At 72.3% G+C, this 113,437-nt stretch carries 99 protein-coding genes and 5 pseudogenes (1 of these 104 cut by a window edge); 61 read left to right on the plus strand and 43 right to left on the minus strand.

The genetic code is table 11. The annotated features are described in order from the left end of the window. Positions 1-93: 93 nt before the first annotated feature. On the minus strand, positions 94-894 hold the full coding sequence (locus ABZ919_RS27735) for a glucose 1-dehydrogenase (protein ID WP_361252916.1): 801 nt from the start codon (positions 892-894) through the stop codon (positions 94-96). Between the two features lie 87 nt (positions 895-981). Between ABZ919_RS27735 and ABZ919_RS27740 the strand changes: the two genes are divergently transcribed. From ABZ919_RS27740 to ABZ919_RS27765, 6 genes and pseudogenes are all read left to right on the plus strand, one after another. Beyond that, complete coding sequence (locus ABZ919_RS27740; protein ID WP_361252917.1) at positions 982-1,833, plus strand: helix-turn-helix transcriptional regulator; 852 nt, start codon at positions 982-984, stop codon at positions 1,831-1,833. Positions 1,834-2,061: 228 nt separating this feature from the next. Further along, positions 2,062-2,712 (plus strand): DUF6518 family protein, encoded by a 651-nt coding sequence (locus tag ABZ919_RS27745; RefSeq protein WP_361252919.1) that lies wholly within the window; start codon positions 2,062-2,064, stop codon positions 2,710-2,712. Between the two features lie 164 nt (positions 2,713-2,876). Continuing rightward, positions 2,877-3,242: a 5-carboxymethyl-2-hydroxymuconate delta isomerase gene (locus ABZ919_RS27750; protein ID WP_361252921.1), complete on the plus strand. Its 366-nt coding sequence runs from the start codon at positions 2,877-2,879 to the stop codon at positions 3,240-3,242. Between the two features lie 76 nt (positions 3,243-3,318). Beyond that, positions 3,319-3,970, plus strand: a pseudogene (locus tag ABZ919_RS27755) (maleylpyruvate isomerase N-terminal domain-containing protein). 225 nt (positions 3,971-4,195) lie between these two features. Then, the gene (locus tag ABZ919_RS27760) at positions 4,196-6,382 is read left to right on the plus strand and encodes an MMPL family transporter (RefSeq protein ID WP_361252923.1); all 2,187 of its coding nucleotides are present in this window, start codon (positions 4,196-4,198) and stop codon (positions 6,380-6,382) included. A gap of 286 nt (positions 6,383-6,668) precedes the next feature. Continuing rightward, entirely contained in the window at positions 6,669-6,893 is a 225-nt protein-coding gene (locus ABZ919_RS27765) for a hypothetical protein (RefSeq protein ID WP_361252925.1), read from the plus strand. An 82-nt stretch (positions 6,894-6,975) separates the two neighbouring features. On the opposite strand, the gene ABZ919_RS27770 is transcribed toward ABZ919_RS27765, so the two are convergent. From ABZ919_RS27770 to ABZ919_RS27780, 3 genes are all read right to left on the minus strand, one after another. Next, the gene (locus ABZ919_RS27770) at positions 6,976-8,157 is read right to left on the minus strand and encodes a hypothetical protein (protein WP_361253156.1); all 1,182 of its coding nucleotides are present in this window, start codon (positions 8,155-8,157) and stop codon (positions 6,976-6,978) included. 365 nt (positions 8,158-8,522) lie between these two features. Continuing rightward, positions 8,523-10,241 (minus strand): MFS transporter, encoded by a 1,719-nt coding sequence (locus tag ABZ919_RS27775; protein WP_361252927.1) that lies wholly within the window; start codon positions 10,239-10,241, stop codon positions 8,523-8,525. Positions 10,242-10,294: 53 nt separating this feature from the next. Further along, positions 10,295-10,762, minus strand: coding sequence for a MarR family transcriptional regulator (locus ABZ919_RS27780; protein ID WP_361252929.1), 468 nt, complete (start codon positions 10,760-10,762; stop codon positions 10,295-10,297). Positions 10,763-10,877: 115 nt separating this feature from the next. On the opposite strand from ABZ919_RS27780, the gene ABZ919_RS27785 reads away from it, so the two are divergent. Then, positions 10,878-12,044, plus strand: a complete 1,167-nt coding sequence (locus ABZ919_RS27785; protein WP_361252931.1) for an acyl-CoA dehydrogenase family protein — start codon at positions 10,878-10,880, stop codon at positions 12,042-12,044. A gap of 61 nt (positions 12,045-12,105) precedes the next feature. Here ABZ919_RS27785 and ABZ919_RS27790 read toward each other — a convergent pair whose 3' ends face one another. After that, positions 12,106-12,675, minus strand: coding sequence for a hypothetical protein (locus ABZ919_RS27790; protein ID WP_361252932.1), 570 nt, complete (start codon positions 12,673-12,675; stop codon positions 12,106-12,108). Between the two features lie 164 nt (positions 12,676-12,839). On the opposite strand from ABZ919_RS27790, the gene ABZ919_RS27795 reads away from it, so the two are divergent. Then, the gene (locus tag ABZ919_RS27795) at positions 12,840-13,508 is read left to right on the plus strand and encodes a dienelactone hydrolase family protein (RefSeq protein WP_361252934.1); all 669 of its coding nucleotides are present in this window, start codon (positions 12,840-12,842) and stop codon (positions 13,506-13,508) included. A 63-nt stretch (positions 13,509-13,571) separates the two neighbouring features. Here ABZ919_RS27795 and ABZ919_RS27800 read toward each other — a convergent pair whose 3' ends face one another. Further along, positions 13,572-13,958, minus strand: coding sequence for a DUF2267 domain-containing protein (locus ABZ919_RS27800; protein WP_361252935.1), 387 nt, complete (start codon positions 13,956-13,958; stop codon positions 13,572-13,574). Between the two features lie 335 nt (positions 13,959-14,293). Here ABZ919_RS27800 and ABZ919_RS27805 point away from each other — a divergent pair, with 335 nt between their 5' ends. The 3 genes from ABZ919_RS27805 to ABZ919_RS27815 all read left to right on the plus strand — a co-directional run bounded on the left by ABZ919_RS27805 (position 14,294) and on the right by ABZ919_RS27815 (position 17,594). After that, on the plus strand, positions 14,294-15,484 hold the full coding sequence (locus ABZ919_RS27805; RefSeq protein WP_361252937.1) for an acyl-CoA dehydrogenase family protein: 1,191 nt from the start codon (positions 14,294-14,296) through the stop codon (positions 15,482-15,484). A gap of 137 nt (positions 15,485-15,621) precedes the next feature. Next, a complete protein-coding gene (locus ABZ919_RS27810) occupies positions 15,622-16,509 on the plus strand; it encodes an MBL fold metallo-hydrolase (RefSeq protein ID WP_361252939.1) in 888 nt (295 codons plus the stop codon). Between the two features lie 95 nt (positions 16,510-16,604). Next, entirely contained in the window at positions 16,605-17,594 is a 990-nt protein-coding gene (locus tag ABZ919_RS27815; RefSeq protein WP_361252941.1) for an NADPH:quinone reductase, read from the plus strand. Between the two features lie 33 nt (positions 17,595-17,627). Here the strand turns inward: ABZ919_RS27815 and ABZ919_RS27820 are convergent, their stop codons facing one another. Further along, positions 17,628-18,497, minus strand: a complete 870-nt coding sequence (locus tag ABZ919_RS27820; RefSeq protein ID WP_361252943.1) for a LysR family transcriptional regulator — start codon at positions 18,495-18,497, stop codon at positions 17,628-17,630. A gap of 159 nt (positions 18,498-18,656) precedes the next feature. Beyond that, the gene (locus ABZ919_RS27825) at positions 18,657-19,901 is read right to left on the minus strand and encodes an MFS transporter (protein WP_361252945.1); all 1,245 of its coding nucleotides are present in this window, start codon (positions 19,899-19,901) and stop codon (positions 18,657-18,659) included. A gap of 224 nt (positions 19,902-20,125) precedes the next feature. Here ABZ919_RS27825 and ABZ919_RS27830 point away from each other — a divergent pair, with 224 nt between their 5' ends. Next, a complete protein-coding gene (locus ABZ919_RS27830) occupies positions 20,126-21,118 on the plus strand; it encodes a pirin family protein (RefSeq protein ID WP_361252947.1) in 993 nt (330 codons plus the stop codon). Positions 21,119-21,237: 119 nt separating this feature from the next. After that, complete coding sequence (locus tag ABZ919_RS27835; protein WP_361252949.1) at positions 21,238-21,858, plus strand: HD domain-containing protein; 621 nt, start codon at positions 21,238-21,240, stop codon at positions 21,856-21,858. On the opposite strand, the pseudogene ABZ919_RS27840 reads toward ABZ919_RS27835, so the two are convergent. The 4 genes and pseudogenes from ABZ919_RS27840 to ABZ919_RS27855 all read right to left on the minus strand — a co-directional run. Then, positions 21,852-22,396 (minus strand): annotated as a pseudogene (locus tag ABZ919_RS27840) (DUF2891 family protein); the annotation flags it as partial. The gene ABZ919_RS27835 and the pseudogene ABZ919_RS27840 overlap by 7 nt on opposite strands. A 63-nt stretch (positions 22,397-22,459) precedes the next feature. Further along, a complete protein-coding gene (gene pcp, locus ABZ919_RS27845) occupies positions 22,460-23,110 on the minus strand; it encodes a pyroglutamyl-peptidase I (RefSeq protein ID WP_361252951.1) in 651 nt (216 codons plus the stop codon). A 55-nt stretch (positions 23,111-23,165) separates the two neighbouring features. Then, on the minus strand, positions 23,166-24,140 hold the full coding sequence (locus tag ABZ919_RS27850; protein WP_361252953.1) for a DUF979 domain-containing protein: 975 nt from the start codon (positions 24,138-24,140) through the stop codon (positions 23,166-23,168). Further along, positions 24,137-24,856 carry a DUF969 domain-containing protein gene (locus tag ABZ919_RS27855; RefSeq protein ID WP_361252955.1) on the minus strand — a complete coding sequence of 240 codons (720 nt, stop codon included), beginning with the start codon at positions 24,854-24,856 and terminating at the stop codon, positions 24,137-24,139. The genes ABZ919_RS27850 and ABZ919_RS27855 overlap by 4 nt, the downstream gene beginning before the upstream one ends. 169 nt (positions 24,857-25,025) lie before the next feature. Between ABZ919_RS27855 and ABZ919_RS27860 the strand changes: the two genes are divergently transcribed. The 6 genes from ABZ919_RS27860 (at position 25,026) to ABZ919_RS27885 (ending at position 30,775) form a co-directional block, all read left to right on the plus strand. Further along, positions 25,026-25,778 carry a 5-oxoprolinase subunit PxpA gene (locus tag ABZ919_RS27860; protein WP_361252957.1) on the plus strand — a complete coding sequence of 251 codons (753 nt, stop codon included), beginning with the start codon at positions 25,026-25,028 and terminating at the stop codon, positions 25,776-25,778. Continuing rightward, positions 25,775-26,422: an allophanate hydrolase subunit 1 gene (locus tag ABZ919_RS27865; RefSeq protein WP_361252959.1), complete on the plus strand. Its 648-nt coding sequence runs from the start codon at positions 25,775-25,777 to the stop codon at positions 26,420-26,422. The genes ABZ919_RS27860 and ABZ919_RS27865 overlap by 4 nt, the downstream gene beginning before the upstream one ends. Continuing rightward, positions 26,419-27,276 (plus strand): biotin-dependent carboxyltransferase family protein, encoded by an 858-nt coding sequence (locus tag ABZ919_RS27870; protein ID WP_361252961.1) that lies wholly within the window; start codon positions 26,419-26,421, stop codon positions 27,274-27,276. The genes ABZ919_RS27865 and ABZ919_RS27870 overlap by 4 nt, the downstream gene beginning before the upstream one ends. A gap of 90 nt (positions 27,277-27,366) precedes the next feature. After that, positions 27,367-29,520, plus strand: a complete 2,154-nt coding sequence (locus ABZ919_RS27875) for an FUSC family protein (protein ID WP_361252963.1) — start codon at positions 27,367-27,369, stop codon at positions 29,518-29,520. 106 nt (positions 29,521-29,626) lie between these two features. Continuing rightward, positions 29,627-30,079: a hypothetical protein gene (locus tag ABZ919_RS27880; protein WP_361252965.1), complete on the plus strand. Its 453-nt coding sequence runs from the start codon at positions 29,627-29,629 to the stop codon at positions 30,077-30,079. A 132-nt stretch (positions 30,080-30,211) separates the two neighbouring features. Continuing rightward, complete coding sequence (locus tag ABZ919_RS27885) at positions 30,212-30,775, plus strand: hypothetical protein (protein WP_361252967.1); 564 nt, start codon at positions 30,212-30,214, stop codon at positions 30,773-30,775. Between the two features lie 48 nt (positions 30,776-30,823). Here the strand turns inward: ABZ919_RS27885 and ABZ919_RS27890 are convergent, their stop codons facing one another. From ABZ919_RS27890 to ABZ919_RS27900, 3 genes are all read right to left on the minus strand, one after another. Continuing rightward, positions 30,824-31,732: a hypothetical protein gene (locus ABZ919_RS27890; protein ID WP_361252968.1), complete on the minus strand. Its 909-nt coding sequence runs from the start codon at positions 31,730-31,732 to the stop codon at positions 30,824-30,826. A gap of 458 nt (positions 31,733-32,190) precedes the next feature. After that, positions 32,191-32,493 (minus strand): hypothetical protein, encoded by a 303-nt coding sequence (locus ABZ919_RS27895; protein ID WP_361252970.1) that lies wholly within the window; start codon positions 32,491-32,493, stop codon positions 32,191-32,193. A gap of 273 nt (positions 32,494-32,766) precedes the next feature. Continuing rightward, the gene (locus tag ABZ919_RS27900) at positions 32,767-33,891 is read right to left on the minus strand and encodes a hypothetical protein (protein WP_361252972.1); all 1,125 of its coding nucleotides are present in this window, start codon (positions 33,889-33,891) and stop codon (positions 32,767-32,769) included. A 469-nt stretch (positions 33,892-34,360) separates the two neighbouring features. On the opposite strand from ABZ919_RS27900, the gene ABZ919_RS27905 reads away from it, so the two are divergent. After that, positions 34,361-34,822 carry a pyridoxamine 5'-phosphate oxidase family protein gene (locus ABZ919_RS27905; protein WP_361252974.1) on the plus strand — a complete coding sequence of 154 codons (462 nt, stop codon included), beginning with the start codon at positions 34,361-34,363 and terminating at the stop codon, positions 34,820-34,822. On the opposite strand, the gene ABZ919_RS27910 is transcribed toward ABZ919_RS27905, so the two are convergent. Both ABZ919_RS27910 and ABZ919_RS27915 read right to left on the minus strand, forming a co-directional pair. Then, positions 34,801-35,310 (minus strand): diadenosine tetraphosphate hydrolase, encoded by a 510-nt coding sequence (locus ABZ919_RS27910; protein ID WP_361252976.1) that lies wholly within the window; start codon positions 35,308-35,310, stop codon positions 34,801-34,803. The two genes, ABZ919_RS27905 and ABZ919_RS27910, sit on opposite strands and share 22 nt — an antisense overlap. A gap of 35 nt (positions 35,311-35,345) precedes the next feature. Continuing rightward, entirely contained in the window at positions 35,346-35,615 is a 270-nt protein-coding gene (locus ABZ919_RS27915) for a hypothetical protein (protein WP_361252978.1), read from the minus strand. Between the two features lie 419 nt (positions 35,616-36,034). On the opposite strand from ABZ919_RS27915, the gene ABZ919_RS27920 reads away from it, so the two are divergent. The 7 genes and pseudogenes from ABZ919_RS27920 to ABZ919_RS27950 all read left to right on the plus strand — a co-directional run bounded on the left by ABZ919_RS27920 (position 36,035) and on the right by ABZ919_RS27950 (position 44,735). Further along, positions 36,035-37,012, plus strand: a complete 978-nt coding sequence (locus ABZ919_RS27920; protein ID WP_361252980.1) for an asparaginase — start codon at positions 36,035-36,037, stop codon at positions 37,010-37,012. A gap of 204 nt (positions 37,013-37,216) precedes the next feature. Then, positions 37,217-38,242, plus strand: coding sequence for an ABC transporter ATP-binding protein (locus ABZ919_RS27925; protein WP_361252981.1), 1,026 nt, complete (start codon positions 37,217-37,219; stop codon positions 38,240-38,242). Then, entirely contained in the window at positions 38,239-39,615 is a 1,377-nt protein-coding gene (locus ABZ919_RS27930; protein WP_361252983.1) for an ABC transporter permease, read from the plus strand. The genes ABZ919_RS27925 and ABZ919_RS27930 overlap by 4 nt, the downstream gene beginning before the upstream one ends. A gap of 4 nt (positions 39,616-39,619) precedes the next feature. After that, positions 39,620-42,370, plus strand: coding sequence for a bifunctional YncE family protein/alkaline phosphatase family protein (locus ABZ919_RS27935; protein ID WP_361252985.1), 2,751 nt, complete (start codon positions 39,620-39,622; stop codon positions 42,368-42,370). Between the two features lie 41 nt (positions 42,371-42,411). Then, positions 42,412-42,615: pseudogene (locus ABZ919_RS27940) on the plus strand (hypothetical protein); the annotation flags it as partial. 29 nt (positions 42,616-42,644) lie between these two features. Then, the gene (locus ABZ919_RS27945) at positions 42,645-43,037 is read left to right on the plus strand and encodes a class I SAM-dependent methyltransferase (protein WP_361252986.1); all 393 of its coding nucleotides are present in this window, start codon (positions 42,645-42,647) and stop codon (positions 43,035-43,037) included. A gap of 300 nt (positions 43,038-43,337) precedes the next feature. Next, positions 43,338-44,735, plus strand: a complete 1,398-nt coding sequence (locus ABZ919_RS27950; RefSeq protein WP_361252988.1) for an FAD-binding oxidoreductase — start codon at positions 43,338-43,340, stop codon at positions 44,733-44,735. A 190-nt stretch (positions 44,736-44,925) separates the two neighbouring features. Here the strand turns inward: ABZ919_RS27950 and ABZ919_RS27955 are convergent, their stop codons facing one another. From ABZ919_RS27955 to ABZ919_RS27965, 3 genes are all read right to left on the minus strand, one after another. Next, a complete protein-coding gene (locus ABZ919_RS27955; protein ID WP_361252990.1) occupies positions 44,926-45,846 on the minus strand; it encodes a pyridoxamine 5'-phosphate oxidase family protein in 921 nt (306 codons plus the stop codon). 74 nt (positions 45,847-45,920) lie between these two features. Further along, positions 45,921-46,208, minus strand: a complete 288-nt coding sequence (locus ABZ919_RS27960) for a dsRBD fold-containing protein (RefSeq protein ID WP_361252992.1) — start codon at positions 46,206-46,208, stop codon at positions 45,921-45,923. A gap of 159 nt (positions 46,209-46,367) precedes the next feature. Then, positions 46,368-47,186, minus strand: coding sequence for a universal stress protein (locus tag ABZ919_RS27965; protein WP_361252994.1), 819 nt, complete (start codon positions 47,184-47,186; stop codon positions 46,368-46,370). 512 nt (positions 47,187-47,698) lie between these two features. On the opposite strand from ABZ919_RS27965, the gene ABZ919_RS27970 reads away from it, so the two are divergent. Together ABZ919_RS27970 and ABZ919_RS27975 are read left to right on the plus strand one after the other, a co-directional pair. After that, complete coding sequence (locus ABZ919_RS27970) at positions 47,699-48,193, plus strand: CBS domain-containing protein (RefSeq protein ID WP_361252996.1); 495 nt, start codon at positions 47,699-47,701, stop codon at positions 48,191-48,193. A 49-nt stretch (positions 48,194-48,242) separates the two neighbouring features. Beyond that, the gene (locus ABZ919_RS27975; RefSeq protein ID WP_361253157.1) at positions 48,243-48,539 is read left to right on the plus strand and encodes a hypothetical protein; all 297 of its coding nucleotides are present in this window, start codon (positions 48,243-48,245) and stop codon (positions 48,537-48,539) included. 164 nt (positions 48,540-48,703) lie between these two features. Here the strand turns inward: ABZ919_RS27975 and ABZ919_RS27980 are convergent, their stop codons facing one another. Further along, positions 48,704-49,519, minus strand: a complete 816-nt coding sequence (locus tag ABZ919_RS27980) for an SAM-dependent methyltransferase (RefSeq protein WP_361252998.1) — start codon at positions 49,517-49,519, stop codon at positions 48,704-48,706. A 190-nt stretch (positions 49,520-49,709) separates the two neighbouring features. Continuing rightward, positions 49,710-50,744 (minus strand): sphingomyelin phosphodiesterase, encoded by a 1,035-nt coding sequence (locus tag ABZ919_RS27985; RefSeq protein WP_361253000.1) that lies wholly within the window; start codon positions 50,742-50,744, stop codon positions 49,710-49,712. Positions 50,745-51,043: 299 nt separating this feature from the next. Here ABZ919_RS27985 and ABZ919_RS27990 point away from each other — a divergent pair, with 299 nt between their 5' ends. The 8 genes from ABZ919_RS27990 (at position 51,044) to ABZ919_RS28025 (ending at position 58,344) form a co-directional block, all read left to right on the plus strand. Beyond that, positions 51,044-52,168 (plus strand): CapA family protein, encoded by a 1,125-nt coding sequence (locus ABZ919_RS27990; RefSeq protein WP_361253001.1) that lies wholly within the window; start codon positions 51,044-51,046, stop codon positions 52,166-52,168. 162 nt (positions 52,169-52,330) lie between these two features. Then, a complete protein-coding gene (locus tag ABZ919_RS27995; protein WP_361253003.1) occupies positions 52,331-52,642 on the plus strand; it encodes a hypothetical protein in 312 nt (103 codons plus the stop codon). A gap of 261 nt (positions 52,643-52,903) precedes the next feature. Continuing rightward, positions 52,904-53,326, plus strand: a complete 423-nt coding sequence (locus ABZ919_RS28000) for a CBS domain-containing protein (RefSeq protein ID WP_361253005.1) — start codon at positions 52,904-52,906, stop codon at positions 53,324-53,326. A gap of 215 nt (positions 53,327-53,541) precedes the next feature. Next, complete coding sequence (locus ABZ919_RS28005) at positions 53,542-54,627, plus strand: S-(hydroxymethyl)mycothiol dehydrogenase (RefSeq protein ID WP_361253007.1); 1,086 nt, start codon at positions 53,542-53,544, stop codon at positions 54,625-54,627. After that, positions 54,627-55,271 (plus strand): MBL fold metallo-hydrolase, encoded by a 645-nt coding sequence (locus tag ABZ919_RS28010; protein ID WP_361253009.1) that lies wholly within the window; start codon positions 54,627-54,629, stop codon positions 55,269-55,271. Before ABZ919_RS28005 ends, ABZ919_RS28010 begins: the two co-directional genes overlap by 1 nt. 257 nt (positions 55,272-55,528) lie before the next feature. Further along, the gene (locus ABZ919_RS28015) at positions 55,529-55,891 is read left to right on the plus strand and encodes a bifunctional 3-phenylpropionate/cinnamic acid dioxygenase ferredoxin subunit (RefSeq protein WP_361253011.1); all 363 of its coding nucleotides are present in this window, start codon (positions 55,529-55,531) and stop codon (positions 55,889-55,891) included. Then, complete coding sequence (locus ABZ919_RS28020) at positions 55,888-57,051, plus strand: FAD-dependent oxidoreductase (RefSeq protein ID WP_361253013.1); 1,164 nt, start codon at positions 55,888-55,890, stop codon at positions 57,049-57,051. The genes ABZ919_RS28015 and ABZ919_RS28020 overlap by 4 nt, the downstream gene beginning before the upstream one ends. Before the next feature lie 159 nt (positions 57,052-57,210). Next, positions 57,211-58,344: an aromatic ring-hydroxylating dioxygenase subunit alpha gene (locus tag ABZ919_RS28025; RefSeq protein ID WP_361253015.1), complete on the plus strand. Its 1,134-nt coding sequence runs from the start codon at positions 57,211-57,213 to the stop codon at positions 58,342-58,344. A gap of 63 nt (positions 58,345-58,407) precedes the next feature. Here the strand turns inward: ABZ919_RS28025 and ABZ919_RS28030 are convergent, their stop codons facing one another. Continuing rightward, a complete protein-coding gene (locus ABZ919_RS28030; RefSeq protein ID WP_361253017.1) occupies positions 58,408-59,205 on the minus strand; it encodes an IclR family transcriptional regulator in 798 nt (265 codons plus the stop codon). 151 nt (positions 59,206-59,356) lie between these two features. Between ABZ919_RS28030 and betA the strand changes: the two genes are divergently transcribed. From betA to ABZ919_RS28090, 12 genes are all read left to right on the plus strand, one after another. Further along, complete coding sequence (betA, locus tag ABZ919_RS28035; protein ID WP_361253019.1) at positions 59,357-61,027, plus strand: choline dehydrogenase; 1,671 nt, start codon at positions 59,357-59,359, stop codon at positions 61,025-61,027. A 3-nt stretch (positions 61,028-61,030) separates the two neighbouring features. Continuing rightward, complete coding sequence (locus ABZ919_RS28040) at positions 61,031-61,867, plus strand: 5,10-methylenetetrahydrofolate reductase (protein WP_361253021.1); 837 nt, start codon at positions 61,031-61,033, stop codon at positions 61,865-61,867. Between the two features lie 138 nt (positions 61,868-62,005). Then, entirely contained in the window at positions 62,006-63,475 is a 1,470-nt protein-coding gene (locus ABZ919_RS28045; RefSeq protein WP_361253022.1) for an aldehyde dehydrogenase family protein, read from the plus strand. A 20-nt stretch (positions 63,476-63,495) separates the two neighbouring features. After that, complete coding sequence (locus ABZ919_RS28050; RefSeq protein WP_361253024.1) at positions 63,496-64,587, plus strand: glycine betaine/L-proline ABC transporter ATP-binding protein; 1,092 nt, start codon at positions 63,496-63,498, stop codon at positions 64,585-64,587. Further along, the gene (locus ABZ919_RS28055; RefSeq protein ID WP_361253026.1) at positions 64,587-66,560 is read left to right on the plus strand and encodes an ABC transporter permease subunit; all 1,974 of its coding nucleotides are present in this window, start codon (positions 64,587-64,589) and stop codon (positions 66,558-66,560) included. The genes ABZ919_RS28050 and ABZ919_RS28055 overlap by 1 nt, the downstream gene beginning before the upstream one ends. Positions 66,561-66,573: 13 nt before the next feature. Next, positions 66,574-67,539: an ABC transporter substrate-binding protein gene (locus tag ABZ919_RS28060; RefSeq protein ID WP_361253028.1), complete on the plus strand. Its 966-nt coding sequence runs from the start codon at positions 66,574-66,576 to the stop codon at positions 67,537-67,539. Between the two features lie 208 nt (positions 67,540-67,747). Continuing rightward, on the plus strand, positions 67,748-70,186 hold the full coding sequence (locus ABZ919_RS28065; protein WP_361253030.1) for an FAD-dependent oxidoreductase: 2,439 nt from the start codon (positions 67,748-67,750) through the stop codon (positions 70,184-70,186). Positions 70,187-70,207: 21 nt separating this feature from the next. After that, entirely contained in the window at positions 70,208-71,068 is an 861-nt protein-coding gene (locus ABZ919_RS28070; RefSeq protein ID WP_361253032.1) for a bifunctional methylenetetrahydrofolate dehydrogenase/methenyltetrahydrofolate cyclohydrolase, read from the plus strand. Beyond that, positions 71,065-72,351, plus strand: a complete 1,287-nt coding sequence (gene glyA, locus ABZ919_RS28075) for a serine hydroxymethyltransferase (protein WP_361253034.1) — start codon at positions 71,065-71,067, stop codon at positions 72,349-72,351. The genes ABZ919_RS28070 and glyA overlap by 4 nt, the downstream gene beginning before the upstream one ends. Continuing rightward, positions 72,348-73,580 (plus strand): sarcosine oxidase subunit beta family protein, encoded by a 1,233-nt coding sequence (locus tag ABZ919_RS28080; protein WP_361253036.1) that lies wholly within the window; start codon positions 72,348-72,350, stop codon positions 73,578-73,580. The genes glyA and ABZ919_RS28080 overlap by 4 nt, the downstream gene beginning before the upstream one ends. A gap of 21 nt (positions 73,581-73,601) precedes the next feature. Then, on the plus strand, positions 73,602-76,811 hold the full coding sequence (locus tag ABZ919_RS28085; protein WP_361253037.1) for a sarcosine oxidase subunit delta family protein: 3,210 nt from the start codon (positions 73,602-73,604) through the stop codon (positions 76,809-76,811). Further along, a complete protein-coding gene (locus ABZ919_RS28090) occupies positions 76,804-77,406 on the plus strand; it encodes a sarcosine oxidase subunit gamma family protein (RefSeq protein WP_361253039.1) in 603 nt (200 codons plus the stop codon). Before ABZ919_RS28085 ends, ABZ919_RS28090 begins: the two co-directional genes overlap by 8 nt. A gap of 240 nt (positions 77,407-77,646) precedes the next feature. Here the strand turns inward: ABZ919_RS28090 and ABZ919_RS28095 are convergent. Together ABZ919_RS28095 and purU are read right to left on the minus strand one after the other, a co-directional pair. After that, a pseudogene (locus tag ABZ919_RS28095) lies at positions 77,647-77,856 on the minus strand (IclR family transcriptional regulator C-terminal domain-containing protein); the annotation flags it as partial. 39 nt (positions 77,857-77,895) lie between these two features. Next, a complete protein-coding gene (gene purU / locus ABZ919_RS28100) occupies positions 77,896-78,768 on the minus strand; it encodes a formyltetrahydrofolate deformylase (protein ID WP_361253041.1) in 873 nt (290 codons plus the stop codon). A 328-nt stretch (positions 78,769-79,096) separates the two neighbouring features. Between purU and ABZ919_RS28105 the strand changes: the two genes are divergently transcribed. The 3 genes from ABZ919_RS28105 (at position 79,097) to ABZ919_RS28115 (ending at position 81,819) form a co-directional block, all read left to right on the plus strand. Continuing rightward, positions 79,097-79,702, plus strand: coding sequence for an L-serine ammonia-lyase, iron-sulfur-dependent, subunit alpha (locus tag ABZ919_RS28105; RefSeq protein ID WP_361253043.1), 606 nt, complete (start codon positions 79,097-79,099; stop codon positions 79,700-79,702). A gap of 395 nt (positions 79,703-80,097) precedes the next feature. Next, positions 80,098-80,400, plus strand: a complete 303-nt coding sequence (locus ABZ919_RS28110; RefSeq protein ID WP_361253045.1) for a muconolactone Delta-isomerase family protein — start codon at positions 80,098-80,100, stop codon at positions 80,398-80,400. Between the two features lie 246 nt (positions 80,401-80,646). Continuing rightward, complete coding sequence (locus tag ABZ919_RS28115; RefSeq protein ID WP_361253159.1) at positions 80,647-81,819, plus strand: YbfB/YjiJ family MFS transporter; 1,173 nt, start codon at positions 80,647-80,649, stop codon at positions 81,817-81,819. A gap of 16 nt (positions 81,820-81,835) precedes the next feature. On the opposite strand, the gene ABZ919_RS28120 is transcribed toward ABZ919_RS28115, so the two are convergent. Continuing rightward, entirely contained in the window at positions 81,836-83,020 is a 1,185-nt protein-coding gene (locus ABZ919_RS28120) for a permease (protein ID WP_361253047.1), read from the minus strand. A gap of 480 nt (positions 83,021-83,500) precedes the next feature. On the opposite strand from ABZ919_RS28120, the gene ABZ919_RS28125 reads away from it, so the two are divergent. Next, the gene (locus ABZ919_RS28125) at positions 83,501-85,885 is read left to right on the plus strand and encodes a phosphoketolase family protein (RefSeq protein ID WP_361253049.1); all 2,385 of its coding nucleotides are present in this window, start codon (positions 83,501-83,503) and stop codon (positions 85,883-85,885) included. Between the two features lie 10 nt (positions 85,886-85,895). On the opposite strand, the gene ABZ919_RS28130 is transcribed toward ABZ919_RS28125, so the two are convergent. Further along, positions 85,896-86,852, minus strand: a complete 957-nt coding sequence (locus tag ABZ919_RS28130; protein WP_361253051.1) for a GAF domain-containing protein — start codon at positions 86,850-86,852, stop codon at positions 85,896-85,898. Between the two features lie 256 nt (positions 86,853-87,108). On the opposite strand from ABZ919_RS28130, the gene ABZ919_RS28135 reads away from it, so the two are divergent. After that, complete coding sequence (locus tag ABZ919_RS28135) at positions 87,109-88,395, plus strand: acyltransferase (RefSeq protein ID WP_361253053.1); 1,287 nt, start codon at positions 87,109-87,111, stop codon at positions 88,393-88,395. Between the two features lie 81 nt (positions 88,396-88,476). On the opposite strand, the gene ABZ919_RS28140 is transcribed toward ABZ919_RS28135, so the two are convergent. The 7 genes from ABZ919_RS28140 to ABZ919_RS28170 form a co-directional block, all read right to left on the minus strand. Beyond that, complete coding sequence (locus ABZ919_RS28140; protein ID WP_361253055.1) at positions 88,477-90,963, minus strand: SpoIIE family protein phosphatase; 2,487 nt, start codon at positions 90,961-90,963, stop codon at positions 88,477-88,479. A gap of 334 nt (positions 90,964-91,297) precedes the next feature. After that, a complete protein-coding gene (locus tag ABZ919_RS28145; protein WP_361253057.1) occupies positions 91,298-91,957 on the minus strand; it encodes an alpha/beta hydrolase in 660 nt (219 codons plus the stop codon). Between the two features lie 113 nt (positions 91,958-92,070). Next, positions 92,071-93,600: an aldehyde dehydrogenase family protein gene (locus ABZ919_RS28150; protein ID WP_361253059.1), complete on the minus strand. Its 1,530-nt coding sequence runs from the start codon at positions 93,598-93,600 to the stop codon at positions 92,071-92,073. A gap of 25 nt (positions 93,601-93,625) precedes the next feature. Then, the gene (locus ABZ919_RS28155) at positions 93,626-95,020 is read right to left on the minus strand and encodes a VOC family protein (RefSeq protein ID WP_361253061.1); all 1,395 of its coding nucleotides are present in this window, start codon (positions 95,018-95,020) and stop codon (positions 93,626-93,628) included. 47 nt (positions 95,021-95,067) lie between these two features. Further along, on the minus strand, positions 95,068-96,240 hold the full coding sequence (locus ABZ919_RS28160; protein ID WP_361253063.1) for an FAD-binding oxidoreductase: 1,173 nt from the start codon (positions 96,238-96,240) through the stop codon (positions 95,068-95,070). A 207-nt stretch (positions 96,241-96,447) separates the two neighbouring features. After that, positions 96,448-98,871 carry a SpoIIE family protein phosphatase gene (locus ABZ919_RS28165; RefSeq protein ID WP_361253064.1) on the minus strand — a complete coding sequence of 808 codons (2,424 nt, stop codon included), beginning with the start codon at positions 98,869-98,871 and terminating at the stop codon, positions 96,448-96,450. Between the two features lie 124 nt (positions 98,872-98,995). Further along, the gene (locus ABZ919_RS28170; protein ID WP_361253066.1) at positions 98,996-99,211 is read right to left on the minus strand and encodes a DUF4177 domain-containing protein; all 216 of its coding nucleotides are present in this window, start codon (positions 99,209-99,211) and stop codon (positions 98,996-98,998) included. A gap of 139 nt (positions 99,212-99,350) precedes the next feature. Between ABZ919_RS28170 and ABZ919_RS28175 the strand changes: the two genes are divergently transcribed. Next, a complete protein-coding gene (locus ABZ919_RS28175) occupies positions 99,351-99,986 on the plus strand; it encodes a DUF6629 family protein (protein WP_361253068.1) in 636 nt (211 codons plus the stop codon). Positions 99,987-100,211: 225 nt separating this feature from the next. On the opposite strand, the gene ABZ919_RS28180 is transcribed toward ABZ919_RS28175, so the two are convergent. Genes ABZ919_RS28180 through ABZ919_RS28190 form a run of 3 tightly spaced genes read right to left on the minus strand, consistent with a single transcriptional unit; the run spans position 100,212 to position 103,751 of the window. Next, positions 100,212-101,792, minus strand: a complete 1,581-nt coding sequence (locus tag ABZ919_RS28180) for an FAD-dependent oxidoreductase (protein WP_361253070.1) — start codon at positions 101,790-101,792, stop codon at positions 100,212-100,214. Next, complete coding sequence (locus tag ABZ919_RS28185; protein ID WP_361253072.1) at positions 101,789-102,523, minus strand: methyltransferase domain-containing protein; 735 nt, start codon at positions 102,521-102,523, stop codon at positions 101,789-101,791. Before ABZ919_RS28185 ends, ABZ919_RS28180 begins: the two co-directional genes overlap by 4 nt. Before the next feature lie 31 nt (positions 102,524-102,554). After that, positions 102,555-103,751, minus strand: a complete 1,197-nt coding sequence (locus tag ABZ919_RS28190) for a lycopene cyclase family protein (protein ID WP_361253074.1) — start codon at positions 103,749-103,751, stop codon at positions 102,555-102,557. A gap of 303 nt (positions 103,752-104,054) precedes the next feature. Here ABZ919_RS28190 and ABZ919_RS28195 point away from each other — a divergent pair, with 303 nt between their 5' ends. From ABZ919_RS28195 to ABZ919_RS28215, 5 genes are all read left to right on the plus strand, one after another. Beyond that, the gene (locus tag ABZ919_RS28195) at positions 104,055-104,456 is read left to right on the plus strand and encodes a hypothetical protein (protein ID WP_361253075.1); all 402 of its coding nucleotides are present in this window, start codon (positions 104,055-104,057) and stop codon (positions 104,454-104,456) included. Further along, positions 104,453-105,994 (plus strand): phytoene desaturase family protein, encoded by a 1,542-nt coding sequence (gene crtI, locus ABZ919_RS28200; RefSeq protein WP_361253077.1) that lies wholly within the window; start codon positions 104,453-104,455, stop codon positions 105,992-105,994. The genes ABZ919_RS28195 and crtI overlap by 4 nt, the downstream gene beginning before the upstream one ends. Continuing rightward, positions 105,991-106,974 (plus strand): phytoene/squalene synthase family protein, encoded by a 984-nt coding sequence (locus tag ABZ919_RS28205; RefSeq protein WP_361253079.1) that lies wholly within the window; start codon positions 105,991-105,993, stop codon positions 106,972-106,974. The genes crtI and ABZ919_RS28205 overlap by 4 nt, the downstream gene beginning before the upstream one ends. Then, positions 106,971-107,981 carry a DUF5914 domain-containing protein gene (locus ABZ919_RS28210; RefSeq protein ID WP_361253080.1) on the plus strand — a complete coding sequence of 337 codons (1,011 nt, stop codon included), beginning with the start codon at positions 106,971-106,973 and terminating at the stop codon, positions 107,979-107,981. Before ABZ919_RS28205 ends, ABZ919_RS28210 begins: the two co-directional genes overlap by 4 nt. Positions 107,982-108,124: 143 nt before the next feature. Beyond that, the gene (locus ABZ919_RS28215) at positions 108,125-108,922 is read left to right on the plus strand and encodes a transglutaminase domain-containing protein (protein ID WP_361253082.1); all 798 of its coding nucleotides are present in this window, start codon (positions 108,125-108,127) and stop codon (positions 108,920-108,922) included. A gap of 193 nt (positions 108,923-109,115) precedes the next feature. Here ABZ919_RS28215 and ABZ919_RS28220 read toward each other — a convergent pair whose 3' ends face one another. The 5 genes and pseudogenes from ABZ919_RS28220 to ABZ919_RS28240 form a co-directional block, all read right to left on the minus strand. Beyond that, a complete protein-coding gene (locus ABZ919_RS28220) occupies positions 109,116-109,271 on the minus strand; it encodes a DUF6131 family protein (protein WP_361253084.1) in 156 nt (51 codons plus the stop codon). A gap of 511 nt (positions 109,272-109,782) precedes the next feature. After that, positions 109,783-110,112, minus strand: a pseudogene (locus tag ABZ919_RS28225) (DUF1330 domain-containing protein); the annotation flags it as partial. A gap of 128 nt (positions 110,113-110,240) precedes the next feature. Continuing rightward, positions 110,241-110,414 (minus strand): hypothetical protein, encoded by a 174-nt coding sequence (locus ABZ919_RS28230; protein WP_361253086.1) that lies wholly within the window; start codon positions 110,412-110,414, stop codon positions 110,241-110,243. Between the two features lie 23 nt (positions 110,415-110,437). Beyond that, positions 110,438-110,794, minus strand: a complete 357-nt coding sequence (locus ABZ919_RS28235) for a PRC-barrel domain-containing protein (RefSeq protein ID WP_361253161.1) — start codon at positions 110,792-110,794, stop codon at positions 110,438-110,440. A 45-nt stretch (positions 110,795-110,839) separates the two neighbouring features. Further along, the gene (locus ABZ919_RS28240) at positions 110,840-111,619 is read right to left on the minus strand and encodes a TetR/AcrR family transcriptional regulator (RefSeq protein WP_361253088.1); all 780 of its coding nucleotides are present in this window, start codon (positions 111,617-111,619) and stop codon (positions 110,840-110,842) included. Between the two features lie 139 nt (positions 111,620-111,758). Between ABZ919_RS28240 and ABZ919_RS28245 the strand changes: the two genes are divergently transcribed. Continuing rightward, a complete protein-coding gene (locus ABZ919_RS28245; protein WP_361253090.1) occupies positions 111,759-112,982 on the plus strand; it encodes a saccharopine dehydrogenase C-terminal domain-containing protein in 1,224 nt (407 codons plus the stop codon). Positions 112,983-113,105: 123 nt separating this feature from the next. Here the strand turns inward: ABZ919_RS28245 and ABZ919_RS28250 are convergent, their stop codons facing one another. Then, positions 113,106-113,437, minus strand: partial view of a TioE family transcriptional regulator gene (locus ABZ919_RS28250; RefSeq protein ID WP_361253092.1) — the 3' end only. It continues 418 nt past the right edge of the window; only the last 332 of its 750 coding nucleotides appear in the window; its start codon lies off the right edge, out of view; its stop codon occupies positions 113,106-113,108.

Consider the following 113,437-nt stretch of genomic DNA (forward strand, 5'->3'; position numbering starts at 1 on the left):
CGCCGGTGAACACCACACGCCCTGGGGTCCCCGGGCACGGGCTCGGCCCCCGGGCGGGTGATGGGTCTCCGGCCTCGGGGCGCCCCGGGCGCTTCAGGCGCGGGCGCCCCCGTCGACCTTCAGCACCGCGCCGGTCACGAAGGAGGAACGGTCGCTCAGCAGCCATGCGGCGGCCTCGGCGATCTCCTCCGGGACGGCCGCGCGGCGCAGCGGGGTGAGCGCCGTGAGCCGGTCCTGGAGCCCGGGTGACTCCGCTTCCCACGCCAGGATCATCTCCGTCAGGGTGTTGCCGGGCGCGATCGCGTTGACCCGGATGCCCTCCGGGCCGTAGGTCACGGCGGCCGACTCGGTCAGGCTGTTCACCGCCCGCTTCATCGCCCCGTACGCCGGGAGCTCGGGGTTGCCCCGCAGGCTGCCGATGGAGGAGTTGTTGACGATGGCGCCGGTGCCCGCGGTGGCCCGGATGGCGGCGACCTCGGCGACCATGGCCAGCCAGACGCTCTTGAGGTTCACCGAGTACAGACGGTCGAACTCGGCCTCCGTCAGCCGGTCCATGGGGCCCGGCGACTGGATGGTCGCACCGTTGTTGAAGGCGATGTCGAGGCGGCCGTAGAGGTCCACGGTGCGGTCCACGGCGGCCCGCACGCTCGCGGTGTCGGCCAGATCGCACACGACGTGCTCCGCGGTGCCGCCCGCCGCCCGCACCTCCTCGGTGACCGCCCTCAGCTGCGCTTCCGTGCGGGCCGCGAGCAGGAGCCGGGCCCCTTCGCGGGCGAAGAGCCGCGCCGCGGCGGCGCCGATCCCGCGCCCGGCGCCGGTGACGAAGGCGACCTTGCCGGCCAGCAGGCCGCCCGTGGCCGGCGCGGTCGTGCCGGTGGTCCTCGTGTTGTCCATGGCACCGAGCCTGCGCCCGCGGGCAGGCCCCATCCAGGCACCGCCAGTACCTGGATCGCCCTCGCGGCACACCCGCACACTGGGCGTGTGGACAGAGCAGAACTGGCGGGCTTCCTGCGCAGCCGGCGCGAGCGGATCGACCCGGCCGAGGTGGGACTGGCCGTCGGCCCGCGCCGCCGCACGCCGGGCCTGCGCCGCGAGGAGGTGGCGCACCTGGCGTTCATCTCGAACGAGTACTACACCCGGCTGGAACAGGCCCGCGCCCCTCGGCCGTCCCGCGAGGTCCTGGCGGGGCTGGCCCGCGCGCTGCGGCTGACGGACGCCGAACGCGAGCATCTGCATCTGCTGGCCGGCGCCCCGCCGGCCCCCGTGCCCGGACCCTCGCGCGAGGTACGGCAGAGCATCCTCGACCTGGTGCACAGGCTGCCCCTGTCCGCCGCGTTCGTGACGTCGGCCACGCTGGAAGTGCTCGCCTGGAACGATCTGGCCGCAGCCCTCATGGAGGACTTCTCGGTCCTGTCCCGCCGCGGTCGCAACCTCGCGCGCCGGGCCTTCCTCGGGCCGCGCCCCGCAGGGCGGCGGCTGTACGGCGTGTCGGACGTCGACGCGTTCGCCCGCCATGCGGCGCGCCGGCTGCGCACGGCCGCCGCCCGCTACCCGGAGGACCCCGAGGTGGCCGGGCTGATCCGCGAACTCCGCTCCGGCAGCGAGGAGTTCGCGAGACTGTGGGACTCCCACGACGTGGACGGGCACCCCACGCTCCGCAAGACGTTCCAGCATCCGGTGGTCGGGCCGGTGACGGTCGACTGCGACGCCCTGGACGTCACCGACCGGGACCAGCAGGTGGTGATCTACACCGCCGTACCGGGCTCGCCGTCCGAGGAGGCCCTGCGCCTGCTGTCGGTCATCGGCACCGAGCGCAGGGACGCGGCCCGCTGAGCGCGGGAGCCCCACGGCGTCGGCCCCGCCGACGGAAGGCCGATGTCCCTCGCGGAGCGGGGCTGTCGGGTGAACCGCTCGGGGCCGGGCCGGAGTCGGCATCGGCCGTGCTGCCTGTGACGAGGCGCCGCACAGGAGGCCGGCGGCCGATCCCCACTCCGTGTATACGCACTGTGTATACGTACTGTGTATAGTGCCCCCGGTGGAACAGCGAATGTGGGGGCGACGATGACGACAGCCATGCCCAGCCGGCCGGTTGGCGTGCGGAGCCGACTGCGCGTGTGGGGTGGCCCGGCGGTGACGGCGCTCGCCACCGGGGTGTTTCTCGGTGTGCTCACGAATCTGGCCCAGGGGTGGCTTCCCGGTGCCTGGCAGCAGATCGCCAACTCGGGAGCCGTCTGGTCCGCCGTCGCGTTCGCCGCGGGAGCGGCGCTCGACCGGCCGGGCCGCGGGCTCCAGGCCGCGGTCGGAGGCCTCGGTGCCGAGGCCGGCCTGGTCGCCGGGTACTACGGCTATGCCCAGTTCGGGCGTGACGGTGTGGGGGACCTGTTCTTCCCGCTGGTCTGGCTCGGTATGGCCTGCGTGGCGGGGCCGGTGTTCGGGGTCGCCGGCCACTGGTGGCGGCGCAGCGCGGACGCGCGCCGCCGTGTCGCCGGCCTGGCCGCGTTCGCCGGACTCTTCGGCATGGAGGGCCTGGCGTACGCCTGGAAGCTCCACTACGCCGCACAGGCCTGGGCGTGCCTCGCGCTCTTCGCCCTCGTCCCGACGCTCATGGCCCGCACGCACAAGGAGCGAGCCTTGACGCTGGGGGCCGCCCTCGTCTGCGCGCCCCTTGCCTACGCCCTGATCGAACTGCCCCTGCAGGCACTCTCCGGCTGAACGGGCCGCACGACGGCGGCCCGTCGCGCAACGCGCCGAGGGCCCACACCGCCGCTGACCCTCGACCTCGGTGCGCGGTCTGAGGGGGCCCGGTCGGGGCCGGCGAGGGCATGGGGGAAAATAGTTGCCTCGAGAAACTACGGGGAACGCGTGAAAGGCCCTCCATGCCCTACCTGACCATCGACTACTCCGCACGCCTGGCCGGGGCCTTCGATGTTCGCGCTCTTGTGAAGGAGTTGCACCCGCTCGTGGTCGAGGAGTCCGGTACGTCCGGTGTGTGCAAGACGCTGCTCCGCCCGGCGGAGACCTATGTGGGCGACGATCCGAGCGGAAAGGGCGTCTTCGTGCACGTGGAGGTGGGTCTCATGCCCGGCCGCCCAGAGGCGCAGAAGGCGCGGCTGTCCGAGAGCGTGCTCGCCCTGCTCACCAGGCATCTGCCGATGGACGACCGCGAGGAGGAGCCGGCGTACTGCTCGGTCGAGGTGCGCGACCTCGCCGGCTCCTACCGGCTGTCGCCGTCGGCGCGGTGAGCCACCCGGCGCAACCGCGTGCGGCGCGCCCGAATTCGGTTGTCCGCCGCAACGGGCCCGCACTACCGTGCCGCCGGTGGATCTCTTCGCACGCTCTTGGACGGCACTGCGCACCGCGGTGGCGGAACTCCCGGACGAGGACTTCGAGCGGCCGTCCGGGTGTGCCGGCCGGCTGGTGCGGGACTTGGTGTGCCACCTGGTCATCGACATCCAGGACGTCCTGATCGCCCTGGTCGCACCCGCCGACACCGAGCCGACCGCGGACGCGTTCACCTACGGGAAGCCGGTCGAGCCCCCGACCGGCGAGGATCCGCTCGACGCGCTGATCCCTCGGCCGGCCGCCGCCTACGGCGAGCCGCGCCTGCTGAAGTTCCATCTGGACGACGTCGGTTCCGCTGCGGCCCGCGCCGCCGCGCTCGCCGATCCGGCCGTCCGCGTCGGCACGCGCGGCGAGGTGCTGACCGTCGGTGACTGCCTGTCCGCGTACGTCGTCGACTGGACCTTGCACCACCTCGATCTGATCCCGTCGGTCGTCGGCCGCCGAGCCGCCCGCGAAGACCCTCGCTGCGGCACGCGCGTCCCTGGAAGAGATCGTCAAGACGCCGTTCCCCGCCTCGTTCTGCGACAAGGACGCGCTGCCGGCCGGCACGGGACGCCGCTCTCCGGCCGGCGCGCACAGGGCCGTGCTCGGCGACCTCGTCGCCGGGCTGCCGTGCGTTCTCCGCTGAACGGCTCATGGCCCGTCCCCGGTCGAGTGCTCCAACGCCCCCTGGGCACCCGGCCGTAGCCCGAACCGGGACCACCTGATGAGATGATCTGTGTACTGGGTCACTATCATGTGGCCCCAAGACAACCATTCGACCGGCCCGTTCCATACGTGCCGTTCGGGGTCGCCGATGCCAGGGACCGCTCCCCGGGCTGCGGTGATCTTCCTGTCCAGGAGGACCTTCCGCATGTTCCGACGTATTGGCAACACCGTCGTCCGACATCCCGTGTGGACGATCGTGGCATGGCTGATCGCCGCGGTGGCGATCGTGGCCACTGCGCCAGGTCTGCCCTCGAACAGTGACGAGAGCAGTTTCCTGCCCAAGAGTTACGAGTCCATCAAAGCGGCGGATCTCCAGCAGAAGGCGTTCCCCAGCGCCTTCACCCCGTCCGCGATCGCGCTCTACCAGCGCACGGACGGCGGCAGGCTGACTGCCGCCGACAAGAAGGACGTCGCCCGGATCACCACCGAACTGGGCAAGAAGCACATCGACCAGGTGCAGAAGGTCGTCCCCGGCCTGCCGTCCGAGGACGGCAGGTACGACCTGACCCTGGTCCAGATGGACAGCAAGAACGCCGGCCAGCCCAAACAGGCGGACGCCGCCAAGGTGTTGCGCGACGACGTCAAGGCCTTGGCCAAGGGCACGCATCTCGACGTCAAACTGGGCGGCTCCGCCGCGCAGGCCCTCGATCAGCAGGACTCGTCCCAACGCGGACAGGCGCTGATCGGTATCGGCACCTTCGCGATCATCCTTGTGACGCTTCTGATCATCTTCCGGGCGCCGATCCTGGCCGTACTGCCCCTGCTGCTGATCGGTCTGGTGTCGGTCGTCGCCAACGGCCTCATCGCGTACGCCACCAAGCTGTTCGACCTGCAGGCCAACAGTTCGATCTCGTCGATCCTGATCGTCGTGCTCTTCGGCGTGGGTACGGACTACTTCCTGTTCCTGATGTTCCGGTACCGCGAACGCCTGCGCGCCGGCGACGAACCCAAGGAGGCGATGGTCAACGCGGTCGGCCGGGTCGGTGAGGCCATCGCCTCGGCGGCCGGCGCCGTCATCATCGCGTTCCTCGCGCTGGTGCTGTCCACGCTGGGCTTCCTCAAGCAGATGGGCCCGGCGCTCGCCATCGCGGTGGCCGCCACCCTCGTCGCGGGGCTGACCCTGATCCCGGCCGTCGTCTCGCTGATCGGACCGAAGGTCTTCTGGCCCTCCAAGTCCTGGCAGAAGGAGCCGGAGAACGCCCGGTTCGCCGCCCTCGGCCGCGGGGTGCAGCGCCGCCCGGCGCTGACCGCCGGGGTGTCGGGACTCGTGCTGATCGCGCTCTCGCTCGGCATCTTCGGCTACAACGCCACGTTCGACCTCGCGTCGGGCGCCATGCCGAAGACCAAGGAGTCGATGGTCGTCCAGGACCAGATGCAGAAGGCGTACTCGGCGGGCGCCGCGGCACCCACCGACGTCTACCTGTCCAGCACCGACGGCACACCGCTGGACAAGGCCGACTTCGGCACGTACGCGCGGCAGCTCGGCGCCGTGGACGGCGTCGCGGGCGCCCGGATGACGCAGCTGAACAAGAACGGCACCACCGCCGACTTCACCGTCACGCTCAAGTACGAGGCGTCGACGGACAAGGCGATCGACACGGTGGGCCGGGTGCGTGACGTCGCCCACGCCGATGCCCCGGACGGCACCCAGGCGGTCGTCGGCGGCATGTCCTCGATCTACAAGGACATCGACACGGCCGTGACCCACGACTACAAGACGGTGTTCCCGGTGGCCGCGGTCCTCATCATGGTCATCCTGGGCCTGCTGCTGCGCAGCGTGGTCGCCCCCTGGTACCTGATGGCATCGGTGGGCCTCGGCTTCGGTGCCACCCTCGGCGCCACGGTGTGGATCTTCCAGAAGGGCGAGGGGCACTCGGGGCTGATGTTCATGCTCCCGGTGATCATGTACCTGTTCGTGGTCGCCATCGGCACCGACTACAACATCCTCATGATCGCCCGGCTCCGCGAGGAGGCCCGCGAGGGCCGCGAGCCGCGCGAGGCGGCCGGCATGGCGTTGCGGCACGCCGGCCCGACGGTCGCCGCGGCCGGCTTCATCCTGGCGGCGACCTTCGCCACGATGATGCTGGCGGGCAACTCGCTCCTCACGGAGATGGGTTTCGCGGTGTCCTTCGGTATCGCCGTCGCCGCGTTCGTCATGGCGATGTTCTTCACCCCGAGCCTCACCGCACTGATCGGCCACGCCGCGTGGTGGCCCGGCCACGGTGACCGGGCCGAGGGGACGACTGCCGGCGCGGGCGCCGCCGGCTCCGTGTCGGTCCCCCGGCCCGGCCGGGAGTCCACCGCCCAGGACACCGCGGGCCGCCGCAACTAGCGCTGACGCGCGAGGTGACGGGGAGTCCCGTCGGGTGCTCATGGCCCGGCGGCACTCCCCGTCGGCGCGTTCGCCACAGGTACCGCCGACCGCCTCGGCCCGGCCAGGCACCGCGGACTCTTCTGCCGGCTGCCGGCTGCCGATAGGTCCTGGACGCCCGCGACGGACGCGAACTGGCCGCGCTGGCGCTGGACAGCGCCGCCGCCGGTTCGCACCATCTCTCCCACCCGGACGGCGTCCACATGGGACTGTGCATCGGCATGGGCCAGGACGGCATCCTGCTTTCGTGGACGGCGACACGGTCATCGCCGCGACGCTCGACTCCGGCGAGGACGGGAGACATCCCGGCCACCGGCTCCTCGACGGCCACACCTTGGAGAGTCGCGGGACGGTGGACCATCCGCGGGGCCGCGCCGTCGACTCCTCGGTGCGCCCGCTCGGCGACGGCACCTGGCTGGCCTACGACGCCGGCAGGGAGACGCTCGACCGCTGGGCCCTGCAGGCCCCTTGAAACGCCGACCCGCTGGACCACGCCGGTGCCGGGGCCGGGCGCGGCCGTGCGCCGGCCGGGGACGCCCCGAGCGGCCCGGGCCTCACAGGGGCTGGTCGGCGAGGGCGGCGAGGTAGGCGCCGTAGAGGAGGGACAGGGTCGTCAGGCCGCCGCACACCAGGCGGGCCCGGGGCGACGGGCCGGCGCGCCACGCACGGGCGAGGGCCTGTGCCGGCGGGATGAGCAGGGGGAACGCCGGGAGGAGAAAGCGGGGTTTGGAGGAGAAGGGCCCGGACACCGCGACCACGAACAGCAGCAGGACACCCGCGAAGACCACCAGCGGCAGCGGGACGCGGTCCAGACACAGCCGGCAGAACGACACGATCCCCGCCACGACGACGACCAGGGCCGCCGGAAAGGTCACCCAACTGCCCGGCATCTGCATCGACGCCACAAATCCCAAAGGCCCCGTCGCCAGATCCAGCCGGGAGTCCCAGCCGCTCTGCACGTGAAAATATCCGTGCAGCAGGTCACCGGTCTGCCGTCCCACCCACAGCACATAACCCGCCCAGCCCAGCGGGCCCAGGACGGCGCCGGCCAGGAGGGCCGGGGAGGCACGCCCACGCTGCCGCACGACCTCATGGGCGGCCGCGGCGGCGACGGCCACGGCGGCCGCGACGCCGTTCGGCCGTGCCAGACCGGCCAGGAGCGCCAGGGTGCCCGCGGCCAGCCAGCGGCGGCGCAGCACGGCGTACAGGCACCAGGCGGCGCACGCGGTGAACAGCGGCTCGGTGTAGGCCATCGTGAGGACGATCGACTGCGGCAGCGCGGCCCACAGGGCGACGAGAGCGGTGGCGACCCGGCGCCCGCAGAGGTGGTGGCCGATCGTGTAGATGCCGTACACGGCGAGCGCCGCGGACATCCACGCGATCAGCAGCCCGGCTCGCCCCGCCGTCACGGGCAGTACGTCGCGCAGGGCCCGGATCAGGGCCGGATACAGCGGAAAGAAGGCCCAGTCGGTCTGGACCGCACCCGAGGCGGTGATGCGCAGCCGGGTGCCGTAGCCGTGCTCGGCGATGTGCAGATACCAGACCGAGTCCCACGCATGGGCGAGGCTCTTGCCGAACGGACGGCCCGCGACTGCGTCGACGACCACCACCAGGACCACCCCGGCGAGACGGACGGCCGCGAAGACGGCGAGGGCCCGGAGAACGCCCGGGGGACCCTCCGCCCGGCCGCGGCCGGTCTCACGAGGGCTGTCGGACCGCCGCAGCGCGGAGGACATGCTCACCCTCAGACCATGAGCGGCCGGGAACAGGTGTGCAATCCGCAACGCGCAAGTGGCCGCTGCGGCTCGCCCCGTTCGGCCGATGGGTCCGGGGCCGTGGAGGAGGTCGGTCGCCGAACACGGTGTGGGTGAGGCGAGATGCCGCGGGGCACCGCTCGCCCCCGCCGGGATCCTGACCGCTGCGAGGTTCGACGCCGTCAGCGTGCCTGCTCTCACGCACGGTTCTCACGGAGTGCGACACGCAGCCGTCCGGACGGCGGAAACGGCCCTGGGGCGGGGCCGTTTCCGTGAAGGTGTCCGGTGCCGGGCCGCCCGGGCCCCGTCGGCAGGGCGTCAGGAGGGGCGGCACGGCCGGGGAGACTTCAGGCAGCCGTGTCGCGCAGTTCCGCGAGCGTGGCCGGTGTCAGGTGCCGTGGCGCGTCCTCGGCATCGACCAGGACGACCGTGCAGGGGGCGCTGTGGGTGAGCGCGGTGGTGAGGCTTCCGTCGGTGAACTGTGCGAGCGGACCGCGCGGCGAGCGGCCGACCGCCACCGCGCGGGCGCCCACGCGTGCCGCATGCTGGGCCAGCACCCGGCCGGCGGCCGCGTGATCGCCGATGCTGGTGAGGATCTGACCGGTGGCGGCGATGCCATGGCCGGCGAGCCGCTCCAGGTGGGCGGTCACGGCGGCCCGGGCCTGTTCGGTCGTCTCGGTCTCGACGGCCTGGTCCTCGACCACCGCCGTCTGCTGGACGTGGACGACCTCCAGCGGACTGCCGGTGTCCCGCGCGAGACGGGCCGCGGCGTCCACGATGGCGGCGGCCCGGTCGTGCGAGCCCACGGCGACGACGACGGGCGGTGCGCCCGTCGGGGCATGGCCGCCGACGGGGGTCAGCGACGGCGCCGTCGGCTCGCTCCCACCGGTGTCCGCCTCGGCCCGGCGCAGCAGGCCGTGACCGGTGGCCAGGACGGGGACGGCCAGAAGGAAGGTGCCGGCGCCGAGGTAGAAGGGCACGCTCAGGTCGGTGGCGTCGGCGAGCTTCCCCGCGACGTAGGGGGCGAGGCCGCCGATGAAGCGCAGGAAACCGTACGCGGAGGAGGCCACCGGGCGTTCGACGGGGGAGACGAGCATGACCGCCTGAGTGGTCAGGGTGTTGTTGATGCCGATGAAGGCACCGCTGACGACGACCGCGACGATGACGACGCCCGGTGTCCGCACGCCGGCGGCGATGACCGCCATCACGATGCCCAGGCCGACGAGGTTGACGTAGAGGACCGGAGCGGTGCCGAATCGGGCCTGCAGGCGCGGGGCGAGGAAGACGCTGAAGGCGGCCACCAGCAGTCCCCAGCCGGTGAAGACGAGACCCAGCTCGTGGGCGTTCAGCTCCATCGGATAGGGGGCGTAGCCGAGCATGGTGAAGAAGCCCCAGTTGTACAGCAGGGCCATGACGCCTATGGTCAGCAGACCGCGGTGGCGCAGCGCCCTGAGCGGGGCGAGGGGGGAGGTGGGCCGGACGGGCCTGGGCAGGGACGGCACGAAGGCGAGGGTCGCGACGAGGGCTGTCGCCATGAGGACGGCGACGCCGAAGAACGGGCCGCGCCAGCTGATGGCCCCCAACTCGCCGCCCAGCAGCGGCCCTACGGCGATGCCGAGGCCGAGCGCGGTCTCGTACAGGATGATCGCGCCGCCGAATCCGCCGCTGGCCGAGGCGACGATGACCGCCAGCGAGGTGGCTATGAAGAGGGCGTTGCCGAGGCCCCAGCCCGCGCGGAAACCGACGATCCCGTCGATGGAGTCCGAGGAGCCGGCCAGTGCGGCGAAGACCACGATGACGGCCAGGCCGATGACCAGGGTGCGCTTGGCGCCGAACCGGCTGGAGAACCAGCCGACGACGAGCATCGCCGCCGCGGTGACGATCAGATAGCTGCTGAAGAGCAGGGAGACCTGGCTGGGGGAGGCGCGCAGGCTCTTGGCGAGAGCGGGCAGGATCGGATCGACGAGACCGATGCCCATGAACGAGATCACGCAGGCGAACGCCACGGCCCAGACGGCCTTGGGCTGCCTGAACGGGCTGGCAGTCCTTCCTCGCGGTGCACTCATGACCGCTTCCTCTCCAGTTCTGTGCGGGGACGGTAGAAGGGCACGGTGCAGGCTCAGGAGCGCGCCTGGCGGTCCCGGATCACCCGGGCCAGCGCGGGGAGCGCGACCGCCACGGCGTGCCGCTCCGGCTCGGTGAGTTCCTCGATGAGCTGCTCCAGGGCGTCGGCGCGCTCTGCCCGCCGTTGCCGGAACACCTCGAGGCCGGCGTCGGTCACCTCGACCAGCACTCCGCGGCCGTCGGTGCGGTCGGCGGTGCGGCGTACCAGCCCTGCCCGCTCCATCCGGGTGACGAGCTGGGTCATGTTCGGCTGTGAGGCGTTCTCGGCGCGGGCCAGTTCGGTCAGTCGCTGGGGCCCTTCGCGCCCCAGCCGGCCGAGCGCGGAGGAAGCCGCGGTGCTCAGGCCGCCGGTCGTGGCGCTGCGGCGCACGTGCCGGACGATCTCCTCCACCGCGAGCATCAGGCGCTCGCCCGAGGCGGCCGACGGATCGCCGTCGGCAGGGTCCATAACCTGCTTATGCATAACGGCATTATGCATATACGTGTACGTCCCATCAACCATCGGTGGTGAGCCCGTTCGCTCGGGCCCGTGCGCACCGGGGTATGGCCGTGTCGGGAGCCGGCACGAGGAGGAGACCGTGAGCACCTTGGACGCCCTGTGCGACGACGAGAAGGCCGTCGTCCGGACCGTGCGCGAGTTCGTCGACAGGGAGGTGAAACCCGTCGTCCGGGAGCTCGAACACAGCGACACCTATCCCGAGGCCCTGATCGAGCAGATGAAGAGGCTCGGTGTCTACGGACTCGCCGTCCCCGAGGAGTACGGCGGCAACGCGGTCTCCATGCCCTGCTACGTCCTCGTCACCGAGGAACTCTCCCGGGGCTGGATGAGCCTCGCGGGCGCCATGGGCGGCCACACCGTGGTCGCCAAGCTGCTGTTGCACTTCGGCACCGAGGAACAGAAGCGCCGGTACCTCCCCAGGATGGCCACCGGCGACATCCGCGCCACCATGGCCCTGACCGAACCCGGCGGCGGCTCGGACCTCCAGGCGATGCGCACCGTCGCCCGCAAGGACGCCGAGGGCTATGTCGTCGACGGATCCAAGACCTGGATCACCAACTCCCGCCGCGCCCGGCTGATCGCGCTGCTGTGCAAGACCGACCCCGGGGCGAGCCCGGCCCACAAGGGGATCTCGGTCCTGCTCGTCGAGCACGGCCCGGGCCTCACGGTCTCCCGCGACCTGCCCAAGCTCGGCTACAAGGGCGTGGAGAGCTGCGAGTTGGCGTTCGACGGCTACCGCGCGCCGGCCGACGCGGTCCTCGGCGGCGTCGAGGGCAAGGGGTTCGCGCAGATGATGAAGGGACTGGAGACCGGCCGTCTCCAGGTCGCGGCCCGCGCGCTGGGCGTCGGCCGGGCCGCCCTGGAGGACTCGCTCGCCTACGCCCAGGAGCGCGAGTCGTTCGGCAAGCCCATCTGGCAGCACCAGGCGATCGGCACCTATCTGGCGGACATGGCGACGTCATTGACCGCCGCCCGCCAGCTCACCCTGTACGCGGCCCGGCAGGCGGACGCGGGCCGGCGTGTGGACATGGAGGCGGGCATGGCCAAGCTCTTCGCGTCCGAGACCGCCCTGCAGATCGCGGTCAACGCCGTGCGCATCCACGGCGGTCACGGCTACTCGACCGAGTTCGACGTCGAACGCTACTTCCGGGACGCACCCTTGATGATCGTCGGAGAAGGCACGAACGAGATCCAGCGCAACGTGATCGTCGCCCAGCTGGTCGAGCGGGGCGGCCTGGAGACGTGAACGTCGCCTCCCGTGCGGCCGGCCGTTCCCGGTGACTTACGCAACGGCGCCGGAGGCCCTGTCACCGGACCCGTCGCCAGCGCGGAGCCCGGTCATCGGGGACGTCCGGGGAAGCGAAGCGGAACGGCACCCCTAGGTGGTCGGCGACGGCCCGTCCGGCCTCGGCGGCGGCAGGGGCCGGCCGGGGTCCGCCGGCGCGGTGGTGGACGGTCGCCAGGTGCCCTTCGCCGTCCGGATCCTCCAGGACCGCGACCAGTACCACGAACCAGTCGTGCACGGTGTCGCGTTCCCAGAGCGCCTCGATCGCAGCGACCCTCCCGGGGTGCGCGGCCGCGCGGGCGGCGAGTGAGGAGACGTCCAGCGGGTCGGGCGGCCTGCGCCGCACGCGGTCGCCGAGGGCCTCGTAACGGGCATGGACGATCTCCTCGGCCGGCCGCGGCTCCGGCCTCAGCGGGCGCAGGGCGTCCCAGGCGGCGTTGAGCGCCGTCATCCGCCGGTCCTGCAGGACGTGGGAGTCGATCTCCCGGCGGGTCTGTTCGTCCAGGTAGGACCACCAGCCGCTCACCGGATCACCCGGACCGAAGCCATCACGTGCCGCATGCGCCGACATCACCTCACCCAGGACGGCCACGTGGGTGGCCGTACGCACCACCAGGGCCTGCGCCCGCCCGTGGGCGCGAGCGGGTGCCGCGCCCGGAAGGAGATCTTGAGGAGGCGGTCGATATGGTGGGTGGACGGGGGACACCTGGATCCTCGTGATCCGCCGAATCGGCAGGCGTGGAAGAAGTGAAGCCGATGATCTCCGACATGGTTCTGGTGCCCACCAGTGAGGCCACGCTCCACGGCGACCTCGTCGTCCCGACGGCGGCGCGGGCCGTGGTGCTCTTCGCGCACGGCAGCGGCAGTTCCCGGCACAGCCCGCGCAACCGGATGGTGGCCGCCGAGCTGCGCACCGCCGGGTTCGGCACGCTGCTGATGGACCTGCTCAGCGAACGGGAGGAACGGCACGACGCACTGACCGGCGAGCACCGCTTCGACATCGCGCTGCTGGGCCGACGGCTCGTGGCCGCGATCGACTGGCTGGACACCCAGCCCGACGCCCGCGGCCTCCCGGTCGTCCTGTTCGGTGCCAGCACGGGCGCCGCGGCAGCGCTGGTGGCCGCGGCCGAGCGCCCGGACCGGGTGCTGACCGTCGTGTCGCGCGGCGGCCGGCCCGATCTGGCGGGCGACGCCCTGGAACGGGTGCGGGCCCCGGTACTGCTCATCGTCGGCGGCCAGGACCCGCAGGTGCAGCAGCTGAACGAGGAGGCGGCCGAGCACTTGCGGTCCCCGCAGGCCCTGTACGTCGTTCCCGGGGCGACGCACTTGTTCGGGGAGCCCGGCGCCCTGGAAGAGGTGGCCGAGGTCGCCAGGCAGTGGTGCGACGACCGGCTGACCGGGCAGACCGCCCGCCAGGACAGCTGACCGGTACCGCCGGCGCCACCGGCCCCCGCACCGGCGCCGGACCACGTTGCCCGGGCGGTCCCGTCAGCTGCGATCCGGTCTGCCGAAGAACTCGGCGTAGCGGGCCGGCAGCTGGGTGAGGAGGTGGTCGAGCTGCCGGTCGGGGACCGCGTCCGCGACCGTGGACAGGACGGCGTCCGCGTCCCACTCGGCCGTACGGGGCCTTGCGCCGGTCTGCACGGACACCCGGCGCAGGAACTCGTCACAGTCGAACGGCTCGGGGCGCCCCCGGTCCAGATGCAGCGCCTCGTCCAGCGGCTCGGGCAGCCGGGCCGCCAGTTCCTCGGCCTCTTCCGCGGCGATCCGGGTGGCGAGCACCCACAGGACCGCCTCGCACACGTGCTCGGCCTCCTCCCGGCTGCGGTACTCCCCGCGGTCGCGGACCTGGGTCAGGAATTCTTCCAGTTGCACGGCGGCCTCCCACGTCGTCGCAGGCCATCACGGTGTACCGCGCCCCTCGCCGCGGGCCGCGTCCAGGGCGGCCGACGGCGACGGGTGATGTCGTCATTGTAGGTGCGCGGCGACGGCGCCGAAGGTTCGCCCGGTGCGCGGAGAAGGCGGCACATGCCTCACGGGCCGGGCCGGGCAGGCCCCGGCCCGGTACGGCGGGGGACGCGGCCCGTGCGGCGTCCTGGTGCGGGAGGCGAAGCCGGTCGGGTGATTGACGGGCCGGTCCCGGCTCGGGTGCGGCCCGTCGCACGCTCGGCCGGAGAGACTGCCGTCATCCCGACGGAGGTGGCGGACATATGCTCAGCGACAGCACAGCGACGATCCTTGCCGAGAGGCCGAGCGAGGCGGCGGTCGTCGCCGGTGCTCCGCGCGTGGCGCAGATCGCGGCGCGGTGCAGCCATGAGACGGAGGCCGCCCGGCGGCTTGCGCCCCAGGTGGTCGAGGCGGTGCGGGAGGCCGGGTTCGCCCGGCACTTCGTCCCGACGGCCTTCGGCGGCACGCAAGGCCGGTTCGTGGACATGACCACTGCGGTGGCCCTGGTCGGCGAGGGCTGCGCCTCGGCCGCCTGGGCCGCCTCCCTGTCCGCGTACGCCGCCCGGTACGGGGCGTACCTGCCCGTGGAGGGGCAGGCGGTGCTCTGGGGCGACGGGCCGGACGCCCTGATGGCGGGCGCGCTGATGCCGGCCGGCACGGCCGAGCCCGCCTCCGGTGGCTGGCGGCTCAGCGGTGAGTGGAAGTACATCAGCGGGGTGCGCTTCGCCGACTGGGTCTTCGCCTGCTCCGCCGTGCCCGGCAAGGTGGGCCCCGACGGGCGGGGCGAGGTGCGGTTCTTCGCGGTGCCGCAGGCGGACATCACCGTGAAGGACACCTGGTTCACGCTGGGCATGCGCGGGACCGGCAGCGACACCATGGTCCTGGACGACGTCTTCGTGCCCGAGTACCTGACGCTGTCGAGGTTCGACATCAACGCGGGGCGGGCGACGGCCTCCGAGGCCCGCTGCCACACGGCCCCCGTCAACGCCGTCAACGCCCTGCCGCTCGCGGTTCCCGTGGTGGGCGCCGCCCGGGGTGCGGTGCGGACGGCGGCCGAGCAGAACGTGAGCCGGGTCGACCGGCGGGGCGCCCCGCTGCGCGAGAAGACGTCGGTGCAGACCGACCTGGCCCGCTCGGCCGCCGAGGTGGACGCCGCGGAACTGCTGGTGCAGCGGGCCGCCCGGGTCGCCGACGGCGTCGAGGAGACCCAGGAGGGCGAGGCGGCGGTCCGTGGGCCGCGGGACCTCGCGCTGGCGGTGGAGCTGTCGGTGTCGGCCGTCGAACGGCTCTTCCGTGGCACCGGCACGACGGGCCATTTCGACGCCGACCCGGTCCAGCGGTTCTGGCGCGACGTCAGCACCGCCGCGTCCCACGTGATCTTCTCCTTCGAGACCGCCGGGGCGGCGTATGGGGCCTGGGCACTTGGCGTGGAGAGCACGGAGCCCAGGCGTTGACCCCGCCAAAACGGTAGGAGAGCGACACCCCGGCGCAAGCACAAGATCCAGACCCTCTTCCCTTCCCCGCCGTGCCCGGATATCCCTGGACCGGGAGAACCGGGCCGACGGACGGACGACGCGGAGGGAACGGGCCGATGGGCGACGAACGGCACTCGGACGGCTGGTACGTGGACGAGCGGTGCACCAACTGCGACGTCGCACGGCAGCTCGCACCCGGCTTGATCGGTGAGGTCGGCGGCCGCTCGGCGGTCCTGCGACAGCCGCACGACCAGGCGGAGGAGCGGCAGCTCCACGCCGCAGCGCATGCCTGCCACACCCGGTCGGTCCGTCCCCCCGGCGGGCGGCTGGACGCGGCACGGGACCCCTTCCCCCTGGCCCTGGACGACACCGTTCACCTGTGCGGACACAACTCCACGCACACCGCGGGGGCCAACTCCTATCTGTTACGCCGCCCCGACGGCACCGTGATGATGGTGGACACTCCGCGCTGGAGCCCCGCCCTGGCCACGCGTCACGAAGCGCTCGGCCCCGTCACCGACGTACTGCTCACCCACCGCGACCACGCCGCGCACGGCCGGCGCTACGCCGACCGCTTCGGCGCCCGGCTGTGGATCCACGAGGGAGACCTCGACGCCGCACCGGACGCGGACCGCGTGCTGCGCGGTACGGATCCGGTGGAGATCGCCCAAGGGGTGATCGCCCACCCCCTGCCCGGGCACACCCAGGGCAGCGTGCTCTTCCTCGCCGACGAGCGGTACTGCTTCAGCGGCGACAGCTTCTACTGGTCGCGCACCACGGCGGACATCGAGGTGGTCGAGAGCGTCACCTGGTACTCCATCAGCGAGCTGGCCGCCTCCTTGGCCCGGACCGCCGACCGGCTGCGCTTCGAATGGCTGCTGCCGGGGCACGGCGACCGCCGGCGCCTGCCCGCCGACGACATGGCCCGGCGGCTGCGGCAACTGACCGAGCGTACCCGCGAACTGCGGCCCAGGCCCGTCGACTTCGGGGCGGTGCGCTGGTGACGGGCCGTGGGCCGCGCCGGAACAGTACCGGGCGACTCGCCAACGGCGGCCCGCGACAGGGCTGTTTCCCCCGCTGAGTGACACCATCTGATGCCATGCGTGCTGCGTACATCGAGGAACTGGGTTCCGCGGACGTCATCCGGTACGGCGAGATCGCCGCGCCCCGGCCCGGTCCCACCGACGTGCTCGTGAACGTGCTGGCCACCACGGTCAACCCGGTGGACACCTTCGTGAGGTCGGGCCTCTTCCCCACCCATGTCAGCTTTCCCTTCGTGGTGGGCCGTGATCTGGTCGGCACGGTCGCCGAGGCGGGCCCCGGTGTGGCCGGCTTCCGCACGGGGGACCGGGTCTGGTGCAACAGCCTCGGGCACGGGGGCAGGCAGGGCGCGGCGGCGGAGCGGGCGGTCGTCGCGGCCGACCGGCTGTACCACCTGCCCGAGGGAGCCGACCCGTACGCCGCGGTGGCGGTGTTCCATCCGGCGGCGACCGCCTATCTGGCCCTGTTCGTCCACGGGCGGCTGAGCGCGGGCGAGACGGTGCTGGTCGCCGGCGCAGCGGGCCATGTCGGCAGTGCCCTGGTGACGATGGCGGCAAGGGCCGGCGCCCGTGTGCTCGCGACGGCGGGCGCCCGCGACGCACCGTACTGCGCGGAACTGGGCGCGTCCGAGGTGTTCGACTACCGGGATCCGGAACTGACCGAGAGGATCCGCGGTGCGGCGCCCGCGGGACTCGACCTGTGTCTGGACACGGCAGGGGTCAACGACCTGGAGACCACCGTCGACCTGCTCGCCCGCAGGGGCCGCGTGGTGCTGCTGGCGGGCGCCCGGACCCGCCCCGTACTGCCCGCCGGGTCGCTGTACATGAACGACCGCTCCGTCGTGGGGTTCGTCATCTCCCACGCGACCTGCGACGAACTCGCCGAAGCCGCCGCGTACATCAACGACCTGGTGGCCCGGGGTGCCCTGTGCCCGCGCGGCGTCGAGTGCCTCCCGCTCGCCGCGGCCGCCGACGCACACGCCCGGATCGAGAGGGGCGAGCTGCGCGGACGGCGCATCGTCCTGCGCACGGACCTCACCGGTCCTTGATGTGCGGGATGTTCATCGCCCGGGGAAACCGCCTCAGGTGATGTGCCGCAGCAAGGCCGCGACCGCCGCGGGCGCCTCGCCGTGCGGACGTACCACCATCACCTTCCAGCTCGGTGCGTGCCGGGCGAAGCGGTATGTCGCCAGGTCGGGGAAGCGGTCGGCGATCGTCGGAGGCATGACGCAGACGCCGAGGTCGTTGCGGACCAGTTCGGACGCGGCCACGATGTCGTTCACCTCGAAGGTCGTGGTGCGGTCGACGCCGGCGGCGCGGAAGGCCCGGTCGACGGCGTGGCGGATCGCCCAGCCCGGGGTGAAGTCCACCAGGGGCAGCTGCGCCACCGTCTCCGGTTCGACGGCGCCTTCGGGAGCGCGCGCGGCGAGGTCCCGGCGCGGGGAGGCGACCAGGACCATCTCCTCCCGGGACAGGAGCCGGGTCACGAGCCCCCGCTGCTGCTGCCGGTCCAGAGCCACCACGGCCAGGTCCACCGTGCCCTCGCGCAACGCCTGGCGGATGTCGGCCACCGCCGCCTGCCGCAGCCGTACCACCACCCCCGGGTGGTCCGACCGCAGCGCGGCCAGAGCGTGGTGCAGCCCCGCCCACACACCCTGCATGATGCCGACGGTCACCCGCCCGCGCTGCTCTCCCCTGGCCGCGTCCACCGCCTCACGCGCCTCCTCGGCGGCGCGCAGGGTGGCTCGTGCGGCCGGTACGAAGGCTTCACCGGCCGGGGTGAGCGCCACCCGGTGGGTGGTCCGGGTGAACAGCGGCGTGCCCAGCTCCCGTTCGAGGGCGCGGACCGTGCCGGAGACGGCGGACTGGACCAGGTGCAGCCGCCTCGCCGCCGCCGTGAATCCACCCGTGTCGGCCACCGCGACGACGACTTCCATCTGCCGCAGGTCCATCATCCGCTCCAGGTGACGCCGAGCCCGCCCGAGGGGCGACGATCTTCGCTGCATCGTATGCGGACGGGCGGAGACGGACGCCGGTTGACGGGCGCCGCTCGAAGGGCGCCGGCCGCCTCCCTGCCGTGGGAGGACCCCCGCCGGGCCCCTGCGGCCCTCTCACCGGGCGCCCCGGCCGGGAGTGCGGCCCTGCGTACGGTGCTCGGTGAGCCAGTAAAGCAGCGCCGGCACCGGCAGGGCCGCGCCGAGGGCGGTCACCGCCGTCCAGCCGCCGGAGTGGTAGGTCAGCGAGCCGAGCTGGGAGCCGAGCGCGCCGCCGAGGAAGAACGTGGCGATGAAGGCGCTGTTGAGGCGGGCCCGGGCGTGCGGATCGAGCTGGTAGATGGTGTGCTGGCCGAGGATGAGGGTGGCCTGGACCGCCATGTCGAGGAGGATGGCGGCGAGGGCGATCAGGACGATGTGGTGGCGCCCGAAACCGGCGACGGCGAAGGCGAGCGCGGCAAGGGCGAACGCGGCGCCCGTCACGGGCCGGGTCAGCCCGCGGTCGGCCCACCGCCCGGCCGGCGGCGCCACGGCCGCTCCGGCCGCGCCGACGAGAGCGAAGACACCGATGCCGACGGGGGAGTAGCGGAATCCGGGACCGGTGAGGACGTAGGAGATGGTGGTCCAGAAGGCGCTGAAGGCACCGAACATCGCCGCCTGGTACAGGCCGCGGCGCAGCAGCGCGGGGTGGGTGCGGATCAGCTGGAGGGTCGAGTGCAGTACGCGGACGTACGGAATCGCCGTGGTGGGCGCCTGCTGCGGCAGCGCCGAGCGCAGGGCGACGGCGAGGACGGCCATCAGCACGGCGGAGCCCAGGTAGACCACGCGCCAGCCCGCGAGGTCGGACACCAGGCTGCTCAGGGTGCGCGAGAGCAGGATCCCGGTGAGCAGCCCGCTCATCACCCGGCCCACGATCCGGCCGCGGGCGTGGTCGGGCGCGAGGCTCGCGGCGAAGGGGACGAGGATCTGGGCGACGACCGAGGTGGCGCCGCCGACCAGGGACGCGATCAGCAGCATGGGGAAGTCCGTGGCCAGCCCGGCCGTCACCAGGGCGACCGCGGTGACCGCCAGCAGAGCGGTGATCAGGCGGCGCTTCTCCAGCCGGTCGCCGAGCGGGACCAGGAAGACCATGCCGGTCACATAGCCGACCTGGGTGAGGGTGATCAGCCCGCCGGTCGCCGCGGTACTGGTGTGGAAGACCTCCCTCAGCGAGGACAGCAGGGGCTGGGCGTAGTAGAGGTTGGCGACCGTCATACCGGAGCCGACGGCCAGCAGGGCGATCAGCCGGCCCGGCACACCGTGCGCGGGTTCGGCGCTCGTCGCACACCGACGCGAGGTCCGGAGGTCGGATGTCTGGGGCACGGGCACCTTCTTCGGAACGGGGAGCCGGCCGGTCCGGCTCCGGCGATGCCTGGGGGCTGCCGAGCGGCTTCCTCGCCGCTCTCACGCCGCATCAGCGCCGGGCCGCTCCTTGGGCTTCCCGTCCCGGCGCGATGGCTGGGGATGTCTGTCATCTCTGCCGGAGATGGCCGGCCGCGTGGCATAATAGTTGAACATGAAACTACTATCCGGGGAGGCGGTCCGCGGTGAGCAACGTAGAGACGACACCCATGGAAGTGCGGTGCGGCGCGACGGTGGAAGGCGAGCGGCCGGCCGGGGCGGCGGCGCGTGTCGACGTGCTGACCCCGCGTGACGTGCCCCTCGGCGGTCCCCGGGCGATGACCGTACGGCGGACACTGCCGCAGCGCGCCCGCACCCTGATCGGCGCCTGGTGCTTCGCCGACCACTACGGTCCCGACGACGTCTCGGTGACGGGCGGCATGCGTGTCGCACCGCATCCGCACACCGGGCTGCAGACGGTGAGCTGGCTGTTCACCGGGGAGATCGAACACCGGGACAGCATGGGCAACCACGCGTATGTACGGCCGGGCGAGCTGAACCTCATGACAGGCGGGTACGGCATCAGCCACTCGGAGGTCTCGACCCCGCGGACCAGCATCCTGCACGGCGTGCAGCTGTGGGTGGCGCTGCCGGAGGAACACCGCGACGCCGAAAGGGACTTCCAGCACTACGCGCCCGAACCCGCGCTGGTCGACGGGGCCGAGATCAGGGTCTTCCTCGGCTCGCTCGCCGGCCGCGTCTCACCCGTGCGGACCTTCACCCCACTGCTCGGCGCCGAGATCGTGCTCCAGCCGCGCGCGACCCTCACGCTGACCGTCGATCCCGGCTTCGAACACGGCCTCCTGGTCGACCAGGGGGAGGTGCGCCTCGCCGGCACCACGGTCGGCGCCGCGGAGCTGGGCCATGTCCCCACCGGCCACCACGCGTTGACCCTGACGAACGAGTCGGACGCTGTCGCGCGGACGGTGCTGCTCGGCGGAACGCCATTCGAGGAGGAGATCGTCATGTGGTGGAACTTCGTCGGGCGCAGCCACGAGGACATCGCCAAGGCCAGGGAGGAGTGGCAGAACTCCTCCGACCGGTTCGGCGTCGTCGAGGGCTATCCGGGAGAGCGTCTTCCCGCCCCGGCCCTGCCGAACGCCGTCATCCTGCCGCGCAGGAACCCGCCGCGCCGCTGACCGGTCCACCGGCACCGCCGCGCGGAGGAATGCCCACGCCCGACGCGGTGCCGTACGCCGCGGAGCTCCGTACAGGCTGTCGTCACCTTCCGTACGCCTCGGTGCGGCAGCGTGGCCTCATGACGTACGACCGCATACCGTCCGTGGACGCGCTCATGGCGCTGCTGGCCGACTGTGAGGACGTCTGGGACACCCCGGACCGGACCGGCGACCCGGTGGACCTGCTCGACCACGGCCTCCAGGTCGCCGCGCTGCTCGCCGCGAGCCACCCGGACGACGAGGAACTGCAGGTGGCCGGGCTCCTTCACGACATCGGCCACTGTCTGGTGCCCGCCGGCGAGGAAGGGCACGGCAGGCACGGCGCGGAAGCGGTCGAGGGCCTGCTCGGGCCACGGGTCGCCCGCCTGGTGGCCGCGCACATTCCGGCCAAGCGCTATCTGGCGGCCGCCGATCCGCGGCTGGTCCTGTCGCCGGAGAGCGCCCGTACGCTCGGCTGCCAGGGAGGGCCCATGACGCCGGCGGAGGCGGCGGCCTTCGAGGCGGACCCAGACTTCCCGGCGGCGATCGCACTGCGCCGCGCCGACGACGCGGGCAAGGTGGTCGGCCTGGCGGTGGCTCCGCTCGGGACGTGGCGACCGGTCGTGGAGCGGGTCGCCACCGGCCGTCGGCGGGACACGCGGGCCGGGGTGCTTCCGGATCCGGTGCCGAGGGCGAGCGCCGCGGAGGCGGCCGCTCAGTGATCGGTCGTGAGGTCCGCGCGCTCCACGGCGGGCAGCCCCGCCGCCAGGTGGGCCTCGGCGGCCGCCGCAAGCTGTACGGGCCGGCCCGCCCGGCGGTGCGGCGGCGATCGAGCCCAGCGCGGCGGCCCGGCTGAGGGTGAGCCCCAGCAGTTGGCCGATCTGCGGGTCGGACCGGTCGGAGCCCACGGGCACCTCCGGCGCGCAGGCGGGGCGCCGGAGCGCACCGCCGGCAGGAAGCGGTCGGACCATCGCGCGACCCGCTCCGCCGGGAGCACCCTGCGCATCGCGTCGGCCTCGTCAGCGCCGGCGAGGGAGTCCCGGCCCGACGGGTCCCAGTGCGCGGGTGCGTCGTGGTCCTCGGTGAACCTGTCCCGCAGGCGTCGCCGTACGGCCTCGGTGGCCGCGGCGGGCGGTGCCCCGTGTCGAGCACGGGGCCCGGGACGAAGGCGCTGTCGGGATGGTTCCCGTGGCGCACGGGGGACGTCGCCTTCGGCGGCCAGTCCGCGAGCGGTGTGCCGACGGCGGCGACAGCCGGTGCCGGACGCTCGGCCCGGCGGTCGCCGGCCGCAGCGTGGAGCCGGCCGCGTGGGGGCGAGCGGCATCAGTGGGTGGTTCCCTCGCTGACCTTCAGATCGTGTTCCGCGGGAGTGCCGGCGGCGGTGAGCAGCAGGGCGCGCAGACCGTGGGCCACGGTGGTGGGCTCCAGGGCCGGCGCGGTCCCGTCCGTGACCTGCTCCGGCGCCCAGGGCACATGCACGAAACCGCCGCGGGCGTGCGGGAACTCGGTGGCGATGAGATGACCGAGGCCGTACGCGACGTGGTTGCACACGAACGTGCCGGCCGTGTTGGAGACCGCGGCCGGCACCCCCGCCGCGCGCAGGGCGGCGACGCAGGCCTTCACGGGCAGGGTCGAGAAGTACGCGGCCGGGCCGCCCGGGACCACGGGCTCGTCGACGGGCTGGTTGCCGGCGTTGTCGGGGATGCGCGCGTCGTCGACGTTGATGCCGACGCGTTCGACGGTGACGCCGGGGCGGCCGCCCGCCTGGCCCAGACACAGGACCAGGTCGGGGCTCGAGGCGTGGATGGCGGCGCCCAGCGCGTCGATGGACCCGCCGAAGACACAGGGGAGTTTGGCGGCGGTGACAGTGAGTCCGGCCGGCGGCTCGGCGGCCACCAGGGAGGCGGCCTGCCAGGACGGGTTGACCCGCCGGCCGTCGAAGGGGGCGAAGCCGGTGATGAGCACGCGGGTCATGGCACTTCCTTCACGACGGGCACGGGCACGGGCAGGGGCATACGATCCGGGCCGCTCAGAAGGCGAACAGCGCCATGAGCGCGGTGGAGCAGACCAGGAGGGGCAGGGCCGTCGGTATCTGGGCCTTGATGGGGCCGTACTGGTCCTTCAGCTCGAGCAGGGTGGCCGGGACGATGTTGAAGTTGGCGGCCATCGGCGTGCACAGCGTTCCGGAGAAGCCGGCCAGCATGCCGATCGCCAGGACCGCCGGCGCATCGCCGTGCATCTGCTGGATGAGGACGGGCCAGCCGATCGCCGCCGTCATCACGGGGAACGCGGCGAAGGCATTGCCCATGATCACGGTGAACAGGAACATGCCGAGGCAGTACGCGAGGACGGCGAGATACTTCGACTGGTCCGGCAGCACGTCGTGCACGATCCTGCCGACCTGGGTACCGACCCCCGCGAGCGCGAAGATCGAGCCCAGTACGGCGAGGAGCTGGGGCAGCAGCAGGGCGGAGCCCATCGCCTCCAGCATGGAACGTCCGGAGTGGAGCGGGACGGACAGCCTCCGCTCGCCGGTGACCAGCATGCCGACGGCCAGCGCCACCAGGCAGCCGAGGCCGAGTCCGAGCAGGGTGGCCTTGCCCGTCTCGAACAGGCCGGACGTGTCGAGGAGGGAGGCGCAGACGATCGCGACGAGCGGGATCGTCAGGGCCGGGACGAAGATCCTGCTGCCCAGCCGGGTCGCGGAGGCCTCGCGTTCCTCGGGGGTGCTGGTGACCGGGACGCCCTTGCCGAGGAAGTTGAAGCCGGCGAGCACGATCAGGGCGAGCACGGCGACGCCGAGCGGTTCGGCGGGCAGGGTCCAGCCGCCGTTCTTCGCGGTCGCGTCGGCGACGCCGGTGCCGTAGGGGAAGGTGAGCCCGAGCAGGCCCCAGAACGCGGCGGACGTCCACCGCCTGGGGTTGCTGCGGTCGGTGGCCATCTGCAAGGCCATGACGACGAAGACGAGACCCACCAGCCAGTAGAGCCATTCGACCTTGATCACTTGTTGGTCTCCTTAGGGAGCGGCACGTCGTGTTCGGCGGCGGCGAGCGCCATCTCGCGCTGGAGCTGCCGGTCCAGGAGCAGCAGCCGTGCGCCGTGGACGAGGAAGGCGCAGACGGCCACCGGGATGGCCCACGCCGCCAGCTGGGTCGGCTCCAGGTTCTGGTGGTACGTCGAGTTGACAAAGCCCGTGATCAGGAGGATCGAGCCGATGGCGATGAAGCAGTCCTCACCGAAGAAAAGGCCCACCGTGTCGGCGGACGCGGAGTAGGAACGCACCTTCTCGCGCAGACGGTCGGGCAGTGCCGCGCCCGCCGAGCGCTCTGCGGCGGCCTCGGCCATGGGGGCGACCAGTGGCCGTACGGTCTGTGCGGGACCGGCGATGCCGGTGAGGCCGAGCGCCGCGGTGACCTGCCGCAGGAGCAGGTAGACGGTGAGGAACCGGCCGGCGCTGAGGCCGCCGAGCCGGCCGATGAGCCGGCGGGCCTGTTCACGCAGGCCGTAGCGCTCCAGCAGCCCGATCACGGGCAGCGCGACGGCGAAGACGGTGACCGAGCGGCTGTCGGCGAAGGACCGGCCGAAGGCCGCGAGGACCTCCAGCGGGTTCAGCCCGCCGAGCAGGCCGGTGAAGACACCGGCGACGCCCACCACGAGGACGGGGTTGCGGCGCGTGACGAATCCGAGGATCACCACGACGACGCCGAGAAGAACGATCATGCGGTGGCCTTAGGTGTGAGGGGCGGGACGCCCGAGCGGCGCGGATCCGGAGGGCTCCGAATCCGTGAGGGTGGCACGGACCCTAGAGGATCGTTCAACGATCGAACAAGAGGGCGGTCAGTAAATCCATCCCTTGTCGGATCGTTCAACAATCGCTTACGTTGGAGGGGTGATCGACCTCAACGCAGACCTCGGTGAGGGCTTCGGCCGCTGGACCCTCACCGACGACGACGCCCTGCTCTCCGTCGTGACCAGCGCCAACGTCGCCTGCAGCTTCCACGCGGGCGACCCCGCGGTGATGCGCCGCGTCTGCGACCTCGCCGCCGAACGCGGCGTCCGGATCGGCGCGCAGGTGTCCTACCGGGACCTGGCCGGCTTCGGGCGCCGGGCCATGGACGTACCGGCCGACGAACTGGCGGCGGAGACGGCCTACCAGATCGGAGCGCTGCGCGTCTTCGCCCAGGCCGCCGGCGCCGAGGTGGCCTACGTCAAGCCGCACGGCGCCCTGTACAACCGCACCGTGCACGACGCCGAACAGGCCGCGGCCGTCGTGGAGGGCGTGACTCTGGCGGGCGGGGCGCTGTCCGTGCTCGGCCTGCCGGGGTCGGAGCTGCTCGCCGCGGCCGAAGGGGCGGGTCTCACTCCCGTACCGGAGGCGTTCGCGGACCGCGCCTACACGCCCGCGGGCACGCTCGTGCCGCGACGCGAGGAGAACGCCCTGGTGACCGACGAAGAGGCGGTGGTCAGGCGCGCCGTCGCGTTCGCGGTGGACGGTGCGGTCGAGGCCGTGGACGGTACGACGGTCGCCGTCGCCGCCCGCTCCCTGTGCGTCCACGGCGACACCCCGGGCGCCGCCCGGATCGCGGCGCGGGTGCGCGCGGCCCTGGAGGCCGCCGGGATCAAGGTGGGGGCGTTCGCATGACGGAGAGCCGGTCCGTGCAGGTGCGCCTCGCCGGGCGGCACGCGGTGCTCGTCGAACTGCCGGACGCCGAGCACACCGGAGCCTTCCACGCCGAACTCCTGCGCCGGCGCGCGGCAGGCACGCTGCCCCCGGTCGTGGACATCGTGCCGGGTGCACGGACCGTGCTCCTGGACGGCGTCACGGACCCGGAGGAGCTGGCCCGCCGCATCGCCGGCTGGGACCCGCCGTCCCACGCCGCCGACGTCGGGCAGGTCGTGGAGATCCCCTTGCGCTACGACGGACCGGACCTGGACCGGGTGGCCGCCCTGTGGGGCGTCCGCGCGGAGGAGGTCGCCACACGCCATTCTGCCTACACCTACCGCGTCGCCTTCTGCGGCTTCGCCCCCGGCTTCGGCTACCTCACCGGACTCCCCGCCGCGCTGCACGTGCCGCGCCGCGACACACCCCGGACCAGGGTTCCGGCCGGCGCGGTCGCGCTCGCCGGCCCGTACAGCGCGGTGTACCCGCGCGCCACCCCCGGCGGCTGGCAGCTGATCGGAACCATGCCGGACCCGGCACCCCTGTGGGACCTCTCCCGCGAGGAACCGGCCCTCCTGACGCCGGGTACGCGGGTGCGGTTCGTGGGGGAGGTCCCCACGTCATGACAGGCAAGCTCACCGTCGTACGATCCGGCGCCCTCACCACCGTCCAGGACCGCGGCCGGCACGGCCATGCCCACCTCGGAGTCCCCCGCTCCGGCGCGCTGGACGCCGCCGCCATGAGGCTCGCCAACCTGCTGCTCGGCAACGCCCCCGAATGCGCCGTGCTGGAGACCACCCTGACCGGCTGCGCCCTGCGCCCCGACCGCGGCGTGACCGTCGTCGTCGGCGGCGCGCCCTGCCCGGTGACCGTCGACGGCCGCCCGGCGCCCTGGGGAGCGCCCGTACAGGTGCCCGCGGGCGCCGTGATCGACGCGGGCGCGGTGACGGCGGGGGTGCGCACGTACGTGGCCGTCGCGGGTGGCATCGCCGTCGAGCCCGTCCTCGGCAGCCGTTCGACCGACCTGCTGTCCGGCCTCGGCCCGGCGCCCCTGCGCGACGGCGACGTCCTGCCGCTGGGCGCCCCGACGCGCCGGGCGGCGCCTTCCGACAGCGCGCCCTGGCCCGCGCCGCCCACCGAACTCACCCTGCCGCTCCGGCTCGGCCCCCGCTCCGACTGGTTCACCGCCAACGCCCGGCGCACCCTCACCACGGCGACGTACCGGGTGTCGCAGCACAGCAACCGCATCGGCCTGCGCACCGAAGGGCCGCCGCTGGAGCGTGTGTCGGGCGCAGAGCTGCCCAGCGAGGGCATGGTCCTCGGCGCCGTACAGGTGCCCCCGGACGGGCGGCCCGTGGTGTTCCTGCACGACCACCCGACCACCGGCGGCTATCCCGTGATCGGCGTCGTCACGGAGGCCGCCCTCGCGGCCGCCGCACAGGCCGCCGCGGGCACGCCGGTCCGCTTCACCCTGGGGTGACCGCCCGCCGGGCAGCCTCCGCCCGGCACGCCCGGCACCGCGCCGCGCGGCGGGCGTGCCGGGCATCCGGCCGTGCGCGATTCTGTAGAGGTGGGTCATGTCCCATCCCCGCGTGTCCCGGCGGCCTACGCCGTCCCGGGCCGACGGGCGGTACGCGTGACGCTGGTCGCCGCGGCCGGTTTCTACCTCTTCCTCTACGGCCTGGGCCGTCCCGTGGCGGCCACCTACGCGCTGTTCGCCGCCGTGGCGCTGGGCGGACTCGCCAAGATCCCGGGCACCGGCCGGCAGCGTGCCGCGACGGTGGTCCGGCTGCTGCCCGTGTGCTGGCTGCTGGTCGCCGTCGGCACGTATCTGTCGGTACGGACCTGGAGCGCCGTCGTCGGCATGCTGGCGGTCGGCTTCACGCTGACCTTCGCCGCGGTGGGCGGCCCCCGCCCGGCAGGCGCGGCACCGGGCCTGCAACTCCTCTACATCCTCCCGTCGTTCCCGCCCTACGCCCCCGGCACCCTCGGCGAGCGCCTGATCGGGACCACCACCGGACTCGTCTTCCTCGTCGCCGCCGAAGCACTGGTCTTTCCCGAGCCCAGCCCGCCGTCCTACCGGGAACGCGCCGCCCACGCCGCACGGACCGCCGCCGACTGCGCGACCCGCCTCGCCGCACCGCCGTACGCCCTGACCGCCGCCTGCCTCGGGGCAGTCCGGGAAAGGGGCTCGTCGTTGCGGTCCCTGACCGTGCCCGAGGCGGAACGTCCGGCCGGGCCGGGGGTGCGCGACCGCGCCCTCGCCCACACCGGTCTCGCCCTGCGTACACTCCTCAGCCGCCTGGCCCAACTGCCTGCCACGCCGGACGGGCGACCCGGCCCCGAGGTGACCGCCGTACTGCGGGCCGTCGCGCGGCTTGCCACGGCGACCGCGGCCTGTCTGGAGAAAGGGCCGTCCCCGGTGGCGCCGTACGGGCGACTGGCCGAGGCACGCGCCCGCCTGTCGGCCGCGTCGGCGGCCCCGGCGGCCGCCGACGACCACACGCCGGGCTTGCCGCCCGCCGTACTGCGCCGGCACGCGGCCGTGCTCGAGATCGCCGACGCCGCACTCGCCTCGGCCACGGCGGCCGATGTGGCCGTACGCGGCAGACACGCCGCGGTGGAGATCGCACAGGGCCGCTTCTGGTATGCCAGGAGCCGGGCGCCGAGGCTGTGGTGGCACCGGCTGCAGGGGCACGCCGGGCGACGTTCGGTGTTCTTCCAGAACGCGGTCCGGCTGGCGCTGGCGCTGACCGCGGCCCGGCTCGTGGCGGGCGTGGACACGCTTCCGCATGGGTTCTGGGCCATGCTGGCGACGCTCACCCTCACCCGGACCACCATGGACGAGACCTGGCAGACCATCCGTGTGGCGCTCGCGGGCACCCTGGCGGGGGCCCTCCTGACCGCCGGGATACTGAGCCTGGCCGGGACCGACGCCACCGTCTACGCCGTCGTACTGCCGCTGTGGATGCTGTTCGGCTTCACGGTCGGGCCGGTCAAGGGCGTCGGCTGGGCGCAGGGTCTGTTCACCGTGCTCGTCGCCCTGGTCTTCGCCCAGCTGACACCGCCCACCTGGCGACTGGCGGAGGTCAGGCTGCTGGACGTGCTGGTGGGCAGCGCGATCGGCGCCGTCTTCGGACTGCTGGCCTGGCCGCGCGGCGCCCATGACGAGCTGCGCCACGCGGCGGCGGAACTCCTGCGCAGCGCGGCAGAGATCGTGGTGGCGACCGGCGCGTCGGTGGCGGGCGGCGGTGCGGTGGTCGCGTCGTCGGGGATGCCGGCACACCGGTCCCTGCAGCGCGCGATCATCCTCGCCGAGTCCGCGTACGCGCAGTTCCAGTGCGAGCCGGCACCCTTCGGCGGCGCGGCGCGCAGGCCGGCGCAACGCACCGTGGACTGGCAGGCCACACTGATGGCCGGCCACCACACCCTCTGGGGCTCCGACCGGCTGCTGACGCCGCCGCTCGTCCGGCTGGCGCCCGCCGTGGCCGAGTCCGTCAGCGGGCTGGGGGAGCGGGTGGCCGGACGGATGCTCCTGGTCTCGGCGGCCCTGGACCCCGGATCGGACACCCCGACCGGACGGCTTCCGCTGCTCGATCCCGCGATCGAGGGTGCCGTCACCGAGCCTCCCGGCGCGCCGCGCATGTACTACGCGACCGTGTCGTGGCTGGGCTCGCTGATGTCGGACCTGACACGGATCGCCCATGGCAGAACCGGACCCTGACCGGGCCCCGTGACGCCCCGGCGGGGCCCACCACCCACCGGCACCCACGGTCCGACGCCCGTCGGCGCACCGTTTGACGCGTGGCCCGGCGGGGACTCGGAGCCACATGTTCCGAAGCATCGCGCGGGGCTGCGCAGCCGGAGCTGCGGGCACCACCGCGTTGAACGCCGTGAGCTATCTCGACATGGCCCTGCGCGGCCGGCCGTCGAGCACCACTCCCGAAGCCGTGGTGGACAAGCTCACCACCGAGGCGGGGCACCCGCTCCCGGACGGGGACGGACGGGACAACCGGCTGTCCGGGATGGGGGCGCTCGCGGGCATCGCCGTCGGAGTCGGCACCGGCGCCGTCGTGTCACTGCTCCACCGGGCGGGTGTCCGGCCACCCGCGTGGCTGGGCGCCGTGCTGACGGGGGCCCTGGCGATGACGCTGACCGACGTGCCGATCGCGGGCCTGGACATCAGTGACCCGCGCACCTGGTCCGCCGCCGACTGGACCGCGGACGCCATCCCGCACCTGGCCTACGGTCTGGTCAGCTACCAGGTCATCGCGTCCGGGTGACGCTCGGCCGCCGGCCCCTCACCTCGATGACCTTCCGCCGCGTTGTGGGCCGCGTTGCGGCGCTCTCGGAAAACCTTGGCCGGGAGCGGTCGATGCTGGTAGGCATGGCGGGTGCGATTCGAGAGTGTTCCCATGCCGGCGGCGGTCGAGGCACGGCCCCGTGACGTTCGCGGGTATCCGGTGCCGGCGATCACTCCCTGGGAAGGGGAGGAGCCCCAGTTCGCGCTGACCGACTACGAACGCAGCGCCGCGTGCGCGCGCAAGCGTCTGTGCTCGGTGTGCAACCAGGACATGCCGCAGGGCCCGGTGTGGCGCGTGGTGGGAGCCGCGGAGAGCGCGGCGATCGGGGAGGCGCTGGCCGCCGGGCGGCCGTATCGCAATCTCGCGGCCACCCTCGAAGGACCGGGGCACCGCGCGTGCATGCTGTACGCCTCGATGGTGTGCCCCTACCTGGCCCGGCCCAACGCCCGGCGCGGCATGTCGGCGTCGGAGCCTGACGACATGACCTCGCATGTGGTGCGCGGCGCCGTCCGCGGCTCCATGGGAGCGGTGGTGGGGTTCGCCGAGTACGAGTACGCCGTCACCGGCAGCCGGGTGCTCTTCCGGTTCCTCGACGTCGTCGAGTTCCTGCCGCACGACACGGCCGACGCGCATCTGGACGAACTGCGGGCCGAGCTCGCCCGTTCGGCGAAGTGACCCGCACTCCGCGCCCCGGCCGCGCCCGGCCCGTTGCGTCGGCGAACGTCAGGGGCGGTACGCCGCCAGCCCGACCGTCGGGGTGACCTTGGCCGGATGACCCGTGCCGTCGGCCGGCAGGGTCACCGTGCCGGACGGGGTGCGCACCGCGAGGGTCTTGCCGTCGGGGGACCAGGCGGGCTCGGTGTAGTCGGTGGTGGCGTGCGGAGTCAGGTCCTTGATGTGGTTGCCGTGCATGAAGTCCTCGACGAGCACGTGGTCGTGGCCGGCGACCGAGCGTACGAAGACGACCTCCTCCTCGTTGGGGGACAGGGCCGGCTCCGAGCCCTTGGTGAGCTTGCCGCCCTGCTGGCGCAGGTAGTCGTCGCGGATGTACACGTCGCCGGTGTGGTCGTTGGCGTACACCGAGGTGCCGTAGTGGCCGGCCGCGTTCGGCCAGACGTTGTCGGTCTGCGGCAGCGCACCGCCCGGACCGGGGTCGCCGTACAGGGACAGCGTCTTGGGCGTGCCGTGAACGGCCTTGGCGGAGACGTACTTCAGGCGGGAGACACCGGCCGCGCGCGCCGCGAAGATGAGGTTGTCCTTGGCGGGGATGTTGTACCGGGTGTCCTTCGCGGTCACCTGCCACGTCGGGTGGGACCAGTTCTGGTTTCCGGGGTTCTTGGCGACGACGACGCGCCCGCTGCCGTCGGGGTTGGCGACGTCCAGGTTGCCGGAGCCGTCGACGAAGGCGGCCTTCTTGCCGTCGGGGGACCAGGCCAGGTCCCGGACCGGCACGCCGAAGTTCACCTTGTGGCCGCCGATCAGCACGTACGTGGAGCCGTTGCTGACGGTCAGGGTGCCGTGCGAGGCGGTGGTGGCGGCCGAGGCGGCGCCGGAGGCGCCCAGCAGCGCCGTGCCGGTGACGGCCGCGGCCACGGCGATGGCGGCCGCCATGGTGCGGGTACGCATGATCATGACTTGTATTCCCCCAGGAACATCGACTGGTCGGGTCGGTCGGTCGTGGTCGGTGCATCGGGCCTGAGTCGCCGCGCCTTCGCCCTGGCCGTGAAGACCGGACGATGGCCTGCCGCTCTGTCCGAAGCCGAGCTTGTCAGCCACTGATCTTCGAATCGTCTGTTCGGTGTCACAGGGGAGTAACACAGTCACCGGAGAGTGAAACATGCATTTCCGCGATGTGACGGCGTGCAGGATCTGCAGCCCCCGAGACCCGGCTTCCGCGCGTCGCACCTCCAGGCCGGCGTCCCCGCACCGGTCCGCCAGCCAGGCAGGGCTGATCCGCAGCTTGGGGTAGCTGCTGGTGCGCAGTTTTCGGCCGCCGTCCGCGCCACGCAGGTGCAGCAGGTCGTGGACCTCGACGAGCATCCAGGTGCAGTGCTCGGCGAGCAGACGCTCGTAGTGTTCAGCAACGCTGGTCACGGCTGTGTCCCCGCGATGGGATCGCCGCTCGCCGCCGAGTGTCCGGACAGGACCCAGGCGGCGAGGTCGGCGAGGTGGACGTGGGTGAGCGAGGCGTCCAGGGCGGCGCCGAGCATGGTCCGGTAGGTCAAAGTCGCCTTGGCGTAGCGTCGGCGGCCGGCCTCGGTGATCCTCGCGGCCGCCGCCCGCCCGTCTCCGGGAGCGGCGGCCCGTACGGCCAGGGACTGGCCCTCCGGCCGGGCGACCAGCCGGGTGACGGTGCTGTCCTTGAGGCCGATCCGATCCGCCAGTTCGCCCATGCGCAACGCCGCCCGCTGTCCGGGCGGGCCAGGGCACACAGCGCCCGGTACTCCGACAAGGGCAGTCCGTGGCGCCGCTGCTGAAGCGTTTCGTCCAACTGCTTCTCACGCGGCCCAACAGCCGTGCCGCCATGCACCAGCGGTCGTCCTGCTCGTCGTCGGCGGGCGAGGGGCCGAAGGCGGATCGTGCGTCCACGCCGCCATATCATCTGCTTGCTCAAGCAAGTAAACTGGCGCACCTTCAGCGAGACGGCCACACGTGGGCGGAACCCGTCAAGAGGTGGAACCACCGGTGTTGCGGCCCCCGGCAAGCCGTAGTGTCGCAAAGGCCGTCAATCCCGCCGCCGTGCCGAAGGTGAGGGCGGCCGGGACGCCGTTGCCGAGGCTGGAGAAGACGTACACGGGCCCCCAGATGCTGGACGTGTCGTCGATGGCCATGTGCAGGACTTGGCTGGCCAGCAGCCCCAGGACGGTTGCACAGACTGCGCCTGCCGCCATGGCCGGCAGCGTGCTCCGGGTGAGCAGGCCGGGCAGCAGCCGCAGTGCCCACCACACCACGGCCAGCAGGAGGATGTCGGCCGCCCGGTACAGCAGCCAGTGGCCGAGCGGTGTGGTCCGGGGGCCCGTCCAGGCGCCGAGCAGCAGCCACTGGCGCAGCAGGTCGCCGGGCTCGGACAGCAGTCCTCCACCGCTGAAGGAGGTCTGGATCCAGGCCGCCACCGATGTGTAGGAGAGCACCACGAGCGACAGTGCGACCACGGCGGTGCCGGCGCTCGCGGCCAGGCGAGCCGCACGCGGCGGCACACTGGGCCGGGGCAGCGGGTCCGTCCCCTTGGCGGTCGCGCGCGCCACGAGCACCGTGGGCGGGGCGGTCAGCAGCGCCGCGAACACCGCGGCCGGGCCGCTGGACGCGATCACGTCGGCCAGCTGCGGCAGGATCCGGTAGCTGCCGTTGCCCCGGGACGCGATCAGCCAGGGCGCGGAGACCGTCACTGCGAGGGTCGCGGCCACCGGGCCCCACGCCCACAGCGCCAGCAGTGTGGCCGGCGTACGGCCCTGCGCCGGCGGGATCCGGCGGACCAGGAGCAGCGCGCCGGCCAGGAAGAACACGAAGAGCGCGACGAATCTGATCTGCATCGCGGTGCTGTACAGATCGGCGTACTGGGTGCCCGCACCGAAGGCCGTGTCTGCGGCGGACCCGTCGGAGAACTGTGCCGCCGGGGGATCGTACGACCAGGGAGCGAGCCAGAGCCTGAGTGCGGTCGCGGACTGAACGTCGAACACCTGGGTGGTACCCCGCAGTTGCAGTGCCGCTGTGCTCGCCCCCGCCCACCACAACAACAGTGTCATCAGCAGGCTGCCGACCAGGGCCGGTATCGCCGCGCGCCGGAATGTCATGCGTCTTCCCCCGCCGTGATCTGCTCGGACCGGCCATCAGGAACCGCCTGGTCGTGGCCGTGGGCGACACTCCACGCGAGGGCAGTCGGCGCCACACGTGTCCCGGCCGTACCGAGCTTCATGGGTCTGTTCATGGTGGGGATTCTGTCGGTTCGCAGTCGGTGTCGCCTGAGTACGCGTACTCAGCGCCTGCTGGTGATCAAACTTGCTGCGGCGGCCAAGTCGAGCAGCGCTTGCGCAGCCCCGCGCGCGTCATGGCCACCTTCCACGTCCGCTGACGCGCCCCGCGGCCGGTCACAACCTTCTGCTTCGGCCACCGCCTGCGCATGCGTGCTCGGCCGCCATTCGGCGGACACCGCCGCCCGTCCTCCATGCGCACCGCGGGAACCACACCGACACTGGTGCGGCGTCGAAACCCGGCCGCCGGCACATGTGGTCACACTCGGGCGAGGAACACCAGAGGAACACCATGGGAATCATCACGCAGGACATGCGCAGGATCGTCGACAGCGCGAAGCTCGCGTTCGTGGCGACGGTCTGCGAGGACGGCTCCCCGAACCTGTCCCCGAAGGGGTCCCTGCGCGTCTACGACGACGACCACCTGGTCTTCATGCACATGGCCTCGCCCATGACGGTGGCGAACCTCCGGCAGGACCCGCGGTTGGAGGTGAACGTGGTCGACTTCCTCCTCCGGCGTGGCTTCCGTTTCAAGGGCACCGCGGAGCTCCGCGGTGAGGGCGACCCCGTGTACGCCTGGTCCCGGCAGTGGGTGCTGGACACCCACGGACCCGCATATCCCTGTCACGAGGCGGTGCTCGTGCGGGTGGAGCGGGCGCTGCCGGTGTATTCGCCCGCGTACACCTTCGGGCACTGGGAAGAAGCCGACCTCAAGCGTGCCTGGGCCGACGCCTATGGCGTCGCACGCGGGTAGCCGGCCGGTCGGGTCGGAGAGCCCAGGGCGTCCAGTTCACTCCCGATCGCCTCCCGTACCGCGTCGTGCCGCGGACCGAGCCGGAACCGTTCGTCCCGCCATCGGTCGGGCGGATACAGCCATACCGGCCTGCCTGCCGACTCCGGCTGTTCCCAGGCGAACCGGGGCCAGACATGGGCATGCAGGTATGGGTCCGTGTTGCCGAGGATCTCCAGGTTGACCCTGCGGAATGCGGAATCCAGACGCCGGCAGGCCCGCTCCACGGCCTCCCCGAGGCGGTCCATGTCGGACAGGAACGCCAGCCGCTTGGCCCTCGGCAGGTCGGACAGCCGTTGTACTCCCGGCTCGTCCACGAGGAGTACCGAATAGCCCGGCAGGAACTGCACATCGCCGATCACCGCGAACCCCGCCCCGAGCCGCCGCAGCACCGTCGGGTTCGCTCCGCGCAGGGCTGCCCCGATCCGGTCCGTCCGCCAGTCATCGCTCATGGCCCCAACCTAGCCGGGGCCGCAGGCGGGCTGCTTCATACCGGCCACGAGCCACTTCCCATGGACCTCGGGCGCCAGGCCGTGACCCACGACGGACAGAAGAGGAAGCCGAGGCCGTGGGTGCTGGTGTCGTACCGGCGGAGAGCGAGCCTGCGCGCGGAGTCCAGGGCGAGCGTGCGGAAGGTGTCGTCCGCGCTGTAGAGGTACGCCATCCACAGCGTCCCCGGCCAGAACCCGGCGGCCCAGTCACCGTTCTCGGAGTAGACCCACTTCTCGAACTTCGTGCCGACGGGGAAGCCGCTCACCCCCGGCGCGACGGCACGCAACTTCGCGACCGCCTAGTCGGCTGCCGCGCGGAGCGTCCGCACGGCGGTTGCCGGGTCCTGCGCGCCGGACGTCTGCGCAGCCTGTGCCGGTGAGACGGCGGTTGCCGTGGCTCCGGCTGCCACGGCGAGCACGGGACGCCGGGGAACGCTCATGGACGGGCCTCCAAGCAAGCGATGCGGCAGGGGCGTTGAGGGCCTCTGGCAGGGCAGCCACCCGTGCGTACATCCATGTGTGCCATGTTCAGTCACGTGAATGCAGCCGGGGTGAATGCGGATACGTGGCGCCGTGCACCTTCGCGATCGCCTCACGGCCGGATCGCGATGTTGGCCCGCGGCGCCCGGCTCGGCTCCGAGTACCGTGACCGGCTCGCGATCCCCGTCCGGAAGGTGACTCGCCGATGACTCAGCCCGCCGTGACCGCCGACGCCGGCACGCCCGTCAACCCGGTGCTCGCCGAGGTCGTCCGCTCCGGATTCGTGGAAGGGCGGCACCGGGGCAGTGTGGTGCTCATCGGGGCGGACGGCCAGGTGAAGTTGGCCATCGGTGACACCGCCTCCCCCGTCTTCCCGCGTTCCTCCAACAAGCCGATGCAGGCGGCGGCCGTACTGCGGGCCGGCCTCGACCTGCGGGCGGAGCGGCTCGCCCTCGCGGCCGCGAGCCACTCCGGCGAGGCGTTCCATCGCGACCTGGTGCGAACGATGCTCGCCGAGTACGGACTGACCGCCGAGCAGCTTCAGTGCCCGCCCGACCTGCCGCTGGACCAGGAGGAGCAGGAGGCCTACCTGGCGGCCGGTGGCCGGCGCGACCGCGTGGCCATGAACTGCTCCGGCAAGCACACGGCGATGCTGGCCGCCGCCGCTCTGCGGGACTGGCCGCTGGAGTCCTACCTCGATCCGGAGCATCCGCTCCAGCGTGTCATCCGCACGGTCGTGGAGGAGGCGGCCGGTGAGCCGGTGGCCGCCGTGGGTGTGGACGGCTGCGGTGCGCCGCTGATGGCGGTGAGCCTGACCGGCCTCGCCCGCGCCTTCCGCTCCTTCGTCCGCGCCGCGCCCGGCACCCCCGAACGGCGCGTCGCCGACGCCATGCGCGCCCACCCCGAGTACGTCGCCGGCACCCGCCGCCACGACACCTGGCTCATGAAGGACATACCGGGCGCGCTGGCGAAGGTGGGTGCCGAAGCCGTCCAGGCCCTCGCGCTGCCCGACGGCCGCGCCCTGGCGCTCAAGGTCGATGACGGCGCACCCCGGGCCCTCGGCCCGGTCCTGGGCCGTGCGTTGCGCCTCGCCGGGGTGGCGGCACCGGTCGTGGACCGCGTCGGCCGTGCGCCGCTGCTGGGGGGCGGACGGGAGGTGGGAGAGGTGCGCGCGGTGTTCTAGGGGTGTCCGTGAAGTCCAAAACTGTCACCTCATATCCTCTGATGTTTCGTCAGGGTCGATATGTGAAAGAGTTGTTGACCGATGGCCCGGCTGTCGACGCCGCGGGTGTCTGTTGTCTGCCGTTCCATGAGCGTTCAACTGGCGATTGCTGTGGGTGTGATGTGTCCTCCCTAGCCTCCTTGAGGCTTGCGAAAGAAGGGGCTCATGGACTCACTCCTCGCGGTCCGGGCGCGCGGGATCACCAAGTGCTTCGGCGATGTCGTCGGACTCGACGGCATCGATCTGGATGTGGCGCAGGGACAGATCCACGGCCTGGTCGGACCGAACGGTGCCGGCAAGACGACGCTTCTGGGGCTGCTGCTCGGCCTGGCCGTGGCCGACAGCGGCCGCCTCGAGATCCTCGGTACGCCCGTGGGCAGGACGTTCGCCGCGCCCGGCGGTGTCGCCGGGTTCGTGGACGGCCCGGGGCTGTACCCCTCACTCACCGCCCGGCAGAATCTCGCCGCCCTGGCCGCTCTCCGCGGGCACGACGCGCGCGCGGCGGGCATCGACGACGTGCTCGACCAGGTCGGGCTCACGGATGTCGCCGACGACCGGACCCGCGGCTTCTCCCTGGGCATGCGGCAACGGCTCGGTCTCGCCGCCGCCCTGCTCACCAGCCCCCGGCTGCTCGTGCTCGACGAGCCCTCCAACGGCCTCGACCCGGCCGGCAAGAAGCACGTCCACGGTGTCCTCGCCCGGCTGGCTGCGCAGGGGACCGCCGTCGTGCTGTCGAGTCACCGCATGGACGACCTCGAGGCGCTGTGCTCCGAGGTCACCATTCTCGCCACCGGGCGGGTCGTCTTCTCCGGCCCGCTGAGCAAGCTGGCCGCCGAGAACCGCGCACTCGACTACCGGTTGGTCACCTCCGACACGCAGGCCGCCCGCCGGCTGGCCGCCGACGCGCCCGGAGTCCACGTCGTCGACGACGCCATAGTCCGTCACGGCGATGAGGTGCTCGTCGTACGCGCCCTGGCGCCCGCCCTCGACGAACTCGTGGTGCGGCTCGTCCACGCGGGCCTCGCGCTGCGTGAACTGGCCCCCGTCGTCTCCCCGTTGGAGGCGGCGTTCCTGAACCTGACCGAGCAGCAGCGTCCGGCCCCCGATGAGCCGGGAACCGGCACCGGGCGGCCGGGGGCCGGCGGGCAGCAGCAGAGGACCGACGTCCAGGAGCAGGAGGCCGGTCGATGACCGCAGCCGCAACCGGCGCAGTCCCCGAGCACGACGCCGGTGCCGTCGACGGCCGTGTCACGGTTGCCCGGGGTTATCGCTTCGAACTGGTCAAGCTGGTCTCGCAGTGGCGCATCCGGCTGTTGGTCCTCGCCTGCTGGACCGCCCCGGCGCTGTTCGTCGCCGGGGTGAGCCGGCAGAGCACCCTTCCCGCCGACACTCTGTTCGGCCGCTGGATGCTCGCCACAGGATGGGCCGGGCCCCTGGTCGTGCTCGGGTTCTCGGGCACCTGGGCGCTGCCGCTGCTGACCTCCGTCGTCGCGGGTGACGTCTTCGCCTCCGAGGACCGGCTCGGCACCTGGCGTCACCTGCTCGTGGCGGTACGCTCGCCCCGCCGGATCTTCGCGGCGAAGGCACTGGCGAGTGTCACGGTGATCCTGCTGCTCGTGGCCGGGCTGGCCGCCTCGAGCACCGTCGGTGGTCTCGTCGCGGTCGGCAATCACCCGCTGGCCGGCCTCGACGGTCATCTGCTGGCCCCCGGGGACGCCGCCGGCAAGGTGCTGCTCGCCTGGGCCTGCGTGCTCGCCCCGACGCTGGCCCTGGTCGGGATCGGCCTGCTCGGGTCCGTCGTCCTGGGACGGTCCCCGATGGGACTGCTGCTCCCGGCGGTCGTCGCCCTCGCGATGCAGCTCGCCCAGATGCTGCCGCTGCCCGTCGCCGTGCGGCTCGCGCTGCCCAGCTGGGCGTTCATCTCCTGGAACGGACTGTTCACCAGCCCGGCCCGGCTCGGTCCACTCGTGATCGGCATCGTGGTCAGCCTGGTGTGGGCGGTCGTCGCGACGGTGCTCGCCCGTCTGCTCTTCCTGCGTCGCGACTTCACCAACCTCACCGACGGCGGCCCGGGTCGCCGCGCGATCACCGTCGGCCTCCTGCCGCTCGTCGCTCTGGCCGTCGCGACGGTCGCCGTCGTCGCGGCGGTGACGGGCGCGACGACGGGCTCCGGGATCGAACAGGCCAAGGTGCAGCGCTCGCTCGCCACCGCGTTCGCCCACCTCTACCGCATGCAGACCGGGCAGCTGCACCGCCCCGATGTCACCGAGGCGCAGCTGAAGGCCGCGGCGGCCTGCACCAAGGGCGGCGTCGCGGACGACGCGGAGGGAGCCGGCAACGACTGGCGCTGCGTCGTGTCCTGGCACCTGCCCGGCACGACGGCCACGGGCCAGGCCGTCTACCAGCTCGACATCACCGCGGACGGGCGGTTCGTGGCCGACGGCGACGGACCGAAGGAAGTGAACGGCTATTTCCTCGTGCGGACTTCGACCGGAGACGCACCGAACCCGCTCTGGCAGTTCGACGGCGACGTCGACCTGCTCTCCCCCTCCCCGAAGGAATGAGGCCATGCAGATAACGCGCCGCCGTCGTCAGGTCGAGAAGGAGTACTACGTCCTGCTCGGCAGACGTGTCGGACGCCGGGCCACCCTGGTCACGGCATGTATCGCCACCGCCGCCCTGGCCACCGGCACCGCCGTCGCCGAAACGCGCCAGTTCGGCACCGACCAGGTCGGCCAGGTCACCGCCAGGGGCCAGGTCGTCTCCGCCGACCAGTACATCGCCCCGTACGGCGACCGACTGGTCATCAACGACGGCAAGATCATGTCGTCGACGGTCAGCCCGGACGGCAGCCATCTCGCGGCCGCGGTCGCCGACGGCGACGCGGCGCTCGTCGTCGTGGACCTCGCGAGCGGGCAGGTCAAGCAGCGCATCGGCACCTCCGCGGCCGACGACCTGCGTATCGCCGGCAATTCCGTCGGCCAGGAGGGCCCGGCCTACTCGCCCGACGGCAAGCAGCTGTGGCTCGGCCAGACCGACGGCTACACCAAGTTCACCGTGAACGCCGACGGCACCCTCTCCAACCCGACGACCGTCACCATCCCGGCCGACGGCAGCAAGCACGCGCTCGTGGCCGCGGCGGTGTTCTCCGCAGACGGCTCCACCGTCTACTCCGCGGTCAACGGCCAGAACCGGGTGGTCGCCATCGACGCCGCGACGGGTGCCGTCAAGCAGAGCTGGTCCGTGGGCAACGCCCCGCGCGGCATGGTCCAGGTCGGCGACAAGCTCTACGTCAGCAACGAGGGCGGGCGTCCCGCCAGGGCCGGCGACACCACGATCAACTCCTACGGCACCCAGGTGCCGGCCAACCCGAAGACCGGCGCCACCACCACCGGCACGGTCAGCGTCATCGACCTGGCGAACCCGTCCGCCGCCGTCCGGAGCATCGAGGTCGGTCTGCACCCGACCGCCGTGTACGCCAAGAACGGCGCGGTGTTCGTCACCAACACCGCCGACAACAACGTGTCGGTCATCAACACCCGCAATGACGAGGTCGTACAGACCATCTCCACCCAGCCGTGGCCGGAGGCGTCGGTCGGTTACGAGCCCGACGCGGTGACCCTCACCGGCGACGGTCACCTGCTGGTGACGCTGGGCCGCGCCAACGCCGTCGCCGTCTACCGCTACACCTCCCCCCAGGAGCCGGTCAGCTACGTCGGCCTGCTCCCGACGGACTACTTCCCCGCGGAGATCACCACCGTGGGCAAGAAGGTGGTCGTCTCCAACACCCGCGGCATCGACGCCCGCCGGCCCGACAGCGCCGGCCACGGCACCCACGACACGACGTCCAGCCTGACGCAGTTCACACTGCCCAGCGACCGGGTCATCCGCTCCGAGACCGCCAAGGTCTTCCGGCAGAACGGCTGGACCGCCGGCTCGGTCTCGCTGGCCAAGGGCAGGAGCCACGCGCAGCCGGTGCCGGTCCCGGCCCGGATCGGCGACCCCTCGACGATCAAGCACGTCTTCCTGATCGTCAAGGAGAACCGGACCTACGACCAGGTCTTCGGTGACATCGCCAAGGGCAACGGTGACTCGTCGCTGACGCAGTTCGGCGAGAACGTGACGCCGAACCAGCATGCGCTGGCCGAGCAGTTCGGGCTGTACGACAACGCCTACGACGTCGGCACGAACTCCGCCGAGGGCCACAACTGGCTGATGCAGGCGGACAACCCCGAGTACACGGAGTCCTCGGCCGGTGAGTACGCGCGCAGTTACGACACCGAGGACGACGCCCTCGGCCACCAGAAGTCCGGCTTCCTGTGGACGGGCGCGCAGACGGCCGGCAACAGCGTGCGCGACTTCGGTGAGTTCCACCAGTTCCTGACCAAGCCGTCCGGGGCGAGCTGGCAGAACCTGTACTGCGACGCGAAGAACATGGACGCGACCGGGCAGGGCACCGCCTACACCCTGAACTCGTCCTCGCCGATCCCGTCGCTCAACAGCGTCTCGGTGCCCGGATTCCCGAAGTTCGACACCAGTGTCCCGGACGTCTACCGGGAGCAGATCTGGAAGCAGGACTTCGAGAAGAACGGTCCGGCGAACCTGAACATGTTCTGGCTCTCCAGCGACCACACCGGTGGTCCGGCGAGCCCGGCCGCCCAGGTCGCCGACAACGACCTGGCCACCGGCAGGATCGTCGACGAGATCTCGCACAGCAAGTACTGGAAGGACTCGGCGATCTTCGTCGTCGAGGACGACTCCCAGGCCGGTCTGGACCACGTGGACGGCCACCGTGCCCCGATCCAGATCATCAGCCCCTGGGCCCAGCACGGCACGGTCGACGACCGCTACTACTCGCAGATCACCATGATCCGCACCATCGAGCAGATCCTCGGGGTCCACCCGATGAACCAGAAGGACAGCGCGGCCACCCCCATGCGCGGGGCGTTCACGCGGCACCCGGACTACACGCCGTTCACGGCGCTGCCGAACCGGACGTCGCTGACCGACGGTCTGAAGACCCCGCCGTCCTGCGGAGTGGACACGCCGGCGCGGCAGGACCCCGAGGCGGCCGCGGTGCCGTCGGCGAAGGTGCCCGCGGACAAGGAGTCGCTCGCGGCGCAGTGGGACGCCTGGAAGTCGAAGCAGCACCTGACCGGCCCCAACGCCGTCCCCGACTACGCCAACCCCGCCCAGATGAACCACTTCACCTGGTACGAGACCCACAACTGGACCAAGCCGTACCCCGGTGAGAAGAAGATCTACGCACCGAACGACGTGCCCGGCGCCTACATCCCGTCGTCGGAGAACGACGGCTGACGCGGGCTGATACGACCAGGACCCCCGGCAGGCGAGACCGCCTGCCGGGGGTTCTTCCGTTCCGGCCCACGCCGCACCAGACGCTGGGCTACGAGCTTGAGTTCGTGACGGACCACAACTCCGGCCGGCTCCGCAACGGCGACGGTCCGTCCGTGTTCATCGCCGAGGTCCCGGAGGATCAGGAGCCGGACAGCCGGATCGTGCTCAAGGTGCCGGACGCGGACGCGTTCCGCCCCGATCCCGCCGTAGCGAGCACCGGCGCGAGCGCCCCGACATGGACCCGCGGGCCACCAGCGGCTCCCGGGCCGCCGTCGTCGCCCGCGCCCGCTTCATCGAGGACCTGGTCGCCGAGCAGGCCGACCGCGGCGTGACGCAGTACGTCGTCCCGGGCGCCGGTCTGGGCACCTTCGCCCGGCGCAGACCGGCCGACCTCGTCGACGCCGCCGACCGCCCCGGTCTGCGGGCGAGGGAGGAGGGCGCACGGGCGTCCGGACCACTGTTCATCAGCTTCTGCACCCCGCGGGAAACGCCGGCCCTCGCCCAGGAGTCCGGCTTCCGGGACGTTTGGCATGTGCCGGGAGTCTCGCTCGCCGTACGCCACTTCGCCGGCCGCACCGACGGTCTGCACCCCTCGACCGGCGAGGACCTGGTGGTGGCCGCCACCTGACCCGCCGGGCCCAGGTGTGCGATGACGACGTCGCCCGGCACGCGCGGCGCGGGTCTCGGCCCGCGAGCGCTCAACTTCTCCGGTGGTGACCGAGTCGCCCGGGCTTCCCCCGTACCCCGCCACGCGACGTGCGGCGCGCTGCGAGCGGGGGAAGACTGAGATCGGGCGGGAGGGGCTCGCCGTACGCCCCGCCTTCCGAGGCGGGCGCGTGCATCCCCGTCTCCCCGCGAGCGCGAAGGCGCCGTCCCTCGGCCGTCGGCGTGGTCAACCAGACTCGTACCCCAGACAAGGCGCTCGGCCATGAACACCATCGACGAACGGGCTGCGAGCACTCTGCGCGAGGCGCTGCGGGGACCTGTGATCACACCGCAGGACCCCGGCTACGACGAGGCCCGCAGCATCTACAACGCCATGATCGACCGGCGGCCGGCCGCCTTCGCCCAGTGCGTGGACGTGGCGGACGTACGGGAGACGATCTCCTTCGCCCGGGACACCGGCGCCGAGCTCGCGGTGCGCGGCGGCGGTCACAGCGGCCCGGGCCTGTGCCTGGTGGACGACGGACTCGTCCTCGATCTGTCGCCGATGCGCTGGGTCCGGGTGGACCCGGAGACGGACACGGCCCAGGTGGGCGGGGGCAGCTGGCTGGGTGACCTCGACCATGCGGCACACACCTTCGGGCGCGCCGTGCCGGCCGGGATCATCTCGACCACGGGCGTAGGCGGTCTCACCCTCGGCGGCGGGCACGGCCACCTCACCCGCAGGTACGGCCTGACGATCGACAGTCTGCAGTCGGCCGACGTCGTCCTCGCCGACGGCAGCTACGTCACCGCGTCGGCGCAGAGTCACCCGGACCTGTTCTGGGCGCTGCGCGGTGGGGGCGGCAACTTCGGAGTGGTGACGTCGTTCACCTTCCGGCTGCACCCGGCGTCCACCGTCGGCGTCGCGGTGACGGTGTGGCCGGCCGAGCACACGCCCGAAGTCCTGCGCTGGTACCGGGAGTTCCTGCCCGCCGCGCCGGACGAGCTCAGCGGGTTCTTCGCCGTGCTCGTCGTTCCGCCCGGCCCGCCCTTCCCGGAGCCGATCCACGGGCAGAAGATGTGCGGGGTCGTGTGGTGTTACACCGGCGACATCGCCGACGGCCACCTGGAGGAGGTGCTCTCCGTGGTGAACGAGCCGGCGCCGCCGGCCTTTCACTTCACCACCCCCATGCCCTACCCGGCCCTGCAGACCATGTTCGACGGGCTGATGCCCAGGGGACTGCAGTGGTACTGGCGGGGCGACTTCTTCGACACCATCTCCGACGCCGCGATCGAGGTGCACCACAAGTACGCGGAGAACATCCCCACCGCCCTTTCGACCATGCACCTGTACCCGGTGGACGGGGCGGCCCACCGGGCCGGCGCCGACGACACGGCCTGGGCCTACCGGGACGCCGTGTGGTCCGGCGTGTTCGCCGGCATCGACCCCGATCCCGCCAACGCCGGGCTGATCCGGCAGTGGTGCGTCGACTACTGGACCGACCTGCACCCGCACTCCATGGGCGGCGCCTACGTCAACTACATCGGCCAGGGAGAGCGCCTGGACCGGGTCCGGGCCACCTACCGCGGCCACTACGACCGCCTGGCCTCGGTGAAACGCGCCTACGACCCGGACAACCTGTTCCACGCCAACCAGAACATCGCACCAAGCCCGGACTGACCGGACTGAGGGGCCGAGCGGGCGCCGGGGGCGCTGGGCCCGGCCCTGGGACGCCGGCGCCGAAAGCCGGACGTCGAGACCGCGGCGGCCGCCCCGATCCGCGCGGTACGCGGCCACCGTGAGGTGACCGCACAGGAAGGTGTGCATGCGGCGGGAGCCGACGGGGCCTCGGCGCCGAGGCCCCGGCCGGTCACAGGCCTGCCGGAGTGATCCGGCGGCCCGTGAGGCTCGTGGGCCGGATCGACACCCACATCTGGCGCTCACCGCCCGCCCACGGTCGCGTGTGGGCGTTGCGGGTGAGGGCCCGCACGGCGTCCGGGTCCGTCACGGCACGGGCCGGGCCGACGGCGAGGACGCTCCAGCCCTGGCTCAGGGCGTCGTCCACGTGGTCCACCTCGAAGGCGACCTCACGCCCGGCGGCGGCCGCGGCCACGGAATCGGGCGCCGTCCGGAAGACGATGGCGCCGTCGACCACGTCGTAATTGACCGGGACGACCGCAGGGCGTCCGTCGGACGGCGACACCGAGACGCGTCCCACGCCGTGCGTGGAGAGCAGGGTGCGGCATTCCTCCGGGTCGAGATCGCGCAGCTCGGGATGGAGCAGCGCATGGCCCTGACCGGAAGGGCGATCGAGCCCGCCGCCGCGCAGGGCGGCGACCGTGGTGCCCAGTGCGTCGGCCAGCCTGATGAGCGTGGCCACGGTCGGGTCGGCGGGCCGTACCTCGAGGTAGGCCAGATAGTCGGGCGACATGCGCGCGAGGCCGGCCGTCTCCTCACGGCTGAGGCCCCTTCTCCTGCGTTCGACGGCGACGCGCCGGCCGATGTCGCCGGGGTTGTTCGTCCCGCTCGGCCGGGCGGCCCGGGATGCGGTCACCATCTCGTCCGCGGGCGGCCGTGAACCATGCACGGTCGCGACGGGTCCGTGGCGGAGAGGGCGGACGTGGGCGTCGGGGCCGGGGAAGACGAGCGTCACCTCGTCCGTGTCCGACCAGCGGACGTCGTACGGGGGTGTTCCGTCCTCGTGGTGGAGGCCGACGATCTCGCCGTCACGCCGGGCGACGCCGGTCGCCGGACCTTCGATGACGAGCTGGTCGCCGAGGTGAGCTCGCATGCCGCCGCCCTCTCCGGAGAATGGTGCTGCGTCCTGCCTGACACGCCGGACGCGACGCAGCACGGGGTGCGGGTTCACAGGATCCGGGCGGTGGGCTCACGCATGCTGCGCATGGGCGCGTCCGCTCCCTGCATGTCGAGTTCGGCGGCATGCAGCAGCTGCCGGGCGAGGTCGTCCATGGCGCGGCCCGCCGCCAGTTCGTCGCCGATCTCCGGCACGTCGACGTCCGCGGGATGGCAGTGCGCCGTTCCCAGGGCGGAGAGAGCCGTGGCGCCCGTGTCCAGCACCATGTGCGCCTTCGTCGTGCCGTCGTCGTCCTCGAAGAGGTGGAGACGGACCTTCCACTCCGCGGTGTGCGACATCGCTTGCCTCCTCGTCCCGGACCGGCCCCCCTCTGCCATTCACCATCGAACGCCGGTGACCGCGGTGCCCAGGGCCGAACGTCCCTGAGGGACCGGCGTCCGGCCCCGGCGGCGCCGTCCGACGTTCACCCCGTCCGAGCGGCCCCGCGTGGGCGGCGGTCACACCTGGGGTACGACCGCGACGGGGCACGGCGCGTGATGCAGTACCGCGTGATTGACCAGGCCCAGTTGCAGACCGGGATGCCCAAGTCGCCGACAGGCGCCCACGACCAGCAGGTCCGCCTCCGACGCGGCCTCCAGCAGGGCCCGGCGCGCCGGGCCCTCGATCACCTGACGGCTCACCTGGACGTCGCGGTACCAGCCCTCCGCGACCCGCAGGGTGTCGTCGAGCACCTGAGGCGGCGGCCGCAGATGGGCCTCGAGGGGCCACGACGGGGCTTGCGGAGTCGTACAGGCACCCGACGGCGCACTCCAGGCGTGCAGGGCCACGAGCCGGCACCGGCGCACCTCGGCCTCGCGGAACGCGAACTGCACCGCCGCGCCGCTGCCGTGTTCGTCCTCGACGCCGACCACGACGCTGCCGAACCGGGCGTCGCGGTGCTCGGCCGCGCCGCGGACCACGACGACCGGACAGTCCGCCCGTGCCGCCACGGCGAGGCTCACCGAGCCCAGCAGCATGCCCGGGAGGTCGCCGAGCCCTCTGGAGCCCAGCACCAGCGCGAAGGCGCTGCGCCCCAGGTCGACCAGGGCGGAGGCCGCGTCCTCGTGCACCACGTCGCTGGACAGCCGGACCGCGGGAGCGCGCTTCCCGGCCCGCGCGCAGGCAGCGCCGATCACGTCGGCCGCGTCGCGGTCCCCGGCCGCGGCATGCAGGAGATGAAGCGGCACGTCGTGCCGGGCCGCCTCGGCGGCGGCCCAGTCGACCGCCTCCAGGCCGGCCCCGGACCCGTCGACACCGACCACCAGGGGAATCGTCACCGCCCCTGTCTCCTCTCGTGCCGGACCGCGCCCCCGCCGGCCCCTGGGCGCCAGGCCCACCCGAAGACGGGCTCCCCGGTCGGACCCGGTCGGCGTCCTCTCCCGGCTTCGTACCGGACGGGGGCCACTCCCAGCTTGGTACCGGACGGGGGCCACCGCCATGCAGACCTTCGTCACCGGGGCCGCGGCGGTCCGACCGTGCCGAGGTCTCCCGTCGGTGCCGGGGGCCCGGACCGGGGCCGGCGGGCCGCCGTGTTGCCCGGGCGACCGGTGGGGGCGACCGTGGAGGTGGGAGAGCGAGGGAGCGCGTACCGTCGGGAGGCCGAGGGCGCACACCGGGTCGAGCGGCCCCGCACCCCGGGCCGGTCGTGGGGCGAACGGCGTGCGGTGAGGCCATGCGGCCCCATGACAGCGGGCGCCCGACCGGCGAGCGTGAAAGGGCACCGGTTGCGACACCGGCGCCGCCCGACCGGGACCATCCGCGGCCGGACGCCCGGCACAAGGAGGCAGCCGTGAACGAGCCACCCGCGGTACGGAGTCTGATGGATGCCGCCCCGTACTCGATCGGCCAGGACGAGAGCGTGCTGCTGGCCTGGGAGGTCATGGAGAGGTCCGAACAGCGTCATCTCCCCGTGGTCCGTGGGGACGGCTGCTGTGCCGGACTGGTGGACCGCGCCGAACTCGCCGTGGCCTGCGCTGCCGCCGCCGCGACGCTGTCCCGGCGCCGGGTGCGCGAACTCCTCCACGCCCGCCGTACCGTCACGGTCCACCCCGAGGAGTCGGTTCTGCGCGCGGCAGCCGTGATGACGGACGAGGACCTCGACGCGCTGCCGGTCACGGATCCGCACGGACGCCTGGTCGGCCTGCTCACGGCCCGGGACTACGTGGCCGCCACCGCAGGCCTGCAGGGCCACGCCGAGTCCGTCTGCCGGCGTCCCGCACGGGTCGCCCTGGACGGGCTGCCGCCGTGCCGCGCCTCGCGGGAACAGGGCATCGTCATTCCCTAGCGGTCCCCTCGAGGATGAGCCGCACACTCAGGAAGAAAGGCTGATGTCAATGGTCTGGGCATCATGGACCACCCCCGGGGTCTTCACCGGCCGGGGCGGCGCACGAACCGACGAGGCGGGGATCGTCGGCGGAAACCTGACCGTCCACACCACCTGGGACGGCAGGGAGGCAGATGTGACGGTCCAGTACACGGGCACCTCCGAATGGTTCACCCTCACCGGAAGCCCCGTGCCCTGCCGCTCCGAGCGGTGCAGCCGCGACCTGCACCAGGCAACGGTGGAGGCACTGAAGGCAGGTGAGGAAGCCGCCACCGTCCCCAGGCTGGACACCGACGCCGTGGCATAGCCGACGCAGGACCGGACGCGCCGGCCGCCGAGTCCGCTGCACAGCCGGGCCGGCCGGCCGGGGCCGGCGTGACCCCGGCCGGCCGGTCGGACTCGGCCGTGCGAGCCCCGTTCATCGGGCTGCCCCGGGCGAACGGGGCCGTTCGAGCGGCTCGGATGCCGTGGCTAGGGCTTCCGGGCGAGGCCGCCGTGTTCGGCCACGACCTGCGGGGCGGGCGAACCGGGCTCCGGACGCCACCGGGTGACCGATACGACGCCGGGATCGATGAGCTCCAATCCGTCGAAGTACGCGGTGATCTCGTCGACCGTGCGCAGGTTGTAGGGGACGGCGCCGCTGCTGTTGTAGGCGTCCTGGGCCTGCTCGAAGACGGGATCGATGCCACGTGAACCGTCGTTGACGGAGAGGTGGCTGCCCGACGGCAGGGCGTCCATCAGACGGCGGGCGATGGAGCGGGCCTGATCGTAGTCGGCGAGGTGGCCGAGGATGTTGCTGAGGATCAGCGCGACGGGGCGCCCGAAGTCCAGTGTCGAGGCGGCGGCCTGGAGGATCCGTTCCGGGTCGGTCAGGTTGGCGTCGATGTAGGAGGTGGCGCCCTCGGGGGAGGAGTAGAGCAGGGCGCGGGCGTGTGCCAGGACCATCGGGTCGTTGTCCACGTAGACGATCCGGGCTTCGGGAGCGAGCCGCTGGGCGACCTCATGGGTGTTCTCGGCGGTCGGCAGCCCGGTGCCGACGTCCAGGAACTGCCGGACACCCACCTCTCGCACCAGATACGTGATGTTGCGGCGCAGGAAGGCCCGGCTGCTGCGGGCGATGGTGACGATACCGGGGAAGACCGCGGTGTACGCGTCGCCTGCCGCCTCGTCGACGGGGTAGTTGTCCTTGCCGCCGAGCCAGTAGTTCCAGATGCGGGCGGAGTGCGGTACCGACGTGTCGATCTTCTGGCTCATTGCCGGATCGGGCGTCGTCATGGGGTCGGTCATGAGTCGGGTCCGTCTTTCGGTCATGGCATGGATCAGTCGGGGCACAACTTACGTCCCAACGCCCGCTTCTCGCCCATGGGTTCGGGTGAAGCACCGGTGTACGGCAGAGGGGACGCGCGCACCGCGTCCCCTCTGCGGCGGGGCGGGCGCAAAGGAGCCTCGCTCCTCGGTGCTCGCCCCGCGGCCGGCGTCAGCCGAGCTGGAACGTCGTCTCGACCGGGTAGTGATCGCTGGGAGCGTTGGTGTCGGTCAGGCCGGTGGTCCAGCCGGCCTGGGGGTCGAAGTCGACCTTGACGGTGGACATGGCAGCCGGAACCGGTCGGCCCGCTGCGTTCAGGTAACCGATGTAGTCGAGGTCGTCCCGGTAGTCCTTCGGGAAGGACTCGGTGCCGGACATGTACTGGCACCAGGCGGAGACCGGGCAGTCCATGGTGCGCAGCGCCTGACCGGCGTCGGTGGCCGGGGTGCCGAGGACGCCGTTCACCGCTGCCTGGGCGTTGGCGTAGTCGCCGCGCGACCGGCCGCCGTAGTACTCGACGTTCAGGTCACCGCCGATCAGCACCGGTGCCGTCGAGCCGGCGATGCCGTCCACCCAGGTGCGTATCTCGCCGAGCTGGGCGAGCCGGGTGGACTGCGTGGTGTCGGTGGAGGTGTCGGACTCGTCGGCCTGGAGGTGGGTGCCGACCACCCAGCTCTTCACCCCGCCCTTGTCGATCTGCACGAGTGCCGCGCCCTTGTTGGCGTGGTAGTCCCAGGTGCCGTAGGTGGAGTTGCTGAAGACGTGGGCGTACTGCGCGGTGATCGGGTACTTGGAGAGGATCATGGTGCCGCCGTTGATGACGAACCAGGAGTTGGAACAGTCACCGCTGATGCCGGTCCAGCCGCCGCCGGAGCAGGTCTGGCCGACGACCGGGGTGTGGTACGGGTACAGGTCGGCCAGCTTGCCGATGATGTCCGCGGTGGAGCTGTTGTTGAAGTCCTCGTCCAGCACCACCACGTCGGCGCCGTGCTTGCGGATGATCGACTCGATGGTCGGGGTGCGCTGCGCCGCCTTCTCGTTCTGGGTGCTGTCGACGATCGCGGTGCCGAGGTCCACGTTCCAGGCGAACACCGAGAGCGTGGTGCCCGTGCCCGCGCTCGCGGCGGGGGCCGTGTAACCGCTGAGGCCGAGGAGCATGGCTGCCGCTGCGGCGGTGAGGGCGGTGGCTGTACGACGCGAGACCATGCAGGCTCCTGATGAAGTGGGTTGTACCGCCCCGCGTGCCGCGGTGGACGGGGCGCGTACATGACAGGAGGACTCTAGGGTGCTCGCCGGTACCGCCGAGGGAACATCGGCCGATCAGTCCATGGAGAAAAGGTGTCTGGACAAGTTCATCCACGGGTGAGCTGATCCGCCGGGCCGGAGCCGTGGCTGCCCGGTTTTGTGCGCACATCGCCGGGAGGCTTCTCCTGCCTCGCCCCCGCCGGTGCGGCAGTGGGCGGCCTCCACCTGGAAGGGCGTACGAGGCGCCTTAGGGTGGGAGTATGGGCGGCAGCGTGGTGACGCTGTTCCTGTGCGGTGACGTGATGCTCGGGCGCGGCGTCGACCAGATCCTGGCGCACCCCGGAAGTCCGGTGCTGCGCGAGGACTACGTCCAGGACGCCCGGTCGTACGTGGAGCTGGCCGAGGCGGTCAGCGGTCCGATCCCCGCGCCGGTCGCCCCTTCCTGGCCGTGGGGCGCGGCGCTGGGGCTCCTGGAAGAGCTCGCACCCGAGGCCCGGATCGTGAATCTGGAAACGGCTGTCACACGCAGCGACGAGTTCGTGCCGGGGAAGGCGGTCCACTACCGGATGCACCCGGCCAACCTGCCCGCCCTGACGGTGGCCCGGCCCGATGTGTGCGTCCTGGCCAACAACCACGTGCTGGACTTCGGCCGGCCGGGACTGGAAGAGACGCTGGACTCGCTCGCCGGTGCGGGGCTTCGGGCCGTGGGCGCGGGACGCGACGCCGGCGAGGCCTACGCCCCCGCGACGGTCCCCGCCGCGCCCGGCCACCGCGTCCTGGTCCTCGCCCTGGGATCGCCGTCCAGCGGCATCCCGCCCGACTGGGCGGCGACCGAGGAGGAGCCCGGAGTCGCCTGGGTCCCCGAGCTGTCGGCGGCGGCGGCCGAGGCCGCCGTCCGGCGGGTGCGCCGGGCGAAGCGACCGGGGGACATCGCGGTGGTGTCGGTGCACTGGGGTTCCAACTGGGGCTATCCCGTCCCCCGTGAGCAGGTCCGCTTCGGGCGTGCCCTCGTCGACGGCGGGGTCGACATCGTCCACGGGCACTCCTCGCACCACGTCCGCCCCCTCGAGGTGTACCGGGGCCGGCTGATCCTCTACGGCTGCGGCGACTTCATCGACGACTACGAGGGCATCGGGGGTTTCGAGCAGTACCGCGACGACCTCCGGCTCGGCTACCTGGCCTCGGTGGACGCGGACACCGGGTGCCTGACGGGCCTGCGGATGATCCCCCTGCAGGCGCGCCGGATGCGGCTGGAGCCGGCGGGGGACCAGGACACGGCATGGCTGTGCGCGACCCTCGACCGCATCAGCCACGGCGTACGCATCCGCAGGGGGACCGACGGCACGCTCGCCCTCGCGGCGGGGCCGGCGGGCGTGGGCGGATGAACGTGGGCGGATGGACGTGTGCAGGTGAGCATGGGGGAGCCGGGCGTTGGACGTGTGCAGGTGAGCACGGGGGAGACGGGCGTCGGGCGGTGCGGTGGCGGTACGGCCGAAGGGCCGGGGGTACCCGGCCGCCGGCAGACGTCTCCTGAGGAGGTGACTCGGATGCTGTTCTTCGGACTGCTCCTTCTCGCGGGCGCGGGCGCCTTCACCGCCCTGGCGATCGCCGGCAATCTGTCCGGCGGGCCCGACTACTCCGTTTCCGTCCTCGGCCACGACATCGCCACCATGAACGGTCTCGCGCTGTTCAGCTCGGGTCTCGCGCTGGCGCTCGTCTTCTGTCTGGGCCTGGCTTTGCTGGCGACGATCGCGGTCCACCGGCACCGTCACCCCCGCGGTCCCAGGGGACGCAGGACGCAGGACGCGACCACGCTCGGCGGGATGACGGGACCGGCGGGACCGGGAGCGCAGGCCTGACCGCTCGGAGGCCGCCGATCGTGTCGCGCCGCGGCCGGGCGCGTCGCGGCCCAAGGGGGCGTTTGAAAGCCCAACAAGACATCGCGCGCGCTCCTCGTGCACGATGACTGAAGGCCCTGTTCGGCGACGGCGCGCCACAGTCGCGGCACGCCGGCCCTCGCACCCCTGCCTGCACGGTCGGCGGTGGACCCGCGGCGGCGAGCCGAGCTGCGCGGGGGACTGGACCGCGCCCGGAGCCGCGCTCCGACGGAGGGACGAGCGATGACGACTGCGAAGGACATCATGCACCCGGGTGCCCAGTGGATACCCCGGCACGAGACGCTGGACCGCGCGGCGCAGATGATGCGGGACCACGAGGTGGGCGCACTCCCGGTGAGCGACCCCGACAACAGCGACCGGATGTGCGGCATCATCACCGACCGCGACATCGTGGTGAAGTGCGTGGCCTCGGGGCACGATCCCGCGCGGGTGACGTGCGGCGACCTGTGCGAGGGCACGCCGCGCTGGATCGATGCCGCCGCCGACATCTCCGACGCCCTGCGGGAGATGGAGAGTCATTGGATCAAGCGGCTCCCGGTGGTCGAGAACAAGCGCATGATCGGAATGATCAGCGAGAGCGACATCGCGCAGCACCTGAGCGACGACCAGCTGGCGGAGTTCGTCCAGCGCGTGTACGCGACCTGATCGCCAAAGAGGACGCCGCTCCGCGGCCGCAGGCGCCTGCCCACAGCGCCGAAGCGGCCGCGGGGCGGCGTCCGCTGCTGCCGTCCGCCCTGCGCTGCGGAGCCTTGTGCCGGATCCTTGACCCCTGCTTCGGCCTCCGCGATGCTGTGTTGCGAAAGGTGAGAGGCGTGCCGTAATAGGCAACACCTTGATTCTCCGTCAGCCGAGGAGTGGCCATGGCTCAGCAGGTCCGCGCTGTCGTCGCGCGAAGCAAGGGCGCCCCCGTCAGTCTGGAAACGATCGTCGTTCCCGATCCCGGCCCAGGCGAGGCGCTGGTCACGATCGAAGCCTGCGGGGTCTGCCACACCGACCTGCACTACCGACAGGGCGGCATCGGCGACGACTTTCCGTTCCTGCTGGGGCACGAGGCGGCCGGAGTGGTGGAAGCGGTGGGTGAGGGCGTCACGGACGTGGCCCCGGGCGACTTCGTCGTCCTGAACTGGCGCGCGGTGTGCGGCCGGTGCCGGGCGTGTCTGCGCGGACGGCCCTGGTACTGCTTCAGCACGCACAACGCGAAGCAGAAGATGACCTCGGCCGACGGCACGGAGCTCTCGCCGGCGCTGGGGATCGGTGCCTTGGCCGAGAAGACCCTCGTGGCGGCGGGCCAGTGCACCAAGGTCGACCGGGCCGCCTCGCCCGCCGCCGCCGGCCTGCTCGGCTGCGGCGTGATGGCCGGCCTCGGCGCGGCGATCAACACCGGGAACGTCGGCCGCGGGGACACCGTCGCCGTGATCGGGTGTGGCGGCGTCGGCGCCGCGGCGATCGCCGGATCGAACCTGGCGGGTGCGGCCAAGATCATCGCGGTGGACATCGACGACCGCAAGCTGGACACCGCGAAGAAGCTGGGCGCGACCCACACGGTCAACTCCGGGCAGACGGACGCGGTCGACGCCGTGCGCGAGCTGACCGGCGGGTTCGGCGCCGATGTCGTGATCGAGGCGGTCGGCCGTCCGGAGACGTACCGGCAGGCCTTCTACGCCCGCGATCTCGCCGGCACCGTCGTCCTGGTGGGCGTGCCCACGCCCGAGATGAAGCTCGAACTGCCCCTGCTGGACGTCTTCGGCCGGGGCGGGGCGCTGAAGTCCTCCTGGTACGGCGACTGCCTGCCCTCGCGTGACTTCCCGATGCTCATCGACCTCTATCTGCAGGGCCGCCTCGACCTGGACGCCTTCGTCACCGAGACCATCGCGCTGGACGAGGTCGAGAAGGCCTTCGAGCGCATGCACCACGGCGACGTCCTGCGCTCGGTGGTGGTCTTCTGATGCCGTCCGGGACGCCGGGCGCCCGCATCGAACGTCTCGTCACCTCGGGCACGTTCTCACTGGACGGCGGCACCTGGGACGTCGACAACAACGTGTGGATCGTGGGCGACGACACCGAGGCCGTCGTCATCGACGCCGCCCATGACGCCGGTGCCATCGCCGGGGCCATCGGCGGACGCACCCTGCGGGCCATCGTGTGCACGCACGCGCACAACGACCACATCGATGCCGCTCCCGAGCTCGCCGCCCGGACCGGTGCCCCGGTCCTGCTGCACGCCGACGATCTCCCGCTGTGGAGACAGACCCATCCCGACCGGGCGCCCGACGGCCCGCTGACCGACGGTCAGTGCCTCACCGTCGCCGGCGTGGAGCTCACCGTGCTGCACACGCCGGGACACGCGCCGGGAGCCGTCTGCCTGTACGCCCCGGGCCTCTCGGCGCTGTTCAGCGGCGACACGCTGTTCGCCGGCGGGCCGGGCGCGACGGGACGGTCGTACAGCGACTTCCCGACCATCGTCCGGTCGATCAGGGAACGCCTCCTCGCCCTGCCGGCCGGCACCGTGGTGCACACCGGCCACGGCGACACCACCACCGTGGGCGCCGAGGCGCCACACCTCCAGGAGTGGATCGAGCGCGGCTTCTGACCGCCCGGCGGTAAGCGGCCCTGCCCCGGTGACGGACCGAAGCGGACGGCACCGTCGGCGGGGCCGTCGCCGCACCCCCCAGCGGCGCCTACCTACCCCTGTTGACCTGCGCTTTCGAGGGTGCTGTGGCATGTCCGGAAACCGGTCGCCGGACGCCGTGCAAACCGGCCTGTGGACTCCTTGACAAGCCTTCGGCGCGGCCCGCAGACTGGCGTTGCGCTAATCGCAATCCGTTTCGCTATACGCACCGAGGTGTCATGATGATTCCCGCGTGCCGCCTCGCGGATCTGCCGCGAGGCGAGGCCCACCGGCTCGACATCGATCCGCCGGTCTCGGTGTTCCACACCGACGACGGCGAGCTCTTCGCCATCGACGACACCTGCACCCACCAGGACGCGTCGCTCGCCGACGGCTGGCTGGAGGGTTGCGAGGTCGAATGCCCCCTGCACGCCTCGAAGTTCGACCTGAGGAGCGGAGCCGTGGACGCGCCTCCGGCCAAGCTTCCGGTCCGCACCCACGAGGTCGTCGTCGAGGACGGCGTGATCCATGTGCGGCTGTCCACGCAGGCGCCCAACCTGCCGCCGTGCGTCGCCGCCCGCCTGGCCAAAGGCCCCGCGTGAGAACCGTGGCCGTGGTGGGCGCCTCGCTGGCCGGTCTGTCGGCCGCGCGTTCGCTGCGGAAGCGGGGGTACGACGGCCGGCTGCTCGTCGTCGGCGACGAGATCCACCGCCCGTACGACCGGCCGCCCCTGTCCAAGGAGTTCCTGACCGGTGCCGTCGGCGAGACGGAACTGGCGCTGGAGCGGGACGACGAGGAGCTCGGGGCGGAGTGGGTGCTCGGCGCCCGGGCCACCGGACTCGACCGCGCCGAGCGGGCGATCCGGCTCGCCGACGGCCGGCGGATCCGCGCCGACGGCCTGGTCATCGCCACCGGCGCGGCCGCCCGCACCCTGCCCGGCACCGCGGGCCTCGCCGGAGTCCATGTGCTGCGCACGCTCGACGACGCCCTGGCCCTGCGCGCCGACCTGGCCCGCGGCGGCCGGCTGGTGGTGATCGGCGGCGGGTTCATCGGAGCCGAGGTCGCCTCCACGGCGTACGCCCTGGGACTCGACGTGACCGTGGTCGAGGCGGCGCCGACGCCGCTGGCCGGGCCGCTCGGCGAGACCCTGGGCGGCGTCGTCTCCGCCCTCCACGCCGACCATGGCGTACGGCTGCTGTGCGGGGTGGGCGTCAAGGGGCTGGGCGGGGAGCGCCGGGTGGAGGCCGTACTGCTGGAGGACGGCCGCAGGGTTCCTGCCGACGTCGTGGTCGTCGGCGTGGGCGCACGCCCCTGCGTCGAGTGGCTGGAAGGCTCCGGCATCCCGCTCGACAACGGCGTCAAGTGCGGCGCCGACGGCCGCACCGGGGTGGCTCAGGTGGTCGCCGTGGGCGACTGCGCCAACTGGTACGACCCGCGGACCGGAGCCCACCGCAGGGTCGAGCACTGGACCGGGGCGCTGGAACGGCCGGACGCCGCCGTGGCCGCGCTGCTCGCCCACGGTGCGACGGAACCGGGCCTGCCGCGGCCGCCGTACTTCTGGTCCGATCAGTACGGAGTGAAGATCCAGTTCGTCGGCCATGCCGCGGGGGCCGACAGCGTGAGGGTCGAGGAGGGCTCGACCGACGACCGCAGTTTCCTCGCCGTCTACCGGCGGGCCGGACGGCCGGTCGCCGCGCTCGGGCTGAACCAGCCCCGGCTCTTCACCCGGTGGCGCCGGCAACTCGCCTCTGCCACGACTTGACACCACTCAGGGGGCATCCCATGCTGCGTTGCACATGAAACGCAGGGTTGCCCCATGCACAACACCGCCATGCGCAACGGCGCCAAGCGCAACGCCGACCGAAGTCGCTCTTCCCGGCGCGTGACCCACCGATCCACGACGTTTCCCGAGGAGTGCACCGTGACCTCGACCAGCCTGCCGGACAGCCTGATCGCCACCCTCCCCGGCTCCGCCTACACGGATCCCGGCGTCTTCGCCCAGGAACAGGAGCGCATCCTCGAGGCGATGTGGTTCTGCGTCGCACGCTCGTCGGATCTTGCCGGGCCCGGTGCTTTCCGCACTGTCGACGTGGGCCGCGAGAGCATCCTCGTCACCCGGGCCCGGGACCACTCGATCCGCGCCTTCTTCAACGTCTGCCGGCACCGCGGGGCCAAGCTCTGCACGGAGGGGACGGGCGAGGTCAAGCGGGCCTTCCAGTGCCCGTACCACGCATGGACCTACGACCTGAACGGCAAACTGGTCGCGGCGCCCAACCTCACCAAGATGCCCGACGTCGGCCGCACCGAGTACGGCCTGGTGAGCGTGGCCGTCCGGGAATGGCTCGGCTACGTCTGGGTCTGCCTGGCGGAGAACCCGCCCTCCTTCGAGGAGGACGTGATCGGGGCGGTGGTCGAGCGCCTGGGCGACACGGCGTCGATCGAGCGCTACGACATCGAGAACCTCTCCGTGGGCAAGCGCATCGTCTACGACGTCAGGGCGAACTGGAAGCTCATCATCGAGAACTTCATGGAGTGCTACCACTGCGCCACGATCCACCCCGAACTCACCGAGGTGCTCCCGGAGTTCGCCGACGGTTACGCCGCGCAGTACTACGTCGGGCACGGCGCCGAGTTCGGTGCGGAGGTCCAGGGCTTCACCGTGGACGGATCCGAGGGCCTGGGCCGCATTCCGGGAGTGTCCGAGGAGCAGGACCGCCGGTACTACGCGATCACCGTCAAGCCGCAGGTGTTCATCAACCTGGTGCCCGACCACGTGATCTTCCACCGGATGTACCCGGTGGCCGTGGACCGCACGGTCGTCGAGTGCGACTGGCTCTACCTGCCCGAGGTGGTGGCGGGCGGCAAGGACGTCAGCCGGTCCGTGGAACTCTTCGACCGGGTCAACCGGCAGGACTTCGACGCCTGCGAGCGCACCCAGCCCGGCATGAGCTCACGGCTGTACGCCAAGGGCGGCGTGCTCGTGCCCAGCGAGCACCACATAGGCGCCTTCCACGACTGGGTGAACGAGCGCCTCGGCACGGGCAGCCCGCAGTGAGCGGGAGCCCCTGGCCCACGCGGGGGGCGGACGCGGGCCGTGCGGCGGTGGTGCTGCGTGTGCTCAGCCGAGGTATCCCATGCGGTGACTGATCTCCTCGGCGCCCTTGACCAGCACCGGAGCCAGCTCGTGCATACGCTCCTCGGTGAACCGGTAGGAGGGTCCGGAGGCGCTGATCGACGCGATGACATGGCCCTCCCGGTCGCGGATCGGGGCGGCCATGGCGTGCAGCCCGATCTCCAGCTCCTCCAGCGTCCAGGCGTATCCGCGCTCGCGCGCCTCGGCGAGGGCCTTCTCCAGCTTCGCCTTCGAGGAGATGGTGTGCGGCGTCAGCTTCTTCAGGCCGGCCTCCGCGACCAGCGCGGCGCGTTCCTTGGCGGGCAGGTGGGCCAGCATGATCTTGCCGCTGGAGGTGGCGTGCACCGGGGTCAGCTGACCGACCCAGTTGTGCGCGGTGACGGCGGCCGTGCCGCGCACCTGGTAGAGGTTGATCGCGTAGTGCTCCTGCATCACCGCGATGTTGACCGTCTCGCCGATCTCCTCGGCCAGGCGCTCGCACACCGGACGTCCCTGCTGGGTGATGTCGATCCGTCCCGTGACGGCACCCGCAAGGCGTACGATGCCGAAGCCGAGGCGGTACTTTCCGCGCTCGCCCGCCTGTTCCACGAGGCCGCGCGCCTCCAGGGCGCCGAGCAGACGGAAGGCGGTCGACTTGTGCACATCGATCTCGCCGGCCACCTCGCTCACCCCGGCCTCGCCCCGCTGGGCCAGGATCTCCAGGACGCTGATGGCCCGGTCGACGGACTGCACCCCGCCGGGCGATGAGCCGTTCGTTTCGGTATCCGGGCTGTAGTTGCTCATAGCGAAACTATACGCGCAGTAAACAACGTTCGCGCAAGTAACGCGCAGTGAACAAAGATCTTACAGGTTGCGTTGGTCGCAACCTGGTGCGTATAGCGATACCCGTACTAGCATGCCCCCCACATCGACGGCGCGAGCGAGACGAGGCACCATGGCTCCCTTGCAGTACGACTTCGTCATCGTCGGCGGCGGTTCGGCCGGCAGCGCACTGGCGAACCGTCTCTCGGCCGACCCCGGGAACCGGGTGCTCGTCCTGGAGGCCGGGCGCTCCGACTACCCCTGGGACGTGTTCATCCACATGCCCGCGGCGCTGACCTATCCCATAGGCAGCCGCTTCTACGACTGGAAGTACGAGTCCGAGCCCGAACCCCACATGGGCGGCCGGCGCATCTACCACGCCCGCGGCAAGGTACTCGGCGGCTCCAGCAGCATCAACGGCATGATCTTCCAGCGCGGCAACCCCATGGACTACGAGCGGTGGGCGGCCGAGCCCGGTATGGAGACCTGGGACTACGCCCACTGCCTGCCCTACTTCCGCCGGATGGAGAACTGCCTCGCGGCCGACCCGGACGACGAGTTCCGCGGCCATGACGGCCCCCTCGTCCTGGAGCGCGGCCCCGCGACCAATCCGCTGTTCACCGCCTTCCTCAAGGCCACCCAGGAGGCGGGCTACGCCCCGACCGACGACGTCAACGGCTACCGCCAGGAAGGCTTCGCCAAGTTCGACCGCAACGTCCACCGCGGGCGCCGGCTCTCCGCCTCGAAGGCGTACCTCAAGCCCGCGATGAGACGTCCGAACCTCACGGTGAAGACCCGCGCCCTCGTCACCCGGGTGCTGTTCGAGGGCAAGCGGGCCGTCGGTGTCGAGTACCGGCGCGGCAAGGGCGCTCCCCAGCAGGTCCGCGCCGGCGAGGTCGTCCTGTGCGGCGGCGCGATCAACTCCCCGCAGCTGCTGCAGCTCTCCGGCGTCGGCAACGCCGCCGAGCTGTCCGCCCTGGGCATCGACCCCGTGCACCATCTGCCGGGCGTCGGCGAGAACATGCAGGACCACCTGGAGGTGTACGTCCAGTACGCCTGCAGGCAGCCCGTGTCCGTGCAGCCGTACATGGCGAAGTGGCGCGCCCCCCTCATCGGCCTGCAGTGGCTGTTCCGCAAGGGTCCGGCGGCCACCAACCACTTCGAGGCGGGCGGCTTCGCCCGCAGCAACGAGGACGTGGACTACCCCAACCTGATGTTCCACTTCCTTCCGGTCGCCGTCCGCTACGACGGCTCCTCGCCGGCCGGCGGCCACGGCTACCAGGTGCATGTCGGACCCATGTACTCGGACGCCGTCGGATCGGTGAAGATCAGGAGCAGGGACCCGCGGGAGAAGCCCGCGCTGCGCTTCAACTACCTCTCCACCGAGCAGGACCGCCGCGAGTGGGTCGAGGCGATCCGTGTCGCCCGCAGGATCCTCGAACAGCCCGCCCTCGCCCCCTACAACGGCGGCGAGATCTCACCCGGACCCTCCGTCGGGACCGACGAGGAGATCCTCTCCTGGGTCGCCAAGGAGGGCGAGACCGCGCTGCATCCCTCCTGCACCTGCAAGATGGGCACCGACGACATGTCCGTCGTCGACCCGCTGACCATGAGGGTGCACGGACTGGACGGGCTGCGGGTCGTGGACGCGTCGGTGATGCCGTACGTCACCAACGGCAACATCTACGCACCGGTGATGATGATCGCCGAGAAGGCGGCCGACCTCATCCTCGGCAAGGAGCCGGCGGCGCCCTCCAAGGCCGCGTACTACCGGCACCGCGACGCCCAGAAGCAGGCCGGGTAGGCGATGGACGGCGAGGCGCTGCGGGCGTTGCTCGGCCGTGTCCGTTACGAGGTGCTGCCGGCGCGGGCCACCGAGGAGAAGGTCCTCGCGCATGTACCGCGTGACGTCATCGTCACGGTCACGGCGTCGCCGGTCAGAGGACTGGAGCCGACGCTCGATCTCGCCGAGCGGCTCGCGGCGCACGGTTACCGCGTCGTCCCGCATGTGCCGGCGCGGCTGCTGCGGGACGACGCGCACCTGAAGGACGTCGCGGAGCGGCTGCGCGCGGGGCGTGTCGACGACGTCTTCGTCCCGGCGGGCGACGCCGATCCGCCCGCCGGGCCGTACCACGGAGCGCTGCCCGTGCTGCGCGGGCTGAGCGACCTGGGCAGACCCTTCGCGGACATGGGGATCACCGGCTATCCGGAGAGCCATCCGCTCATCGACGACGACATCACCATCCAGTCGATGTGGGACAAGCGGGCGCACGCCACCTACATCGTGAGCAACCTGTGCTTCGATCCGCGCGTGCTCGGCGACTGGATCGCGCGGGTCCGGCGCCGTGACGTCACCCTGCCCGTCCACGTGGGCGTCGCCGGGCCGGTCCAGCGGGCCAAGCTGCTGTCGATGGCGGCCAAGATCGGAGTGGGGGAGTCGACACGCTTCCTCACCCGGCACCCGTCCTGGTTCCTGAGGTTCGCGGCACCGGGCGGATACGCCCCCGAACGCCTGCTCACCCGCTGCGCGCGGGCGTTCACCGCACCCTCCGCGGCAGTGGCCGGCCTTCATCTGTTCACCTTCAACCAGATCGCCGAGACGGAGCGCTGGCGCCGTGCGGCTCTGGACCGGCTGGGCGGCTGACGCGCGCGGGAGCGACGCGGTGGCGACCGAATCGAGATGCACCGACCCCTTGACGGGTCTCGTCCGAGTCGGCCAGGGTGTTCCACCACAAGCAATTCAATGCACAATGCGCAACGAATTTCTTCGAAGGGCGCGGCCGTGGCAGATCTGTACGTGGACGGAGAATGGCGCGCCCCGGTGGCCGGCGGCCACCGGGAGATCCGCTGTCCGGCGGACGGTACGCCGGTTGCGACGGTCTCGGAAGCCACCCGCCCCGACGCCGAGGCGGCGATCGCCGCGGCCCGGCGCGCCTTCGACGAAGGCCCCTGGCCACACACCCCCGAGCGTGAGCGCGGCGCCCTGCTGCTGCGCGCGGCCGACATCATCGAGCGCGACGCCAAGGACTTCGCCCGCGCCGAGTCCCTCGACACCGGCAAACGCCTGGTGGAGAGCGAGTACGACATCGCCGACGTCGTCTCCTGCTTCCGCTACTACGGCGGCATCGCCGGCACCGGCGCCGGCCGGGTGGTCGACACCGGCCGCGACGACGCACTCAGCCGGGTCACCTACGAGCCCGTCGGCGTCTGCGGACTGATCACCCCCTGGAACTACCCACTGCTGCAGGCGAGTTGGAAGGTGGCTCCCGCCCTTGTCGCGGGCAACACCGTCGTGCTCAAACCCAGCGAGCTCACGCCCTCCACCTCGATCCTGCTGATGAAGGCGCTCGAGGAGGCCGGGCTGCCGGCCGGCGCCGCCAATCTCGTGCTGGGAGCCGGAGCCGAGGTCGGCGCGCCGCTCGCCGAGCACCCGGCCGTCGACATGGTGTCGTTCACCGGAGGCCTGCAGACCGGGCGGCACATCATGGCCACCGCCGCGGCCACGGTGAAGAAGGTGGCCCTCGAACTCGGCGGCAAGAACCCGAACGTCGTCTTCGCCGACGCCGACTTCGCCACCGCAGTGGACTTCGCGCTCACCGCGGTCTTCCTGCACTCCGGACAGGTCTGCTCGGCCGGCGCCCGCCTCGTCGTCGAGGACTCCCTCCACGACGCCTTCGTCGACGAACTCGTGCGCCGCGCCCGACGGATCCGCCTCGGCGGGCCCTTCGATCCCGAGGCCGAGACCGGCGCGCTGATCTCCGCACAGCACCGGGAGAAGGTCGAGGCGTACGTCGCCGCCGGCCTGGCCGAGGGCGCCGTACTGCGCTGCGGCGGTGCCCGCCCCGACGATCCCGCGCTCGCCGGCGGCCACTACTACCCGCCCACCGTCCTCGACGAGTGCCGGCAGGACATGCGTGTGGTGCACGAGGAGTCCTTCGGCCCCGTCCTCACCGTCGAGCGCTTCCGCGACGAGGACGACGCCGTCCGCATCGCCAACGACACGGAGTACGGCCTCGCCGGAGCCGTCTGGACACAGGACGCGGGCAAGGCCCAGCGGGTGGCCCGCAGGCTGCGCCACGGCACGGTGTGGATCAACGACTACCACCCCTATGTGCCCCAGGCCGAGTGGGGCGGTTTCGGGCACTCCGGCGTGGGCCGTGAGCTGGGGCCCACCGGCCTGGACGAGTACCGCGAGCCCAAGCACGTCTGGCAGAACATCCAACCCCGGCCGCAGCACTGGTTCCGCGGCTGAACGCCGAAAAGAGGTCGATCATGACCCCAGCACAGACCGAGGTGTCGCAGCCGCGCGGCACGTCCCAGGACACCCAGGCGCGTACCCCGGTCATCTCCGTGCGCCGGCTGTGGAAGGTGTTCGGGCCGAAGGCGGACGAGGTGCCGGACTCCGCGGAGCTGTGCGGACTCACCCGCCGCGAGCTCATGGACCGCACCGGCTGCACCGCCGCCGTACGGGACGTGAACTTCGAGGTCTCGCCCGGCGAGGTCTTCGTCGTCATGGGCCTGTCCGGCTCCGGCAAGTCCACCCTGGTGCGATGTCTGACCCGGCTGATCGAACCCACCGCCGGGGAGGTCGTGTTCGAGGGCGAGGACATCCGCGGCGCCGACCGCAAGCGGCTGCGCGAACTGCGGCGCAGCAAGTTCTCCATGGTCTTCCAGCACTTCGGTCTGCTGCCGCACCGCAAGGTCGTCGACAACGTGGCGTTCGGCCTGGAGATCCGCGGCATGGGCAGGGCCGAGCGGACCAGGAAGGCCATGGAGGTCGTCGAACTGGTGGGCCTCGCCGGGTACGAGAACTCCTACCCCGACCAGCTCTCCGGCGGCATGCAGCAGCGCGTCGGCCTGGCCCGCGCACTGGCCGGCGACCCCGACGTCCTCTTCTTCGACGAACCGTTCTCCGCGCTCGACCCGCTGATCCGCCGCGACATGCAGAGCGAGGTCATCCGGCTGCACCACGAGGTCGGCAAGACCATGGTGTTCATCACCCACGACCTCTCCGAGGCCCTGAAGCTGGGCGACCGCATCCTGATCATGCGCGACGGGAAGACGGTCCAGTGCGGCACCGGCGACGAACTCGTCGGAGCCCCGGCGGACGACTACGTACGGGACTTCGTCAAGGACGTGCCGCGCGGCGACGTCCTCACCCTGCGCTGGATCATGCGCCCCGCCGAGCCCGACGACGCCCTCGACGGACCCGAGTTGGGGCCGGACGTCGTCGTGCGCGAGGCCACCCGGGCGGTGCTCGCCGCCGCACAGCCGGTCAAGGTCGTCGAGAACGGCAAGCTGCTCGGCATCGTCGGTGACGAGGAGATCCTCTCCGTCGTCGCCGGCCGGCAGGGCGGTGCGTGATGGCCGTCGCCGCCGACGCGACCCCGCCGGTCGCGACCGTCCGCGAGAGGGTGAGCCGCCCCATGGTGGTGGCCGCCGTCCTGATCGCCTGGCTGGTGCTGTTCACCGTGCTGCGCGGCCGGCAGACTCTGGCCCTCGCCGCGGCCGACCTCACCGGCCTGCACCGCTGGCTGAACGACGTCAACGACACCATCGGGGCCAACCGCAACTCCAACCCGGTCTTCCTGTACTTCTTCAACGAGATCCGGCTGGTCATCGACAACCTGGTGACCTTCGTCCAGTCCCTGATCTCCCAGCCCAGCGGCTCCCGGCCCGTCCCGCAGATCGGCTGGCTCGGTGTCGTCGGCCTCACCGGGTACGTCTCCTGGGCCGTGGGCAACTGGCGGGTCGCGCTGCTGGCCGTGGCCGGCTTCACCTTCTTCGGGCTGCAGGGCCTGTGGCAGGAGAGCATGGACACCCTGGCGCTGACCCTGTCGGCGGTCATCGTGGCGCTGCTCATCGGCATCCCGCTGGGCGTGTGGGCCGGTCTCTCCGACCGGTTCAACCGGATCATGACGCCCTTCCTGGACTTCATGCAGACGATGCCGACCTTCGTCTATCTGGCCCCGCTGACCCTGATCTTCCTCATCGGCGGGGCCTCCGCCGTGATCACCACGGTGATCTACGCGGCGCCGCCCGCCATCCGCATCACCGCGCACGCCATCCGCTCCGTGCCCGAGACCACGGTCGAGGCGGCGGACTCGCTCGGCACCACGCGGTCGCAGCAACTGCTGAAGGTGCTGCTGCCGATGTCCAGGCGCACGGTGGTCATGGGCGTCAACCAGACCATCATGGCCGCCCTGGCCATGGTGACCATCGCCGCCCTGATCGACGCGCCGGGCCTCGGCAAGACCGTCGTGCAGGCCCTGCAGTCGCTCGACGTCGGCACGGCCTTCAACGCCGGCCTCGCCATCGTCGTGATGGCCATCGTGCTCGACCGGGTCACCACGGCGGCGGCCGCACGCACCGGGGCGCGCCCCACGGGCGGCCGCTTCCCGAAGTGGCGCCGCCCGCTGCTGGTGGCCGGCGGGATCGGGGCCGTCGTGCTGGTCTACCTGTCCCACACCTACGTGTGGGCGGCCGAGTTCCCCGGCAACGGCAGCGCCGGCAGCCACATCGCGAGCGCGGCGGACACGACGACCACCTGGCTCCAGGACCATCTCTCGGGGGTGACCAACGGCATCCGGAACGTCATCACCGACGGTCTGCTGAACCCCTTCCAGACGCTGCTCACGGACTCCCCGTGGTGGCTGGTCGGCGTCACCCTGGTCGCGCTCGGCGCGGTGCTCGGCGGGTGGCGGGCCGGAGCGACGGCCGCCGTGTGCGTCGCCCTGCTGGTCGGCACGGGCGTGTGGTCGGACAGCATGACCACCCTCGCCTCGACGGCCGTGGCCACGGTGCTGGTGATGCTGCTCGGTGCCGTCTTCGGCGTGTGGATGGGACGCAGCCGGGTGGTGGACCGGCTGGTGCGGCCGACGCTCGACGCCGCCCAGGTCATGCCGCCCTTCGTCTATCTCGTGCCGTTCCTCGCCCTCTTCGGGGCCACCCGGTTCACCGCCATCGTCGCGGCCGTCGTCTACGCGGCGCCCGTCGCGATCAAGATCATCGCGGACGGTGTGCGGAACGTCTCCGAGTCCACCGTGGAGGCGGCCACCTCGGCCGGCTGCACCACGTGGCAGATCATCACCAAGGTCCAGCTGCCGATGGCCCGCAGCGCCCTGACACTCGCGACCAACCAGGGCCTGATCTACGTGCTGTCGATGGTTGTGGTGGGCGGCCTGGTAGGGGCGGGCGCCCTCGGCTACGACGTCGTAGCCGGTTTCTCGCAGGGAGAGCTGTACGGAAAGGGGCTGGCGGCGGGGCTCGCCATCGTACTGCTCGGAGTCATGTTCGACCGGATCACTCAGGCTGCGGCACGACGCACCAGGGCTTAAGGAGCACGACACCATGGCAAGACACTGGCGAGCCGGCGCGGCCGGCCTGGCCGTCCTCGGCCTCACCCTGACGGCCTGCGGCGGGGCGAAGGTCGGCGACAGCGCCGCGGCCGGCTCGAAGTCCTCGGGCGGCAAGTGCGGCACCTTCAACCTGGCCGTCAACCCGTGGGTCGGCTACGAGGCGGACGCGGCGGTCGTCGCGTACGTCGCCCAGCACGACCTCGGCTGCACGGTCGACAAGAAGGACCTGAAGGAGGAGATCGCCTGGCAGGGCTTCGGGACCGGCGAGGTCGACGCCGTCCTGGAGAACTGGGGCCACGACGATCTGAGGAAGAAGTACATCGCCGGGCAGAAGACGGCCGTCGAGGCGGGGTCGACCGGCAACAAGGGCGTCATCGGCTGGTTCGTGCCGCCGTGGCTGGCCAAGGCGCACCCGGACATCACCGACTGGAAGAACCTCAACAAGTACGCCGACCGGTTCAAGACGTCCGAGTCGGGCGGCAAGGGCCAGCTGCTCGACGGTGACCCGTCGTACGTCACCAATGACGCGGCGCTGGTCAAGAACCTGAAACTGAACTTCAAGGTGGTGTACGCGGGCAGCGAGACCGCGCTCATCCAGGCCTACCGCACCGCCGAGAAGAACAAGCAGTGGGTGATCGGCTACTTCTACGAGCCGCAGTGGTTCATGTCGGAAGTGCCGCTGGTGAAGGTCGGCCTCCCCCCGTACACGAAGGGCTGCGACGCCGACGCGGCGAAGGTCGCCTGTGACTATCCCGTCTACGACCTGGACAAGATCGTCAGCGCCCGGTTCGCCAAGTCGGGCAGCCCGGCGTACAAGCTGGTGAAGAACTTCCACTGGACGAACGACGACCAGAACACCGTGGCCAAGTACATCGCCGTGGACAAGATGTCGGACGACGCGGCGGCCAAGAAGTGGGTCGACGCCAACCGCGACAAGGTCGCCTCCTGGCTGAAGTAGCACGAGGCCCGGAACAGGACGGCTGAAGACGCCCGGTGGGCGGTGCGCGCTGTGCGCACCGCCCACCGGGCATTGCCGTGTTTCCGGCTGTTTTCCGACGTCACCGACCCCTTGACACCCCTTACGGCGAGAGGCACATTGAGTTGCGCAGCCTGAAGCAAGTTGCGTACAGAGCAACTTAACCGGTCTCAAGTTCGGAGGTTGGGCGATGGCGGGACCCCGAGTGGTCATCATCGGAGCGGGCGTCGTGGGAGCGGCCCTGGCGGACGAGATCTCCGCACGCGGCTGGACCGAGGTGACCGTGGTCGACCAGGGCCCCCTCCCGGCCACGGGGGGCTCCTCCTCGCACGCCCCCGGCCTGGTCTTCCAGACGAACCCCTCGAAGACCATGACCGAGCTCGCCCGCTACACCGTCGAGAAGTTCTGCTCCCTCGACGTCGACGGCAAGCCCTGCTTCCTCCAGGTCGGCGGCCTCGAAGTGGCGACCGGCCCCGAGCGCCTCGCCGAACTCCACCGGCGCCACGGCTGGATCACCGCCTGGGGCATCGAGGCGCGCCTGCTGACCCCCGACGAGTGCGTCGAGCAGCACCCGCTGCTGAACCGGGACAAGGTCCTCGGCGGTCTGCTGGTCCCCACCGACGGCCTCGCCAAGGCCGTCCGGGCCGTGGAGGCCCAGATCCGCCGGGCCACCGAGCGCGGCGTGCGCTTCCTCGCCCGGCACGAGGTCCTCGACATCCGGCAGAGCCAGGGCCGTGTCACCGGCGTGGTGACCGACCAGGGCGAGATCCCCGCCGACACCGTCGTGTGCTGCGCCGGCATCTGGGGTCCGAGGATCGCCCGCATGGTCGGGATGAACCTGCCGCTCACCCCGCTCGGCCACCAGCTCGCCTGGACCGGCCCGGTTCCCGGCCTCGCCGGCCAGACCGAGGAGGCGGTCCGCCCGATCCTGCGCCACCAGGACGCCGACCTCTACTACCGCGACCGCTTCGACGGCCTCGGCATCGGCTACTACGGCCACCGCCCCATGCCGGTCTCCGCCGACGACATCCTCTCCGTGGACGAGGCCGAGGAGATGCCCTCGGTGCTGAAGTTCACCGAGGAGGACTTCGAGGACGCGTGGAGCGAGACGCAGTCCCTGCTCCCGGCCACCCAGGAGGCCAAGGTCGAGGAGGGCATCAACGGCCTCTTCTCCTTCACCACCGACGGCTTCCCGCTGCTCGGCGAGTCCCCGGACGTGAAGGGCTTCTGGGTCGCCGAGGCCGTGTGGGTCACCCACTCCGCGGGCGTCGGCCGGGCCGTCGCCGAATGGCTGGTCGACGGCTACTGCTCCTCCTTCGACCTGCACGAGTGCGACGTCAACCGCTTCGAGCCGCACCAGCTCTCTCCCGAGTACGTCCTGGCCCGCGACTGCCAGAACTTCGTCGAGGTCTACGACATCCTCCACCCGCTGCAGCCGTCCGGGAAGCCGCGCCCGATCCGCACCAGTCCCTTCCACGCCCGCCAGCAGGAGCACGGCGCGTTCTTCCTGGAGGCGAACGGCTGGGAGCGCCCCCAGTGGTACGAGGCGAACGCGCGGCTGGTCGAAGGCCGTGACCTCCCCACCCCCAACGACTGGGCCGCCCGCTACTGGTCACCCATCGTCGGTGCCGAGGCCCAGGTCACCCGGGAGACCGTCGCCCTGTACGACATGACCGCCCTCAAGCGCCTGGAGGTGAGCGGCCCCGGTGCCGCCGGTTTCCTGGAGGGCCTGGTCACCGGCAAGGTCGCCAAGTCCGTCGGCTCGGTTACGTACACCCTGCTCCTGGACCACGACGGCGGCATCCGCAGCGACATCACCGTCGCCCGCCTCGCCCCCGACCTCTTCCAGGTCGGCGCCAACGGCAACCTGGACCTCGACTGGCTCACCCGCCACCTCCCCGCCGACGGCCGCGTCCAGGTCCGCGACATCACCCCCGGCACCTGCTGCATCGGCCTGTGGGGCCCACTGGCCCGCGACGTGCTGCAGCCGCTCACCGACGCGGACTTCTCGGGCGACGGCCTGAAGTACTTCCGCGCCAAGCGCGCCTACATCGGCCCGGTCCCGGTGACCGCGATGCGGCTGTCGTACGTCGGCGAACTCGGCTGGGAGCTGTACACCACCGCCGACCAGGGCCGGAAGCTGTGGGACACCCTGTGGGCGGCCGCCGAGCCGCTGGGCGGCATCGTCGCCGGCCGCGGCGCCTTCAACAGCCTCCGCCTGGAGAAGGGCTACCGCTCCTTCGGCACAGACATGACCTACGAGCACGACCCCTACGAGGCCGGGGTCGGCTTCGCCGTCAGGCTCGACAAGGGCGACTTCATCGGCAGGGCGGCACTGGAACGGCGCAAGGGCGATGTGCGGCGCAGGCTGAGCTGCCTCACGATCGACGACCCGCGGGCCGTGGTCATGGGCAAGGAGCCGGTCTACGACGGCGACCGCGCCGTCGGCTACGTCACCAGCGCCGCGTACGGCTACACGGTCGGCAAGGGGATCGCCTACGCGTGGCTGCCGGCGGAGTCGGCCGCTCCCGGCACCATCGTGCACATCGGCTATTTCGACCAGCGCGTGGAAGCGGTTGTCGCCGAGGAGCCCTTGTTCGACCCGACCATGTCCCGCCTCCGTGGCTGACCGCGGGAAGGAGAACCGCCGGTGACCGCACAGCTCCTGGACGGCAAGGCCACCGCCGCCGCCATCCGCAGCGAACTCGCCGGGCGCGTGGCCAAGTCGACGGCCCTGACCGGCCGCCCGCCCGGCCTCGGGACAGTCCTGGTCGGCGACGACCCCGGCAGCCGTGCCTACGTGGCCGGCAAGCACCGCGACTGCGCGCAGGTCGGCATCGCCTCCCTGCGCCGCACGCTGCCCGCCGACGCCACCCAGCAGCAGGTCGAGGAGGTCGTCGACGAACTCGACGCAGACCCCTCCTGCACCGGCTACATCGTGCAACTCCCGCTCCCGCGCCACCTGGACACCAACGCCGTCCTCGCCCGCATGGACCCGGCCAAGGACGCCGACGGACTGCACCCGGTCAACCTCGGCCGGCTCGTCCTCGGCGTCGACGCCCCGCTCCCGTGCACCCCGCGCGGGATCGTCGAACTGCTCCGCCGTCACCACATCCCGCTCGCCGGAGCACGCGTGTGCGTCGTCGGCCGGGGCATCACCGTCGGACGGCCCATCGGACTCCTGCTCACCCGCCGCTCCGAGAACGCCACCGTCACCCTGTGCCACACCGCGACCAAGGGTCTGGCCCGGCACGTGCGCGAGGCGGACATCGTCGTCGCCGCGGCCGGCTCGCCCGGACTGATCACGAAGGACATGCTGCGCCCCGGCGCGGCCGTCCTGGACGTCGGCATCACCCGCACCGGGCACGGGCTCGTCGGTGACGTCCACCCGGAGGCCGCCGGGGTCGCCGGATGGCTCGCCCCGATGCCCGGGGGAGTGGGACCCATGACCCGGGCGATGCTGCTCGCCAACGTCGTCGAGGCCGCCGAGAGGAACGCGACCGCCGTATGAACGCTCTGAACACGCCCCTGGCGGAGCTGGACCCCGAGGTCCACCAAGCCCTCCGCGCCGAGCTGCACCGCCAGCAGTCCACCCTGGAGATGATCGCCTCCGAGAACTTCGCGCCCACCGCCGTGATGGAGGCGCAGGGCTCGGTCGCGACCAACAAGTACGCCGAGGGATACCCCGGCCGCCGCTATTACGGCGGCTGCGAACACGTCGACGTCACCGAACGCTTGGCCATCGAACGCGTCAAGTCCCTCTTCGGGGCGGCCCACGCCAACGTCCAGCCGCACTCGGGCGCCCAGGCGAACACCGCCGTGTTCTTCGCCCTCCTCAAGCCCGGCGACACGATCCTGGGCCTCGACCTGGCGCACGGTGGCCACCTCACCCACGGCATGCGCATCAACTACAGCGGCAAGATGCTCGACGTCGTCCCATACCACGTCTCCGAGCAGGACACCCTCGTGGACATGGACGAGGTGGAGCGGCTCGCCAAGGAACACCGCCCCAAGATGATCATCGCGGGCTGGTCGGCGTACCCGAGACAGCTGGACTTCGCGGCCTTCCGCCGGATCGCCGACGAGGTCGGTGCCCTCCTCATGGTCGACATGGCCCACTTCGCGGGCCTCGTCGCCGCCGGGCTGCACCCGAGCCCCGTCCCGCACGCCCACGTGGTCACCACGACCACGCACAAGACCCTCGGAGGTCCCCGCGGCGGCGTGATCCTCACCGACGACGCCGGCCTCGCCAAGAAGATCAACTCGGCCGTCTTCCCGGGCATGCAGGGCGGCCCGCTGGAGCACGTCATCGCCGCCAAGGCCGTCTCCTTCAAGGTCGCGGCATCGCCCGAGTTCGCCGAACGGCAGGCCCGCACCCTGGCGGGTGCCCGCATCCTCGCCGAGCGCCTGACCCGGCCCGACGCGGCCGCGGCCGGCGTGAGGGTGCTGACGGGAGGCACGGACGTCCACCTCGTCCTCGTCGACCTGCGGGACTCGCCCCTGGACGGGCGGCAGGCCGAAGACCTCCTCCACGAGATCGGCATCACCGTCAACCGCAACGCCGTGCCCTTCGACCCGCGCCCGCCCATGGTCACCTCCGGTCTGCGCATCGGCACCCCGGCCCTCGCCACCCGCGGCTTCACCGAGGCGGACTTCGCGGAGGTCGCCGACGTGATCGCGGCGGCCCTCCAGCCCGAGCCGGACGTGGCCGGCCTGCGCGCCCGCACCGCTGCCCTGGCCGCCAGGCACCCGCTCTACCCGCACCTGTCCGGCCCTTCAGGAGACGCCCGATGAGCCCCCGCACCCCCGGCGCCGACCTGCCCGACCACCCCGACCGGCTCTGGCGCAACCCCGACCCCCGGCGGTCGTACGACGTGGTGATTGTGGGCGGCGGCGGCCACGGCCTGGCCACCGCCCACTACCTGGCGCAGAACCACGGCATCACCAACGTCGCCGTCCTGGAGAAGGGCTGGCTGGCGGGCGGCAACATGGCCCGCAACACCACGATCATCCGCTCCAACTACCTGTGGGACGAGAGCGCCGGCATCTACGAGCACGCCCTCGCGCTCTGGGAAGGACTGGAGGAGGAGCTCGACTACCCGATCCTCTTCTCCCAGCGCGGCGTCCTCAACCTCGCCCACAGCCTGCAGGACGTCCGCGACGGCGTGCGCCGGGTCGAGGCCAACCGGCTCAACGGCGTCGACGCCGAGTGGCTCGACGCGGAAGGCGTCAAAGACGTCTGCCCGATCGTCAACACCTCACCCGACGTGCGCTATCCGGTCCTCGGCGGCACCTACCAGCCGCGCGCCGGCATCGCCAAGCACGACTACGTGGCGTGGGGCTTCGCCCGCTCCGCCGACGCCGCCGGCATCGACATCATCCAGAACTGCGAGGTCACCGGCCTGGACGTGGTCGGCAACCGGGTGGTCGGCGTGCGGACCACCCGCGGCCCTATCGCGGCCGGCAAGGTGGCCCTGTGCTCGGCGGGCCACACCTCGGTCCTCGCCGCCATGGCCGGCATCGACCTGCCGATCCAGAGCCACCCGTTGCAGGCACTCGTCTCCGAACTGCTCGAGCCGGTGCACCCGACCGTGCTGATGTCCAACGCGGTCCACGTGTACGTCAGCCAGGCGCACAAGGGCGAACTGGTGATGGGCGCCGGCATCGACGCGTACAACTCCTACACCCAGCGCGGCGCGTTCCACATCATCGAGGACCAGATGGCGGCGGCCCTGGAGCTCTTCCCGGTCTTCGCCCGCGCCCACGTCCTGCGCACCTGGGGCGGCATCGTCGACGTCAGCCCCGACGCCTCGCCCATCGTCGGCCTCAGCCCGGTCGACAACCTCTACCTCAACTGCGGCTGGGGCACCGGCGGTTTCAAGGCCACCCCGGGAGTCGGCTGGGTCTACGCCCACACCATCGCCCACGGCACCCCGCACGCCCTGAACGCCCCCTTCTCGCTCGACCGTTTCACCACCGGCGCGCTCGTCGACGAGCACGGCGCGGCCGCGGTGGCCCACTAGGACCACTAGGGAGCCGAACCCATGCTGCTCATTCCCTGCCCGTGGTGCGGGCCCCGCGACGAGGCCGAGTTCCACTACGGCGGCCAGGCCCACGTCCCCTACCCCGAGGACCCCGCCGCCCTCACCGACGAGGAGTGGGCGCGGTACCTGTTCTTCCGCGACAACCCCAAGGGTCCCTTCGCCGAGCGGTGGAGCCATGCGGCCGGCTGCCGCCGGTGGTTCAACGCGGTGCGGGACACGGCGACGAACGAGATCCTGGCGGTGTACCGGGTGGGGGAGCCGCGTCCGGCCACCATCGAGCCACGGCCGGCACGTCCAGCTCGTCCGGCGCTCGAGGACGAGCCCGAAGCGCGACACACCTCCACCGGCTCGCGGCCGACGACGCGGCCGGAGCCCGCAGCAGTGGGAATCCCCGGGCAGGCGTTCCGTCTGCCGGCGGGAGGCCGAGTCGACCGCGGCCAGCGGCTGACCTTCACCTTCGACGGCAAGCGGTACGAGGGGTTCCGAGGCGACACCCTCGCTTCGGCACTCCTCGCCAACGGCGTCGTCACGGCGGCGACGAGCATCAGACTCGGCCGCCCCCGCGGCATCTTCTCCGCCGGCGTCGAGGAACCCAACGCGGTCGTCCAGATCGAGGAGCCCTTCCCCGAGCCCATGCTCCCCGCCACGGCCGTCGAGCTCCACGACGGACTGGTGGCGAGCAGCATCCCGGGGCAGGGACGCCTCGCCACCGCGCCCGACCCCGCCCGCTACGACGCCGTACACGCCCACTGCGACCTGCTGGTCGTCGGCGCGGGCCCGGCAGGACTCGCGGCGGCCGCGGCGGCGGCGAGCAGTGGCGCACGCGTCATCCTCGCCGACGACCAGCCGGAGCTCGGCGGCAGCCTGCTCGGCACCGGCGAGCACCTCGACTGGGTGGAGGCGACGCGCGCACGGCTCGAAGCCGCCCCCGAGGTCCGCGTCCTGCGCCGCACCACGGTCTTCGGCCACTACGACGACAACCACCTCCTCGCCGCCGAACGCCGCACCAATCACCTCGGCGCCGACGCCCCGGCACACGTCTCCCGTGAGCGGGTCTGGCGGATCCGCGCCCGGCGCGTGGTCCTCGCGACCGGCGCCCACGAGCGCTCGCTCGCCTTCGGCGACAACGACCGGCCCGGCGTGATGCTGGCTTCCTCGGCCCGGACGTATCTGCACCGGTACGGCGTGGTGCCCGGCCGGCACGCGGTGGTGTTCACCACCAACGACAGCGCCTACGCCGCCGCACTCGACCTGGCGGCCGCCGGCGTGGAGGTCGCGGCGATCGTCGACACCCGGCCCGAGCCGGGGGAGTGGGCCGGGCGCGCCCGGTCCGCCGGCATCGAGGTCCTCGCCGGACACGCGGTCACCGGCACGGAGGGCGAGGCACGCCTGTCCGCGGTGACGGTCGCCCCCTACGGGAAGCCCGCCGGACAGCGCGAGTTCGCCGTCGACCTGCTCCTGGTCTCCGGAGGCTGGAACCCGGTCGCGCACCTGTTCAGCCAGGCGGGAGGCAAGCTCCGCCACGACGACGCACTCGGCGCGTTCGTACCCGACAGCGGCCGTCAGGCGGTGGAGGTCGCGGGCAGTGCGAACGGGGCCTTCGAACTCGCCACGGCGCTCGCGCAGGGCGCCGCGGCCGGTGCCCGCGGCGTCGAGGCCGAGGGCTACACGGCCGAGGCGCCCGCGCTCCCGGCCGTGACCGCCGAGCCGCACACCCCGCCCATGCAGGTCTTCACCATCCCCACCGACACCGGCGCCCCGCGCTTCGTCGACCTCCAGCGCGACGTCACCGTCGACGACCTGGCGCGGGCGACCGGCGCGGGCCTGCGCTCGGTCGAGCACACCAAGCGCTACACCACCGCCGGCACCGGCGGCGACCAGGGCAGGACGGGCGGCGTCCTGGCCAGCGGGGTCGTCGCCGAACTGCTCGGCGTGGACATCTCGGCGCTCGGCCTGCCCACCTTCCGGCCGCCGTACACCCCCGTCTCGTTCGCCACCCTGGCAGGCCGCGACCGCGGAGCGCTGAGCGACCCGGTCCGCACGACGGCCCTGCACGCGTGGCACACGGAGCACGGCGCCCTGTTCGAGAACGTCGGCCAGTGGAAGCGGCCCTGGTACTACCCGCAGGACGGCGAGGACATGGAGACCTCCGTGCTGCGCGAGTGCCGCGCCGCCCGCGAGGGCGTGGCCTTCATGGACGCCTCCACCCTGGGCAAGATCGACGTGCAGGGCCCGGACGCCGCGCTCTTCCTCGACCGGCTGTACACCAACATGATGAGCACCCTGAAGGTCGGCATGATCCGCTACGGCGTGATGTGCCGCCTGGACGGGATGGTCTTCGACGACGGCACGGTCATCCGGCTCGACCGGGACCGCTTCCTGGTCACCACCACGACCGGCAACGCGGCGGCAGTCCTGGACTGGATGGAGGAGTGGCTGCAGACCGAGTGGCCCGAACTGCAGGTCCACTGCACCTCGGTCACCGAGCAGTGGGCCACCGTCGCCCTGGTCGGCCCGCGGTCCCGTGCGGTCCTCGGCTCGCTCGCACCCGAACTGGCCGTGTCCAACGACGCCTTCCCGTTCATGGCGTGGCGGGAGACGACCGTCGCCGGCATCGCCGCGCGCGTGTGCCGGATCAGCTTCTCCGGCGAACTCGCCTACGAGATCAACGTATCGCCGTGGGACGCCCTCACCCTGTGGGAGGCGCTCTACGAGGCGGGCGCCCCGTACGGCATCACCCCGTACGGCACCGAGACCATGCACGTCCTGCGGGCCGAGAAGGGCTACCCCATCGTCGGCCAGGACACCGACGGCACGGTCACCCCGCAGGACCTCGGCATGAGCTGGGCGGTGTCGAAGAAGAAGCCCGACTTCATCGGCAAGCGCTCCTACGGCCGTGCCGACACCGTCCGCCCCGACCGCAAGCACCTCGTCGGCCTCCTCGCCGAGGACCCGGCCGTCCTCCTTCCCGAAGGCACCCACCTGGTCGCGGACGGCGAACTGCCCGCCCCGCCCGTGCCGATGCTCGGCCACGTCACCTCCAGCTACCGCAGCGCGGCGCTCGGCCGTACCTTCGCGCTCGCCCTGATCAAGGGCGGCCGGGACCGGATCGGCGAACGCCTCTACGCGCCCGTCGGCGGCCGGCTGCTCCCGGTGACCGTCGCAAGCCCCGTCCTCTACGACCCCGAGGGAGCCCGCCGCGATGGCTGACACCGCCCTGACCGCAAGGCAGCGCAGCCCGCTGTCCGCCGCCGCCCACCGGCTGGCCGCCGCGACGCGCTCCTCCAAGGGCGCGATCCGCCTGGCGGAACTGCCCTTCCTGGCCCAGGTGAACGTCCGCCTCGACGCCAAGAGCCCGGCGGCGGACGCGGTCGGACTGGCCCTGGGACTCCAACTGCCCCTGGAACCCAACACCGTCGTGCACGCGGGTGAGGTGACCGCGGTGTGGCTCGGCCCCGACGAATGGCTGGTGGTGGGCCGCCGTGGCACCGAAGGGGACCTGGAGGGCCGGATCCGATCGGCCGCGGCAGACGAACCGGTCTCCGTCACCGACGTCTCCGCCCAGCGCACGACGCTGCTGGTCGCCGGCCCCCGGGCCCGTGACCTGCTGGCCCACGGCTGCGCACTGGACCTGCACCCGCGCGCCTTCGGCCCCGGCCGCTGCGCCCAGACGACGCTGGGCCGCACCCAGGTCGTCCTGGTCGCCCGCGACGAGCCCAGAGCCGGTTTCTGGGTGCTGGTGCGCTCCTCGTTCGCCGGCTACCTGGTGGACTGGCTGCTGGACGCGGCCGTCGAATACCGGTAGCCGCCCGACAGGGCGGTGGTGCCGGCCCGGTGGTGCCGGCCCGGTGGTGCCGGCCCGGTGGTGCCGGGCCGGTGGTCCCGGGCCGACGCGGCGGCGGTCGGCCCGGCACCGCTCAGCGCACCGAGTTCCGTCGTGCAGGAGCGGGAAAGTGCCGCGCGCCGGCCCGGTGCGCCAAGGTTGCCCCCCGCGGGCCGGGAGGACCCGGCCCGCCTGGCCCATCCGGTGGCCGATCTCCTTCGCGCCCTCGAGCGGCAGGGCCGCCGGCGCCGGGATGCGTTCCTCGGTGCAGCGGGACGCGGGAGCGGAGGCGCTGAGGGCGGCGACGACCTCCCCGCGGCGGGAGCGGATAGGGGCCGCCATGGCGTGCACTGCGATCTCGAGTTCCGGCGTCACCGCACGGCCGTACTCCCGCGCCTCGGCGAGGTGGTCCTCCAGCGGGCCGGGAGCCGCCGTCGTCGGTGGATCGGCCGGCCCGCGCGGCGGGCGGCGTCAGCGGAAGACGACCGTGCAGTTGCCGTTGGCCAGCACGCGACTCTCGCTGTGCCACTGCACGGCACGCGCGAGCACCCGCGCCTCGACGTCGCGGCCCATGGTGACCAGTTCGTCAGGCGTCTGGGAGTGGTCCACGCGGACGACGTCCTGCTCGATGATCGGGCCTTCGTCGAGGTCCGGGGTGACGTAGTGCGCCGTCGCCCCGACGAGTTTGACGCCGCGCCGGTGCGCCTGGACATAGGGTCGGGCGCCCTTGAAGCTCGGCAGGAAGGAGTGGTGGATGTTGATGGCCCGGCCGTCGAGCTTCTTGCACAGGTCGTCGGAGAGGATCTGCATGTAGCGGGCGAGGACCACCAGATCGATGTCGAGCTCGGCGACGAGCTGCACCAGCCGGGCCTCCGCCTCGGCCTTGGTCTGTTGTGTCACCGGGATGTGGTGGAAGGGGATGCCGTAGTTCCGGGCCAGCGGCTCGAAGTCGCGGTGGTTGGAGACGATCGCCGGTATCTCGATGTTGAGCGAGCCCGTGGACTGGCGGAAGAGAAGGTCGTTCAGGCAGTGGCCGAACTTCGACACCATGATCAGCGTCCGGGTGGGGGTCGAGGCGTCGTGGAGCCGCCAGGTGATCCGGTAGGCCTCGGCGACCGGCCCGAAGGCGGTGCGCAGTCGCTCCAGGGAAGTGGCCGGATGCGTGACCTCGAAGTGCACCCGCATGAAGAAGCGGTCCTGCAGGCGGTCGTCGAACTGCTGGCTCTCCAGGATGTTGCCGGAGTGGCCGAGGAGGAAGCTCGTGACGGCGTGGACGAGGCCGGCCCGGTCGGGGCACGAGAGAGTCAGGACGAACTCGCGGCCGGGCTGCGGGCGAGGGGACATGACATCCTCCGTAGTGCGTAATGCGCAACTGTAAGAGTGATACGCAACATCGTCCCGTGAGGTGGGTGGCCGGTCAAGAGGTGCGGTCTCTTGAGGCGGCCTCCGGGCGGTGTGCGATGCGGCCTTGCGGGGCGCGCGGGTCATCGATCCGTTCCGTAGAGCGCAACGAGGTGCGCCCTTGGGGTCCACCTCTTGACAACCCTCGGGCGGCGACGAAGCATGTTGCGAATAGTGAGTGCAGTTGTGCTATGTGAGACCACGTACCCCTCCCGTCGTGACGTGCCCGGCTGACGTCCGGCACGCCCCCGCCCGTCCCACGGAGCCCAGCGTGGCAATCAGCGTCTTCGACCTGTTCTCCATAGGCATCGGCCCGTCCAGCTCGCACACCGTCGGGCCGATGCGTGCCGCCGCGCTGTTCGCCGCCCGGCTGAAGAGGGACGGCCTGCTGGCCCAGACCGCCGCGGTACGAGTGGAGCTGTTCGGCTCGCTGGGCGCCACCGGCCACGGCCACGGCACCCCCAGGGCCGTCCTGCTCGGTCTGGAGGGCAACGAACCGCACACGGTCGACGTCACCGAAGCCGACCTCGACGTCGAGGTCGGCTCCGCCTGCTCGATGGCCGCGGGAGGTCTCGCCGAGGTGCTGGGCGGCAGCCCTGAGCAGGTGGAGAACGCGGCCGAGATCGGTATGGAGCACAACCTGGGCCTGCCCTGCGACCCGGTCGGCGGCCTCGTCCAGATCCCGTGCATCGAGCGCAACGGCATGGCCGCGGTCGAGGCCGTGACCGCCGCCCGGATGGCCCTGCGCGGCGACGGCCGCCACCACGTCTCCCTCGACAAGGTCATCAAGACCATGAAGGAGACCGGCGCCGACATGAAGGTCAAGTACAAGGAGACCGCCCGCGGCGGACTCGCCGTCAACGTCGTCGAGTGCTGAGGAAGCCGCCGGAGCGGTGCGCGTGCTCCACGGCAGGGTCCACGGCACCGGCGACGCCGGTGGGGCGGACGCCACGTCGTGGAGCTCGCCGAGCTTGTCGCCGCCCCGGACGGTCGTCGGCGACGCGGGTGGTCCGGTTGTGCCCCGGCTGCGGTTCAGCTCCTCGGCGACCGCCACGAGGTGCCGCGGCCGGCGCGGCTCCCCGTCCCTCGGGCGCGGCCCGTAGGAGCCTGCGCCTACCAGCAGGGAGGGAGCCGGTCGTGGCGTCCGGGACGGCGGTGGACGGACGATAAGGACACGGCAGCCCGACGCCGGCGGGACCGCGTCGGACCACGGGTGCCGCACTCTTCGGCGCACCGGCTCACGCCGGGCGCCTCGATGAACGGAGTGGGGACATGCGGGAGTTCCTGGTCGAGATCACCACCACCGTCCCCGAGGGCACCGCCCAGGACGAGGTCGACCGCCGGCGCGCGGCCGAGGCCGTCCGCGCCCGGGAGCTGGCCGCCGCCGGCCACCTGGCACGGCTGTGGCGCCCGGTCGGAGAGCTGCGCAGCATCGGCGTCTGGCGCGCCGCCGACGAGGACGAGCTGCGCGAGAAGGTGCTCGGCACGCTCCCGCTGCGTCCGTGGATGACCCTCGCCGTCACCGCGCTGGAACCCCACCCCAACGACCCGGGCCGCGCCGAGGGAACGACGTGACGGGCACCCCTGTCGCCGTCGCCGTCGCACGCGCGGCCGCCGGACTGCGGCGGCATGTCCCCACCGGGCCCTGAACAGCGGGTCCCGACCCACCAGGCCGTTGCACGCGCGGCTGTTACGGCACGGCCGGACAAGGAATTCGTCATGAGCGCACGCCCTCCGGGTGCCCTCCTGGACCGGGACACCGGTCGTCTCCACTCGCCGTGGCGCCACGTCGCCCAGGCCGCCGCGGCGCTCGCCGCGGGCATGGGGGTCGGCCGCTTCGTCTACACCCCGATCCTTCCCCTCATGCACGCGCAGGCAGGGCTGTCCGCGGGCGCCGGCGCGAACCTGGCCACCGCCAACTACGTCGGCTACCTCCTCGGCGCGCTCGCCGGCATCCTGTTCCCCGCGCTGGTGCGCTCACGCGTCGTGCTGCGCGGCTCCCTGGTCGTGCTGACCGGCAGTCTGGCCGCCATGGCCGCCACCCGCGACACGTCGGTGTGGACCGCGCTGCGAGTGCCGGCCGGGGTGGCGAGCGCACTGATCTTCGTCATCGCGGTCAGCTCCCTCCTCAGCCATCTGCGGGAGCACCCCGCCCACCTGCCCGGGTGGGCCTTCGGTGGAGTCGGCGCGGGCATCGCGCTGTCCGGCCTGCTCGTCCTCCTGCTGCACTCGTTCGGCCCTCTCGCCGACTGGCGGATCGCCTGGTACGCCTCCGCCGCGCTCGCCGCCGCCCTCGGCGCCGCCTCCTGGCGCCTTCGCCCCGAAGCCCCTGCGCCGGCACCCGCGCATGCCGGCGGGCAGGCGCCCGCAGCAGTGGGGTTGCGCACGCGCCGCTGGTTCAGCGCCCTGTTCGTCTCCTACGCCCTGGAGGGCATCGGCTACATCGTGGCCGGCACCTTCCTGGTCTCCGCGATCGAGCAGGGGTCACCGGGCCGGGTCGGCAGCGGTGCCTGGGTCCTGGTAGGTCTGGCGGCCGTACCGTCGTCGGCGCTGTGGGCCCGGCTGGGGCGCCGGTGGTCCCGCCCCGGCCTGCTGCTCGTCGCGCTCGTCGTCCAGGCGGCCGGCATCGCCCTGCCCGCCCTGGTCACCGGGACGACGGCCGCCCTGGCCTCCGCGGCGCTGTTCGGCGGGACCTTCATCGGCATCAGCACCCTGGCCCTGGCCACCGGCGCGCACCTGCGGTTCCCGCGCTCGGTGGCGCTGTTGACCGCGGGATACTCCGTGGGCCAGATCCTCGGCCCGCTGGTCGTCACGCCCTTGCTGAGACACGGCTACCACCAGGCGCTGATCCTGGCCGCCGCGGTGGTGCTGGCGGCCGCGGTGGCAGCCGGTGTGCTCCGGATCGGCTTCCCCGGCCCCGCGGCGTGGGCGCCGCACGCGGCACCGGCGGACCGGCCGGCGTCGGCGGTCACCGGCGGGGCACCGCGCGCATGACGCGACGCCGGGCCACTCAGGGGTGGTTTCCGTTCCGCGCCGGAGTGTGGCCGTGCTGGTGCGTGGCATGGTCGGGCGAGCCGCCCATCATGCGCAGCATCGCCGGGCCGCCGGTGCGCAGGAACCTGATCAGCAGGGCGGCGGCCAGGAGCAGGAAGACGATGTTGAGCCAGGTCGTGTAGTTCCAGCCGACGCCTTCCGCGGGGATCCTCGCGTCCGCCCGGTCCGGAACGAGACCGAGGCCGCCGAAGACGAACTCCACGACGTACCCGGCCATGGCCATCGCCGCGAAGAAGATCACCAGGAGGAAGGCTGCCATCCGCGCGCCGTAGTACTTCCGGTAGATGTTCAGGATCGGCAGGATCAGCAGGTCGGCGTAGATGAAGGCGATCACCCCGCCGAAGCTGATGCCGCCCTTCCACAGCACGACGGCGAGCGGAACGTTGCCGATGGAGCAGACGAACGTGGCGATGGCCACGAGCGGTCCGACGAGCGGTCCGACCAGCTTGGCGGCGAGCGGGTGGCCGTCGAGGAAGAAGGCGCGCCAGAAGTCGTCCGGCACCCACGCGGCGACGGCCCCGGCGATCAGCAGGCCCGCCAACAGGTCGCGCAGGATCGCCGCCCACTCCATCACGAAGATGTGCGACACCGAGGTGAAGCCGGCCCCCGACAGCAGCCGGCGGACGAAGCCGCCCTCGCCGCGCACGGACATGTCCATCGCCGCATGCCCTTCCATGGAACCTGCCAGCCCGCGCTCGGCCTGTTCGCGCGCCTGGTGCAGCAGCCGCTCACGAAGGAACACGCGGAACAGCACGGACAGCAGGACGATCATGATCGGACCACCGACGAACTCGGCGGCGGTGAACTGCCAGCCCATCAGCAGGGCGAGGATCACGCCCAGTTCCACCACCAGGTTGGTCGAGGCGATCTCGAACGCCATGGCCGAGGTGAAGTTCGCGCCCTTGCGGAACAGGGACCGCGCGAGGGCGACGGCCGCATAGGAGCACGACGACGACGCGGCGCCGAGCCCCGCGGCCACGGCGAGCGTGCGGGGCCGGTCGTCACCGAGCAGCCGTGCGACGGTCCGTCTGCGCACGACTGCCTGCACCACGGCGGACAGGGCGAACCCGAGGATCAGCGCCCAGGTGATCTCCCACGTCATCGACCCGGTGATGGACAATGCGTGCCGGATCCCGTTCATCGTGCCACCCTTCGCCGTCGCGGTCCGTCTCCGGCCGAGTATCGACCAGGCGTCATGCCACACCCTGCGCGGCGACTTGGCGGAACAGCGCCGGATTTCCCCCGTCGGGCGGCGTCCCGAGCGCCCGGGCGGTTCCGGGCCGGGCGGACCGCTGTGGCACGGCGCGGTGCGGCCGGCCGGCGCTCCCGCCCGCCGAACGGCGCCGGCCGGCCTCGGCCGGCCCGCGCTCCAGGGCACGGTCCTCCCCAGAGGTGTTCCGGCACGTCCAGCCGGAGGCGGTCACCGGGCGAGCGCCCGCCGGCGGGCGGAAGCTGTACGGGGTGGACCCGGAGCCCCGAACCGACGAGAAGGGACGGCTTCGCCGGCGGACGTGGCCCGAACGGCCCTGTCGGGTACCCGGCGGTCCGCCGGAGGGTGGGTGCTGTGCCCGCCCGGGCACGCGTCACGCCCAGAACGCCGTCCGATCCGGAAGGAACCCCGATGTCCGTCGACACGCAGCAGGCGCCCACCGGGCTCAGCGACGACGAGCTCGCCACGCTGGACGCCCACTGGCGCGCCGCGAACTACCTCTCCGTGGGGCAGATCTACCTCATGGCCAACCCTTTGCTGACCGAGCCGCTCCGCCCGGAGCACATCAAGCCGAGGCTGCTGGGCCACTGGGGCACCTCACCGGGCCTGAATCTCGTGTACACCCACCTCAGCCGCCTCATCAGGGCCCGCGACCTGAACGCCCTGTGCATCTGGGGACCGGGGCACGGAGGCCCCGCCGTTCTGGCCAACTCCTGGCTGGAGGGGTCGTACACCGAGACCTATCCGGACATCACCCGGGACGGGGCGGGCATGGCCCGGCTCTTCAGGCAGTTCTCCTTCCCCGGCGGCGTGCCCAGCCATGTGGCCCCCGAGACCCCGGGCTCGATCCACGAGGGCGGCGAACTGGGGTACTCGCTGTCCCACGCGTACGGCGCCGCTCTCGACAATCCTGACCTGCTGGTCGCCTGTGTGATCGGCGACGGGGAGGCGGAGACCGGACCGCTGGCCGCCTCCTGGCACTCCAACAAGTTCCTCGACCCGGTCGACGACGGCGCCGTCCTGCCGATCCTGCACCTCAACGGCTACAAGATCGCCAATCCGACCGTGCTGTCCCGGCTTCCGGAGGCGGAACTCGACGACCTGCTCACGGGATACGGACACGATCCGATCCACGTCACCGGCGACGACCCGGCCGCCGTACACCGAGCGATGGCCGGGGCCATGGACACCGCCGCCGACCGCATCACGGCGCTCCAGCGGGCCGCCCGGGAGGACGGAGCCACCGACCGGCCCCGCTGGCCGGTGATCGTGCTGCGCACCCCGAAGGGCTGGACCGGCCCGGCCGAGGTCGACGGACTGCCCGTGGAGGGCACCTGGCGCGCCCACCAGGTGCCGCTGGCCGCCGTCCGGGACAATCCCGAGCACCTGCGCCAACTGGACCGGTGGCTGCGCTCCTACCGGCCCGAGGACTTGTTCGACGAGCGGGGCGCCCCACGCGCGCACGTGCTGTCCTGTGTCCCCGAGGGCACCCGCAGGCTGGGAGCCACCCCGCACGCGAACGGCGGACTGCTGGTCCGCGAGCTGCCCCTGCCGCCGCTGGAGCGGTACGCGGTCGAGGTCGACAAGCCCGGCGTGACCCTGCACGAGCCGACCCGCGTGCTCGGCGACATGCTCCGGGACGTCATGGCCGCCACCGCTGACCGCCGTGACTTCCGGCTGGTCGGCCCCGACGAGACCGCCTCCAATCGCCTGCAGGCCGTCTACGCGGCCAGCGGCAAGGCCTGGCAGGCAGCGACCCTGCCCGTCGACGAAGACCTCGACCGGCACGGCCGGGTGATGGAGATCCTGTCCGAACACACCTGCCAGGGCTGGCTGGAGGGCTACCTCCTCACCGGCCGGCACGGTCTGTTCTCCTGCTACGAGGCGTTCGCGCACATCGTCGACTCGATGGTCAACCAGCACATCAAATGGCTGCGCACCTCCCGCCGCCTGTCGTGGCGGGCCCCCATCGCCTCCCTCAACTACCTGCTCACCTCGCACGTGTGGCGCCAGGACCACAACGGCTTCTCCCACCAGGACCCCGGGTTCGTCGACCACATCCTGAACAAGAGCCCCGAGGCGGTGCGGGTCTACCTGCCGCCGGACACCAACACCCTGCTGTCGATGGCCGATCACGTGCTGCGCAGCCGCGACTACGTCAACGTCGTCGTGGCCGGCAAGCAACCCTGCTTCGACTGGCTGCCGATGGCACAGGCGCGGGTCCACTGCGCGCGCGGCGCCGGAATCTGGGAGTGGGCCGGTACCGAGGACGGCACCCGCGAGCCCGATGTGGTGCTGGGCTGCGCCGGCGACGTTCCGACGCAGGAGGTTCTGGCGGCGGCCCAGCTGCTGCGCCGGCAGCTGCCCGCACTGGCGGTGCGGGTGGTGAACGTCGTCGACATCGCCCGGCTGCTGCCGCACGAGGAACATCCGCACGGCTTGAGCGACTTCGAGTACGACGGCCTGTTCACCACCGACAAGCCCGTCATCTTCGCGTACCACGGCTACCCGTGGCTGATCCACCGCCTCGCCTACCGGCGCGCCGGTCACAGGCACCTGCACGTGCGCGGCTACAAGGAGATCGGCACCACGACCACCCCCTTCGACATGGTCGTACGCAACGACCTGGACCGCTACCGCCTCGTCATGGACGTCATCGACCGTGTCCCCGGTCTGGCGGTGCGGGCGGCCGCCGTGCGCCAGCGCATGGAGGACGCCCGGCAGCGCCACCACGACTGGATCCGCGAGCATGGCACCGACCTGCCCGAGGTGGCCGACTGGTCGTGGGAGGGGTGAGCAGGTGCGGTCAGGTCCGGCGTGACGAGTCGTAGGACGCGCCGGACGGACTGCCGCGGCGCATGACCGTCCGAGGCGTACCGGAAGGGCGCGTCCCGTCATGGTCCGCGAGTCCGAGGGCGGCCCGCTGCATCGAGCGGATGATCGCGTCCAGGTCGTCGATACCGGCCTCGACCCGCTGGGAGGCGACACCGTCGGTGATGCCTGGCAGCGCGCCGGCGAAGTTCAGTCCTGCGGAGAAGATCCGGTTGATCGTTTCGGACATGAATCGCGCCATGGCCGGATCGGACGGCCCCTTGTCGGGCCCGGGCCAGGTGCCCGCGGTGTCGTGCTGCCGGAGGTCGGCGGGTTCGCCGTCGACCCTCGGTCCGCGCAGGTGACGGCTGAGGGACTCGCCGGCGAGGAGGCAGAGGAGCCGCATGATGCGCAGCGGGAGCTCGGACGGCTGCCCGGGGTCCCGCATGTGCGTCGAGACCATGCCGACCAGCCGGCCCGCCAAGTCCACGAGCGGGGTGGACTGAACCGCGCGTACCCCGGCCGCGCGGAAGACCTTTTCGTGGGGGGCGAGACCCGGGTCGGCGCGGACATCGGCCACGACCGTCTGGGCGCCCTGACCGGCGGCCCGTGCGCAGACGGACCGGTCGTCACGGACCACCGCGAAGTGGTCGAGGAACTCCGTGCCGAAGCCGGACTGGTTGACCAGGACCAGCGAACCGTCAATCGGGTCCATGACCTGGATGTTCCCGAAGTCGGCTCCCATGACCGCGATCGCCGTGCGGGCCAAGCGCGGAAGGACGGCTGCCAGGTGCGGGGCGTCACCCAGTTCCGCCGTCGCGTCCAGCACCCGGCGAAGGGCGGACGGCGCGTCCAGGGCGAGGGCCACGTACGTGGCGAGCTGCTCGGCCCTCTCGGCGGCCGACACCCGGCCCACCGGCTGCGGTCCCACGGCCCGGTAGGAAACCGTCACATGCTCCAGCGGTCCCGCAAGGTTATGGGAATGACGGATGAGCATGTGCACCACGGCCTCGCTCCGGTGCTCTGGCCAGACAGCAGAAGCTTACGTCCCCGGCATGGCCCAGGACAGGGGTGCAGGACGACGTCCGGTGGACTGGGCCCCAAGGTGCGGAACAATGCATTCCGTGCGGTTCGGGCATACGGCAGGCGAGCGGAGCACCCGACGGGCCCGGCCCGTCGCAGGAGCGACGGCGGAGCGGAACCGGTGCGTGGATCTGCTGCGCGTGGTTGCGATCGGCGCGGTCGTACTGGGCCACTGGCTGCTGACCAGCGTCACCTACCGGGCCGGTCACCTGGCCGGGCGCGATGCCCTGCTCTCCGTGCGCTGGGGCGGTTGGGTGACGCTTCTCCTGCAGGTCATGCCGGTGTTCTTCGTGGTCGGCGGATACGCGAACGCGGTGTCCTGGACGGCTCACCGCCGGCGCGGGCAGTCATGGACGGACTGGGTGCGCGGCCGGGCCGCACGACTTCTGTGGCCGGTCGCCGTGTACGTGGTGGCGGCCGGGCTCGCCGTGGCGGCCGCCCGGAGCGCCGGGGCGGACCGGGCCGGCCTTGCGCGGGCCGGGTGGCTGGCCGCGCTCCACCTGTGGTTCCTGCCGGTCTACTTCCTCCTGATCGCGCTGACGCCGGTGATGCTCGCCGCGCATCGGCGATGGGGGCTGAAGGTGCCGGCGGTGATGGCGGCCGGGGCCGCGGTGGTGGACGTGGCCGTGCTGGGCCCCCGTCTGCCGCTGATCGGGTTCGCGAACTACGCGTTGGTGTGGGGAGCGATGCACCAGTGGGGATTCGCCTGGCAGGACGGCACGCTCACACGTCCTCGCGGGCGCTGCGCGGCGCTGGGAGCCGCCGGAGCCGCCCTGCTGATCGTGCTGCTGGCCCGGGGGCCCTTCCCGGTCGACATGATCGGGGCGGGCGAACGGGTGGCGAACACAGCCCCGCCCTCGATCGCCCTGCTGGCCTTCGCCGCCGTCCAGACCGGGCTGCTGCTCAGCGCCGAGCCGGCACTTCAGCGCCTGACCGCCCGTCCCGCCTGGCGCAAGTCGCTCTCGCGTCTCAACCCCACCGTCATGACGGTCTACCTGTGGCACATGGTGCCGGTGCTGATCGTGGCGCCGGCCCTCTACCCCACGGGGGTGCTTCCCCAGCCGGCCATCGGTACGGCGCTGTGGTGGGCCCTGCGCGCCGCCTGGATCGCCCTCCTGACGGCCGTGCTGGTACCGCTCACGGCGTTCCTGACGTGGATGCAGCGCCCACTGCGGCTGCTGCCCCCGGGTGTGGGAAGGACCGGGTGGTGGTCGCCGGCGCTCGTGCTGTGCGGCCTGGCCGCTGCCGGGGTGGCGCTCGCACGCCTCGCGATCGGCGGCTTCGCGCCCGGCGGACACCTGGCCCTGGTCCCGTCGGCGGGCTGCGTGTGCGGCCTCACGATGGTGCTGTGTTCCGGCCGGCCGGAACCCCGGGACCCTCCGGAGAGGGACACGCCGCCGTCCCCCCGCTGATCTCCGTACGTCGCACGAGGAACTCACGGAGACGACCGACGACCGCGCCGGGACCGTGGGCCTCGAGTCGTAGCCGGCGGGTCAGCCGGGGGACTCGGCCTCCGGCCCGGGCACCCGCACCAGGAGCAGCGTCACGTCGTCGTCATGGGCGGTCGTGTCCGGGATGAGTGTCTCGATCAACGCGGCTGCGGCCCGCTCGAGGTCCTCCGCGTCCCCGGAAGTGCCCTTCAGGGTGTCGTCCAGAGCGCGGGTGAGGACGTCTATCTGAGCCTCGATGTCCGTGCCGGGTCGTTCGACCAGCCCGTCCGTGTACAGCGCGAGCGCGCTGCCAGCAGGCAGCGGCTGGGTCGTCTCCTCGAACGGCAGACGGTCTCCGCCCACGTCGTTGACGCCCAGCGGCACACCGACCGGTGCCCGCAGCCGGCAAGCGGACCCGTCGGGAGGACGGACGATGACCGGCAGATGCCCGGCCGAACACAGGGTGACCTCGTGCTCCGCCTGGTCCAGCACCAGGTAGGCGCAGGTCACGAGCTGGCCCGGCAGGTCGCCGACGAACACGTCCAGGCCGGTCATGAGCCGGCTGGGTGATATGCCGGTGCGGGCCAGCGCATGGGAGGCGGCCCGCAGCTGTCCCATCACGGCGGCCGCCTCCAGACCGCGGCCCATCACATCGCCGATGACGAGACCGGTGCGCTCCCCGTCCAGGGGAATGATGTCGAACCAGTCGCCGCCCACCCCGGGGTCCTGCTCGGACGCCAGGTACCGGTGAGCGCTGGGCAGGTACGGCAGCCGGGGCGGCTCGCCCATGAGGCTGTGCTGCAGCGTGTAGGCGATGCGCCGCTGCTGTTCGTAGCGCTCGGCGCGTTCGGCCTCGATCTGCCTGCGTTCGGTGATGTCCCGCACCGTCAGGAGAACCAGCGTCTCCCCTTGGGCCCGGAGGGTGCTGATGCTCAGCTCGACCGGGAACTCTCCGCCGTCGCCGTGCAGCCCGTACAGGCCGCGGTCCAGGATCATCGGCTTCGGGTCTCGCTGCCGCAGGTAGGCACGAAGGAGTGCACGGTGCCGTCGGCGCCGCCGCGCGGGCACCAGATCGATGACGCAGGTGCCCACGACATCCTCGGGCGGATGACCGAACACCGGACCCACCTGGGCGTTGGCCATCGTGACGGTGCCGTGGCCGTCCGTGATCAGGGTCGCGTCGGGTGCGGACTCCAGGAGCGCGAGGAAGCGCTGGTTGGCCCGCTCGACCTCGCGCTGGGCCGCGACCCTGTCGGTGATGTCGGTGACCACGCCACCGACGGCGTAGGGCGCCCCGGACGCGTCGCTGAGCGGGAACAGGGTGGTGAGCACGACCTGTGGACCCCCGGGCAGGGCGAGCGGCTCCTCCCGCTGCACAGGAGTGCGCCGCGCCAGCATCATGAGGTCGGCGGACCGTGCCTGCCGGGCGAGGCCGGGTGGCAGGACGTCCAGGTCCCGGCGGCCCAGCACCTCGTCCCGGGACAGGCCCAGGGTCTCCTCGAACGTCGTGTTGACCGCGAGGAAGCGGCCGTCCAGGTCCTTGATGAACACCACGGACGGTGTGTGGTCCATCAGCGCCTGCAGCAGTTCGTTCTGCCGCACCTGCCATTCGGCACGGGCATGGGCCACCTCGACACGCCGGCCCACGGCCAGGGTCGCGAAGACGACCACGGAGAACACGATCGCATGGCCGCACACCAGCAAGGCGTTGCCGAGGCGCGTCCCGAAGAACCCGGCGTTCTCCCCGGCCATGACCGCCCAGCCCAGCAGAGGCGGCACGACGAGGATCGTGGCGAACATCCTGCGCCCCAGCGCTCCCGTGGTGCCCGCGTTCATCAGGAGGCCCGCGAGACCTTCGTCGGGCGGGAGCAGGAACGCGGCCATGCCCAGCAGCACCAGTGCCAGACCGGTGTTCAGGGCCATGCCCGAGTAGGCGCCGAAGCGCTCCAGCTCGGGCACCGCGTAGGCGAACGCGTAGAGCCGCAGCATGCCCAGACTGAGCACCGAAAGGCCGAGGACCTGGGCCGACCAGGCGGGAAGGCGCCGGGTGCCGGCGCACCAGGACGCGCCGCTCCCGAGCACCAGTGCCGCGGCCGTGTTCGGAGCCATCCGTCCCGGGGCGGCGGTCGCCACCTGAGCGGTGTCCGGGAAGAGAAGCCTGTCGATGCCGAAACCTGTCCCGGTCAGGTACTCCAAGACGGTGAGCACGGCGATCAGGGCGCTGAGGCCGGCGGCCGCACGGGCCACCGCGGTCGTCCGCCGCGTGGCAGGGCTGCGGGCCGCCATGAACAGGGAGAGGCCGAGTGCCAGCAGCGCCACGGCCGTGTTCGCCTGCATGTCCGCCCGGCCGTGGGGCAGCCCGCTCCGCAGGACGCCTACGTCGAAGATCCAGCCGCACAGGCCAGCAGCGCCCAGCGCAGCGGCCAGCAGCGCGGCGCACCGCGCCGCGGTGCGAGCAGCGGCGACGGCGGGCCCGTAGAACGGCAGGGCGCAGGCCTGTTCCGCTCCCCGTGCGCTGGGGAGGTCCGGCGCCTGCTGCTTTCTCGTCACCGCATTCTCATCCCATGGATGAACGTCCTCGGCATCCATCAGCTTAAGTTCCCTTGAACAGGCATATCCGGTCGACGGTGTCCAGTGCGGCGTGGAGCGCGGGCGCCGGGCGCCTGTTCGGCCACCCCGTCGGGAGGCCGTGGGCAGCCGCGTGCGCCGTCCGGCCGTGTTCGAAGCAGCCACCGGGGACACACTCCGACACGGTGCCGCACGGACACGGCACACCGGCCGTAGAGGCGCTCGTGCGGGGTGGCCCCACCGTGCCGGTCTCCGCCTCGGCGCTGCGGGGATCGAACGTCCCGCCCGTCCCGGCCGACCGGCCGCCGCGGGCGGGTCACCCCGTGGCGGAGAGCTCGAGAAGGTGGCGGGCCGTGCCGGCGGGATCGACGATCTGGTGGAGGTGTGCGCCCGGCAGATGTGCCACCCGCCAGGCGCGGGCGCGTGCCTCGGCGGCGAGTTCCTCGTACGGCGGGCCGAACAGCAGGTAGGAACAGGGGTGGTCGTCCCAGCCGTCCGGGACGGGGATGCGCTGCTCGTAGTAGGCCAGCGGCAGGCGGGGCTGCTCCTCGACGACGGTCTGCCGCACCACCGGATCGGAGAACATGGGCGCGACGTCGTCTTCGTCCCACCAGTCGGTCCAGCGGGGCAGCCTGCCGTTCACCGCCTTCGGGCGGAGGAACTCCAGCATCTCGGGTGAGGCGACGGCAGTGGCTCCCGTACGGGCCGGGAGCGCCGCGTCGACGAAGACCGAGGCGGTCACCGGACGGCCGAGACCCGCACGGATCGTGGGCAGGAACAGCCCTGCGTTGCTGTGTGCCACCAGCGTCACGGGTGTGCCGGCCGCGACCTGCCGCAGGTCGTCGCGGACCGCCTCGACGACCCGCGGCCAGAACGGCGCAGCCCCGGCGCCGATGTGCAGCAGGGACGGCACCCTCACCCGGTGGCCCCGCGCCGTCAGGTGTTCCGCCACGGGTCGCCATGTCGAGGGCCCCACGGACGGACTGTGCACGAGAACGAAGACCGGCTGCATGCGACGATCCTGCCCCGCACGCCTGCCGTGCGGCGACGGTCTCGGCCCACAGCAGAAAACGCTGGTCGCCCGCCTGGTCACAGGAAGCTGACGCCCTGGGCGAGGTTGAGTTCGCCGGAGTAGTTGATGGTGTTGGTGGCCGAGCGCATGTAGGACTTCCAGGCGTCGGAGCCGGACTCCCGGCCGCCGCCGGTGTCCTTCTCGCCGCCGAAGGCACCGCCGATCTCGGCTCCGGAGGTACCGATGTTGACGTTGGCGATGCCGCAGTCCGAGCCGGCGGCGGAGAGGAAGACCTCCGCCTCCTGCTGGTCGCGCGTGAAGATGCTGGACGACAGGCCCTGGGGAACGTCGTTGTGCAGGGCGATCGCCTCGTCGAGGGTGTCGTAGGTGAGGACGTACAGGATCGGGGCGAACGTCTCCTCCCGCACGACGTCGGTCTGTTCGTCGACGCGGACGAGGACGGGCTCGGTGTACGCCGCCGCGGGCGCCGCCTCGGCAAGGCGCCGGTTTCCGCCCGCGAGGATCTTGCCGCCCTGGGACTGGACGCGGGCGACGGCGTCGCGCATGGTGTCGAGCGCCGTGGTGGAGATCAGCGGGCCCACCAGTGTGGTGTCGTCGAACGGGTTGCCGACGGGCAGCTTGGTGTAGGCGGTGGCCAGCCGCTCGACCAGGGTGTCGGCGATGTCCCGGTGGACGATCAGGCGGCGCAGCGTCGTGCAGCGCTGGCCCGAGGTGCCGGCCGCGGCGAAGACGATGGACGGGACGGCGAGGTCGAGGTCGGCGGAAGGCGCGACGATCGCCGCGTTGTTGCCGCCGAGTTCCAGCAGGGAGCGGCCGAACCGGGCGGCGACGCGAGGGCCGACCTCGCGGCCCATGCGGGTGGAGCCGGTGGCGCTGACCAGGGCGACGCGGGGGTCGTCGACGAGCTTCCGGCCGACCGCGCGGTCACCGAGGAGCAGCCGGTGGACGGCGCGGGGCGCGCCGGCCTCGTCAGCGGCGCGGGCGAGCAGGTGGTCGCAGGCCAGGGAGATCAGCGGCGTGAGCTCCGAGGGCTTCCAGAGCACCGTGTCGCCGCAGACCAGGGCGACGGCGGTGTTCCAGGACCACACGGCGGCGGGGAAGTTGAACGCGGAGATGACGCCGACCACGCCGAGCGGGTGCCAGGTCTCGGCGAGCCGGTGGCCGGGGCGTTCGGAGGCGATCGTACGGCCGTAGAGCTGGCGGGACAGGCCGACGGCGAAGTCGCAGATGTCGATCATCTCCTGGATCTCGCCGAGCGCTTCGGCGCGGATCTTGCCCGCCTCGATGATGACGAGATCGGCCAGGTCGCTCTTGTGCGTGCGCAGCAACTCGCCCAGCCGCCGTACGAGTTCGCCGCGGCGCGGTGCGGGGGTGGTGCGCCAGGTGAGGAAGGCGTGACGGGCGGCTGCGACGGCCTCGTCGGTCTCGGCGTCGTTGGCGGCCGCCAGGCCGAACAGGTTCTCGCCGGTGAGGGGCGTGCGGGCGTGCAGGTCGCTGCCTCCGGTCGCGACGGCGCCGACGCTCTCGAGGGCGGCGCGGGCGCGGGCGCGCAACTCGTCCGTGCTGGGCAGGGGAGTGCCGGTCATGGTGGTCCTTCGGGGGTGAGGGGGGTCAGCCGGGGGTGGCGGAGAGGCCGAGTGCGCGGGCGACGTGTGCGAGGGAGCGGTTCTGCTGGTGTGCGTAGAGGTCGAAGGGATCGAGGACCTCGCGGCCGATGGCGCCGGACAGCCGGGCAGCGTCGTAGGCCGTGCCCTGCCGGTCGTCGTCTCGGGTGCCCTCGCCGCTGAGGTTGGACTGGAAGATGCCGGCGGCGGAACGGGGCAGGAAGTCCTCGTACACGATGGGCTCGGCGCGCACCCAGCCCTCTCGCACCAGCCCCTCGAGGTCCGTGGGCGGCCGCCCGGCGCCCGGCCGGCCGGTGCCGGGCGAGTAGGTGAAGCAGGCCAGCCCCTCGGCGGCGAGCTCCTCTTCGCTGCCGGGCATGTGGCGCTCCCACACGGCGCGCGCGATGTCACTGCGGGCTTCCGCGGGGTTCTGGGACGCCTGCTCGTCGACGCGGCCGAGGAGTTCGTCGTACAGGGCGCGGCCCTCGCGGGTCAGGGCGATGCCGCGGGCCTCGACCTCCCCGAAGCGGACCCGCAGGGCGCCGCCGACGACGCTGCCGTCCGGGGTTCGCATCGCACGGGGTTCGGCCAGGGCCCGGAAGGAGGTCTGCCGCAGCAGCACGTCGGGGCCCTTCCAGGCGGGTGGGCCCTGGATGGTGTCGATCATCTCGATGCCGCGCTCGGTCATGCGCCGGTACAGCTCGTCGATGTCCAGGGCGCGCGGGGTGAGATGGTTGATGTGCGTGCTGCGCACGCCGCCGATGTCCGCGGCGACGGCGGAGATCCGCTCCAGGGTCCCGTACCAGGCCCTGTCGACCGGTTCCGGTGACAACTCGAATGCGGCGACGGCCAGTTGGAGGAAGCGTTCGGCCTGTTCCGCGGGCAGTTCCCGCTCGGCCGCGGCGCGGTCGGCCGGCGCGAGCAGCTCGGGGGGAAAGAGTTCGCGGTCCGCGAGGAAGGCTTCGAGACGTGTGCGCAGGTCGGCGTCGAAGAAACGGGGGTCGGCCGGGGTGAGCATGGAGGTGAACACCCGGAAGGGATTGCGTGCCAGTTCCGCCCCGTCCACCGGCCGGAACGCGGTGGAGACGACGGGAACGGCGCTGGCTGCCGCCTCCCGCAGGTCGTAGAAGCCGACCGGGTGCCTGCCGAGGGCGGCGAAGATCCGGGCGACCTGCCGCAGTTCGTCCGGCGTGCCGACACGGATGGCCCCGTGCCGTTCGGCGGTGACCCGGTGGATGGACCCCAGGCGTTCGGCGTCGGCTCCCCGTGCGCGCAGGACGTCCTCGTTGACCTCGCGGGAGACGTCCACGAGCGTCGCGTAGGCGGGGACCTCCTGCCCGTACATCCGCGACAGCCGCTCCGCGAACGCGGCCCGGAGCCGCCACTGACCGATCGTCGACATGGTTCGGCCTTTCGATCCGGGGGGCACACCGAATGAGCCATCGGCGGTCACACCACGTGCACTTCGGGGCGGATCTCGGCGCCGTGGCGGAACCGGTCGGCGCTGAGCGGGGAGATGCCGGTGAACGGCTCGCGTTCCAGGCAGAGGTCGCGCATGACCTCGCCGACGGCCGGCGCCTGAAGGAAGCCATGGCCGGAGAACCCGGTGGCGTAGAGGAAGCCGGCCGGTTCGTGGGAGCGGCCGATCAGGGCGTTGTGGTCCGGCGTGACCTCGTACAGGCCCGCCCAGCCGTCCGTGGTGCGCATACCGGCCAGGGCCGGGGCGCGGCGGCGGGCGGCGGCGCGGAACAGCTCCAGCCACCGCGGGGTCCAGGTGGTGTCGAAGCCGTCCTCCTGGTCGGGGTCGGCCAGCCCGAACAGCAGACCGTCGTCGCTGTTGTGGAAGTAGGCGGTCGAGGAGAAGTCGATGGTGAACGGGATGCGCGGGGCGGGCGGTGAGAGCGGCTCGGTGAACGCCAGTTGCCGTTTCACGGGCCGTACCGGCAGGTCGACGCCGGCCATGGCGCCTATTCGCGCCGACCAGGCCCCCGCCGTGCAGATGACGGTGGAGCAGGCGATGCGGCCGCGGCTGGTGCGCACGCCGGAGACACGGTTCCCCGTCGTGTCGATGCCGGTGACCGCCGTGTGGGTGGCGAGGGCGACGCCGGCCCGGGCCGCGGCCCGCGCGTACCCCTGGACGACCAGTTCGGGGCGGGCGTGCCCGTCGGTGGGGGAGTGGGCGGCGGCCACCAGGCCGTCGGTGCTGACGTAGGGGCACAGGCGCCGGGCCTCGTCCGGGCCGATCATGCGGCTCGGCACCCCGAGGTCGTTCTGCAGTTCGACGCCGGCCTCGAAGTCGTGCGCCTGCTGTGCGCTGTCGAGCAGGAACAGATAGCCGACGGTGTCCAGCCGGATACCGGCGCCGGGCCGGTGCGGGAAGTCCTGGAAGGCGCGCAGACTGCGGCTGCCGAGCTCGATGTTGAGCGGATCGGAGAACTGGGCGCGCACGCCGCCGATCGGCTTGCCCGAGCTGCCAGAGCCGAGCTCGCCGCGCTCGACGACGACGATCCTCGTCACCCCGGCTTCGGCGAGGTGCAACGCGGTGCTCGCACCCATCACGCCGCCACCGATGATCACGACATCGGCGCGGGCCGGAACGGTACGGAAGACGGAGGACGGCAAAGGGCCACTCCCTTCCGGAGGCCGCTGCACCGGACGGGTCCGTTTCCGGGGCGGCTGGGCTGTCAGGGACAGAGTGATGCCGGTCAGCTGTGTCAGCGTCATCGTGCAGCACCCCGGTCGTCGACGTCCATCACGTGTCGTCGGCGTCCGTCACGCAAGGACGATCCGAGCGGTGGAGCGCGGCGGCCGTCGAAGCGCCGACCGCCTTCAGCGGGCAGCGTCGCCCGGCAGCGCCTGCTCCGTCCAGATGGTCTTGCCCGTGGCGGTGTACCGGGTGCCCCAGCGCTGGGCGACCTGCGCGATCAGGAAGAGGCCACGGCCTCCCTCGTCGGTGCTGTGCGCTCGGCGCAGGTGGGGTGAGGTGTTGCTGGCGTCCGACACCTCACAGATGAGGGCCCGTTCGTGGATCAGACGCAGACTGATCGGTCCGCAGGCGTGCGTGATGGCGTTGGTGACCAGTTCGCTCACGATCAGCTCGGTCGTGAAGGCGATGCACTCCAGCCCCCACGCGGCCAGCTGACGGGCGGCGTTGTCACGCGCCTCGTGCACCGCCTGCGGATCGGCGGGCACCTCCCAGGAGGCCACGCGGACCGGGGCGAGGGCGCGGGTCCGGGCGACGAGGAAGGCGACATCGTCGTGCGGATGGCCCGGCAGAAGAATGCGGACCATCGTGTCGCAGATCTCCTCCAGCGGCCGGTCCGGATGCGCCAGGGCGAAGCAGAGCCGCTCGAAACCGACGTCGACATCACGGTCCGAGGCCTCGATCAGTCCGTCGGTGTAGAGCGCGACGACACTTCCCTCCTCCAGTTCGATCTCGGCCGACTCGAAGGGCAGACCGCCGAGGCCCAGAGGGGGACCGGCGGGGATGTCGGGCAGTTCCACCGGCTCGCTGAGGTGGGCGATGGCGGGGGTGGGGTGCCCGGCACGCGCCACGTTGAGTTTCCGTGAGATGGGGTCGTAGACCGCGTAGACGCAGGTCGCGCCGATCACCACCGGCCCGTCCGTGGCCGCCTCCGCCTCGTCCGCCAGGCGCAGGACGAGATCGTCGACATGGGCGAGGAGCTCGTCGGGGGGAAGGTCCATGTCGGCCAGTGTCTGCACGGCCGCACGCAGCCGGCCCATGCTCGCGGCGGCGTGGATGCCGTGGCCGACGACGTCCCCCACGACCAGGGCGACGCGCGCCCCGGACAGCGGGATGACGTCGAACCAGTCGCCGCCCACGCCCGCCTCGGCGTCCGTGGGCAGATAGCGGTAGGCGACCTCCACGGCGCAGTGATCGGGCAGCACGGGGGGAAGGAGACTGGTCTGCAGGGCGAGGGCCGCGTTGTGCTCGCGGACGAAGCGCCGGGCGTTGTCCACGCACACCGCGGCCCGCGCCACCACCTCCTCCACGAGCAGCAGGTCGTCCTCGTCGAACGGGTTGGGGTTCTCCCAGCGCAGCAGCGTGACCACGCCCATGGTCGAGCCGCGCGCCCGCAGCGGTACCACCATGTGGGTGTGCACACCGAGCCCGACGATCTTGGACAGGCGTTTCGGATCGTCGGCCAGCCACCACGTCGTGGGGTCCAGCACCGTGTCCAGGATCGGCCGGCCCGTGGTCAGGCAGCGTCGCTGCGGGGACTTGGAGGGGTACACGGCGGGCCCCCCGATGGGGACGACCGCCTCGGGCACCTCCTCGCGGACCGACCGGTGGGCCGCCCGCTGGAGCGTGCCGCCGGTGACCGGTCCGGGGGCGAGGTACTGGGCCGCCAGCACGCCCTGGAACAGGTCGATCGCCGCGAAGTCGGCGAACTCCGGCACCAGGACCTCGGCCAGCTCCTGCACCGTGCGGTCGAGCTCCAGCGTGGTGCCGATGCGCTGAGCCGCCTCGTTGACCAGGGCCAGCCGCTCGCGGCCCCGGTCCTGCGCGGTGAAGTCGACGGCGGTGTGACACACCCCGAGCGTCTTGCCGTCGATGTCCCTCAGCGGGAACGACGAGCGGAGCCTGAGGTGGCCCTGCGAGTTCCGGCGGGACAGGCCGGGCGTGGACGGCACGTGCTCCACGGCCGGCGTCAGCCGACCCGAGATCAGCGCCTGACGCGCCTGCCAGTCCACGGCCGACGGCACCTGTTCCGGTCCGCGGGGCGCGGCGGCCCGGTGGGCCTGCAGTCCCTCCATGGCGGCCAGCGCCTGGTTCACCCACTGGAAGCGCAGCTCGTCGTCGAGAACGGCGATGCCGATCGGTGACTCCTCCAAGAGGCCGCGCACCACCGCCTGATCGAGTTTCCACCGGCGCGCATCGGACGCCTCACAGGCCATGGCGAGGCAGAACTCGCCCTGCTCGGCCTGTACCGGGCACACGCGCACGGCGAGCTCGACCGGGTGACCCGCGCGGTGACGCGCGGTGATCAGTCCCTCCCAGGCGTCCTGGATACGCTGCGCCGCGCAGAGCGCGGTCGGCGGGGCGCACTCCTTGGTGAGGACGGAGGTCACGGGCTGCCCCAGCACGCTGGACGCCGGATACCCGAGGAGGTCCTCCGCCGTCCGACTCCAGTAGCGGATCAGGCCGTGTACGTCCACGAGGGCGACGGCGGCAGACGTGATGCCGAACGGATCGCCCGCGTGCTTGTCGGCCAGTTCCCTGAGACCCATCGTGTCGGCCGCATCCGCAGTCGGGTTTCCTGACACCACGGTCTCACATGGATCCGGGTGTGTCTTCGGCCCGCCCGGGCCGGGCGGGCATCACCCGGCGGCGGGCATCACCCGGCGGCGGGCGTCACCGCCGCGGGCGCTCGAAAGTCAGCAGCAGGCCCTCCACGGCTCCCGGACCTATGCGGCCCTTGACGTCGGCGGAGGTGATGGCCTTCAGGGCCCAGCCGTCCTCGGCGTGCCTGTTGAGCACCTTCTCCAGCTTGTCGCTGTCCAGCGCGTCGCCGATCAGCGACTCCCTGAAGGTGACGACCTTGTACTCGTACGTGTAGGCGCTGCTCATCGGGCGGAGTCCTCCTGGCTGCCGTGCGGGGTGGTGTGTGAAAGCCGGGGCAAGCTAATCATCATCGGCCCCGCAACAGAAGGCACGTTGAGGGGCCGGCGGAAGGTGCGTAGCCCGCGGCGGACCCCTGGGTGGTGCGATGTGCTGGAGTGCGACGGCCGATCTCGTGGCGGGCAGCGGTGTCGCGGCGGTGGGTGCGGCGTGTGTGGCCCTGACGCGCAGCGGCCGGGAACTTCCGCTCGCCGCGGTGCCGTTGCTTCTGGGGGCCCACCAGATCGTCGAGTCGGTGGTGTGGCGCTCCGGCGGGGGCAGCGGGCCCGCGACCGTCGCATGGGCCGTCATCGCGCTGCCGCTGCTCGCGGTGTGGGTTCCGGCGGGCGTGATGTGCGTGGCCCCACCCCGGGCCCGGTTCCGCCTGCTCCTGCCGCTGGTCGCCGGAGTGCTGACGGCCGTCCCGCTCGCCCTGGCCCTCGCCACCCACCCGGTGACCGCCGAGATCCGCGGTCACACCGTCGGTTATGCCGTGCAGGTGTCCCCCGTGCTGCTGCTGGTCCTGGGCTACCTGCTGGCAACGGTGGGCTCGTTGCTGCTCTCCGGTCACCGGCGGCTGCTCGTGCTGGGAGTTCTGGTCGCCGTCGGGGCGGCGGCGTGCTGGGCGCTGTGGCGGCTGGAGTTCGTCTCGACGTGGTGCGCGTTCGCGGCGCTGTGTTCGGTGGTGCTGCTGGACTGGGTGCGGGCACGCCGCACGTCCGCGGGGAGGCGGTCCGGCCGATGACGGGGAGACGTCACACCGACGCCCGCGGCTGCTTCGGCCGACCCGGTGCCGGCCAGGTACCGGCAAGTGCCGTGCCCGGCAAGGGCACCGCTCCCATCCCTTCGTCCGGCCCACGGTGCATCGCCAGGGGCACCGGTCCCTGCGTCCCTCCCGGGTGCGTCCGGTGGCCGCGTCCCGGTCCGCCGGAAGGAGCCGCACACGGCCCCGCGACACGGCGCCGCACACTCACCGGCCGCCGTCGGCGCGTGCCGCCGCCCACCGCAGCACGGCGGAGCGGCCCCGGGCTGGAACCGTCCAGAGGGCGTGACCGCGCAGCCCCCACCGGCGCAGCAAGGTGTTCGCGGCAAGGAAGCCGCTGGTGGCCGCCCGTTCCATCAGCGCCACCGGCAGACCGGTGCGGACCGTGTCACCGGCGACGACCAGTCCCGGCGTGGGCGTGCCCACCGCCGGCCGGTCGGTGTACCCGCCGACGCGGAAGAGAGGGCAGTCGGCCCGCCACTCCTGGCGTGCGTCCACCACCCGGGCCGGCCGTGTCTCCGGGTACAGCCGGTGCAGTTCGTCCAGCAGTTCCTGCTGGACGACCGTCCGGTCGGCGTTTTCGGGCAGCGCGTAGGCGTGCAGTTCCACCACCGAGCCTCCGGTACGGGCGGTCCACCGGGCGGCCTCGCCCTCCCAGCCGCTGAGCACACTGACGTTGTCCAGGGCGCCGTGTCCGCTGGTGCCGAGGAACCCGGGCCGGTCCGCCCGCACCGGCCGGTCCAGCCACAGGCGTAAGACCAGGAACGGCGGGGCGGTACGCAAGCGCGACACGCGCTCACGCCACTCGGCGTCGCCGAGACCGCCGCAGTGGGCCACCAGTGAGCGCAGGCCGGCCGGATCGAGAGCGAGCACCACCGCGTCGTACGGCTCCTCGCGACCCGCGGCGGCGACGCCGAAACCGCCCGCCGGCCGGATGGAGATCCCCTCCACCGCGGCGCCGGTGCGCACCCGCGCGCCGAGCCGGCGCAGCCGTCCCGCCAGCGGGTCCCACAGCGCGTGCGGAAACGGTTCCCGCGGCACGTCGAACAGCAGGCCCTCCGCCGAGCCGAGGAAGTAGATGTGGAACATCAGGGCCATCTCGGCGGCCGACAGCTGCCGGGGGTCGGCGAAGAAGCTCCGGGAGAACACCTCGAAGGCCAGGTGCCGTGCCGCCGGAGGGAAGCGGATCGCCTCCAGGAAGTCGTACGCGCTGACATGGTCGAGACGGTCGTACACCCCGGGCACCCGCACATCGAGCAGCGGCAGGGCGGCGCCCGGGTGCATCCGGGCCAGGTCGCGCACGGAGAACGATTCGCTCAGTGCCGCGAACCCGAGCGCGCTCAGCGGCGGTGTGCGGGGCACGTGCCGGAAGCTGTCACGCCGGCCGTTGCCGTGCCGCAGGGGATAGTCGGGCAGCCCGGTGAGAAGGCGCAGTGACGGGTCGGTGCGGCGCAACAGGGCGCGCAGGTTGTAGTACTGCCGGAAGAAGGCGTGGAAGCCGCGGCTCATCGTCACCGTCGTGCCGTCGGCCAGCCGTGTGGGCCAGCCGGCGAGCCGTCCGCCGAGCTGCGGATCGCGCTCGTACAGGGTGACGCGTACACCCCGTTCGGCCAGCGCTGTCGCCGCGGTCGTGCCGGCGATGCCGCCGCCGACGACCGCCACCCGCGGAGCGCCCGCACCCTCGGCGCGTTCGGCGCCGGGCGGCGCGGGCAGCAGCCGGGCCAGCCGGTCCCGGCCGGGACGGGGCGTGCGGGTATCCGGTGCGGAAGGGCGCCTCCGGCCGGTCATCGCCCCGCCTCCCCGGCGCCGGAGGACGGGCGGCGGGCGACGACGGTGTGGGCGATGCCGGTGTGCCAGCCGGGCAACGGCAGCACCCGCACCCGCTCGAACCCGGCCCGTCCCACCCGCCGCGCCAGTTGCCCGGCCGTGTCGAAGGTGACGACGCTGCGCCACAGATGCCGGTAGAGCGGTCCGTCGCCGAGCAGCGTGGCGACCGGCAGGACGAGTCCGCCGCACACCGCGTCCCACACCGCGCGGTGCGCCGCACGTCCGCTCAGCGCGTACTCGTGGACCGCCAGCCGGCCGTGCGGTGCCAGCAGCTGGTATGTGCGGGCGAGTACGGCGTCCGGATCGGCGGTGTTGCGCAGCAGGTAGGCGGCGAACACCGCGTCGAACGGACCACCCACCCCGGCCTCGGCCAGGCGCTCCACCGGTGCCTGCACGAAGTGCACGGGCCGGGGCCACGACCGGCGGGCCGCGCGCCGCAGCATGCCCGCCGAGGCGTCGACGGCGGTGATGTCCGCGCCGGGTAGCACGGCGGCCAGAGCCGCGGTCGACGCCCCCGTTCCGCACCCTAGGTCCAGCACGCGCAGCCCGGCGCCACCGCCGCCGAGACCGAGCCGCCGCGCGGAGCGGCGCAGCTGGGCGTGGTACCCGGGGTTGGCCGCCACCAGCAGGTCGTAGCTGCCGGCGGCGTGGTCGAAAGCGGCGGCCAGGTCGGCGTCGCGCAGCAGAGGCATGCCGTCTCCGTGTGGGGTCTCGGTACGGGCGTCAAGCGGGGGGCGCGCCACGGCGGGGGGCGAACGGCAGGGTGAGAGCCGAACCCAGCATCGCGGCGACGGGCACGTGCACTCCGATGGACAGGTCCTCGGACAGGCTGGTGCGCCCGTCCAGGAAGCGCAGCAGCCGCGGCGCCGGCACCTGGGCGAACAGACGGGTGAAGAAGTCCGGGCCGTCGACCCGGCCGTGGTCGAGGGCGTGCAGCAGCACTGCGTCCATGACCCGGGAGCGGACCGAGTGGGCGGGTGGGGGCACAGGGAGGTGCCCGGCGTGCAGCGCGGCGGCGACGGCGGCCGTCTGGCGCTGGACGGTGCTGAAGGTGTAGCCCGTCGCGGGCCGGGTGGCGCCGGCCGCGGCTCCGATCCGGAACACGCACGCCGCGGTCTGCCGGGGGAAGTCCGCGTCCGTCATCGGTATCACGCCCTGCTCGCACGCCGTGACGTCGTGGTCGCCGATCCCCAGCACGTGGGCGGTGTAGTGCCGCAGCGCGCGGTCGTACGCGTCCCGTCCGAGCGCGCGGCGCGAGAACTCCGTGTACTCGACCAGCGCCTCGCACGGCCCGGTCGGCAGCACGTAACCGAACGACAGCCCGTGCGCGGGCTGCGGGGTGCGGAAGTCCATCAGCTCCACGGCGGTGGGGTCGAACACGGGACGGCGCGTGCGGACGAACCAGCCGCGGAAGTGCTGCAGCAGCGTCGTGCGGGCCGGTGGCAGGCGCGTGGGCGGCCGGGAGTCGAACACCCACCGGGCACGCACGGTCACCTGGCCGCCGTCGGCCAGGCGGGCGTGCACCAGCGCGCCGCTCCGAGCGGGCTCGACCCGCTCGGCGACGGCCTCGACGGCCGTCACGCAGGCACTGTCCGCGATCACCGGGCCGGCCAGCTCCTCGAACGCGTCGGAGCGCAGCATCTTGTAGTTCAGCGGCGCGATGGCGCGGTCGATCGTCCGCCCGCCGCGCGAGCGCACCCGCAGTCGCTGCCAGCTGGCCGTCAGCACCTCGTCGTACGGTCCGGGTCCCGATTCCCAGTAGCACCACGTGCGGCGCGCCGCGCGGAACGGGCCCGGCGGTGCCGCCAGCAGCACCGCGGTCACCCGGCGTGAGCCCGCGGGCGGCCGGGCCAGCCGCAGGGCCAGCGACAGTCCGGCCGCTCCGGCGCCCACGACGACGACGTCCGACTCCACGTCCACGGCGGCTCCCTTTCCGGTCCGGCGATCAGGCCAGTCTTCCCGCTCGCCGGCCCGCGCGGATGCAGCCGGGAGCGTGTCGGCCGGATGGGTACCCCCAGCGTCGGCACATCCGTCGAACGGCGCATCCGGCCGCGGTATCCGCGCGGAATGTGGCCCGGACAAGGAAGTGACTCCGAAGAAGTGACACGGAAGACGTGACACCGAAGAAGCAACAGAAGCAACAGAAGCGACACCGAAGAAGTGACACCGAAGGCGCAGGCCCGGGGCGCGACACCCGGCTTCCCACTGGCGAGAGGATTCGCGATGCGTTCCACCCCGGCGATCGGACGCCCCACGGCGGACCCGCCACGCAAGCCGTTCGCCGTGGCCGGGCCCCGCGACACCGGGGAGCCCTCCGGCCGGGCCGGCGACCTTTCCGCGCTCGGCGTGCCGGAGCACACGGTGGGCCGTGGCGACCTTTCCGACCGCGAGTCGGCCGGCCTGCGCGACCTCCTCGGCGCCCTCGGCGCCCGTGACCTGGTCGAGCGGAGGATCGCCCGGCCGGCCGGGCAGCCCCTGCGCCACCTGGGGGAGGCCGCGCCGGGGCCGGGCGCGGCGGCCCGGCTGCGCGATGTGCCGGCCGGGACCACCGGGGCAACCGCACAAGGGCCCGCGCCGGGCGGTCCGCCACCCGCCGCCGCCGTGGCAGCGGAGGCCGGCCGGTGACCAGAGCGATGAAGGGACCCACCGATCATGTCGTGGTCGTCGGCGCGGGCCTGGCCGGCCTCTCCGCCGCGCTGCACCTGCTCGGCGCGGGCCGCCGGGTGACGGTGGTCGAACGCGACCCACGGCCCGGCGGACGGGCCGGACGCCTCGAACTCGGCGGCTACCTGATCGACACCGGACCCACCGTGCTGACCATGCCCGAGATCGCCGACGAGGCGTTCGCCGCGGTCGGCGCCTCGCTGCGCGACCGCGTCGACCTGATCGAGCTGCATCCGGCCTACCGGGCACGCTTCGCCGACGGCAGCACCCTCGACGTGCACACCGACGCCGAGGCGATGGAAGCCGAGATCGAACGGTTCGCCGGCGGCGCCGACGCCCTGGGCTACCGCAGGCTGCGCCACTGGCTGGGCGAGCTGTACCGGGTCGAGCGGGGCCGCTTCCTCGACGCCGACTTCGACTCGCCGCTGCAGTTGCTCACCCCCGCTCTGGTCCGGCTCGCCGCGCTCGGCGGCTTCGGCCGCTGGGAGGCGCGCATCGCCCGCCACCTGCGCGACGAGCGACTGCGCCGCGTCTTCTCCTTCCAGGCCCTGTACGCAGGCGTCCCACCCGAGCGGGCCCTGGCCGCGTACGCCGTGATCGCCTTCATGGACACGGTCGCCGGGGTGTACTTCCCGCGCGGGGGCATGTACGCCCTGCCCCGGGCGATGGCCGACGTCGCGGCCGAGGCCGGCGCGGAGTTCCGCCACGGTCAGCGGGTCACCGGCCTCGAACGGGCCACGGGCCGTGTCACGGCCGTACTGACCGACGACGAGCGCATCCCCTGCGACGCGGTCGTCCTCACCCCCGACCTGCCCGTGACGTACCGCCTGCTGGGCCGCACCCCACGTCGTTTGGTAGGCCTCACCCACGCCCCCTCGGCCGTCGTCCTGCACGCCGGCTGCGACCGCACCTGGCCGGAACTGGCGCACCACACCCTGTCCTTCGGCCGCGCCTGGCGGCGCACCTTCCGCGAACTCACCCGTACCGGCGAGCTGATGAGCGACCCCTCCCTGCTGATCACCCGGCCCACCGCCAGTGACCCGGACCTCGCCCCGCCGGGCCGCCACCTGCACTACGTCCTCGCCCCCTGCCCCAACACCGACATCGGGCCCGGCACCACCGACTGGACCCGGCTGGCCCCGTGCTACCGCGACAGCCTGCTGCGCGAACTCGACCGCCGGGGCATGGCGGGCATCGCGTCCGCCATCGAGGAGGAACACCTCGTGACCCCCGCCGGCTGGAGCGCGCAGGGGCACGCGGCGGGCACCCCGTTCTCCGCCGCGCACACCTTCGCCCAGACGGGCCCCTTCCGCCCCCGCAACCTGGTGCGCGGCACCGCCAACGCCGTCCTCGCGGGCTGCGGCACCACGCCCGGCGTGGGCGTACCGCCCGTACTGCTGTCGGGAAAGCTGGCGGCCGCCCGGATCACCGGCCGGCCGCGGCCCGGCGGCGCTCCCGGCCGGTCGGCCGCCCCGAGGGCCGAGGGACTCCGACGGTGACCGCCCGTGAACTGAACGCCGCCGGCATCACCGAGCCACGTCTGCGTGCCGCGTACACGCACTGCCGCCGGCTGAACGCCCGGCACGGGCGCACCTACTTCCTCGCCACCCGTCTGCTCCCACCCGGCCGGCGCCCCGCGGTGCACGCCCTGTACGGCTTCGCCCGCTGGGCCGACGACATCGTCGACGCGCAGGGTGCCGACCCCGGCGGCCGGGCCGGCACCGAGGCCGAACGGCGGGCCGCCGCTCTGGACCGGCTGCGCGACGACCTCGCCCGGGGCCTGGCCGGAGAGGGCGTCGCCGCGCCGGTGGTCGTCGCCCTCGCGGACACCAGCCGCCGCTACGCCATCGACCACCGTCACTTCGCCGACTTCCTCACCGCGATGCGCAGCGATCTGACGGTCACCGAGTACGCCGGCTACGACGAACTGCGCGCCTACATGCACGGATCGGCCGCGGTGATCGGCCTGCAGATGCTTCCCGTTCTCGGCACCGTCGTGCCACGAGAGGAGGCCGCCCCGTACGCGGCGGAACTGGGCGTCGCCTTCCAGCTGACCAACTTCCTGCGGGACGTCGGCGAGGACCTCGACCGCGGCCGGATCTACGTTCCCCAGGACCTGCTCGCCGCACACGCCGTCGACCGGGACCTGCTGTGGCGCTGTCGGCACACCGGCCGTACCGACCACCGGGTCACCGCGGCCCTGCGCGAGTTCGCGGCCCTCACCCGCGCCGCCTACCGGCGCGCGGCGCCCGGCGTGCCGATGCTCCACCCCGTCGCACGCCCCTGCATCCGTACGGCGTTCGTGCTGTACGGCGACATCCTGGACGCCGTCGCCGCCGACGGCTGGGCGGTGCTGCACCGCCGCGCCGCCGTGCCCCGCCGGCGCCGTGCACTCGTCGCCGCCGACGGTCTGCTGCGGCTGACGGCGGCCCGCCTGACGACCCGGCACCCGACCACCCGCCCGAAGGAGGCCGTGTGACGCCCCCCTCCGCACCCCGGCGCGGGCGTCTGCCCCTGCGCCTGCGCCGCGCCCCCGTGGCCTGGGAGCGCCAACGTCCGACATGGCCCGACGCCCGGCCCGCGCTGATCGCCGACGCGCTCAAGCGGGCACAGGCCCGGCCGAGCGGCAACTGGTACGTCGTCGGCGCCTCCGGCGAGCTGCGCGCGGACCGGCCGGTGGCCCGCACGGTCGCGGGCCACGAGGTCGTGCTCTGGCGCGACGCGACCGGCCGCCTGGCCGCCGGACCCGGGGTCTGCCCGCACCTGGGGGCGCCGCTGGGGGACAGCCCGGTACGCTGCGGCACCCTGGTGTGCCACTGGCACGGACTCGCCCTGGACGGCAGGCCGTTCGCCGGCTGGGAACCCTGGCCCGCCCACGACGACGGGGTGCTGCTGTGGGTGCGGCTGGACGACGCTGGCGGCGAGGAACCCACGAGCCGCCCGGCCGTACCGGCCCGCCCCGCCCTCAGCGGGGCGCTGGCGGCCGTCCACACGGCGACCGGCCGCTGCGAGCCGGAGGACGTGGTCGCCAACCGCCTCGATCCCTGGCACGGGGCCTGGTTCCATCCGTACTCCTTCGTCGACCTCACCGTCGTGGAGACTCCCGGACCGCGGGGCACGGAGGACGCGTTCACCGTCGACGTGTCCTTCAAGGTGGCCGGACGGCTCGTCGTGCCCGTCCGCGCGGTGTTCACGGCTCCCGGTCCGCGCACCGTCGTGATGCGGATCACCGACGGCGAGGGCGAGGGTTCCGTCGTGGAGACCCACGCCACCCCGCTGGGACACGACGTCCTGGGCCGGCCGCGCACCGCGGTCGTGGAGGCCGTCGTGGCCACCTCCGGACGGCGGGGGTTCGCCGTGGCCCGCCGGGCCACCGCACTGCTGGCCCCGGTGATGCGCTACGCCGCGGGCCGTCTGTGGCGCGACGACCTGGCCTACGCCGAACGACGCTGGAGCCTGCGCTCCACGGGACGTTTTCCCGGATGAGGGGCCGGCCGTGACGCCGCCGTGCGCGGAGGCCGCAGGCATGTCCGGTCCGGCAGAGCCGCACCCCACTATTGAACGTGTTCAAAATTGCTGGCACGATGGGTCCCGCCACTCCGAGGGAGCTGAACGGGAGGACCAGGGCCATGACGAGCTCACTTCTCATGCCGCGAGGCCGTGTCCACTCGAGCACGTACGGCGGCAGGACGGCTGTGGGGAGCACGGACCCGACGCGGATCCTCGACTGGCAGCACCCGCGGGTCATGGAATCGCTCCAACTGATGGGGCTGCCGGAGGACTTGGGGGAACGCCCGGATCCGGCTCGCCGGACAGCGGCCCTGCGGCAGGCCCACCGATGGACAGCGGCAGCTGTGCGGCCGGTGTACTCGGTCCAGGACGAGCGGCCCGTGTCACAGGTGCTGCGCCGCGGGCGCGGCTCGTGCAGCCAGCGGCTGGCGGTGCTGGAGTTCGTCGCCCGGGCCCTCGGGGTGGCCACCCGTGTGCGTGGCCTGCTGGTGGACGGCAGGTTCTGGTATCCGCGTTTTCCTCGGCTCCGCCGGCTCGTCCCGCACCAAGTCGTGCTCGCTTGGCCCGAGTTCCGCATCGAGGGGCTGTCCCCGGCTGACCACCCCACGGCACCCTGGCTGGCCGTGTCGGAGCTCTTCGGCGGCCTGGACGAGTTGAGCGAGAGCCACGGCGGCCCCTTCACCAACGCCGGCCCGGAGACCCTGTTCGAGGCCTTGTCCAGGACGGCGGTCGACTGGAACGGAGCGACGTCCTGCTCCGCCGCCGGCGCATCGTGCGACCTCTCGGCCCATCTCCTCGCCGACCTCGGCCACTTCGACTCGCGCGACGAGCTTTTCGCCCGGCACGGTCAGACCCTCTGCGGGACGGCACGACTGCTGGCCGAGCCCGTCCTGGGCCGCCGCTGGGCGGGTGCCTAGAAAGCCACCGGACCCCACGGGTGCCTCTCGAGCCGAAGCTCGAGAGGCACGCGTAGGTCTCGTTCGGTTCGGGTCGGACTCCTCGTGGCCTGGACTTGTGCCGGCCGAGGAGCCGGCAGTGGTCTGCGGTCACCGGATTCCTGGACGTGCCGGGGTCGTCGGGCGGCCGAAGCCGCGCAGCCGGACTGTTTGCCTACCAGTAGTGCCGTCGGCCGGCGACCGCGTGCCCCATCGAGCCCAGGACCCAGAGGACCGCACCCACGACCAACAGGATGATGCCGATCGTCCACAGGATGGATATCCCTGTGAGGAAACCGACGATGAGAAGGATGATACCGAGGGCGATCATGGCTGGCCTCCTGGTGATGTATCGCTCCTGTCGCCCGGGTGCCCGAAAACGAACGCAATAAGCCATCCGCAGGCGCATGGAAATGTGCTGTGCGGATCGCCCCGGCTCACCGGTTTGCTGCGCCGCACGTCGACGACATGCCGGCGACGGGTCTCCTGACCACGGCACGCGGGTTCCGTCCCACGAGGAAGACTCCACCGGTGGGGGCTGTCGTCCGGCAGAGGGCGGGTCGGACGGCTCCCTCGGCGGCCCCGGCCGGATCGTCGCCGAGCGCGGCGCCTGCCGCGGACCGGTGTGATCGTCCCGACGCGGCGTACGGCTCCGCCCCTGGAACCCGCCCGTCCAGGCGCTGTTCGGCGGCGCTCCTGGCCGAAGCGCACACCGGCCCCGAGGAGTTCCGGCACATGGATCAAGGTCGACTCCGGATCACCGTCCCTCCGGACCCGGCGCGGTCCCGCCGCACGGATGCCCCGACCGCAAGCTCAGGGTGAGCCTTCGGGGCAGGGTGTTCCGCGCGGAGCTTCTGCGCGCGCTCGCGTGGGTCGTATCCCGGGCGCACGCCCTCGACCAGGACCAGGTCCCCGTCGACGTGGTCGGTCCGCAGGCGCAGGATGTCCTGGTAGGCGGGGGAGCGGTACCAGGCGCGGGCGGTGTCCAGGTCGGGGAACTCGATGAGCACCATGCTGCCCGGCCAGGTGCCCTCGACGACGTCGGCCGGCGGGCCGTGCAGCAAGAATCGTCCGTGGAACGGATCGAGGGTGACCTGAATCCGTTCCAAGTACTCGAGGATGTCGGGGTGATGGCGGCGGTCTCGCAGGTGTGCGAAGCCATAGGCGGACACGCTCAACTCCTTCGTGTGCCGGCTGGGGCACCCGAAGGTAGTCATGCGGGCCTCCGCCGTGCCATTACCTCGGAGGTAGCGGTGCGGCCCGGGAGCACCTGCCACCGTCCGGTCGCGGGGGCGACCCCTCAACGCGCGATGCGGTGCTTCCTGCCGCCCCGGCGGAAGCGCAACCCGACGTAGACGAGGTCGGCGACAAGAAGGACGGCGCCTATGACCAGCAGATAGAACAGACCATGGACCGCGAAACCGATGATGCCCAGGATCACGGCCGCGAGGATCAGGAGGAGGAACAGCGTCATCGCGTCTCCCGGCGGCTTCGGTGTCAACGTCTTGCGAGGCGCCGCTCGCTGCCGGCGCCCGATTCGTACTGCAGGTCGTAGTGGGCGAAGACGCTCGGTTCATCGGCGGCCGGCAGTTCTCCGTCGGTGTCGATGGCCGGGGCCTTCTTGACCACGTCCCTGCCGTGCGCGACCTTCAGGTAGCCGGGGCCGACCGTCGCACCGGGCAGGGGTACGAACACCAGGCGCCGACGTGTGGGCATGCCCACGGTCACTGTGGCGAAAAAGGGCTGGTCAGTGACGGTGTCCACATAGATCGACTCCAGAGTGCCGATCTTGTGGCCGGCAGGATCCACGACGTCGTGACCCCGCCATGAACGGATATCGTCTGCCTCGAACATCATGCGCCTCCCGCAATGGGAGTACCCCCGATGACGTCTACGATGTCATCGGGACTGCCGGCGTGCGCGCGCCGTCTCCCGCCCCTCGCCCGCCGCCGCGGAGAGCCCGGACGCCGTGGAGTCGCACGTCCCGGTCAGTTGCGCGGCCGTGTGCTCCAGCAGCATCTCCAGGGCCGCGGGATAGGCGCTGTGGGGCATGCACCGGGCGAGGAGCCGGGACGTGGCGGCGATGTGGGGATGTGACTCGGCGGACAGCCGCGCGTACGTGGAGTGCCACATCTCCTCGTCCCCGGCACGGGCCTCGTCCGTCAGCGCGAGGGACCCAGCGTCGAGCGCCGCGAAGGCGAGACTCTGGTCGATGAACGTGTGGTACACGCGGACGGCCACCGGGTCGGGCAGCCCGGCACCACGCAGAATCCCGAGAATGGTCTCGTCGACCGCGATCTCCCGGGGCCTGCCGGTGACCCGGCTGGCGGTGAGCACGGCGGCCTGCGGGTGGGCGAGGTAGGCGGCGTGAAGGGCACGGCCGAGCGCGCGCAGGTCCGCGCGCCACTCCCCGGTCGCCCTCCAGCTGTCGAGGGCCCGCCCCATCAGTTCGTCCCCGATGGCCCGGGTCAGATCGTCCATCCCGGAGAAGTAGCGGTACAGCGTGCTGGGGTCGGCGCCCAGTGCCGCGCCGAGACGGCGTGCCGTCAGCCCGGTGCTCCCGTGCTCCCGCAGCACGCGCAGGGCCGTCCGGACGATGATCTCCTCCGACAGCACCGTACCGGTGCGCGTGGGCCGCCGTCTCTGCCGTGCCGCCTCCGGTACGACCTGCTTCGCCATGTCCCTCGTCTCCCGCGTCGCCGGCCCGGCCCGTTCTCCGGCCGCCCTCCTTATGCCAACGGGGTTGACCTTACAACGCGGCATCCCATTGCATCGAGCCCTGCCGGAGGCGTCCGCCTCCCGAAGGAGGGTGTGTGACATGCGGGTACTTCTTGTGGGCGCGGGCGGCGTCGGGACGGCCGTCACCCGGATCGCGGCGCGCCGTGACTTCCTCACCCACATGGTCGTCGCCGACTACGACCTGGGTCGTGCCGAGGCCGCGGTGTCGGCGCTCGGAGCGCGGGGCGGCCGCTTCACCGCGCGGCGGCTGGACGCCTCCGACGAGGACGCGGTGCGCCGGATGCTCGTCGTCGAGCGGTGCGACGTGCTCCTCAACGCCACCGATCCGAGGTTCGTGATGCCGCTCTTCCAGGCGTCCCTGGAAGCCGGCACGCACTACGTCGACATGGCGATGTCGCTGTCCGAGCCGCACCCCTCGCGCCCGTACGAGGAATGCGGAGTCAAGCTCGGGGACGAGCAGTTCGCCGCGGCCGGGCGCTGGACGGAGGCCGGGCTGCTCGCGCTGGTCGGCATGGGTGTCGAACCGGGTCTGTCCGACGTCTTCGCGCGCTACGCGGCCGACGAGCTCTTCGACGACATCGAGGAGATCGGCATCCGGGACGGTGCCGACCTCACCGTGGAAGGCTTCGACTTCGCGCCCTCCTTCAGCATCTGGACCACGATCGAGGAGTGCCTCAACCCCCCGGTCGTGTACGAGAAGGACCGCGGCTGGTTCACCACCGCGCCGTTCAGCGAGCCGGAGGTCTTCGACTTCCCCGAGGGCATCGGTCCGGTGGAGTGCGTCAACGTCGAACACGAGGAGGTGCTGCTGATCCCGCGCTGGGTGGACGCTCGCCGCGTCACGTTCAAGTACGGGCTCGGTGACGAGTTCATCGCCAGGCTGAGGACGCTGCACGCCCTGGGTCTGGACTCGACGGCCAAGGTCACCGTGCCCGGCGGTGACGGGCCCGTACGGGTCTCACCCCGGGACGTCGTCGCGGCCTGCCTGCCCGATCCGGCCGGCCTGGGGGACCGGATGACGGGCAAGACGTGCGCCGGGACCTGGGTCAAGGGCACGAAGGACGGGACGCCGCGCGAGGTGTACCTGTACCACGTGGTCGACAACGAGTGGTCGATGAGCGAGTACGGTTCGCAGGCCGTCGTCTGGCAGACCGCGGTCAACCCCGTGGTCGCCCTGGAACTGCTGGCCTCCGGCGCCTGGTCGGGCAAGGGCGTCCTCGGGCCGGAAGCACTGCCGCCCCGCCCCTTCCTGGACCTGCTCACCGAGTACGGCTCTCCGTGGGGCCTGCGCGAGGAGATCTGATCCGACCGCCGCGGCCGTCACGGTCGGGGCGCGACACCGGCGCGCGGACCGGCCGGGACGAACCGCCCGAGATCCTGGTTCCCCTCGGCCGGCGACGATTCCCCTCGGCCGGCGGCCGACGTCTCATCCGCGCCGGCGGAGGTACGCGTCCAGCTCGGCGGCCCCGGTCAGCATCGCCCGCGCGCGGGTGGACAGCCGAGCGCGCCAGTCGCGCAGTGCGGCCTCCAGCGGCTCCAGTCCGCCGGCCGCCCGCACCTGGTCGATCAGCGGGGCGATCTGCTCCAGCAGGTAGCCGCCCCGCCTGAGTTGGTGGACCAGCCGGGCGTCCCGTACGTCGGCCTCGTCGTAGACGCGGTACCCGGTCAGCGGGTCGCGGCGCGGGTGCACCAGCCCGGCCCGCTCCCAGGTGCGCAGCGTCGCGGGCCGGATTCCCAGCCTCCCGGCCAGCGGCCCGA

It is taken from the genome of Streptomyces sp. NPDC046759, from assembly GCF_040645475.1.
Classification (GTDB): domain Bacteria; phylum Actinomycetota; class Actinomycetes; order Streptomycetales; family Streptomycetaceae; genus Streptomyces.

Excerpts from the sequence above, each read along its gene's own strand:
- ABZ919_RS28220 (WP_361253084.1), bottom strand. The coding sequence starts at position 109,271 with ATGATCGCCCTCGGTATCATCCTTCTCATCGTCGGTTTCCTCACAGGG.
- ABZ919_RS27870 (WP_361252961.1), top strand. The coding sequence starts at position 26,419 with ATGACAGGCAAGCTCACCGTCGTACGATCCGGCGCCCTCACCACCGTC.
- ABZ919_RS27880 (WP_361252965.1), top strand. The coding sequence starts at position 29,627 with ATGTTCCGAAGCATCGCGCGGGGCTGCGCAGCCGGAGCTGCGGGCACC.
- ABZ919_RS28150 (WP_361253059.1), bottom strand. The coding sequence starts at position 93,600 with ATGACCGGCACTCCCCTGCCCAGCACGGACGAGTTGCGCGCCCGCGCC.
- ABZ919_RS27820 (WP_361252943.1), bottom strand. The coding sequence starts at position 18,497 with ATGGACCTGCGGCAGATGGAAGTCGTCGTCGCGGTGGCCGACACGGGT.
- ABZ919_RS27810 (WP_361252939.1), top strand. The coding sequence starts at position 15,622 with ATGGGCGACGAACGGCACTCGGACGGCTGGTACGTGGACGAGCGGTGC.
- ABZ919_RS27980 (WP_361252998.1), bottom strand. The coding sequence starts at position 49,519 with ATGACCGACCCCATGACGACGCCCGATCCGGCAATGAGCCAGAAGATC.
- ABZ919_RS27780 (WP_361252929.1), bottom strand. The coding sequence starts at position 10,762 with ATGCATAAGCAGGTTATGGACCCTGCCGACGGCGATCCGTCGGCCGCC.
- ABZ919_RS27950 (WP_361252988.1), top strand. The coding sequence starts at position 43,338 with ATGAACACCATCGACGAACGGGCTGCGAGCACTCTGCGCGAGGCGCTG.
- ABZ919_RS28115 (WP_361253159.1), top strand. The coding sequence starts at position 80,647 with ATGGGGGTCGGCCGCTTCGTCTACACCCCGATCCTTCCCCTCATGCAC.
- purU (WP_361253041.1), bottom strand. The coding sequence starts at position 78,768 with ATGTCCCCTCGCCCGCAGCCCGGCCGCGAGTTCGTCCTGACTCTCTCG.
- ABZ919_RS28180 (WP_361253070.1), bottom strand. The coding sequence starts at position 101,792 with ATGACCGGCCGGAGGCGCCCTTCCGCACCGGATACCCGCACGCCCCGT.
- ABZ919_RS27920 (WP_361252980.1), top strand. The coding sequence starts at position 36,035 with ATGACTCAGCCCGCCGTGACCGCCGACGCCGGCACGCCCGTCAACCCG.
- ABZ919_RS28060 (WP_361253028.1), top strand. The coding sequence starts at position 66,574 with ATGGCAAGACACTGGCGAGCCGGCGCGGCCGGCCTGGCCGTCCTCGGC.
- ABZ919_RS28080 (WP_361253036.1), top strand. The coding sequence starts at position 72,348 with ATGAGCCCCCGCACCCCCGGCGCCGACCTGCCCGACCACCCCGACCGG.
- ABZ919_RS27760 (WP_361252923.1), top strand. The coding sequence starts at position 4,196 with ATGTTCCGACGTATTGGCAACACCGTCGTCCGACATCCCGTGTGGACG.
- ABZ919_RS28175 (WP_361253068.1), top strand. The coding sequence starts at position 99,351 with ATGTGCTGGAGTGCGACGGCCGATCTCGTGGCGGGCAGCGGTGTCGCG.
- ABZ919_RS28055 (WP_361253026.1), top strand. The coding sequence starts at position 64,587 with ATGGCCGTCGCCGCCGACGCGACCCCGCCGGTCGCGACCGTCCGCGAG.
- ABZ919_RS28040 (WP_361253021.1), top strand. The coding sequence starts at position 61,031 with ATGGACGGCGAGGCGCTGCGGGCGTTGCTCGGCCGTGTCCGTTACGAG.
- ABZ919_RS28030 (WP_361253017.1), bottom strand. The coding sequence starts at position 59,205 with ATGAGCAACTACAGCCCGGATACCGAAACGAACGGCTCATCGCCCGGC.
- ABZ919_RS28005 (WP_361253007.1), top strand. The coding sequence starts at position 53,542 with ATGGCTCAGCAGGTCCGCGCTGTCGTCGCGCGAAGCAAGGGCGCCCCC.
- glyA (WP_361253034.1), top strand. The coding sequence starts at position 71,065 with ATGAACGCTCTGAACACGCCCCTGGCGGAGCTGGACCCCGAGGTCCAC.
- ABZ919_RS27995 (WP_361253003.1), top strand. The coding sequence starts at position 52,331 with ATGCTGTTCTTCGGACTGCTCCTTCTCGCGGGCGCGGGCGCCTTCACC.
- ABZ919_RS27750 (WP_361252921.1), top strand. The coding sequence starts at position 2,877 with ATGCCCTACCTGACCATCGACTACTCCGCACGCCTGGCCGGGGCCTTC.
- ABZ919_RS27930 (WP_361252983.1), top strand. The coding sequence starts at position 38,239 with ATGACCGCAGCCGCAACCGGCGCAGTCCCCGAGCACGACGCCGGTGCC.
- ABZ919_RS28000 (WP_361253005.1), top strand. The coding sequence starts at position 52,904 with ATGACGACTGCGAAGGACATCATGCACCCGGGTGCCCAGTGGATACCC.
- ABZ919_RS28170 (WP_361253066.1), bottom strand. The coding sequence starts at position 99,211 with ATGAGCAGCGCCTACACGTACGAGTACAAGGTCGTCACCTTCAGGGAG.
- ABZ919_RS28090 (WP_361253039.1), top strand. The coding sequence starts at position 76,804 with ATGGCTGACACCGCCCTGACCGCAAGGCAGCGCAGCCCGCTGTCCGCC.
- ABZ919_RS27890 (WP_361252968.1), bottom strand. The coding sequence starts at position 31,732 with ATGATCATGCGTACCCGCACCATGGCGGCCGCCATCGCCGTGGCCGCG.
- ABZ919_RS28215 (WP_361253082.1), top strand. The coding sequence starts at position 108,125 with ATGACGAGCTCACTTCTCATGCCGCGAGGCCGTGTCCACTCGAGCACG.
- ABZ919_RS28155 (WP_361253061.1), bottom strand. The coding sequence starts at position 95,020 with ATGTCGACGATCGGTCAGTGGCGGCTCCGGGCCGCGTTCGCGGAGCGG.
- ABZ919_RS27770 (WP_361253156.1), bottom strand. The coding sequence starts at position 8,157 with ATGTCCTCCGCGCTGCGGCGGTCCGACAGCCCTCGTGAGACCGGCCGC.
- ABZ919_RS28235 (WP_361253161.1), bottom strand. The coding sequence starts at position 110,794 with ATGTTCGAGGCAGACGATATCCGTTCATGGCGGGGTCACGACGTCGTG.
- ABZ919_RS28065 (WP_361253030.1), top strand. The coding sequence starts at position 67,748 with ATGGCGGGACCCCGAGTGGTCATCATCGGAGCGGGCGTCGTGGGAGCG.
- ABZ919_RS27990 (WP_361253001.1), top strand. The coding sequence starts at position 51,044 with ATGGGCGGCAGCGTGGTGACGCTGTTCCTGTGCGGTGACGTGATGCTC.
- ABZ919_RS27945 (WP_361252986.1), top strand. The coding sequence starts at position 42,645 with ATGGACCCGCGGGCCACCAGCGGCTCCCGGGCCGCCGTCGTCGCCCGC.
- ABZ919_RS27885 (WP_361252967.1), top strand. The coding sequence starts at position 30,212 with ATGCCGGCGGCGGTCGAGGCACGGCCCCGTGACGTTCGCGGGTATCCG.
- ABZ919_RS28245 (WP_361253090.1), top strand. The coding sequence starts at position 111,759 with ATGCGGGTACTTCTTGTGGGCGCGGGCGGCGTCGGGACGGCCGTCACC.
- ABZ919_RS28120 (WP_361253047.1), bottom strand. The coding sequence starts at position 83,020 with ATGAACGGGATCCGGCACGCATTGTCCATCACCGGGTCGATGACGTGG.
- ABZ919_RS27795 (WP_361252934.1), top strand. The coding sequence starts at position 12,840 with ATGATCTCCGACATGGTTCTGGTGCCCACCAGTGAGGCCACGCTCCAC.
- ABZ919_RS28050 (WP_361253024.1), top strand. The coding sequence starts at position 63,496 with ATGACCCCAGCACAGACCGAGGTGTCGCAGCCGCGCGGCACGTCCCAG.
- ABZ919_RS27895 (WP_361252970.1), bottom strand. The coding sequence starts at position 32,493 with ATGGGCGAACTGGCGGATCGGATCGGCCTCAAGGACAGCACCGTCACC.
- ABZ919_RS28015 (WP_361253011.1), top strand. The coding sequence starts at position 55,529 with ATGATGATTCCCGCGTGCCGCCTCGCGGATCTGCCGCGAGGCGAGGCC.
- ABZ919_RS27775 (WP_361252927.1), bottom strand. The coding sequence starts at position 10,241 with ATGAGTGCACCGCGAGGAAGGACTGCCAGCCCGTTCAGGCAGCCCAAG.
- ABZ919_RS28125 (WP_361253049.1), top strand. The coding sequence starts at position 83,501 with ATGTCCGTCGACACGCAGCAGGCGCCCACCGGGCTCAGCGACGACGAG.
- ABZ919_RS27745 (WP_361252919.1), top strand. The coding sequence starts at position 2,062 with ATGACGACAGCCATGCCCAGCCGGCCGGTTGGCGTGCGGAGCCGACTG.
- ABZ919_RS27985 (WP_361253000.1), bottom strand. The coding sequence starts at position 50,744 with ATGGTCTCGCGTCGTACAGCCACCGCCCTCACCGCCGCAGCGGCAGCC.
- ABZ919_RS27805 (WP_361252937.1), top strand. The coding sequence starts at position 14,294 with ATGCTCAGCGACAGCACAGCGACGATCCTTGCCGAGAGGCCGAGCGAG.
- ABZ919_RS27855 (WP_361252955.1), bottom strand. The coding sequence starts at position 24,856 with ATGATCGTTCTTCTCGGCGTCGTCGTGGTGATCCTCGGATTCGTCACG.
- ABZ919_RS27900 (WP_361252972.1), bottom strand. The coding sequence starts at position 33,891 with ATGACATTCCGGCGCGCGGCGATACCGGCCCTGGTCGGCAGCCTGCTG.
- ABZ919_RS28085 (WP_361253037.1), top strand. The coding sequence starts at position 73,602 with ATGCTGCTCATTCCCTGCCCGTGGTGCGGGCCCCGCGACGAGGCCGAG.
- ABZ919_RS27735 (WP_361252916.1), bottom strand. The coding sequence starts at position 894 with ATGGACAACACGAGGACCACCGGCACGACCGCGCCGGCCACGGGCGGC.
- ABZ919_RS28010 (WP_361253009.1), top strand. The coding sequence starts at position 54,627 with ATGCCGTCCGGGACGCCGGGCGCCCGCATCGAACGTCTCGTCACCTCG.
- ABZ919_RS27925 (WP_361252981.1), top strand. The coding sequence starts at position 37,217 with ATGGACTCACTCCTCGCGGTCCGGGCGCGCGGGATCACCAAGTGCTTC.
- ABZ919_RS27935 (WP_361252985.1), top strand. The coding sequence starts at position 39,620 with ATGCAGATAACGCGCCGCCGTCGTCAGGTCGAGAAGGAGTACTACGTC.
- ABZ919_RS28230 (WP_361253086.1), bottom strand. The coding sequence starts at position 110,414 with ATGACGCTGTTCCTCCTCCTGATCCTCGCGGCCGTGATCCTGGGCATC.
- ABZ919_RS27905 (WP_361252974.1), top strand. The coding sequence starts at position 34,361 with ATGGGAATCATCACGCAGGACATGCGCAGGATCGTCGACAGCGCGAAG.
- ABZ919_RS27960 (WP_361252992.1), bottom strand. The coding sequence starts at position 46,208 with ATGTCGCACACCGCGGAGTGGAAGGTCCGTCTCCACCTCTTCGAGGAC.
- ABZ919_RS27955 (WP_361252990.1), bottom strand. The coding sequence starts at position 45,846 with ATGCGAGCTCACCTCGGCGACCAGCTCGTCATCGAAGGTCCGGCGACC.
- ABZ919_RS28195 (WP_361253075.1), top strand. The coding sequence starts at position 104,055 with ATGCGTTCCACCCCGGCGATCGGACGCCCCACGGCGGACCCGCCACGC.
- ABZ919_RS28185 (WP_361253072.1), bottom strand. The coding sequence starts at position 102,523 with ATGCCTCTGCTGCGCGACGCCGACCTGGCCGCCGCTTTCGACCACGCC.
- ABZ919_RS27910 (WP_361252976.1), bottom strand. The coding sequence starts at position 35,310 with ATGAGCGATGACTGGCGGACGGACCGGATCGGGGCAGCCCTGCGCGGA.
- ABZ919_RS28240 (WP_361253088.1), bottom strand. The coding sequence starts at position 111,619 with ATGGCGAAGCAGGTCGTACCGGAGGCGGCACGGCAGAGACGGCGGCCC.
- ABZ919_RS27865 (WP_361252959.1), top strand. The coding sequence starts at position 25,775 with ATGACGGAGAGCCGGTCCGTGCAGGTGCGCCTCGCCGGGCGGCACGCG.
- ABZ919_RS28165 (WP_361253064.1), bottom strand. The coding sequence starts at position 98,871 with ATGGGTCTCAGGGAACTGGCCGACAAGCACGCGGGCGATCCGTTCGGC.
- ABZ919_RS27835 (WP_361252949.1), top strand. The coding sequence starts at position 21,238 with ATGACGTACGACCGCATACCGTCCGTGGACGCGCTCATGGCGCTGCTG.
- ABZ919_RS27975 (WP_361253157.1), top strand. The coding sequence starts at position 48,243 with ATGGTCTGGGCATCATGGACCACCCCCGGGGTCTTCACCGGCCGGGGC.
- ABZ919_RS28110 (WP_361253045.1), top strand. The coding sequence starts at position 80,098 with ATGCGGGAGTTCCTGGTCGAGATCACCACCACCGTCCCCGAGGGCACC.
- pcp (WP_361252951.1), bottom strand. The coding sequence starts at position 23,110 with ATGACCCGCGTGCTCATCACCGGCTTCGCCCCCTTCGACGGCCGGCGG.
- betA (WP_361253019.1), top strand. The coding sequence starts at position 59,357 with ATGGCTCCCTTGCAGTACGACTTCGTCATCGTCGGCGGCGGTTCGGCC.
- ABZ919_RS27815 (WP_361252941.1), top strand. The coding sequence starts at position 16,605 with ATGCGTGCTGCGTACATCGAGGAACTGGGTTCCGCGGACGTCATCCGG.